Origin of the sequence: Mycobacterium sp. NPDC049093, assembly GCF_040704635.1 — a bacterium.
In the GTDB taxonomy this organism is placed as follows: Bacteria; Actinomycetota; Actinomycetes; order Mycobacteriales; family Mycobacteriaceae; genus Mycobacterium.
Map to the genome: position 1 here is coordinate 54210 of NZ_JBEZJS010000005.1, position 112838 is coordinate 167047.

General features: G+C 66.7%; 112 protein-coding genes and 1 riboswitch (1 of these 113 only partly in view). Of the genes, 62 read left to right on the top strand and 50 right to left on the bottom strand.

Features of this window, described 5'->3' with window-relative positions:
• Positions 1–5: 5 nt before the first annotated feature.
• Positions 6–410 carry a helix-turn-helix domain-containing protein gene (locus tag AB0876_RS20510; RefSeq protein WP_055110485.1) on the bottom strand — a complete coding sequence of 135 codons (405 nt, stop codon included), beginning with the start codon at positions 408–410 and terminating at the stop codon, positions 6–8.
• Between the two features lie 89 nt (positions 411–499).
• A complete protein-coding gene (locus AB0876_RS20515) occupies positions 500–1828 on the bottom strand; it encodes a DUF445 domain-containing protein (RefSeq protein ID WP_491840375.1) in 1329 nt (442 codons plus the stop codon).
• A gap of 106 nt (positions 1829–1934) precedes the next feature.
• On the opposite strand from AB0876_RS20515, the gene AB0876_RS20520 reads away from it, so the two are divergent.
• Both AB0876_RS20520 and AB0876_RS20525 read left to right on the top strand, forming a co-directional pair.
• Complete coding sequence (locus AB0876_RS20520) at positions 1935–2639, top strand: TetR/AcrR family transcriptional regulator (protein WP_055110487.1); 705 nt, start codon at positions 1935–1937, stop codon at positions 2637–2639.
• A gap of 4 nt (positions 2640–2643) precedes the next feature.
• Positions 2644–3510 carry a polyphosphate kinase 2 family protein gene (locus AB0876_RS20525; protein WP_526042809.1) on the top strand — a complete coding sequence of 289 codons (867 nt, stop codon included), beginning with the start codon at positions 2644–2646 and terminating at the stop codon, positions 3508–3510.
• 134 nt (positions 3511–3644) lie between these two features.
• Here the strand turns inward: AB0876_RS20525 and AB0876_RS20530 are convergent, their stop codons facing one another.
• From AB0876_RS20530 to AB0876_RS20545, 4 genes are all read right to left on the bottom strand, one after another.
• On the bottom strand, positions 3645–4520 hold the full coding sequence (locus AB0876_RS20530; RefSeq protein ID WP_491840373.1) for a cyclopropane mycolic acid synthase family methyltransferase: 876 nt from the start codon (positions 4518–4520) through the stop codon (positions 3645–3647).
• 152 nt (positions 4521–4672) lie between these two features.
• Positions 4673–5533, bottom strand: coding sequence for a 3-hydroxyacyl-CoA dehydrogenase family protein (locus tag AB0876_RS20535; RefSeq protein ID WP_526042810.1), 861 nt, complete (start codon positions 5531–5533; stop codon positions 4673–4675).
• 99 nt (positions 5534–5632) lie between these two features.
• Positions 5633–6919, bottom strand: coding sequence for an isocitrate lyase (gene aceA, locus AB0876_RS20540; protein ID WP_491840371.1), 1287 nt, complete (start codon positions 6917–6919; stop codon positions 5633–5635).
• Positions 6920–7174: 255 nt separating this feature from the next.
• Positions 7175–7996 carry an acyl-[acyl-carrier-protein] thioesterase gene (locus tag AB0876_RS20545; protein ID WP_526042811.1) on the bottom strand — a complete coding sequence of 274 codons (822 nt, stop codon included), beginning with the start codon at positions 7994–7996 and terminating at the stop codon, positions 7175–7177.
• 118 nt (positions 7997–8114) lie between these two features.
• On the opposite strand from AB0876_RS20545, the gene ramB reads away from it, so the two are divergent.
• Together ramB and AB0876_RS20555 are read left to right on the top strand one after the other, a co-directional pair.
• Positions 8115–9530: an acetate metabolism transcriptional regulator RamB gene (gene ramB, locus AB0876_RS20550; RefSeq protein WP_526042812.1), complete on the top strand. Its 1416-nt coding sequence runs from the start codon at positions 8115–8117 to the stop codon at positions 9528–9530.
• 126 nt (positions 9531–9656) lie between these two features.
• Positions 9657–10208 (top strand): carboxymuconolactone decarboxylase family protein, encoded by a 552-nt coding sequence (locus tag AB0876_RS20555; RefSeq protein WP_491840368.1) that lies wholly within the window; start codon positions 9657–9659, stop codon positions 10206–10208.
• A 52-nt stretch (positions 10209–10260) separates the two neighbouring features.
• Here AB0876_RS20555 and AB0876_RS20560 read toward each other — a convergent pair whose 3' ends face one another.
• Genes AB0876_RS20560 through AB0876_RS20580 form a run of 5 tightly spaced genes read right to left on the bottom strand, consistent with a single transcriptional unit; the run spans position 10261 to position 13247 of the window.
• Positions 10261–10530 (bottom strand): hypothetical protein, encoded by a 270-nt coding sequence (locus tag AB0876_RS20560; RefSeq protein WP_526042813.1) that lies wholly within the window; start codon positions 10528–10530, stop codon positions 10261–10263.
• On the bottom strand, positions 10527–11921 hold the full coding sequence (gene lpdA, locus AB0876_RS20565) for a dihydrolipoyl dehydrogenase (protein ID WP_526042814.1): 1395 nt from the start codon (positions 11919–11921) through the stop codon (positions 10527–10529). Before lpdA ends, AB0876_RS20560 begins: the two co-directional genes overlap by 4 nt.
• A gap of 30 nt (positions 11922–11951) precedes the next feature.
• Positions 11952–12446 carry a hypothetical protein gene (locus AB0876_RS20570; RefSeq protein WP_491840366.1) on the bottom strand — a complete coding sequence of 165 codons (495 nt, stop codon included), beginning with the start codon at positions 12444–12446 and terminating at the stop codon, positions 11952–11954.
• Positions 12439–12717 carry a putative holin gene (locus AB0876_RS20575; protein ID WP_491840365.1) on the bottom strand — a complete coding sequence of 93 codons (279 nt, stop codon included), beginning with the start codon at positions 12715–12717 and terminating at the stop codon, positions 12439–12441. Before AB0876_RS20575 ends, AB0876_RS20570 begins: the two co-directional genes overlap by 8 nt.
• Positions 12718–12752: 35 nt before the next feature.
• Positions 12753–13247 carry a DUF779 domain-containing protein gene (locus tag AB0876_RS20580; RefSeq protein WP_491840364.1) on the bottom strand — a complete coding sequence of 165 codons (495 nt, stop codon included), beginning with the start codon at positions 13245–13247 and terminating at the stop codon, positions 12753–12755.
• A gap of 26 nt (positions 13248–13273) precedes the next feature.
• Here AB0876_RS20580 and AB0876_RS20585 point away from each other — a divergent pair, with 26 nt between their 5' ends.
• From AB0876_RS20585 to AB0876_RS20595, 3 genes are all read left to right on the top strand, one after another.
• Positions 13274–15310 (top strand): prolyl oligopeptidase family serine peptidase, encoded by a 2037-nt coding sequence (locus AB0876_RS20585; RefSeq protein WP_526042815.1) that lies wholly within the window; start codon positions 13274–13276, stop codon positions 15308–15310.
• A 226-nt stretch (positions 15311–15536) separates the two neighbouring features.
• Positions 15537–17099, top strand: coding sequence for a BamB-related PQQ repeat family beta-propellar protein (locus tag AB0876_RS20590; protein ID WP_526042816.1), 1563 nt, complete (start codon positions 15537–15539; stop codon positions 17097–17099).
• Between the two features lie 137 nt (positions 17100–17236).
• Positions 17237–18397 carry a neutral zinc metallopeptidase gene (locus AB0876_RS20595; RefSeq protein ID WP_526042817.1) on the top strand — a complete coding sequence of 387 codons (1161 nt, stop codon included), beginning with the start codon at positions 17237–17239 and terminating at the stop codon, positions 18395–18397.
• 29 nt (positions 18398–18426) lie between these two features.
• Here AB0876_RS20595 and AB0876_RS20600 read toward each other — a convergent pair whose 3' ends face one another.
• The 6 genes from AB0876_RS20600 to AB0876_RS20625 form a co-directional block, all read right to left on the bottom strand.
• Positions 18427–19275, bottom strand: a complete 849-nt coding sequence (locus AB0876_RS20600) for a hypothetical protein (RefSeq protein ID WP_526042818.1) — start codon at positions 19273–19275, stop codon at positions 18427–18429.
• A gap of 36 nt (positions 19276–19311) precedes the next feature.
• Entirely contained in the window at positions 19312–20169 is an 858-nt protein-coding gene (gene ppk2, locus AB0876_RS20605; RefSeq protein WP_491840359.1) for a polyphosphate kinase 2, read from the bottom strand.
• A gap of 73 nt (positions 20170–20242) precedes the next feature.
• Positions 20243–21772, bottom strand: a complete 1530-nt coding sequence (locus AB0876_RS20610) for an aldehyde dehydrogenase family protein (RefSeq protein WP_491840358.1) — start codon at positions 21770–21772, stop codon at positions 20243–20245.
• 197 nt (positions 21773–21969) lie between these two features.
• Positions 21970–23112, bottom strand: coding sequence for a hypothetical protein (locus tag AB0876_RS20615; protein WP_526042819.1), 1143 nt, complete (start codon positions 23110–23112; stop codon positions 21970–21972).
• 406 nt (positions 23113–23518) lie between these two features.
• Entirely contained in the window at positions 23519–24091 is a 573-nt protein-coding gene (locus AB0876_RS20620) for a phosphatase PAP2 family protein (RefSeq protein ID WP_491840356.1), read from the bottom strand.
• Complete coding sequence (locus tag AB0876_RS20625; RefSeq protein ID WP_526042820.1) at positions 24088–24618, bottom strand: mycothiol transferase; 531 nt, start codon at positions 24616–24618, stop codon at positions 24088–24090. Before AB0876_RS20625 ends, AB0876_RS20620 begins: the two co-directional genes overlap by 4 nt.
• 54 nt (positions 24619–24672) lie before the next feature.
• Here AB0876_RS20625 and AB0876_RS20630 point away from each other — a divergent pair, with 54 nt between their 5' ends.
• Both AB0876_RS20630 and AB0876_RS20635 read left to right on the top strand, forming a co-directional pair.
• Complete coding sequence (locus AB0876_RS20630; protein WP_526042821.1) at positions 24673–26220, top strand: serine/threonine-protein kinase; 1548 nt, start codon at positions 24673–24675, stop codon at positions 26218–26220.
• Positions 26220–26708, top strand: a complete 489-nt coding sequence (locus AB0876_RS20635) for a hypothetical protein (RefSeq protein ID WP_526042822.1) — start codon at positions 26220–26222, stop codon at positions 26706–26708. Before AB0876_RS20630 ends, AB0876_RS20635 begins: the two co-directional genes overlap by 1 nt.
• Positions 26709–26711: 3 nt before the next feature.
• Here AB0876_RS20635 and AB0876_RS20640 read toward each other — a convergent pair whose 3' ends face one another.
• Entirely contained in the window at positions 26712–27098 is a 387-nt protein-coding gene (locus AB0876_RS20640) for a VOC family protein (protein WP_526042823.1), read from the bottom strand.
• 75 nt (positions 27099–27173) lie between these two features.
• Between AB0876_RS20640 and AB0876_RS20645 the strand changes: the two genes are divergently transcribed.
• From AB0876_RS20645 to AB0876_RS20655, 3 genes are all read left to right on the top strand, one after another.
• Complete coding sequence (locus AB0876_RS20645; protein ID WP_526042824.1) at positions 27174–28895, top strand: N-acyl-D-amino-acid deacylase family protein; 1722 nt, start codon at positions 27174–27176, stop codon at positions 28893–28895.
• A gap of 43 nt (positions 28896–28938) precedes the next feature.
• Complete coding sequence (locus AB0876_RS20650) at positions 28939–29319, top strand: pyridoxamine 5'-phosphate oxidase family protein (RefSeq protein ID WP_491840350.1); 381 nt, start codon at positions 28939–28941, stop codon at positions 29317–29319.
• Positions 29320–29411: 92 nt separating this feature from the next.
• The gene (locus tag AB0876_RS20655) at positions 29412–29963 is read left to right on the top strand and encodes a carboxymuconolactone decarboxylase family protein (RefSeq protein ID WP_526042825.1); all 552 of its coding nucleotides are present in this window, start codon (positions 29412–29414) and stop codon (positions 29961–29963) included.
• On the opposite strand, the gene AB0876_RS20660 is transcribed toward AB0876_RS20655, so the two are convergent.
• On the bottom strand, positions 29956–30774 hold the full coding sequence (locus tag AB0876_RS20660) for an SDR family NAD(P)-dependent oxidoreductase (protein ID WP_491840348.1): 819 nt from the start codon (positions 30772–30774) through the stop codon (positions 29956–29958). The genes AB0876_RS20655 and AB0876_RS20660 overlap by 8 nt on opposite strands.
• Positions 30775–30904: 130 nt before the next feature.
• Positions 30905–32527, bottom strand: coding sequence for a chaperonin GroEL (gene groL, locus AB0876_RS20665; protein ID WP_055110509.1), 1623 nt, complete (start codon positions 32525–32527; stop codon positions 30905–30907).
• Between the two features lie 403 nt (positions 32528–32930).
• Here groL and AB0876_RS20670 point away from each other — a divergent pair, with 403 nt between their 5' ends.
• A complete protein-coding gene (locus AB0876_RS20670; RefSeq protein ID WP_491840347.1) occupies positions 32931–34679 on the top strand; it encodes a BamB-related PQQ repeat family beta-propellar protein in 1749 nt (582 codons plus the stop codon).
• A 4-nt stretch (positions 34680–34683) separates the two neighbouring features.
• Here AB0876_RS20670 and AB0876_RS20675 read toward each other — a convergent pair whose 3' ends face one another.
• The 3 genes from AB0876_RS20675 to AB0876_RS20685 all read right to left on the bottom strand — a co-directional run bounded on the left by AB0876_RS20675 (position 34684) and on the right by AB0876_RS20685 (position 38351).
• Positions 34684–36462, bottom strand: coding sequence for a BamB-related PQQ repeat family beta-propellar protein (locus AB0876_RS20675; protein WP_491840346.1), 1779 nt, complete (start codon positions 36460–36462; stop codon positions 34684–34686).
• A gap of 96 nt (positions 36463–36558) precedes the next feature.
• Positions 36559–37344, bottom strand: a complete 786-nt coding sequence (locus AB0876_RS20680; RefSeq protein WP_526042826.1) for a polysaccharide deacetylase family protein — start codon at positions 37342–37344, stop codon at positions 36559–36561.
• A 170-nt stretch (positions 37345–37514) separates the two neighbouring features.
• Positions 37515–38351 carry an LLM class F420-dependent oxidoreductase gene (locus AB0876_RS20685; RefSeq protein ID WP_526042827.1) on the bottom strand — a complete coding sequence of 279 codons (837 nt, stop codon included), beginning with the start codon at positions 38349–38351 and terminating at the stop codon, positions 37515–37517.
• Between the two features lie 449 nt (positions 38352–38800).
• Here AB0876_RS20685 and AB0876_RS20690 point away from each other — a divergent pair, with 449 nt between their 5' ends.
• A complete protein-coding gene (locus AB0876_RS20690) occupies positions 38801–44263 on the top strand; it encodes a beta strand repeat-containing protein (RefSeq protein WP_526042828.1) in 5463 nt (1820 codons plus the stop codon).
• 67 nt (positions 44264–44330) lie between these two features.
• On the opposite strand, the gene AB0876_RS20695 is transcribed toward AB0876_RS20690, so the two are convergent.
• Together AB0876_RS20695 and AB0876_RS20700 are read right to left on the bottom strand one after the other, a co-directional pair.
• The gene (locus tag AB0876_RS20695; protein WP_491840342.1) at positions 44331–45140 is read right to left on the bottom strand and encodes a sulfotransferase family protein; all 810 of its coding nucleotides are present in this window, start codon (positions 45138–45140) and stop codon (positions 44331–44333) included.
• Positions 45137–45688 carry a TetR/AcrR family transcriptional regulator gene (locus tag AB0876_RS20700; RefSeq protein ID WP_526042829.1) on the bottom strand — a complete coding sequence of 184 codons (552 nt, stop codon included), beginning with the start codon at positions 45686–45688 and terminating at the stop codon, positions 45137–45139. Before AB0876_RS20700 ends, AB0876_RS20695 begins: the two co-directional genes overlap by 4 nt.
• A gap of 115 nt (positions 45689–45803) precedes the next feature.
• Between AB0876_RS20700 and AB0876_RS20705 the strand changes: the two genes are divergently transcribed.
• The 5 genes from AB0876_RS20705 to AB0876_RS20725 all read left to right on the top strand — a co-directional run bounded on the left by AB0876_RS20705 (position 45804) and on the right by AB0876_RS20725 (position 52514).
• Positions 45804–46727 carry an SDR family NAD(P)-dependent oxidoreductase gene (locus AB0876_RS20705; protein ID WP_491840340.1) on the top strand — a complete coding sequence of 308 codons (924 nt, stop codon included), beginning with the start codon at positions 45804–45806 and terminating at the stop codon, positions 46725–46727.
• A gap of 112 nt (positions 46728–46839) precedes the next feature.
• Positions 46840–47346 (top strand): cupin domain-containing protein, encoded by a 507-nt coding sequence (locus tag AB0876_RS20710; protein ID WP_526042830.1) that lies wholly within the window; start codon positions 46840–46842, stop codon positions 47344–47346.
• Positions 47347–47348: 2 nt separating this feature from the next.
• The gene (locus tag AB0876_RS20715) at positions 47349–48251 is read left to right on the top strand and encodes a hypothetical protein (protein ID WP_491840338.1); all 903 of its coding nucleotides are present in this window, start codon (positions 47349–47351) and stop codon (positions 48249–48251) included.
• A gap of 178 nt (positions 48252–48429) precedes the next feature.
• Complete coding sequence (locus AB0876_RS20720) at positions 48430–50136, top strand: DEAD/DEAH box helicase (RefSeq protein ID WP_491840337.1); 1707 nt, start codon at positions 48430–48432, stop codon at positions 50134–50136.
• Between the two features lie 128 nt (positions 50137–50264).
• Complete coding sequence (locus AB0876_RS20725) at positions 50265–52514, top strand: DUF1214 domain-containing protein (protein WP_491840336.1); 2250 nt, start codon at positions 50265–50267, stop codon at positions 52512–52514.
• A gap of 139 nt (positions 52515–52653) precedes the next feature.
• Here AB0876_RS20725 and AB0876_RS20730 read toward each other — a convergent pair whose 3' ends face one another.
• Genes AB0876_RS20730 through AB0876_RS20750 form a run of 5 tightly spaced genes read right to left on the bottom strand, consistent with a single transcriptional unit; the run spans position 52654 to position 56903 of the window.
• Positions 52654–53469, bottom strand: a complete 816-nt coding sequence (locus AB0876_RS20730; RefSeq protein WP_491840335.1) for an HAD-IIA family hydrolase — start codon at positions 53467–53469, stop codon at positions 52654–52656.
• Positions 53470–53494: 25 nt separating this feature from the next.
• Positions 53495–54973, bottom strand: a complete 1479-nt coding sequence (locus AB0876_RS20735; RefSeq protein ID WP_526042831.1) for a PH domain-containing protein — start codon at positions 54971–54973, stop codon at positions 53495–53497.
• Complete coding sequence (locus AB0876_RS20740; protein WP_526042832.1) at positions 54970–55464, bottom strand: PH domain-containing protein; 495 nt, start codon at positions 55462–55464, stop codon at positions 54970–54972. Before AB0876_RS20740 ends, AB0876_RS20735 begins: the two co-directional genes overlap by 4 nt.
• On the bottom strand, positions 55461–56456 hold the full coding sequence (locus AB0876_RS20745; RefSeq protein WP_526042833.1) for an HAD family hydrolase: 996 nt from the start codon (positions 56454–56456) through the stop codon (positions 55461–55463). Before AB0876_RS20745 ends, AB0876_RS20740 begins: the two co-directional genes overlap by 4 nt.
• A gap of 45 nt (positions 56457–56501) precedes the next feature.
• Positions 56502–56903, bottom strand: coding sequence for a MerR family transcriptional regulator (locus AB0876_RS20750; protein ID WP_526042834.1), 402 nt, complete (start codon positions 56901–56903; stop codon positions 56502–56504).
• 92 nt (positions 56904–56995) lie between these two features.
• On the opposite strand from AB0876_RS20750, the gene AB0876_RS20755 reads away from it, so the two are divergent.
• Genes AB0876_RS20755 through AB0876_RS20780 form a run of 6 tightly spaced genes read left to right on the top strand, consistent with a single transcriptional unit; the run spans position 56996 to position 64275 of the window.
• Positions 56996–58291 carry a flavin-containing monooxygenase gene (locus AB0876_RS20755; RefSeq protein ID WP_526042835.1) on the top strand — a complete coding sequence of 432 codons (1296 nt, stop codon included), beginning with the start codon at positions 56996–56998 and terminating at the stop codon, positions 58289–58291.
• A gap of 31 nt (positions 58292–58322) precedes the next feature.
• On the top strand, positions 58323–59246 hold the full coding sequence (locus AB0876_RS20760; RefSeq protein ID WP_491840331.1) for an SDR family NAD(P)-dependent oxidoreductase: 924 nt from the start codon (positions 58323–58325) through the stop codon (positions 59244–59246).
• 2 nt (positions 59247–59248) lie between these two features.
• Complete coding sequence (moeA, locus tag AB0876_RS20765; RefSeq protein ID WP_526043044.1) at positions 59249–60436, top strand: molybdopterin molybdotransferase MoeA; 1188 nt, start codon at positions 59249–59251, stop codon at positions 60434–60436.
• 35 nt (positions 60437–60471) lie between these two features.
• Positions 60472–61173, top strand: a complete 702-nt coding sequence (locus AB0876_RS20770; RefSeq protein WP_491840329.1) for a phosphatidylserine decarboxylase — start codon at positions 60472–60474, stop codon at positions 61171–61173.
• On the top strand, positions 61170–62051 hold the full coding sequence (gene pssA / locus AB0876_RS20775; protein WP_491840328.1) for a CDP-diacylglycerol--serine O-phosphatidyltransferase: 882 nt from the start codon (positions 61170–61172) through the stop codon (positions 62049–62051). The genes AB0876_RS20770 and pssA overlap by 4 nt, the downstream gene beginning before the upstream one ends.
• A gap of 1 nt (position 62052) precedes the next feature.
• Positions 62053–64275 (top strand): AAA family ATPase, encoded by a 2223-nt coding sequence (locus tag AB0876_RS20780; protein ID WP_526042836.1) that lies wholly within the window; start codon positions 62053–62055, stop codon positions 64273–64275.
• Between the two features lie 440 nt (positions 64276–64715).
• Here the strand turns inward: AB0876_RS20780 and AB0876_RS20785 are convergent, their stop codons facing one another.
• Positions 64716–65171 (bottom strand): SRPBCC family protein, encoded by a 456-nt coding sequence (locus AB0876_RS20785; protein ID WP_526042837.1) that lies wholly within the window; start codon positions 65169–65171, stop codon positions 64716–64718.
• A 46-nt stretch (positions 65172–65217) separates the two neighbouring features.
• Here AB0876_RS20785 and AB0876_RS20790 point away from each other — a divergent pair, with 46 nt between their 5' ends.
• The 3 genes from AB0876_RS20790 to AB0876_RS20800 all read left to right on the top strand — a co-directional run bounded on the left by AB0876_RS20790 (position 65218) and on the right by AB0876_RS20800 (position 67177).
• Positions 65218–65931: a hypothetical protein gene (locus AB0876_RS20790; protein ID WP_526042838.1), complete on the top strand. Its 714-nt coding sequence runs from the start codon at positions 65218–65220 to the stop codon at positions 65929–65931.
• Positions 65932–66037: 106 nt separating this feature from the next.
• Positions 66038–66826: an EspA/EspE family type VII secretion system effector gene (locus AB0876_RS20795; RefSeq protein WP_526042839.1), complete on the top strand. Its 789-nt coding sequence runs from the start codon at positions 66038–66040 to the stop codon at positions 66824–66826.
• A gap of 33 nt (positions 66827–66859) precedes the next feature.
• The gene (locus AB0876_RS20800) at positions 66860–67177 is read left to right on the top strand and encodes a type VII secretion target (protein WP_526042840.1); all 318 of its coding nucleotides are present in this window, start codon (positions 66860–66862) and stop codon (positions 67175–67177) included.
• A gap of 9 nt (positions 67178–67186) precedes the next feature.
• On the opposite strand, the gene AB0876_RS20805 is transcribed toward AB0876_RS20800, so the two are convergent.
• Positions 67187–67768, bottom strand: coding sequence for a TetR/AcrR family transcriptional regulator (locus AB0876_RS20805; RefSeq protein WP_526042841.1), 582 nt, complete (start codon positions 67766–67768; stop codon positions 67187–67189).
• Positions 67769–67789: 21 nt separating this feature from the next.
• Between AB0876_RS20805 and AB0876_RS20810 the strand changes: the two genes are divergently transcribed.
• Genes AB0876_RS20810 through AB0876_RS20820 form a run of 3 tightly spaced genes read left to right on the top strand, consistent with a single transcriptional unit; the run spans position 67790 to position 69180 of the window.
• Positions 67790–68179: a hypothetical protein gene (locus AB0876_RS20810; protein ID WP_526042842.1), complete on the top strand. Its 390-nt coding sequence runs from the start codon at positions 67790–67792 to the stop codon at positions 68177–68179.
• Positions 68176–68670 carry a hypothetical protein gene (locus AB0876_RS20815; RefSeq protein WP_526042843.1) on the top strand — a complete coding sequence of 165 codons (495 nt, stop codon included), beginning with the start codon at positions 68176–68178 and terminating at the stop codon, positions 68668–68670. The genes AB0876_RS20810 and AB0876_RS20815 overlap by 4 nt, the downstream gene beginning before the upstream one ends.
• 60 nt (positions 68671–68730) lie before the next feature.
• A complete protein-coding gene (locus AB0876_RS20820; protein ID WP_526042844.1) occupies positions 68731–69180 on the top strand; it encodes a DUF1707 domain-containing protein in 450 nt (149 codons plus the stop codon).
• Here AB0876_RS20820 and AB0876_RS20825 read toward each other — a convergent pair.
• Together AB0876_RS20825 and AB0876_RS20830 are read right to left on the bottom strand one after the other, a co-directional pair.
• Positions 69147–69794, bottom strand: coding sequence for a response regulator (locus AB0876_RS20825; protein ID WP_055110531.1), 648 nt, complete (start codon positions 69792–69794; stop codon positions 69147–69149). The genes AB0876_RS20820 and AB0876_RS20825 overlap by 34 nt on opposite strands.
• The gene (locus AB0876_RS20830) at positions 69794–70753 is read right to left on the bottom strand and encodes a sensor histidine kinase (protein WP_526042845.1); all 960 of its coding nucleotides are present in this window, start codon (positions 70751–70753) and stop codon (positions 69794–69796) included. The genes AB0876_RS20825 and AB0876_RS20830 overlap by 1 nt, the downstream gene beginning before the upstream one ends.
• A gap of 156 nt (positions 70754–70909) precedes the next feature.
• Between AB0876_RS20830 and AB0876_RS20835 the strand changes: the two genes are divergently transcribed.
• From AB0876_RS20835 to AB0876_RS20875, 9 genes are all read left to right on the top strand, one after another.
• A complete protein-coding gene (locus AB0876_RS20835; RefSeq protein WP_235849386.1) occupies positions 70910–71398 on the top strand; it encodes a CBS domain-containing protein in 489 nt (162 codons plus the stop codon).
• 12 nt (positions 71399–71410) lie between these two features.
• Positions 71411–72697: an ArsB/NhaD family transporter gene (locus tag AB0876_RS20840; RefSeq protein ID WP_526042846.1), complete on the top strand. Its 1287-nt coding sequence runs from the start codon at positions 71411–71413 to the stop codon at positions 72695–72697.
• Positions 72698–72874: 177 nt separating this feature from the next.
• Complete coding sequence (locus AB0876_RS20845; protein WP_491840319.1) at positions 72875–75757, top strand: Na+/H+ antiporter subunit A; 2883 nt, start codon at positions 72875–72877, stop codon at positions 75755–75757.
• The gene (locus AB0876_RS20850; protein WP_491840318.1) at positions 75754–76230 is read left to right on the top strand and encodes a Na(+)/H(+) antiporter subunit C; all 477 of its coding nucleotides are present in this window, start codon (positions 75754–75756) and stop codon (positions 76228–76230) included. The genes AB0876_RS20845 and AB0876_RS20850 overlap by 4 nt, the downstream gene beginning before the upstream one ends.
• Positions 76227–77822 (top strand): Na+/H+ antiporter subunit D, encoded by a 1596-nt coding sequence (locus tag AB0876_RS20855; protein ID WP_491840317.1) that lies wholly within the window; start codon positions 76227–76229, stop codon positions 77820–77822. The genes AB0876_RS20850 and AB0876_RS20855 overlap by 4 nt, the downstream gene beginning before the upstream one ends.
• The gene (locus AB0876_RS20860) at positions 77819–78391 is read left to right on the top strand and encodes a Na+/H+ antiporter subunit E (protein WP_491840316.1); all 573 of its coding nucleotides are present in this window, start codon (positions 77819–77821) and stop codon (positions 78389–78391) included. The genes AB0876_RS20855 and AB0876_RS20860 overlap by 4 nt, the downstream gene beginning before the upstream one ends.
• Positions 78388–78684: a monovalent cation/H+ antiporter complex subunit F gene (locus tag AB0876_RS20865; RefSeq protein ID WP_491840315.1), complete on the top strand. Its 297-nt coding sequence runs from the start codon at positions 78388–78390 to the stop codon at positions 78682–78684. The genes AB0876_RS20860 and AB0876_RS20865 overlap by 4 nt, the downstream gene beginning before the upstream one ends.
• On the top strand, positions 78681–79034 hold the full coding sequence (gene mnhG, locus AB0876_RS20870; RefSeq protein WP_491840314.1) for a monovalent cation/H(+) antiporter subunit G: 354 nt from the start codon (positions 78681–78683) through the stop codon (positions 79032–79034). The genes AB0876_RS20865 and mnhG overlap by 4 nt, the downstream gene beginning before the upstream one ends.
• Complete coding sequence (locus tag AB0876_RS20875; RefSeq protein WP_526042847.1) at positions 79021–79944, top strand: SAM-dependent methyltransferase; 924 nt, start codon at positions 79021–79023, stop codon at positions 79942–79944. Before mnhG ends, AB0876_RS20875 begins: the two co-directional genes overlap by 14 nt.
• A 45-nt stretch (positions 79945–79989) precedes the next feature.
• Here AB0876_RS20875 and AB0876_RS20880 read toward each other — a convergent pair whose 3' ends face one another.
• Positions 79990–80793, bottom strand: coding sequence for an alpha/beta fold hydrolase (locus tag AB0876_RS20880; RefSeq protein WP_526042848.1), 804 nt, complete (start codon positions 80791–80793; stop codon positions 79990–79992).
• Between the two features lie 18 nt (positions 80794–80811).
• Positions 80812–81438 (bottom strand): LON peptidase substrate-binding domain-containing protein, encoded by a 627-nt coding sequence (locus AB0876_RS20885; protein ID WP_491840311.1) that lies wholly within the window; start codon positions 81436–81438, stop codon positions 80812–80814.
• 61 nt (positions 81439–81499) lie between these two features.
• On the opposite strand from AB0876_RS20885, the gene AB0876_RS20890 reads away from it, so the two are divergent.
• On the top strand, positions 81500–82510 hold the full coding sequence (locus AB0876_RS20890; RefSeq protein ID WP_491840310.1) for an Lrp/AsnC family transcriptional regulator: 1011 nt from the start codon (positions 81500–81502) through the stop codon (positions 82508–82510).
• Here AB0876_RS20890 and AB0876_RS20895 read toward each other — a convergent pair.
• The 5 genes from AB0876_RS20895 to napA are packed head-to-tail and all read right to left on the bottom strand — an operon-like array spanning position 82488 to position 85566.
• Entirely contained in the window at positions 82488–82904 is a 417-nt protein-coding gene (locus AB0876_RS20895) for a hypothetical protein (RefSeq protein WP_491840309.1), read from the bottom strand. The genes AB0876_RS20890 and AB0876_RS20895 overlap by 23 nt on opposite strands.
• A gap of 11 nt (positions 82905–82915) precedes the next feature.
• Positions 82916–84046, bottom strand: a complete 1131-nt coding sequence (locus AB0876_RS20900; protein WP_491840308.1) for a glutamate--cysteine ligase — start codon at positions 84044–84046, stop codon at positions 82916–82918.
• Positions 84027–84725 (bottom strand): superoxide dismutase[Cu-Zn], encoded by a 699-nt coding sequence (sodC, locus tag AB0876_RS20905; protein WP_491840307.1) that lies wholly within the window; start codon positions 84723–84725, stop codon positions 84027–84029. The genes AB0876_RS20900 and sodC overlap by 20 nt, the downstream gene beginning before the upstream one ends.
• 10 nt (positions 84726–84735) lie before the next feature.
• Positions 84736–85206 carry a LytR C-terminal domain-containing protein gene (locus AB0876_RS20910; protein WP_491840306.1) on the bottom strand — a complete coding sequence of 157 codons (471 nt, stop codon included), beginning with the start codon at positions 85204–85206 and terminating at the stop codon, positions 84736–84738.
• A 48-nt stretch (positions 85207–85254) separates the two neighbouring features.
• Positions 85255–85566 carry a nucleoid-associated protein NapA gene (gene napA / locus AB0876_RS20915; protein ID WP_054601151.1) on the bottom strand — a complete coding sequence of 104 codons (312 nt, stop codon included), beginning with the start codon at positions 85564–85566 and terminating at the stop codon, positions 85255–85257.
• Between the two features lie 138 nt (positions 85567–85704).
• Here napA and AB0876_RS20920 point away from each other — a divergent pair, with 138 nt between their 5' ends.
• Genes AB0876_RS20920 through AB0876_RS20955 form a run of 8 tightly spaced genes read left to right on the top strand, consistent with a single transcriptional unit; the run spans position 85705 to position 94084 of the window.
• A complete protein-coding gene (locus AB0876_RS20920; RefSeq protein ID WP_491840305.1) occupies positions 85705–86298 on the top strand; it encodes a peptide deformylase in 594 nt (197 codons plus the stop codon).
• Entirely contained in the window at positions 86298–87227 is a 930-nt protein-coding gene (locus AB0876_RS20925) for an N-acetylglutamate synthase, CG3035 family (RefSeq protein ID WP_526042849.1), read from the top strand. The genes AB0876_RS20920 and AB0876_RS20925 overlap by 1 nt, the downstream gene beginning before the upstream one ends.
• Positions 87228–87258: 31 nt before the next feature.
• Positions 87259–88080 (top strand): exodeoxyribonuclease III, encoded by an 822-nt coding sequence (locus AB0876_RS20930; RefSeq protein WP_526042850.1) that lies wholly within the window; start codon positions 87259–87261, stop codon positions 88078–88080.
• Between the two features lie 52 nt (positions 88081–88132).
• Positions 88133–89701 carry an ATP-binding protein gene (locus AB0876_RS20935; protein WP_526042851.1) on the top strand — a complete coding sequence of 523 codons (1569 nt, stop codon included), beginning with the start codon at positions 88133–88135 and terminating at the stop codon, positions 89699–89701.
• Positions 89698–90312, top strand: a complete 615-nt coding sequence (locus tag AB0876_RS20940) for a hypothetical protein (RefSeq protein ID WP_526042852.1) — start codon at positions 89698–89700, stop codon at positions 90310–90312. Before AB0876_RS20935 ends, AB0876_RS20940 begins: the two co-directional genes overlap by 4 nt.
• Complete coding sequence (locus tag AB0876_RS20945; protein WP_526042853.1) at positions 90309–92171, top strand: hypothetical protein; 1863 nt, start codon at positions 90309–90311, stop codon at positions 92169–92171. The genes AB0876_RS20940 and AB0876_RS20945 overlap by 4 nt, the downstream gene beginning before the upstream one ends.
• On the top strand, positions 92164–92778 hold the full coding sequence (locus tag AB0876_RS20950; RefSeq protein WP_491840299.1) for a hypothetical protein: 615 nt from the start codon (positions 92164–92166) through the stop codon (positions 92776–92778). Before AB0876_RS20945 ends, AB0876_RS20950 begins: the two co-directional genes overlap by 8 nt.
• Complete coding sequence (locus AB0876_RS20955; protein WP_526042854.1) at positions 92771–94084, top strand: phenylacetate--CoA ligase family protein; 1314 nt, start codon at positions 92771–92773, stop codon at positions 94082–94084. Before AB0876_RS20950 ends, AB0876_RS20955 begins: the two co-directional genes overlap by 8 nt.
• Here the strand turns inward: AB0876_RS20955 and AB0876_RS20960 are convergent.
• The 4 genes from AB0876_RS20960 to AB0876_RS20975 form a co-directional block, all read right to left on the bottom strand.
• Positions 94065–94802, bottom strand: a complete 738-nt coding sequence (locus AB0876_RS20960; RefSeq protein ID WP_526042855.1) for an LOG family protein — start codon at positions 94800–94802, stop codon at positions 94065–94067. The two genes, AB0876_RS20955 and AB0876_RS20960, sit on opposite strands and share 20 nt — an antisense overlap.
• A complete protein-coding gene (locus AB0876_RS20965; protein ID WP_526042856.1) occupies positions 94799–95440 on the bottom strand; it encodes a methyltransferase domain-containing protein in 642 nt (213 codons plus the stop codon). The genes AB0876_RS20960 and AB0876_RS20965 overlap by 4 nt, the downstream gene beginning before the upstream one ends.
• A gap of 22 nt (positions 95441–95462) precedes the next feature.
• Positions 95463–96341 carry an LppU/SCO3897 family protein gene (locus AB0876_RS20970; RefSeq protein ID WP_526042857.1) on the bottom strand — a complete coding sequence of 293 codons (879 nt, stop codon included), beginning with the start codon at positions 96339–96341 and terminating at the stop codon, positions 95463–95465.
• Between the two features lie 73 nt (positions 96342–96414).
• Positions 96415–98172, bottom strand: a complete 1758-nt coding sequence (locus AB0876_RS20975) for an MFS transporter (protein WP_491840294.1) — start codon at positions 98170–98172, stop codon at positions 96415–96417.
• A gap of 513 nt (positions 98173–98685) precedes the next feature.
• A riboswitch (TPP riboswitch) is annotated at positions 98686–98795 on the top strand.
• On the opposite strand from AB0876_RS20975, the gene thiC reads away from it, so the two are divergent.
• The 10 genes from thiC (at position 98785) to AB0876_RS21025 (ending at position 107287) form a co-directional block, all read left to right on the top strand.
• Complete coding sequence (gene thiC / locus AB0876_RS20980) at positions 98785–100422, top strand: phosphomethylpyrimidine synthase ThiC (RefSeq protein WP_526042858.1); 1638 nt, start codon at positions 98785–98787, stop codon at positions 100420–100422. It overlaps the preceding riboswitch by 11 nt.
• A 7-nt stretch (positions 100423–100429) precedes the next feature.
• On the top strand, positions 100430–101263 hold the full coding sequence (thiD, locus tag AB0876_RS20985; protein WP_491840292.1) for a bifunctional hydroxymethylpyrimidine kinase/phosphomethylpyrimidine kinase: 834 nt from the start codon (positions 100430–100432) through the stop codon (positions 101261–101263).
• Entirely contained in the window at positions 101260–101886 is a 627-nt protein-coding gene (locus AB0876_RS20990; RefSeq protein WP_491840291.1) for an alpha/beta hydrolase family protein, read from the top strand. The genes thiD and AB0876_RS20990 overlap by 4 nt, the downstream gene beginning before the upstream one ends.
• Positions 101883–102437 (top strand): septum formation family protein, encoded by a 555-nt coding sequence (locus AB0876_RS20995; RefSeq protein ID WP_491840290.1) that lies wholly within the window; start codon positions 101883–101885, stop codon positions 102435–102437. The genes AB0876_RS20990 and AB0876_RS20995 overlap by 4 nt, the downstream gene beginning before the upstream one ends.
• A gap of 46 nt (positions 102438–102483) precedes the next feature.
• Positions 102484–103860, top strand: a complete 1377-nt coding sequence (locus tag AB0876_RS21000) for a cytochrome P450 (RefSeq protein WP_491840289.1) — start codon at positions 102484–102486, stop codon at positions 103858–103860.
• Positions 103857–104126 (top strand): DUF3303 family protein, encoded by a 270-nt coding sequence (locus tag AB0876_RS21005; protein ID WP_526042859.1) that lies wholly within the window; start codon positions 103857–103859, stop codon positions 104124–104126. Before AB0876_RS21000 ends, AB0876_RS21005 begins: the two co-directional genes overlap by 4 nt.
• A 99-nt stretch (positions 104127–104225) precedes the next feature.
• On the top strand, positions 104226–105149 hold the full coding sequence (locus tag AB0876_RS21010; RefSeq protein WP_526042860.1) for a DUF5996 family protein: 924 nt from the start codon (positions 104226–104228) through the stop codon (positions 105147–105149).
• 25 nt (positions 105150–105174) lie between these two features.
• Entirely contained in the window at positions 105175–105474 is a 300-nt protein-coding gene (locus tag AB0876_RS21015; protein ID WP_491840286.1) for a CDGP domain-containing protein, read from the top strand.
• Positions 105475–105516: 42 nt separating this feature from the next.
• Complete coding sequence (locus tag AB0876_RS21020; protein ID WP_526042861.1) at positions 105517–107001, top strand: flavin-containing monooxygenase; 1485 nt, start codon at positions 105517–105519, stop codon at positions 106999–107001.
• A gap of 16 nt (positions 107002–107017) precedes the next feature.
• Positions 107018–107287: a DoxX-related protein gene (locus tag AB0876_RS21025; RefSeq protein WP_004571515.1), complete on the top strand. Its 270-nt coding sequence runs from the start codon at positions 107018–107020 to the stop codon at positions 107285–107287.
• On the opposite strand, the gene AB0876_RS21030 is transcribed toward AB0876_RS21025, so the two are convergent.
• Positions 107254–108501 carry a TetR/AcrR family transcriptional regulator gene (locus tag AB0876_RS21030; RefSeq protein WP_526042862.1) on the bottom strand — a complete coding sequence of 416 codons (1248 nt, stop codon included), beginning with the start codon at positions 108499–108501 and terminating at the stop codon, positions 107254–107256. The genes AB0876_RS21025 and AB0876_RS21030 overlap by 34 nt on opposite strands.
• 96 nt (positions 108502–108597) lie before the next feature.
• Between AB0876_RS21030 and AB0876_RS21035 the strand changes: the two genes are divergently transcribed.
• The 3 genes from AB0876_RS21035 to AB0876_RS21045 are packed head-to-tail and all read left to right on the top strand — an operon-like array spanning position 108598 to position 110855.
• Complete coding sequence (locus AB0876_RS21035; protein WP_526042863.1) at positions 108598–108822, top strand: hypothetical protein; 225 nt, start codon at positions 108598–108600, stop codon at positions 108820–108822.
• Positions 108823–108835: 13 nt separating this feature from the next.
• Complete coding sequence (locus AB0876_RS21040; protein ID WP_526042864.1) at positions 108836–109162, top strand: hypothetical protein; 327 nt, start codon at positions 108836–108838, stop codon at positions 109160–109162.
• A 31-nt stretch (positions 109163–109193) separates the two neighbouring features.
• Positions 109194–110855, top strand: coding sequence for an HNH endonuclease signature motif containing protein (locus tag AB0876_RS21045; protein ID WP_526042865.1), 1662 nt, complete (start codon positions 109194–109196; stop codon positions 110853–110855).
• A gap of 36 nt (positions 110856–110891) precedes the next feature.
• On the opposite strand, the gene AB0876_RS21050 is transcribed toward AB0876_RS21045, so the two are convergent.
• The 4 genes from AB0876_RS21050 to AB0876_RS21065 all read right to left on the bottom strand — a co-directional run.
• On the bottom strand, positions 110892–111491 hold the full coding sequence (locus AB0876_RS21050) for a twin-arginine translocation pathway signal (protein ID WP_526042866.1): 600 nt from the start codon (positions 111489–111491) through the stop codon (positions 110892–110894).
• Positions 111488–112144, bottom strand: coding sequence for an Rv1363c family protein (locus tag AB0876_RS21055; protein ID WP_526042867.1), 657 nt, complete (start codon positions 112142–112144; stop codon positions 111488–111490). The genes AB0876_RS21050 and AB0876_RS21055 overlap by 4 nt, the downstream gene beginning before the upstream one ends.
• A 104-nt stretch (positions 112145–112248) precedes the next feature.
• Entirely contained in the window at positions 112249–112734 is a 486-nt protein-coding gene (locus AB0876_RS21060) for an Rv2576c family protein (protein WP_526042868.1), read from the bottom strand.
• A protein-coding gene (locus AB0876_RS21065; RefSeq protein WP_526043045.1) for a hypothetical protein crosses the window boundary here: on the bottom strand, positions 112700–112838 show its 3' portion. 221 nt of this gene lie beyond the right edge of the window; the window shows 139 of its 360 coding nt (coding positions 222–360); the start codon falls outside the window, past its right edge; the stop codon is at positions 112700–112702. Before AB0876_RS21065 ends, AB0876_RS21060 begins: the two co-directional genes overlap by 35 nt.

The following is a 112838-nucleotide window of genomic DNA, read 5'->3' on the forward strand; positions in this document are numbered from 1 at the left end:
AGGTGTCAGTCAGTCGGATCAGATGTCTGCTCCTCACCTGCTTCGGCTTCGTTCTGCTGCCGGAACGATGTGTAGATATCGAGCAGCACCTGCTTCTGCCGCTCGGTGATCCCCACGTCGTTGACGATGGCGTCGCGGACCTCGCTGGGCTCGCTGGGCTCCAAGATCCCGGCGCGCACATAGAGGACTTCCGCGGACACCCGAAGTGCCTTCGCGATCTGGTTGAGCACGTCGGCGGAGGGTTTCCGCAATCCCCGTTCGATCTGGCTCAGGTAGGGATTGCTGACGCCGGCCTTCTCGGCCAACTGCCGAACCGATACCTGCGCCGCCTCGCGCTGGGCCCGGATGAAGCTTCCGATGTCCTGCGCAGCGTTGGAGACGACAGCGGCGAGATTTTCGTCTTGCGCCATGTCATTCCCCTCGTAGGCCGTGTATCCGTTAACGACGAAATTCACGCTACGACGGGGTGCTAACTTTTGCAAGCACTAGTTAGCGCAGGTCAGAAGAGTAGTTGGGCTACCGAATAGATGATCAGGCCCGCCAGCGATCCAACCACCGTGCCGTTGATCCGGATAAATTGCAGGTCACGGCCCACATGGAGCTCGATCCGGCGGCTCGCCTCGTCGGCATCCCAGCGTTCGATGGTCTCGGTGATGATTGCTGTGATCTCGGTCCCATACTCCGCGACCAGGTGTTTCGCGCCTCGGATGATCCAGCTGTCGACCTTGTCGCGCAGCTCGGCGTCGTCACGCAGCGACTCCCCGATGCGCATCACCGAGTCGGCGATCCGGGTGCGCAGCGCCGAGGACGGGTCGTCCACCGATTCCAGGATGATCCGCTTGGCCGCCGCCCACGCGGTCTCGGCCGCCCGCGTCACCTCGTCGCGGCCCATGATCTGGTCCTTGACGTTCTCGGCGCGCTGAATCGTCGCCTCGTCGTTCTGCAGGTCGTCGGCGAACTCGAACAGGAACCGGGTGGCCGAGCGGCGCAGCTCGTGGTCGGGGTTGCGCCGCACCTTGTCGGTGAAGTCCATCAGCTCCCGGTGGATCCGTTCTCCGACCAGGTGGTCCACCCAGCGCGGCGACCAGGTCGGCGAATCCCGCTCGATCACCCGCTCGATCACCTCGCCGGAGTTCAACGACCATTGGAACGCCCGGTCGCACAACAGCTGGATCAGCGCTTCCTGGCGGCCCTCCTGCAGCAGAGTGGAGAGCACGCGGCCGATCGGCGGTCCCCATTTGGGCTCGGCGATGCGCTTGACGATCATCCGGTCCAACACGTGCTGGACGTCCTCGTCGCGCAGCATCTCGACCCCGACCCGCAGCACGGTCGACGCCTCGGCGGCCACCCGCTCGGCATGCGGACGGTCGCACAGCCACTTGCCCAGCCGGCCCGCGACCTGGGCGTCGTGCAGTTTGGTGGCGATCACCTCGGGAGACATGAAGTTCTCCCGGACGAACGTGCCCAGACCCTCGCCCAGCTGGTCCTTCTTGCGCTTGATGATGGCCGTGTGCGGGATCGGCAGGCCCAACGGATGCTTGAACAGCGCGGTCACCGCGAACCAGTCGGCAAGCGCGCCGACCATGCCGGCCTCGGCCGCCGCACGCACGTACCCGACCCACCCGGCCGCGCCCCGCGACTGAGCCCAGGTGCACAGAAGGAAGATCACTGTGGCGCCGACCAGGAAGCTCAGCGCCACCAGCTTCATCCGCCGCAAACCCCGTTGGCGTTCGGCGTCGGCAGCGCTGTCCGCGCCGGCCAGCGTTTCGGCAAAACTTTGCCGCGGGCCCGCATGCGCGCGGACTCCGGCGTCGGTTCGATGTGCCACCTTTCCATCTTGCGCTATCGCCGCGACTGACGGCCTGACCCTCAAGCCGGTATCCGCAGATTCGCCGTAGTATCAAGTGGAACTAGGGAATGGGACTACTGCGACAGTGGCACAGCAGACTCCGCCGGTGACGGTGAAGACCGATGGACGCAAACGGCGCTGGCACCAGCACAAGGTGGAGCGGCGCAACGAGCTGGTAGACGGCACCCTCGAAGCGATCCGGCGCCAGGGCAGCAACGTCAGCATGGACGAGATCGCCGCGGAGATCGGCGTTTCCAAGACGGTGCTGTACCGCTACTTCGTCGACAAGAACGACCTCACCACCGCCGTGATGATGCGGTTCGCCCAGACCACCCTGATCCCCAACATGGCCGCTGCCCTGTCCTCGAACCTCGACGGATTCGATCTGACCCGCGAGATCATCAAGGTCTACGTGGAAACCGTTGCCGCCGAGCCCGAGATCTATCCGTTCGTGATGGCGAACAACTCTGCCAGCAAGAGCAAGGCCGTCGCCGATTCCGAGCAGATCATCGCCCGCATGCTGGCCGTGATGCTGCGCCGCCGCATGGCCTCGGTCGGCATGGACACCCGTGGCGCCGAGGCGTGGGCGTTCCACACCGTCGGCGGGGTCCAGCTGGCCACCCACTCCTGGATGTCGAACCCGCGGATGACCGCCGATGAGCTGATCGACTACCTGACCATGCTGTCGTGGAACGCGCTGTGCGGCATCGTCGAAGTCGGCGGCTCGCTGGAGAAGTTCAACTCACTGCCACACCCATCACCGGTTTTGCCGCCACAACTGCTTGACTGAACGGGTGAGCGACAGAGATCTGCCTGCCCTGTGGACCCACGAACCACATGACCAGCTGGCTTTCCGCCCGGGCGACGAGGTCGCCCGCATCGACGCCAACAGCACGCCGGGATTCCGCGGGAGCAAGAGCGATGCGCCCACCCTGCAGACCGAACGCAACATGCGCTTCGCCTCGCTGCAGGAAATGCTCTACGCCCGCAGCAAGAGTGGTGACGACAACCGCTCGGTGCTGCTGATCCTGCAGGGCATGGACACCGCCGGTAAGGGCGGGATCGTCAAACACGTTGTGGGAGCGGCAAATCCCCAGGGCATCCGCTACACCAGTTTCGGCAAGCCCACCGAGGAGGAGCGCGCCCACCACTACCTGTGGCGGATCCGCAACGCGCCCCCACCTGCCGGGCACATCGGGGTGTTCGACCGCTCGCACTACGAGGACGTGCTGATCGTCCGCGTGCACAACCTGGTGCCGCCGGACGTCTGGGGCACCCGCTACGACGAGATCAACGCCTTCGAACGCGAATTGGTCGATGCCGGCACCACCCTGGTGAAGGTGGCCATGTTCGTCTCACTCGCCGAGCAGAAGGAACGGCTGGCCGAGCGGCTCGAACGGCCCGACAAGTACTGGAAGTACAACCCGGCCGACATCGACGAGCGGCTGCTGTGGCCCAAATACCAGGAGGCCTATCAGGCCATGCTGGAGAAGACGTCCACCGACTACGCGCCCTGGCACATCGTGCCGTGCGACAAGAAGTGGTACAGCCGGCTCGCCATCACCGAACTGCTCATCGAGGCGCTCAAGGGCCTCAACATGTCGTGGCCGCCTGCGGACTTCGACGTCGAGACGGAGAAGAAGCGGTTGGCTGAGGCCTAACTACCCCGCATTGCGCCCGAGACTGAACTGAGGGACGAGATCCGCGTGGATTCTGTCCCTCAGTTCAGTTTCGGTGTCGAATACGCAAAAAGAACTGCCCCCGACGAGTTGTCGGGGGCAGTTCTTGAAAGAACCTACTTGACCAGCGTGAACTGGCCGATGTTCGTGATGCCACGACGGAAGAAGTCGGCGCAACCGGTCAGGTACTTCATGAACCGGTCGTACACTTCCTGGCCCTGCAGGGCGATGGCCTCATCCTTGGCCGCCTCCAGGTTGGCCGCCCACATGTCCAGCGTGCGCGCGTAGTGCGGACGCAGCAGGTGGATGCGCTCCAGCTTGAAGCCCGAGTCGTCGGCGAGCTTCTCGATGTCCTCGACCGCAGGCAGCTGCCCACCGGGGAAGATCTCCTCACCGATGAACTTCATGAACTTCAGGTCGCTGATCGTCAGCTTGATGTTGTTCTCACGGAAGAACTGCTGGGTGTGCGCCAGGATCGTGTGCAGCAGCATGCGGCCGCCGTTGTCCGGCAGGATGCTGTAGGCCCGCTCGAAGAAGATCGGGTAGCGCTCCTGCTTGAAGGCCTCGAATGCGCCGATCGACACGATGCGGTCGACAGGCTCGTTGAACTCTTCCCAGCCCTGCAACCGGATCTCGACGTTGCGGTTGGTGTCGACCTTGGCCAACCGCTTGCGGGCGTAGTCCGACTGCTCCTTGCTGAGCGTGATCCCGATGACGTTGACGTCGTGGTTGATCAGCGCACGCTCCAGGCATCCACCCCAGCCGCAGCCGATGTCCAGCAGCGTCATGCCCGGCTTGAGGTCGAGCTTCCCCAGCGCGAGATCGAACTTGGCGTTCTGCGATTCCTCGAGGTTCATGTCCTCGCGCTCGTAGTAACCGCAGGTGTAGCCCATGGTCGGCCCGAGGAAGAGTGCGTAGAACTCATTCGAGATGTCGTAGATCGACTGCGACTCCTCGTAGTACGGAGCAAGATCGGACTCGACGTTAGACATGCGAAAAATTACCTCTTTGCGTTTCTGCTGCTGACGACCAATGGTTTTAGGGGCCGACACATGTTTTACATGCAGACTCTATAGAGCGAGCCAGCAGGCCCTACCATGGGTAGACTAGCTAAGCCTCGGCCATAGTGCCAGCGCGGCCTTTTTCAGTACTTGTAGAAGCCCTGGCCCGATTTTTTGCCAAGCTGTCCCGCCTCCACCATGCGCAACAGCAGCGGCGGCGCGGCGTACAAAGGCTCTTTGAACTCGTCAAACATCTTGTCGGCGATCAGCTTCAGGGTGTCCAATCCGACCAGATCTGACAGCCGCAGCGGCCCCATCGGGTGGGACAACCCGGCCACCACTGCCTTGTCGACATCGTCAATTGTGGCAAAGCCACCCTCGACCATCCGGACCGCCGCCAGGAGGTACGGCACCAGCAACGCGTTGACGACGAAACCGGACCGGTCCGAACAACGGACAACCTGTTTTCCGAGAACCGTGCTGGCGAAGTCTTCGACGCGCGCGGCGGCGGCATCCGCGGTCACCAGAGTGCTCACCAATTCGACCAGCGGCAACACCGGAACCGGGTTGAAAAAGTGCAGGCCCAAGACCCTGGCAGGATTCTGGGTAGCTGCTGCGAGTTTCATGATCGGAATGCTCGAGGTGTTGGAGGCGAGCACCGCGTCGGGGTCGGTGATCACGCGATCCAGGTCGGCGAAGATCTTTGCCTTGACGTTCTCGTCTTCGATCACGGCCTCGATGACCAGCTGCCGGTCGGCCAGGTCGTCGATGGTGGTGGTGAAGTTCAGCTTGCCCAGCGCGGCGCCCTTCTCCCGCTCCGTGACCTTGCCCGCGCTCACCGCGCGCTCCAGCGATTTGGTGATGCGGTTGCGGCCGGCGGTGACCAGTGCGTCGGTGGTCTCGAAGACCAACACGTCCACACCGGCCCGGGCGGACACCTCCGCGATACCCGCGCCCATCTGGCCGGCACCGATCACACCTACACGTTCAATTTGATTGCTCACGACTTCACTTTCTCAATACGTGGACATGCGACAGGCCCCGCCCAAGAATTCTGAGCGGGGCCTGCTGCTGTCAAGCCTGCGGGTCCAGAGGTCCCAGACTTAGTGGAACTGGCCCTCTTCGGTGGAACCGGCCAGCGCGGTGGTCGAGCTGGTCGGGTCAACCGTGGTGGCGATGCGGTCGAAGTAGCCGGCGCCGACCTCACGCTGGTGCTTGGTGGCGGTGTAACCGCGCTCCTCGGCGGCGAACTCGCGCTCCTGCAGCTCGACGTAGGCCTTCATCTGCTCGCGGGCGTAGCCGTGAGCCAGGTCGAACATCGAGTAGTTGAGGGCGTGGAAGCCGGCCAGCGTGATGAACTGGAACTTGAAACCCATCGCGCCCAGCTCGCGCTGGAACTTGGCGATGGTGTCGTCGTCCAGGTGCTGCTTCCAGTTGAACGAAGGCGAGCAGTTGTAGGACAGCATCTGGTCCGGGAACTCGCTCTTGACGCCCTCGGCGAACTTCTTGGCCAGCTCCAGGTCCGGGGTGCCGGTCTCCATCCAGATCAGGTCGGCGTACGGCGCGTAGGCCTTGGCGCGGGCGATGCACGGCTCCAGGCCGTTCTGCACCCGGTAGAAGCCCTCGTTGGTGCGCTCACCGGTGATGAACGGGCGGTCGCGCTCGTCCACGTCGGAAGTGATCAGGGTGGCGGCCTCGGCGTCGGTGCGCGCGATGACCAGGGTGGGCACGTCGGCGACGTCGGCAGCCAGGCGGGCCGAGGTCAGGGTGCGGATGTGCTGCTGGGTGGGGATCAGCACCTTGCCACCGAGGTGGCCGCACTTCTTCTCCGAGGCCAGCTGGTCTTCCCAGTGCGAACCGGCGACACCGGCGGCGATCATGGCCTTCTGGAGCTCGTAGACGTTGAGCGCACCACCGAAGCCGGCCTCACCGTCGGCGACGATCGGGGCGAGCCAGTTCTCGACCGAGGTGTCGCCCTCGACCTTGGCGATCTGGTCGGCACGCATCAGAGCGTTGTTGATGCGGCGGACGACCTGCGGCACCGAGTTGGCCGGGTAGAGGCTCTGGTCGGGGTAGGTGTGGCCGGACAGGTTGGCGTCACCGGCGACCTGCCACCCGGACAGGTAGATGGCCTTGAGGCCGGCGCGGACCTGCTGCACGGCCTGGTTGCCGGTCAGCGCGCCGAGCGCGTTGACGAAGTCCATGTCGTGGAGCTGCTCCCACAGCACCTCGGCGCCGCGGCGGGCGAGGGTGTTCTCCTCGACGACGGTTCCCTGCAGGGCAACCACGTCGGCCGGGGTGTAGGTACGGGTGATGCCCTTCCAGCGGGGGTTGTGATCCCAGTCGTGCTGGATCTGCTCCGGTGACTTGGGGGTGCCCACGGTCGACATAGGACTGCTCCTTCGGTTTTGGTTCGACCGCCGCGGTTTCTTGCTAACGCCGCAGCAGCTTCACTGGTGTGCTAATCCGAAGATGTCATAACCCATATCCGCAGGTCCACCCGTTTCAGTTGCCAACTTTCGCCAAAGCGCTTAGTTAACTTGCGAAGGTTGCGAAGAAATATGATGGCTGTACCGGTTCAGAAGCTACCGACGGGTAGCCCAAAGGCGCAGGTCAGTACGCTCGTACTGTTAAACCGGGAGGGGTCAGAGCGAGAACAGTGATGCGATCGCTTTTGTCTCGTCGCCGACGGCATATGTGAGCGTTCTAACAGTGCGGTCGGAGAGCTCTTCACCGAATTTGTCGGTCGATCCGGCCGGGTGAACGTGCGACAGGATCTCGAGTTTCTCGCCGAGCGCCACTGCGGCGTCGTGCTCGATGGTCACCCGCAGCGGCTTCTCCAGCAGCTCGGGATGGGAGTACAGGTAGTCCTCGATCACCGTCCAGTAGACCGAGTTGTTCATGTGATCGAACAGGTCGATGTCCGACACCCGCACCGGGTACTCGCGAATCTCGGCGGCATCCTCACGACTGCCGGCCTTCAGGTAGGACTTCCAGCGCAGCCGGGCCTCGTCGGTGGTGCGGCGCAGGCCCGAGAGGAAGTCGTCGGAGATACGGGCCGGGCCCTGCGTCTCACGGTTGATGTTGATCCAGAACGCCTCGGACTCCATGAGCCCGCCCTTGCGGCCGTCGATACGTACCCGCATCTCACACCACCGGTTCGACGTTCCCGAACACCACCGGCGCATCCGCAGCATGTCCTGAAACTCGATCGGGCCGACCAGATCGATCATCGTGCGACGGACGATCCACAGCGGATGGGTTTCCTCGAAGCCGAGTTCGCGCAGATGGTCGGAGCCGATGTCCTGGATGTGCCGGGCGGCGGCGTCGAACCGCAACCGTCCGGTCCGGTCGATATCGCCGACCCGCAGCGGCCATTCCCGGTCAAAGACGTCGGGATGGGGATCGGGCACCGGCATCATCACCTTGTTCAGCCCGGTGGTCGAAGTTTGCGCGGTTCCCGTCATGGTCATCTCCCAGTCGCTGTCGCCTCAGCCGATCATGCCAGGCAGCCCGATACTGCCAGTAGAGCCTGAACTGCCAAGAATGCAAAGGCGACCTTCGCAACTTGTTAGGCTATTTGACGTGGCAAAAACGTTCGTCGGGTCACGGGTGCGACAACTGCGGAGCGAGCGTGGATTCAGTCAGGCCGCGCTGGCTCAGATGCTGGAGATCTCCCCCAGCTACCTCAACCAGATCGAGCACGACGTCCGACCGCTGACCGTGGCGGTGCTGCTCCGCATCACCGAGGTGTTCGGGGTGGACGCGACGTTCTTCGCCTCGCACGACGACACCCGGTTGGTCGCCGAGATGCGCGAGGTGGCGATGGACCGCGACCTCGGCGCCGACATGGATGTCGCCGAAGTCGCCGACATGGTGGCGGCCTATCCGAATTTCGCCCGCGCCATGGTGAACCTGCACCGTCGGTACCGGCTCACCACCACCCAGTTGGCCGCCGCCACCGAAGACCGGTACTCCGACGGCAGCGGGAGCGGGTCGATCACCATGCCGCACGAGGAAGTGCGCGACTACTTCTACCAACGGCAGAACTATCTGCACGAGCTCGATACCGCCGCCGAGGATCTGACCGCCAAAATCCGGATGCACCGCGGTGATCTGGCCGGCGAGCTGGCCAACCGGCTGACCACCGAGCACGGGGTGCGGATCGTGCGACGGATCGATCTGGGCGACACCGTGCTGCACCGCTACGACCCGGCCACCAAGACCCTGGAAATGGGCAATCACCTCTCCCGCGGCCAGCAGGTGTTCAAGATGGCGGCCGAACTGGCCTTCCTCGAGTTCGGCCAACTCATCGACAAGATGGTCGACGAAGGCATGTTCACCAGCGACGAATCGCGCACCCTGGCCCGGCTCGGGCTGGCCAACTACTTCGCCGCGGCGACCGTGCTCCCGTACCGCCAATTCCACGATGTGGCTGAGAATTTCCGCTACGACGTGGAGCGGCTGTCGGCGTTCTACTCGGTGAGCTACGAGACCATCGCGCACCGGCTTTCCACGCTGCAGCGTCCGTCGATGCGCGGTGTGCCGTTCTCGTTCGTCCGGGTGGACCGCGCCGGAAACATGTCAAAACGTCAGTCCGCCACCGGCTTTCACTTCTCCTCCTCGGGCGGCACATGCCCGCTGTGGAATGTGTACGAAACCTTCACCAACCCGGGCAAGATCCAGGTGCAGATCGCGCAGATGCCCGACGGCCGCAACTACTTGTGGGTGGCCCGCACCGTGGAGCGACGCGCGTCGCGTTATGGGCAGCCCGGCAAGACCTTCGCGATCGGGCTGGGATGCGAACTGCGCCATGCCCATCGGCTGGTGTACTCCGAAGGGCTGGACCTCTCTGGCGAGGTGGCCACCCCGATCGGCTCGGGCTGCCGGGTGTGCGAGCGCGACAACTGTCCGCAACGTGCATTCCCGGCGCTCGGCAAGGCCCTGGATCTCAACGAGCACCGCTCGACGGTGTCGCCGTATCTGGTGCGGGAGCCCTAGCTCGCGGCGGGAACGCTCGCTCGCCGTTTTCTACCTCTGGGTCGTGACGACTGCCGATCAACAGCCCTCCGGTGGAAAGCGGTGCGACGAGTCCAGCCGCGCGCCACCTGTGCCAGACTCGGCGGGGTGAGTGCACTCGAGCCGGCCCGCATCGCGCCGGGCGGATTCCGCGAGCTGGGCCCGGTCAACTGGGCCATCGCCAAGCTGGGCGCCAGGGCCATCCGGGCACCGAGGTTCACCTTGATGAACGTGCTCGGCCAGCACAAGCTGCTGTTCCTGGCCTGGCTGCCGTATTCGGGCCTGCTGCTCGGCCCGCTGGGCAAGTTGTCGCGTCAGGATGCCGAGCTGGTCATCCTGAGGGTGGGCCACCTGCGGGATTGCGAATACGAGCTGCAGCAGCATCGCCGGCTGGCCCGCAGCCGCGGTGTCGACGCCGAGACCCAGGCCCGCATCTTCGAGGGGCCTGATGCCGAAGGCTTGACCGATCGGCAGCGGGTCTTGGTCACCGCGACCGACGAGTTCGTCGTCACCCGGTCGGTCTCCCCCGAGACCTGGGCTGCCCTGTCGAAGCTGTTGACCAAGCAGCAGCTCATCGAATTCTGCTTGCTGGCAGCCCAATACGACGGTTTGGCCGCCACGATGACGACGCTGCGAATCCCGCTCGACTTCCCCGACTAGCCGATTTGGGTGCAATTGGCGGCGCTCACCGCCGCTGAGTGCACCCAAATCGCTAGAGGTACGTGACGCCCAGCAGCACCAGCGAGAACAGCACCGGGGACACTGGCAGCGTCCACAGGAATGCCGCCCAGGTGTGGGATTTCTGCTGGTACTTACGCCGGCCGAAGTAGGCCCCCGCGGACCCGCCGATGAAGGACAGGGCCGCGACCAACAGCACCCAGATGTTGACGCGGGAGCCCTCGGTCGCCAATGTGATGGCGGCCAGCCACACAATGTGGCCGACCACCAATCCGGCTATGCCAGCGACGATTTCGTTTCTCAAAAGTTGATCATGTGGCCGGTCAGCCCGTGGAAGCACTCCTGCAGCGCCTCCGACAGGGTCGGGTGGGTGTGCACGTTGCGGGCCAACTCGTTGGCGGTCAGGTCCCACTTCTGCGCCAGGGTCAGCTCCGGCAGCAGCTCGGAGACGTCCGGCCCGATCAGGTGCCCGCCGATCAGTTCGAGGTGCTTCTTGTCGGCGATCAGCTTCACGAAACCGGTCGGATCCGCCAGGCCGTGCGCCTTGCCGTTGGCGGTGAACGGGAATTTGGCGACGACGACGTCGTAGCCCTCGGCCTTGGCCTGCTCTTCGGTGAGCCCGAAGCTGGCGACCTGCGGCTGGCAGAACGTGGCGCGCGGCATCATCCGGTAGTCGCCCAGCGCGAGAGTCTCTGCGCCGGCGATGGTTTCAGCGGCGACGACGCCCTGCGCCTCGGCCACGTGGGCCAGCTGGAGCTTGCCGGTGACATCGCCGATGGAGTAGATGCCGGGCACGTTGGTGCGCATGTAATCGTCGATCGCGATGGCGCCGCGGTCGGTCAGCGCGACGCCGGCGGCCTCCAGGCCGAAGCCCTCGACGTTGGGCCCGAAACCGATGGCCTGCAGCACCTTGTCGGCTTCGAGCTCCTCGGTCTTGCCGTCCTTGCTGACGGTGACCTTGACCGTCGATCCGTCGTCTGAAATACCCTCGACCTTGGTGCCGGTGAGGATCTTGACGCCCAGCTTCTTGTATTGCTTCTCGATCTCCTTGGAGACCTCGGCGTCCTCGTTGGGCAGGGCGCGCGGCAGGAACTCGACGATGGTGACGTCGACGCCGTAGTTCTTCAGCACGTAGGCGAATTCCATGCCGATCGCGCCGGCGCCGGCGATGATGATCGAGCCCGGCAGCTCGCGCGAGAGGATCTGGGTTTCATAGGTGACCACGTTCTCGGACAGCGAGGTGCCCGGCACCAGACGGGTCGACGAACCGGTGGCGATGATTGCGTTGTCGAAGGTGAGCTCTTCAGTGCCACCCTCGTTGAGCTTCACCGACATCGACTTGGGCCCGGTGAAGGTGCCGTAGCCGTGAACCTCGGTGATCTTGTTCTTCTTCATCAAGAAGTGCACGCCGGCCACACGGCCGTCGGCGACCTTGCGGCTGCGGTCGAAGGCGGCACCGTAATCGAAGGTGGCCTCACCGCTGATACCGAAGGTCTTGGCTTCCTTGTTGAAGATGTGTGCGAGTTCCGCATTGCGCAGCAACGCCTTGGACGGGATACACCCGACATTGAGGCACACACCGCCCCAGTACTTGGGCTCGACAATTGCGGTGCTCAGCCCCAGTTGGGCGGCACGAATGGCCGCGACGTATCCACCGGGACCAGCTCCGAGAACGACAACGTCAAAGTGGGTCACGACCCCACCCTAGTGGGCGGCGCAATGGTGCTACCGGGCGATCCAGCCGAACACGTAGGCGCCGTAGAAAACTGCTGCTGCGGCCATTGCCGCCACCGGCGCCGACATCAGGGCGATAGCCAGGGCCGATACCACCGGTTTGCGCTGCGCCGTCGATGCCAGCAGCGCACCGACCGTGGTGACGACGACATAGGCCAGCGCCGCGAACACCGGCCAGGTCTTGTCGGCTGACTGATACCAGTAGTAGTACAGGCCCGCGCCGGCAGCGGCGGAGACGAACCACACCCCGGCCAGCACGCCCACGAACGTCCACCACTTCACCGACAGATAGGACCCCTCGACCACGACAGACGGGGCCGGGGCGGGCAGCGGCGCCGAGGGTGCGTCGTCGGTTTCCGTCTGGTCCGGCGACATGTCTTCCGCAGGGGTAGCGGCGGCCGACCATTCGTCGGCGACGATCTCGTTTTCCCCGGTGTCGAACAGCGGGGCGAAGTCCGCGGTGGAGGTGTCGACGTCCTCAGCCATGGGATGCCACCTCGATGATCGCCAGCGCACCGAACCAGCCGGGTGCGATGGCCAGTGCGAAAGCCCCGAGTGTGGTGACCCAGCGCCGCCCCGCGACCAGGACCAGGAGCGTCCCGAGGACGCCAGGAACTCCGAGGACGAGGGCGATCACCGCATCGGGCCGAACGGAGACCGTCACCAGCAGTGTCGTGGCGATCCCTGCCAGCAGCCCGACCGCTACGCCGACCGACATTGCGCCGGTCAGCAGCCACGCCCGTGGCAGCGGAATCACTCTTCGACGATAACGCCGCGACCCGTGACGACCCGTTACATCTGTACGGCGCGTCCCGCGGGGACCGGGCAGGCGTCGGCGGCTTCGTCGACCAGGTGGCTGCCGGTATCGGGCGGACGGGCGCCGGCGCTGTACTGCGCGCCCGTTACCGGGGATTGCTCGGCCAGCAGCGCATTCTCCTCGTCGGTGAACGCCCGGCCACGTGACAGGAAGCGCATGCCCTCGGGTGCTTCCAGGCTGAACCCGCCACCGCGGCCGGGGACGACGTCGATCACCAACTGGGTGTGCTTCCACGCCTCGAACTGCGGGCCGGAGATCCACACGGGCACACCTGTGCCCACGTCGAGTACCGCCAGCACGATGTCGCGGTCACCGACGATGAACTCGCCGTCGGGGTAACACATCGGCGACGAGCCGTCGCAGCATCCGCCGGACTGGTGGAACATCAACGCCCCGTGACGCTCCTGCAACCGCGCCAGCAGATCGGCGGCGGCCACGGTGATCAGGGCCCGCGCCGGTGCTCGACTCATCACGTCCTCACTTCCACGGGCCAGTGGTGTTGTTCAGCTCACAGTACTCGCGCAGTCACAATGGACAGGTGGCTGAGGACCCTTATCTGTGGCTTGAGGACATCACCGGCGACGACGCCTTGGCGTGGGTGCGTGCCCACAACGAGCCGACGCTCGCCCAGCTGAGCGGTGAACGTTTCGAGACGATGCGCTCCGAGATATTGGAGATCCTCGACACCGATGCGCGGATCCCCTACCCGGGCCGGCGTGGTGAGTTCCTGTACAACTTCTGGCGCGACGAGGCGAATCCGCGCGGCCTGTGGCGGCGCACCACGCTGGAGAGCTACCGCACCGACGATCCGGACTGGGACGTGATCCTGGACCTGGACGAGCTGGCCCGCGCCGAGGACGAGAACTGGGTGTGGTCCGGGCCCGAGGTGATCGAGCCGGACCACACGCTGGCCATGATCAGCCTGTCCCGCGGTGGCGCCGACGCCACTGTGGTACGCGAGTTCGACATGCGGACAAAAGAATTCGTATCGCGCGGGTTCGAGTTGCCCGAAGCCAAGTCGTCGGTGTCCTGGGAGGACGAGGACACCCTGTTGGTGTGCACCGACTTCGGCGAGGGCTCGATGACCGAGTCCGGATATCCGCGGATCGCCAAGCGGTGGCGGCGTGGCCAGCCGTTGGCCGAGGCCGAGACGGTCTACGAGGCGGAGCCGACCGATGTCCGGGTGATCGCATCGGTCGACCGGAGCCCAGGCTTCGAGCACACCCGACTGGGCCGCTACACCGACTTCTACCACCGCATCCGCTACGAGCTGCGCGACGGTGAGCTGATCGAGCTCAAGGTACCCACCGACTCGTCATTGTCGCTGCACCGCGAATGGCTGCTGATCTCCCTGCGGACCGACTGGCAGGTGGGTGACGTCACCTACCCCGCCGGCGCGCTCCTCGGCACCACGTTCGACGACTTTCTTTCCGGCACAGCCGATCTTGCGATGATCTACGAGCCGGATGAGCACAGCAGCCTGGCCGGTGTGCAGTGGACAAAAGAGAAGCTGATCCTCGTCACGCTGCGCGATGTCGCCAGCCACGTCGAGATCGTCACTCCCGGCACCTGGGAGCACAGGGACGCGCCGGACATTCCACCCGCGACCGACACCATCGTCGTCGACTGCGATCACCTCGGTGACGAAGTCTTCTACAACTCAAGCGGATTCACCACGCCGTCAAAGCTGCTGTACGGCACCGCCGGCGGCCCGCTGGCCGAGGTCAAGTCGGCGCCGGCGTTCTACGACGCCACGGGCATCGACGTCGAGCAGTTCTTCGCGACCTCCAAGGACGGCACGCAGGTTCCGTACTTCGTGGTCGGACGCCGCGACGAACCGAGCCTCACCCACCTTTACGGCTACGGCGGGTTCCAGAATTCGTTGACGCCGAGCTACCTCGGCGGCGCGGGCCGAGCCTGGCTGGCCCGCGGCGGCACCTTCGTGCAGGCCAACATCCGCGGCGGCGGCGAGTACGGCCCGGGCTGGCACAAGCAGGCGATGCGCGAGAACCGCCATCTGGTGTACGAGGATTTCGCCGCGGTGGCAGCGGATCTGGTGAGCCGCGGCATCACCACGGTCGAGCAGCTCGGCGCCTCCGGCGGCAGCAACGGCGGGCTGCTGATGGGGGTCATGCTGACCCACTACCCGGAGCTGTTCGGGGCGCTGGTGTGCAGCGTGCCACTGCTGGACATGAAGCGTTTTCACCTGCTGCTGGCGGGTGCGTCGTGGGTGGCCGAGTATGGCAACCCCGACGATCCGGCGGACTGGGAGTTCATGTCGAAATATTCGCCGTACCAGAATATTTCGAAGGACGCGAAGTACCCGCCGATCCTGATCACCACCTCGACCCGCGATGACCGGGTGCATCCCGGCCATGCCAGGAAGATGACGGCGGCACTGGAGGCGGCCGGGCACCGGGTGCTGTACTACGAGAACATCGAAGGTGGCCACGGCGGCGCGGCCGACAACAAACAGGCGGCATTCAGGTCCGCGCTGACGTACGAGTTCCTCTGGCAAACGCTGAGGCCATAGGGCTTGCGGCGCTACCCCGCCACTCACCCTCGCCGCGGTGCTGGGCATGATCGTTTCTCAACAAGTTCGCCACTTGGCCAAAGGCGTTGGCCTGCTGAGGGACGGAGTGGATGCAGCCGGGGCCTTTCTGTCTGTCCTTCCGCGGAAGGGTCACTGCCCTCCGGTATGGTCCAGAAAACTCGTCAGGCCCACGCCCTGACGACTCGAACCATGGGGGATGGAGTCGATGAACCAGCCGCCTTACGGCTATCCGCCTACGGGCGGCCCAATCCCGGGGGATCCTTTTGGCGGCGGCCAGTATCCGTCCGGAGGGCCCGGCCCCTTTCAATTTGCCGGTTCGCCGCCGCATACCTTCCCCATGGGTGGACCGCCGGTCATAGGTCAGGCCCCGCCGCAGCAACCGCCACCACGCAAGAGCAAGAAGTGGCTGGCGTTCGCAGTGGTTGCCGTGGTCGTGGTCGCCGCGGCCGGAGTAGGGACACTGCTGTGGCGCTTGAACTCCGGGGACAGCGAAGACCCTGCCACGAGTACCGCTTCAGGGCCGCAGGCCGGACCCCTGCCCGATCCTCCGGCGCCGTTGGGCGCACTACGTCCGCCCCGCGACATCCAGATGGCGTCGCTCCAACAGCCGACTGTGAATCCGAAGTGGAGTTTCCGGACAGACAGATGGCCACACCTGCTCGGGGGCGATGGCCACACCGTTGCGGTCGGCCTGGAAGACCAGGGCCTCATGGCTCTGGACGCGGCAAACGGTGCCCCGCGCTGGCCTGAGTCGGTATCGCCGGCCAATGTAGACCTCAAGAAATTCGTCCAAGACGACTGCGTAGTCGATCGCGCGTCCACAACCATCGGCTGCGCCCTGTCCACCGGCAACGGCCTGGAGGAAGTGTTGATCTTCTTCGACACCGAGACCGGTGCCGAGAAACACCACGAGATCGCGGCCGGCAAATTGGGTGCAGACCTTTACTCCGCTGGTGACGGGTTCGTGGTCACAACCTCTGGGGAGCTGGCCGGATACCGGCCCGACGGCACCGAAATGTGGCGCATCGACAATCGCACAAACGCAGGTGTGGACGTTTACGGCGATCAGGCGGTCATCATCATCGCCGTCACGGGCGGCCCGGGGCGGGTGGTCGACGCAAATTCCGGTCGCACGCTCGTCGAGGCCCCCGCAGTCGACAGCGGTATGGCTTTCGCGAGCGGCTTTGCGTTGTCGAATTCCTCGGCGATCGACTTTTACGACTTCACCGGTGCGAAAACGGCGTCGACAGCTGCCGACGGATTCCGGCTGATCGACAACGACAGGCACTTCACCGCCTCGTCCGGGACTTACTATCCGGTGGCTTTCAACCCATCCAGGGGCGGTTTGCGCGCGTATGATCCTGCTACCGGCGCCATCCTGTGGTCGGTGGGCATGGTAACGCCGAGCCAAACGGCCAAAGTCGTCGGATTCGGCAGCGACAAAACATGTTTTCTCGGCCTACTCGATGACCGCGACGAGCGCTCGGTCCAGCTGAGCACGCACGATTGCGGCACCTTCAACAACAACGTGTACTTGTCGATATCCACGCACTACCCGGAACAGATCACCTGGGCGCAGGGCTATGACGGTCAACGCGTACTGGTCGACTCAGGCATGAGTGTGCACGGGGTGACGTGCGTGGAGGTAACGAGCGCGCAGGAAGTCTGGCAGAAGCAGAACAACGACATGAACGGCGCGGAATGGCTTGGCAATGGGCTGTTTTCCGCGTCGACGGGCGGCATACAGGGCGTACACCGGTGGGCGTGAAACGGCGCTGACGCTGGAGGCGGCGTTCAGGTCCGCGCTGACGTACGAGTTCCTCTGGCAAGACGCTGAGCGGCCAGCGGGGCCCCGCCGGGAATTGGTGCGCAGCCGCGCCTGGTCGGGCCAGTATCGTTCTCGAAATGCAGTCGTGGGGTCCGTTCGGTCCGCCGCCCAAGTCCTGGGATAACAACAATCCCTTCGGCGCGGGCGCCGACCCGTTCACACCGGCCGAAAAGGGCACCGCCAAGCCGGCGGACCCGTGGACTTCAGCCGTCGATCCCTGGGCTACCGCACCATCAGGACCGCCGCCGCAGCAGCAGCACTTCGTCGACCCCTGGGGCGCTCCGTCCCCCGCCTATCCGACACCTGTGCCGTTGCCGAAAAGCTCTCGGCGCCCCGCCATCCTGATCGGGTCGGCCGCCGCCGTCGTCGTGGTGCTGGGACTCGTGGCCGTGGGGGTCTTAGTGCTCAATAAGCAGCGCACCGCCAGCGCCAGCGAGCCGGTCAGCCCGGCAGGCGCAGTCCCGACCAGCGAACTCACGTCCACACCGTCGTACACCGCCACCACGACGCCGCACCCAACCACCACCAGTGCGCAGCCCCTGCCCACCGGCGAGGCGGCCTTGGGACAAAACCGGATCGCTGCCAACTTCGACGCCGGGCTGGCCAAACAACCATGCAATCCCGTCGGTTGGCCGAGCGACGCGGCAGCGGCCCAGATCTTCTACGAGACGGCGGTGTCGTGCATGGACACGGCGTGGAAGCCCCTGATCACCGCGGCGGGAATGGAATTCCGTAGTCCCAAGGTGTCCCTGGCCGAAGGATGCAATAGCGACGGGATGCGCGGCTATGCAGGCATGTACTGCAATGAGACGGAAACTCTGTCCGTGCCGCTGTCCAGCTTGTCCCCGAAAAAAGACAGCGCCGAGGTGATCTTCAACGTGGCAGTGCTCGCCCACGAATATGGCCATCACGTCCAACACCTCATCGGGACCTTGAGTGAAATGTACAAACAGGCGCGAGCCGTCGGCGAGCAGTCCGAACCAGGGCTGGAACTGTCGCGCCGCATGGAGCTTCAGGCGCAGTGCTTCTCCGGCATGTTCGTCGGCTCCATTGTCGACACCGGAGGCCGGTTCACCGTCGCCGATTACCAGGTGGTGGCAAACGGCAATTGGAATTCCGTCACGCCACGCGACCACGGATCACCTGAGCACTATGGATCCTGGTGGGATCAGGGCTATCGGCTGAACAAGATCGGCGAATGCAACACCTGGCTCTCGCCTGCCAGCGACGTGTCGTAGCGGCGAAACCTACTGGGCGCAACCCGAACTCAAGCTGGTCGACGCCGCAACCCACCGAGCAGCGCCACCACGATCCCGAACACCACCAGCGCACCGCCGGCCGCCAGGGCCAGGTTGAGCCATTGGTGCAGGCTGTCGATGGCATGTCCGACCATGGCGTCGGCGATCTGGCGGATGTCCCCGCTGGTGTGGTTGAGCGCCTCGTTGAGGTAGCGCCGGCCTGCCTCCAGCCCGGCCCAACCGGCGGCACCCACCAACAAGGCGGAGATACCCAGTGCAGCAAGGGTTTTACCCCGGGCGCGCGCAGCCGCCAGAGTCAGCAGGGCGAAGACGCCGGCCAGCACCGTCACCCCGACGCTCACCCACGGGCCCCACACCGCCAGGGGCCGCAGGATCCCCGGCCGCAGGCTGTCCGGCGCCGACGAGGCGATGGGGACCGTAAGGGTTTGCGGCACTTCGACACCGAAGTTGGACAGGGTTTCGCGGAACGAGGTGTCCCTGAGCATCGGGGCCACATCGATCACCCAACTGCCGTTCTCGTCCCGCGACAGCCGGTCGGTGAACATCCAGGTGTGCGCAAGCTGGTTGGCCAGGGCGAACTGTCCGGGAAAGTCGGGTCCGGCGGTGTAGGCACCTGCCACGGCACGGATCTGCCGTGAATCCACCTGTGCCCCATTCTGTGCCGCCAGGGATTGCACCTGGGTGGTGAGTTCCCCGGCGACGGCCTGCTGTAACTGCGGGTCGCCGGCGGCACCTGCGGCGAAGGACGAGTACCCCTGCTGGTCGATGATGTTCTTCTGCACCCACGCCGACGGCAGCGCCGCGGCCAGCAGGATCGTCGTCAACACCCACAGGAACAGCGTCATGACGAAGCGCACGCCGTCCTCCTAGTTTCCGGGCGGCGGCCAGACTGTTCAGTCCGACAGGGCTCGCCCCACGATCAGCGGATCGGCGTGGCCGACCACCTCAAAATCCTTGTTGTCGTAATCGAACTTACCGAGCACGTGGCGCATGGCGTTGATGCGGGCGCGTTTCTTGTCGTTGCTCTTGACCACGGTCCAGGGCGCCATTTCGGTGTCAGTCCAGGCGAACATGTCTTCCTTGGCGGCGGTGTAGTCGTCCCACTTGTCCAGCGATGCGAGGTCGGTGGGTGAGAGTTTCCACTGCCGCACCGGGTCGACCTGACGGATGGTGAACCGGGTGCGCTGTTCGGATTGCGTGACCGAGAACCACAGCTTGGTGAGACTGATGCCATCGTTGACCAGCATCTGCTCGAACAGCGGGGCCTGCCGGATGAATTCGGCGTGCTGCTTGGGCGAGCAGTAGCCCATCACGCGTTCCACCCCGGCGCGGTTGTACCAGGAGCGGTCGAACAGGACGATTTCACCGGCAGCGGGCAGGTGCTGCACGTAGCGCTGGAAGTACCACTGGGTGCGTTCTTTTTCGGTCGGCTTCTCCAGCGCGACCACGCGGGCGCCGCGGGGGTTCAGGTGTTCCATGAACCGCTTGATAGTGCCGCCCTTGCCTGCGGCGTCACGCCCCTCGAACACGATGACGTGGCGGAGTCCGTTGCCCTGGCTCCATTTCTGCAGCTTCAGCAGTTCGATCTGCAGCAGGCGCTTCTGTTCCTCGTACTCCTGACGCGACATGCGGTCGTCGTACGGGTAGTTCTCCCGCCAGGTGTCGACGACCTCGCCGCTGGGTTCCAGCAGCAGTTCGGGGTCGTCATCGTCGTCGTCGCGGACCGTGTACCCGGTGATGTCGAGAGTCACCGGCCGACGGTATCCACCCCGGCGAACACCGAGGTGTCGCCGGGGTGAACGCCTGGTAGTGCGTTACTCGGAGCTACTTGGCCTTACGGCGCGGACGCGCCAGCGCCAGCTTGGTCAGCAGCTTGTTCATCCGAACGATCGCCTTCTCGGAGTTGTTGTAGTAGCTGCCGCCGGCGCCCACACTGGTGCGCGGCACCACCACGGTCTCCTGCTTGCAGAACTTGCGCACCCCGTCGACGCCGCCGAAGCGGGCACCGATGCCCGAGGTCTTCCACCCGCCCATGGGCGCGGTGGTGCACATCAGGTTGGAGATGACGTCGTTGACGTTGACCGCACCGCAATCAAGCTGCAGCGCAATGGCCTTGGCCCGGTCGACATCTTTGGAGAACACCGAGGCGCTCAGCCCGTAGGGGCTGTCGTTGGCCAGCCGAATGGCTTCCTCGACCGAGGACACCTTCATGATCGGCAGGGTCGGACCGAAGGTCTCCTCGGTCATGCAGGCCATCGAGTGGTCGACGTCGACCAGCACGGTCGGCTCGAAGAAGCTGCCCCCGCCCTCGGGGCGCTTGCCACCGGTCAGCGCCTTGGCGCCGGCCGCGACGGCCTCGTTGACGTGGCGTTCGGTGATCGCCACCTGGCTGTCGTCGATCTGGGAGCCGAAGTGGTAGCCCTCGCCGGTACCCATCTTGAGGTTCTCGACGGCCTTTACGGTCGCGGCGACGAACTGGTCGTAGACCGGATCGAGCACATAGACCCGCTCGACGGACACGCAGGTCTGGCCGGCGTTGAACATCCCGCCCCACACCGCGGCGTTGGCGGCCAGCTCGACGTCGGCGTCCTCGAGCACGATCATCGGGTCCTTGCCGCCGAGCTCCAGGCTCACCGGGGTCAGACGACGGGCCGCCCGCTCCATCACCTTGGCTCCGGTGGCGCAGGAACCGGTGAACTGGACGTAGTCGGAGTTGTCGATGACGGCCTCGGACACCGCACGCGCACCTTGCGCGAGAGCGAACACCTCGGGGGCGCCGGAATCCAGCCAGCCGCGCAGCAGCACCTCGGCGGTCAGCGGGGTGCGCTCAGACGGCTTGAGCAGCACTGCGCACCCGGCGGCCAGGGCGCCGATGGCGTCCATCATTGCGTTGGCCACGGGGTAGTTCCACGGCGCGATGATCCCGATGACGGGACGCGGCCGGTAATGCACGGCGATCTTCTTGATCGACATGATCGGCAGCGCGGCCGGACGGGTATCCGGCGCCATCGCCTCCTCCACCACCTTGATGTAGTAGGAGAGGATCATGATCAGCAGCGGGACCTCTTGCGCGGCGTCCATGGCCGACTTGCCGGTCTCGGCGATCAGGAGTTTCTCGATCTCGTCGCGGTGGTCGCCCAACCACACCGCGTAGCGGGAGAGGACCTTGGCGCGGCCTTTGGCGCCGCGGGCCTCCCACTCCTTCTGAGCTTCCCGCAGACCGGCTGCGATACGCGGCACGTCGGCGGCGTCGGTCCAGGTCACCTGGCCGGCGACGGCCCCGGTGGCGGGGTTGTGAATAGTGCCGGAACCCGTGAAATCCGCGGTCCGAGCTACATCTGGCGTCGCTGTCATGAGGCCTATGTTAATCACCGTGTGTGACCCACGTCGCACCGGGGTTGACACCTGTCAAGTTGCTGGCCGCGACTGGGCGCCCAGATCGACGAAATGGCCGCCCCGCGGGTTGCGTGAGCGGCCATCTCGTCGAATTCGAGGGGAAGTTTCCGAGAGCGCGGTGACCCCTCACCACCGCGCTCTACGCCGGCAGCTCCTCAGTCCTCAGAACCCTTCTTGGAACCGAGTTTCTTGGCCGTCTTGTCGGTCGCTTCGCGCACCTTCTTGACGACCTTGTCCACATTCGCCTTGGCCTTTTCCCTCCGCTTCTCGGCCTTGTCCTTGGCGCCGTCGAGCGCGGCGTTGAGGTTGGTGATGTGGGGCTTGAGGTTGTTCACCTTCGGCTTCTGGTCGGACTTGTCGTCGGTGGCCGACAGCAACTGGCTCCGATTGAGGCTGTTGTTGGCGATCACGTTGCCGGTGCTGTCCACCTTGTCGCGCACGCCGAGCACGTTGGCTGCCGCGATCCGCACGGAATCGCGCGCACCGATCAGCTGGTTGTTGCGGAACTGCATGAGGGTGCCGTCACCGGTGGGGTCGGTCGGGTCGTGATTGGTGCCGCCACCGAGCCCGGCCGGGAGTGCTTCGGCAAGCCCCTCGATAGCCGGGTCCGCGACCCACATCGGCGCATCGATGTATTCCTTCACCGCCTTGTAGACCGCAAGCTGGTCGCCGGATGCCACCGCCTGCGCGACGGACACCAGGCCGACCGCCCCGAGCACGGCGCCGTTGACGCTGCGCAGCGCCGATTCCTGCAGTCCCTGAGCGAGCGCCGCGGTGTAGTTGTCGTTGGGCCACGGGGTGTCGACGTCGAGCACCTGCGCGAACTGCGCGTTGATGTCATCCCGGAGGCCCAGGAGTTCGTTGTTGCGGAACTGCATGAAGGCGCCGTCACCGGCCGAGGTGTTGGTTACGTGGTCCGAGCCGCCACCGAACTCGTCGGGCAGCGTGATGGCAATCGCTTCGATGAGCGGATCGGCGACATAGACCGGTGAATCGACAATCTGGCGAATCTGGGAGAACAGCCGCTCGTTGTCGCCGGCCACGAGCTGGGCCGCGAGGACGAAGGGAGTGAGCGGTGCCTGGACGAACTGGTCGGCGAGCCGCTGACCGGCCATGAACACCAGCCCCGCTTGATTCATCCCCTCGAAGCTGGCCATCAAGGCCGTCGACGCGTCGAGGACGCGCGGCGGTGTGGGTGCCGACACCGCGACCGGAGGGATCGCGACGACACCGGCGGTGGCGACGGCGACGCATGCGGCCAGACCGCTCGAGGCACGACTGTTGACACGACTGTTCATTGATGAAATCCCCTCGATGACTTGCTATTTGGGCTGACCGATGACTCGGTACGCGCCGAAATTTACCTGCCACTAATCAAGATCTCAGGTTTTTCTCAGGTGGGAATTTTGCAGTTGTTGCATATGCAACTACCTTCGCGGTCGGCGCCGTTGCCGCAAAAATCGAAATGTAGCCATCTGCGCAGCTCGCACCCTCACGAAGAGTTTGCTGTGTAGCCACGCCAGTTCTAAAAGCATTGCGGCATGCAACACCGATCGATGACCGGCCGACCTGAACTGTCAACTGGTGCTTGATGGTTAAGCGATCTTGAAAATGCCCCGACGGGACCCCGCACCGTTTCACACCAGACGGCTCTGGATCGCGGGTAGCCACCGGTCAACAAGTCCGGAACCGACAGATGATCGCTCAGCGAAGATCAGGCGAGGCGTCGTCCACCTGGTCATATCGCCCATCTCGGGCGAAAATCGCGGCCACCCCCACCACCGAGGTGCCCAGCAGTACCCCGCCGATCGTGTCGGTGAAGTAGTGAAAGGTCATCGACAGGCCGAACATGGCGAGCAGGACGACGCAGACCGCCACCACCAGGGCCCACAGCCTCATGCCTGCCAACAACACGAGCAGGCTCGTCACCGCGACGACAAAGGTGGTGTGGCCGCTGGGATAGGCCAGCGCACCGCCTTTCTCCCTGCCGAAGATCGGCTTGATGACGCGCACGACGGTGATCGCAACCAGCGGGCTCACCACCATGGCGAGCGCCAACCGTTTCCGGTGTTGCCGCAGCGCCACCACGATGCCGACCAGCAACGCGGCCGTCACCAGCAGCGGCTTGCTGAACACCAGAAAGGCGTCCCGATATGAACCGAGCTCGGCCCCGATCTGCTGGAACCAGTCGTCGATCGGCACCGGTCCCGCGCGGACCGCCCAGCCGAGCAGGACCATGGCGGTGAGGCCGACGAGGGGCCACCACCGGGCGATCAAGGGACGATGCCGCGCAGATATGCGGCCTGGCCCAGATGCTGGGCGCAATCATCGATGATGCTGACCAGCCGCGCACTCGCCGTCACCGGCGGATCCCACCGGTCGTCGACGACGCGGCCGAGGTCCTCGGCGGTCACCCCGGCAATGTAGGCCAGCGTCACCTTGTGCACATCCAGGTAGTAGCCCGCCAGCAGTTCGGCTGAGGCGCGCACCTTCGCAACGTCCTCGGGGCTGTGGCCATAGCCGATGTCGTTGCCGGGCAGGTCGAGCCCGAACCGGTCCTTCCAGCCGTCGCGGGTCCACACCTGCTCGATCCCGGCGATGTCGCACAACTGCAGGTCCTGGCAGCGCGCACTGTGCCAGATCAGCCAGGCGATGCTGTTGGCCTGCGGCGTGGGCCGGTAACTCGACACCTCTTCGGTCAGCCCGTCGGTGAGATCGTCGACATGCTCGATGAGCCGGGTGAATGCGTCACGCAGCAATTCGCGGACGGCGTCGGAATCGGCGCCGGAAGCAGCGGCAGTCATGGCATCGACGCTACTCGCGAAACAGCCGACTGCCGGTCCGACTACCATCACTGCATGCCGTTGAATACCGGTGACGTGTTCGCCGGGTACACGATTCAACGTCTGCTCGGTTCAGGCGGCATGGGCGAGGTATATCTGGCCCAACATCCGCGGCTCCCCCGCCAGGATGCGCTGAAGATCATGCCGGCCTCGCTGACCAGTGACGCCCAGTACCGCGAACGGTTCAATCGCGAGGCCGACATCGCCGCCTCGCTCTGGCATCCCCACATCGTCGGCTTGCACGATCGCGGTGAATACGAGGGGCAGCTGTGGATCGCGATGGACTACGTCGACGGCACCGACGCCTCACGACACGTGCGTGAGCGTCACCCCCGCGGTGTGCCGCTGCGTGAAGCGGTCGAGATCGTCACCGCCATCGCCGAGGCGCTCGACTACGCCCACGACCGCAACCTGCTGCACCGCGACGTGAAGCCGGCCAACATCCTGCTGACCGGCCCTGAAGCGGCTCGTCGTCGAATTCTGTTGGCCGACTTCGGCGTTGCCCGCCGAATCGATGACATCAGCGGGATCACCGCCACCAACATGGCCGTCGGCTCCATGGCCTACTCGGCTCCCGAGCAGCTCCTGGGGCAGTCGATGGACGGGCGGGCCGATCAATACGCATTGGCGGCCAGTGCATTTCAGCTCCTGGCCGGGCACTCGCCGTTCCACCACTCCAACCCCGCGGTGGTGATCAGCAAGCAACTCAACGAGCCCCCACCTAGCTTGAGGGCCGAACGTCCCGAACTGGCGTACCTGGACGAGGTCATGCTCAAGGGGATGGCCAAGGACCGGGCCGGCCGCTACCCGCGGTGCAGCGATTTCGCCAAAGCGCTCGCCGATGCCCAGCCGACGGCCACTCCGGCGGCTCCCCTCACGCAGCGGCCCCCCACGCCGCAACCGCAACCGCAGCGGCCGTCGCCGGTATCGCCGCCCCAACAGTTCTCCTCCGAGCCCCCACGGGTCATCACGGCCCCGAGCTTCACAGCACCCACTCACTCGGTAACCGGCCCGTCGCACCACTCCCCCCACTGGTCGGGACCGAGCCCGATCCCGCAGCCGCGCCGCCCCGAGAAGAGCAGCGCGACAAGGGTTGTGGTGCCTACCGTGCTCGCGGTGCTCCTGGTGTGCGCCATCGGCTTCGCGATCAGCCAGTTCGTCCGCGAGACCCCGGTGGCACGGACGACGCCGTCGTGGCAGCCGTACGTGGACGCCGCCCAGACTTTCGCGTTGCACACCGTCACGGTGAGCGCAGACACCGTCGATACCGATCTCGCGACGATCATGGACGGCGCCACCGACGAGTTCCGCGCCGACCTGCAGAACCAGGCCCCACAGATCAAGAAGAAGGCCACGGACCTGGGCGTCAAGACCGACGGAACGGTCACCGGGGCCGGGATCGAATCGTTGTTCTCCAACGAGGCGGTCGTGCTCGTCACCGTCGACACCAAGGTGACCGTGACGGTCAATCGGGTCGGTGTGGTTTCGCTGCAACGGGTCAGGGTCACCGTCGAGCACGTCGACGGCAGTTACAAGGCCTCGAAGCTGGAGTTCGTGAACTGATGGGCACACGCACACGGGGCTGGACGCTGTCGGTCATCGCGCTGATCGTGGGGATCGTCATCGCGGGCGGCCTGGGGTTCTGGCAATTGTCCGTCAAGAGCACACCGGCGCCCGCCCCGATCGCCGAAGACGACCAGGCGCGCGAGCAGGTCACTGATTTGGTGAAGACCAATGTGGTCAAGGCGCTGAGCTTCACCCCGACGACCAGCCGGGCCGAGATCGATGCGGTCACCGAAACGCTGACCGGCGCCGCCGTCGACGAGTACCGGAAAACGATCCGCGCGAAGGCGGACAACGTCACCCAGACGGCGATTGTCCGCAACACCGGAGTGGAATCGCTAACCGCCGACGAGGCCAAGGTGGTGGCGTTCGTCGACCAGAGTTCCGAGACCGCCGGCGGTCCGTCGACCAAGGACGCGGTGGCCTACCGGGTCAGCCTGACCCGCGTCGACGGCGACTGGCGGATCTCGGAACTGGAACAGCTCTAGGGGTTACTGCGGCGCAGCCCCGTGGAACACCGCCTCGACGTTGTTTCCGTCGGGATCGCGGACGAATGCACCGAAGTAGCCCGGGTGGTATTCGGGCCACAGACGTGGTGCGTGCAGCGACTCGGCACCCAGACCCAGGGCCGCGTCGTAGAACGCCTGCACGGCATCGGCGTCGGCCGCGTGAAACGCCACATGGATCTCCCGGTTGGGCCCACCGACATCGCCGGCACTGGCATCGGCAATCCAGAAGTCGGGCTTGCCATCACTGCCGTAGCCGATCGCTACCTGGTAGTCCAGCTGGCGGCTGTACCCGAGTACGCCCAGCACAGAGTCGTAGAACTCTTTCGATTTGGCCCAGTCGGTGCAGTTGATTCCAAAGTGATCGATCACCGGTCGATCCTTGCATCCGGCACCGACACGTCGGCGCCTGTTCCGCGATCGGCCGTGGCGTCGTACGTTAGTTAGGTGACCTACGACTTGTGCATCCGTGGCGGAACCATCGTCGACGGCCTGGGCGGCGAACCGTACGTGGGAGACGTCGCGGTGCGCGACGGCGTCATCGTCGAAATTGGTTCCGTGACCGGGACGGCCGAACGCGAGATCGATGCCACCGGATTGTTGGTCACGCCCGGTTTCGTCGACCTGCACACGCATTACGACGGGCAGGCCATCTGGTCGGAGCGGCTCAACCCGTCCTCGGCGCACGGTGTCACCACGGCCGTCATGGGCAACTGCGGTGTCGGGTTCGCGCCGTGCCGCCCCGACGATCACGACGTGCTCGTCGATGTGATGGCCGGCGTGGAGGACATCCCCGGGGTGGTCATGGTCGACGGTCTGCCGTGGACGTGGGAGACGTTCCCCGAATTCCTGGACGCCCTGTCGTCGCGACAGCTCGATATTGATGTGGCGGCGTTCCTGCCGCACTCCCCCCTTCGCGTCTACGTGATGGGCCAACGCGGCATCGACCGAGAGCCCGCGAACGCCGAGGATCTGGCGCTGATGCGCAAGCTTGCCGCCGAGGCGGTCAACTGCGGCGCGCTGGGGTTCGCCTCATCACGGCTGACCATCCACAAGACCGAGAGCGGCCGGCCGATTCCCAGTTACGAAGCCGGCTACGCCGAGATCGAGGCGATCGCCCGTGGCGTCGACGACGCAGGCGGCGGCCTGATCCAGTTCGTGCCGGACCTGGTCGCGGGTGACTACGAGCCGGCGCTACAGACGGTGTTCGATGTGGCCGCCGATGTCGGGTTGCCGGTGACGTTCACGCTGGCGATCGGCAACGCCGGGCCGGCGTTCTTCGAGGACGCCCTGCGGATGGTGGAGAAGGCAAATTCCAACGGCGGCAGTATCACCGCCCAGATCTTCCCACGCCCCATCGGCCTGGTGCTGGGCCTCGAACTGTCGGGCAACCCGTTCGTCCTCTATCCGAGCTACCGCGAGATCGCCCACCTCCCACTGGCCGAGCGGGTCGCCGAGATGCGTAAACCCGAAGTGCGCCAACGGATTCTGAATGACACCTCGGCCAGTGACGGGCATCCGCTGATGTTCGCCGTACAGGCTTGGGACTATATGTACCCGCTGGGTGAACAGCCCGACTACGAGCCCGACCCGTCGAACTCCATCGGTGCGCGGGCCCGGGCCCGCGGCGTCGACCCGCTCGAAGAGGCCTATGACCGCCTGCTCGACGACGAGGGGCACGCCATGCTGCTGGTCACGCTGGCCAATTTCCGTGACAACTCACTCGACACCGTCGCCGAGCTGCTCCGCCGCGACGACGTGGTGCTGGGGCTCGGTGACGGCGGCGCGCATTACGGGATGATCTGCGACGCCAGCTTCCCCACCTACCTGCTGACGCACTGGGTCCGCGACCGGGGCACAGGCACGTTGAGCGTCGCCGATGCCGTCCGGGAACTGACCTCGGTGCCCGCCAGGGTCGCCGGGCTGGCCGACCGCGGTCGAATTGCATTGGGCTACAAGGCCGATCTGAACGTCATCGACCATGCGGCGCTACGGCTGCACCGCCCCGTCGTCGCCTACGACCTCCCCGGTGGTGGACGTCGCCTCGACCAGACCGCCGACGGCTACGTCGCGACCGTCGTCTCCGGTGAGGTCATCGCCGAGAACGGGGTGCCGACCGACGCGCGACCCGGCCGGCTCGTGCGCGGACGCCAATCTGAGCCGGTCTGACAGGTCGGGCACCCCGGGCCGTCAACCGGCCTATTCTCACGTCATGAGCGTGAAAGTGGACCTCAACCAGCTGGCCGACAAGCTGGCGGACTACGCGTTCGCCTACCTCGTCACGGTCGACGACAACTACCACGCGCACACCGTCGCGGTGGAGCCACACCTGGTCGACGGCGTCATCCACGTCGGCCCGGTCGGCGGGCACACTCGGAGAAACCTCGCGTCCCACGAGCACGCGACGCTGGTCTGTCCGCCGCGTCAGTCCGGTGGGTATTCGCTGATCGTCGACGGGCGGGGCCGAGCCGGTGCGACCGAGGACGAGGCGCATCAGATCGTGCCCAGTCGCGCGGTCCTGCATCGCAAGGCGGCCGCACCCGGCCCGCCGGGCCAGTGCGACAGCGATTGCATCGTGTTGTCGGAGAACTGACGGACCGTCTTGGCGTCGGCCGCGCGGGCGTCGTACGTTTGTCGGGTGAGCTATGACCTGGTGCTCGGCTGCCCGACTCGCGAGTCGGTCGGATGACTCGCGCCGAGCCGCTGGCCCAGCCCTGGAGCGACGAGGACGCCGCAGGCATCAACAGTTGGGGTCACCCCGATCGCACGTATGAACCGCTGCTGCTGGTCCGGTGCCTGCAGCGCCACCCGAATCTGGCGGCACGGCTGAGGAAATTGGGTGAGTCACTTTACGTCGATGCGAGACTTCCAGCGCGGTTACGCACCATCGCGATCCTGCGGATGTGCGCACTGGTGGGCTGTGAGTACGAATGGGGTGGACAGGCAGCGTTCTGGGGGCCCATCGCGCGGGTCACTGACGAGGAATGCGATGCGCTGGTCACCGGGGTCGACGCAGGGTGGAGCGAGTTCGAGCGCGTGCTGATCGCTGCTGTCGACGAACTCGAACGCACCGGGTCCTGGACACCAGAGATCTGGGATGCGTTGGGGCACAAGCTCGACGACGAACAACGGATGGAGCTGCTCGTCGCGCTCGGCTGGTACCGCACCATCTGCACGTTGTGCAACGGGCTGGACCTACCCGTCGAAGGGTGGATGCGACGGTGGCCGGCTAACTAGCTGCCCCGTCTCGGCGCAACCCCGGGTGCTGGCGGGCCAGTATCGGCAACAGGATCCGTCGCGGAATCAGTTGGGCCACACGGGTCGTCAGCCTGCTGGGCAGACCGGGGATCACCATGTCGCGGTCGTCAGCGAGTGCGTCGACACCGGCTCTGGCGACGTCCTCGGCCGGCATCCACAACACCTTCGGGAACGCCGCGGCGAATTTTCGCTCGTCCATGCCCGCGGTCTTGAGGAACTCGGTGCGCACCGGGCCGGGGCACAGCGTGGCGACGGTGACGCCGGTACCGGCCAGCTCGGCGCGCACGCCCTCGGTGTAGGTGTGGACGAACGCCTTGGTGGCGGCGTAGCCGGATTGTCCCGGGAACGGGTAGAAGCCGGCCGTGGAGCCGACGTTGAGGATCGCGCCCCGCCGGCGGGGCACCATCTGCTGCACCGCCCGGGTGGTCAGGTCGATGACCGCTTCGACGTTTACCCGCACCTGGGCGATCTCGTCGGCGACCGGCGCTTTCACCACCGAGCCGATGGTGCCGATACCGGCGTTGTTGACCAGGATGTCGACGGTCAACCCGCGCTTGGCGATCGTGTCGAAAAGTGTTGCGCGGGCGTCGGGGTCGGCGACGTCGCAAGCGATCGTCTCTGCCGTGGTGGTGAGTTCGGCGGCCAGCTCACGCAGCTTGTCCTCCCGGCGGGCTACCAATGTGACACCGTAGCCGCGGCGCGCCAGTTCGCGGGCGATGGCGGCCCCTATGCCCGAGGAGGCACCGGTCACGACGGCGGTGGTGGTCGGTGATGGCGGTGGTAGCGGCATGGGTCGACGTTACTTCGTCGCCGAGTGGCCAGTTATGTCACGCGTCTGGCTTCCCCGCGTGCGGTAACTGGCCGCTCGACATGAAAAGGCCCGGCTCGCCAAGCGAGCCGGGCCTCCTTCAGGCGACTTCTTAGAAGTCCATACCGCCCATGCCACCGGTCGGGTCGGCCGCGGGGGCCGCCTTCTCCGGCTTGTCGGCGACGACGGCCTCGGTGGTGAGGAACAGCGCCGCGATGGACGCCGCGTTCTGCAGCGCCGAGCGGGTGACCTTGACCGGGTCGGCAACGCCGGCGGCCAGCAGGTCCTCGTACTCACCGGTCGCGGCGTTCAGGCCGTGACCCGCAGGCAGGTTCGACACCTTCTCGGCGACGACGCCCGGCTCCAGACCACCGTTGAAGGCGATCTGCTTCAGCGGGGCCGACAGCGAGACGCGCACGATGTTGGCGCCGGTGGCCTCATCACCGGTGAGCGACAGCTCCTCCAGCGACGGAGCCGACTGCAGCAGAGCCACGCCGCCACCGGCGACGATGCCCTCTTCGACGGCAGCCTTGGCGTTACGCACGGCGTCCTCGATGCGGTGCTTGCGCTCCTTGAGCTCCACCTCGGTGGCAGCGCCGGCCTTGATCACCGCAACACCGCCGGCCAGCTTGGCCAGGCGCTCCTGCAGCTTCTCGCGGTCGTAGTCGGAGTCGCTGTTCTCGATCTCGGCGCGGATCTGGGCGACACGGCCCTGGATCGCGTCGGCATCGCCGGCACCCTCGATGACGGTGGTCTCGTCCTTGGTGACCACGATCTTGCGGGCGGTGCCCAGCAGCGCGACATCGGCGGTCTCGAGCGAGAGGCCTACCTCTTCGCTGATGACCTGGCCACCGGTGAGGATGGCGATGTCCTGCAGCATGGCCTTGCGGCGGTCACCGAAGCCCGGGGCCTTGACGGCGACGGACTTGAAGGTGCCACGGATCTTGTTGACCACCAGGGTCGACAGGGCTTCGCCCTCGACGTCCTCGGCGATGATCAGCAGCGGCTTGCCGGACTGGATGACCTTCTCCAGCAGCGGCAGCAGGTCCTTGACGGTCGAGATCTTCGAGCTGACCAGCAGGATGTAGGGATCCTCCAGGACGGCTTCCTGACGCTCGGCGTCGGTGACGAAGTAGCCCGAGATGTAGCCCTTGTCGAAGCGCATGCCCTCGGTGAGCTCCAGCTGCAGCCCGAAGGTGTTGCTCTCCTCGACGGTGATGACACCCTCGTTGCCGACCTTGTCCATGGCCTCGGCGATCAGGTCGCCGATGGACTGGTCTCCGGCGGAGATACCGGCGGTGGCAGCGATCTGCTCCTTGGTCTCCACCTCCTTGGCGGACTTCAGGAGGGTCTCGGTGACCTTCTCGACAGCCTTCTCGATGCCGCGCTTCAGGCCGAGCGGGTTGGCGCCGGCAGCGACGTTGCGCAGACCTTCGCGAACCAGGGCCTGGGCCAGAACGGTGGCGGTGGTGGTGCCGTCACCCGCGACGTCGTCGGTCTTCTTGGCGACCTCTTTGACCAGCTCGGCGCCGATCTTCTCGTACGGGTCCTCCAGCTCGATCTCCTTGGCGATGGACACACCATCGTTGGTGATCGTGGGGGCGCCCCACTTCTTCTCCAGGACGACGTTGCGACCCTTGGGGCCCAGCGTCACCTTTACCGCGTCGGCGAGGCTGTTCAGGCCCCGCTCGAGGCCGCGACGGGCCTCTTCGTCATACGCAATTGTCTTAGCCATTGCGAAGTGATTCCTCCGGATAGGGGATCGCACGTTGTGTGGTCAGGTTCAGTGCCCGCGACGGACGGCGTGGGTGTGCTCCCGCAGGTGCGGTCCCTGCCTCACCGGCCCGACCTGGCACTCACTGATCGAGAGTGCCAACTGCATTCTTAGCACTCGACCATGGTGAGTGCAAGGTTGCGCAGGGGCTGCTGCGGCTTCTCGCCTTCGCCCGTGGCGAAACGAAGCCGGCGGTCGGCCTACCCCTCGTCGGTTTCTACTTCAGGGCGGTTCCCGGCGCGATGCGGCGACCCCTGCGAAGAAAACGGCGGAAGTCCGCCCCGAAGGTGACGGGTCTGCGGTGTTTTCCCGCCCTGAGGTGGCCCGATGCTGTGGCAGAGTTCTGACCCGAGGGGGTAGCCGAGTGAGCGACGAGACGAGTAGCGGCGACGACGAGCGCAGATCCACGGTGACGCGCGGGGGCCGGTTGACCATCTCACTGGGCTTCGGTCTGGCGTTGGGAGCAGTGAGCCTCGCCATCTATGCGTACGCGGCACGGGTTCCGACCGGGCAGACCGCGACGTACCTGGCTCCGGCGGGCCACCTTCTCCTCATCTCGCTGATCGGCGTGTGCGTCGCCGGGGCGGCCGCCATCTGGCTCGGTGTGCGAGCCATCTCCGGTCTCGACACTGCTGGGCATGCCTCGCTACTCCTCGCGGGCATCGTCGCCGTCGCGGCCTACGGGCTCCTCACCGCCAAATCCGCACAGCACGCGCTGTTGATCTCGGGGCCGGGTGCGCGTCCCGTCATCGTGATCGCACAGGTGTCCTGGGTCTTCGTCGCCTGCGCCGCGGCAATGGTGCTTGCCGGCGCGACCTCCGCGTCACCCGCCGCTGCGCGCCGACCGGGCCGGCCTGCGGTCGCCGTCTTGGCTGCCTCCGGCCTCGCCCTGGCCGTGGTGGCCGGCATCGCTGTCACGTCGCTCAGCTCGGTCGGTGTCTCTTCGGCGACCACGGCGGAGCGGGTGGCGGTCCCGGCGCTGCCGACGTCCGTCGGCACCGATACGGCCTACACCGTGAAGGTCGACGCAGGGGGCGTTCGTGCGGCCGGCCCCGGATTCGTCGGCATCACGGACGGCGCGGTCATCGGTTTCGACGGGTCGACCGGCGCGCAGCGTTGGCGCTTCCCGACGGCCGACCTGCCCGCGCGCTGCGGCGACGTGTCGCTGTGGTCCACCGGAGTCCGCGACGATGCGGTGGTGGCCGTGCAGTGCACTCGCCCGCCCAATACCCAAGACCCCGACAAGTACTCATCCGACCACGACCCCGACGTCGCGTTCCTGGTCGGGCTCGACGCCATGACGGGCGAACAGCTGTGGATCAACGACGCGGACTGGCACCTCCGCGGCCGAGCGAACGGCGACGGTGAGATCTTGGCGGCGATCGGCCCCGACAAGGTCGGCGCGCTTGATCCGCGGACCGGTAAACCGTTGTGGGCGAAGGACACTCCCGATGATGAGTGCAATCGAGGCCGCTACGACGCCGTCGGCTCAAGGCTCATCTTCGTCGACGCGTGCGGCGATGCGCTCCGCGTGTACGACGCGGAATCGGAGTCCACGATCGACTTCACCAAGCAGCCCGGCTTCCCGTCGGGTGACGTGACGACGGAACTGCTGGCGGTAGACGGAGACATCGCCGCCCTCTACGCCAGTGGACTCAGCAGCGTGGACGGCGTGCTGCTGGCCGTCGACGTCGGGACCAAGGCGGTACAGGTCACGCCAGTACCTTTCGTTCGGACCCCGGATCTTGAGAAATCACTTCCAGGCCCGGTGGTGCAACTCGGCAAGGACAGCCGGGCACGGACCGTCACCCTGTATCTCCCCGCAGAGCGACGTGCCGTGACGGTGACAGACCTGGAGATGCACGCCGATCCCGACGCGCGGCGGTGGGCCCGGGTGGGCAATGAGTTCGTCACGGCTGCCGCCCACCAAGGCCATTACGAGGAACGACTGGCCTCGGTGCCGCTCACCGGTGGTCCCGCCACTCTCAGAACAGGGCCCTGCGACGAAGGGCCGGGCGGCCTGTTGCCGGTCCCCGGCGCGGTTCTGGCGCTGTGCGCCAACCATTCCGACAACGGCAGTGTCACCAGCTACGACATCGTCGGCTTGCGCTGAGGCGTTACCGCACGGCGGCGACGGCATCTGCCATGCCGCATTCGACGAGTACCGCTCCGGGCACGCGAGACACCGCCGGAGCCACTTGCATGCGGCCTTCGCACGGGTTGGGCAGCGTCTGCGTCGGGCCCGACTTGCCGATGATCCGCATCGGGACGGGATCGCGTTGCGCTACGGGCGCGAGCGGGGCATCGGGTAGCAGCGTCAGCCACTGGTCCCCCACCCGCGCGATAGCTCCCCAGGTCTCCTCGCGACCGCGCCATGCCAAGAGCAACCCGGTGTCAATGGTGACGCCGTCACGCAGATCGTGGATTGAAACCGGTTGCAGGTCTTCATTATTCTTACTCGCAGGGCTGAGCATGAGCGAGTCCGGGTCGATGAACTCCGCGTCTTGGTGATCAGGCAGGCGCACGATCACCCGACCTGCCGCGACATCGATGACCAGCGGCGCTCCGGCACCGGAGACCAGTGCGCGGTCACCTGAGGTGGCATCGATCGCGGGATGGGAGTTCGGCGCTCCCGGTTGGATGCCCAGCGACGATGCGGTGATGACGCCGTGTTGCCGCCCGGTCTGCGGGTCGAGCACCTGCGTCAGCACGTCGGGGCCCTCGTCGCAGGTGCTCATCAGGATGAAGTTCTCGGTGGCACGCATCGATGTCTTGCAGTCACGATCAAATGTCTTGGTCCACAACTCATTTCCGGTCCGCGCCGCCAAAGCGGTCCAGGTCATGCCACCGGCCGGGTCTCGGCTGCTGGCCAACAGCACACTCGACGACAGGGGATAGTCCTCGTCAAACACGTCATGATCGACGCGCGTCCACAGCAGCGCTCCGGTGGTGGCGTCGAGGGCGATCATCGCGTCGGTGGGGATGTAGGCCTTCACCAACACCACACTGTCGGGCCCGATGCCCGTCGTCCGCAATTCGCTGGCGTTGAATCGGGGCACGCTGAATGTCCAACGCTGCTCCCCCGTCGCACCGTCGAAACCCACCACGGTTTCCTGCCGGTACTCGGGGCCGTTCTGGACGTGCACCCAACCCGCGCCACCAGGCCGGGAGTAGGTGGCCAGAGACGACACCTCGGCCCGGTAGGCAACCGTCCCGCTCAGCGTCGTCAACGTCGGCGGATCGATGCTCTCGGCGGTCTCGTTGTGGAACGGAGACTTCTTGGCAATAGCCACGGCAGGCACCACAAGTGCCGCAGCCAGGACGACGGCCACTGCAGCCGCGACCCATCGGCTCACAGCAAGGCGGCGAGGCGCGCGGTGAGGCCGTTGGGTCCGGTGGGCCGCCGCACAGAGCACTGCCAGTGCCGCCAGAGCCAGGCACGCGAACCACCAGGCGGCGTGGGCGACCGTAGTGACGGCGAATGGACGCAGCGCGAGTTGATCATCGCTGGCCTGGCGAAAAGCCTTGGCGATGGTGCCCCGGCTCTGCGCCATCAACGCCGCCACGACGAGCACGAACAGTGCCGGGCTGGAGTAGGCCACGAACCTGGCCCGCCAGCCCGGCGACTGCCGGTACACGCGCCCCACCACGACGTATACGGCGACCAATAGCGCGACGCCGGCAACGACGAAAGTGGTGCGCCACAGCACCGTCGTCAGCGACGAAAAGTCTTCGCCCAACGGCAGTTCCGGTGTTCGTCGCATCCAGCCGAGACTCAGGCATGCGACGGCGGCGAGCAGCAGCCCCGCCAGGAGCCCGAGCAGTACGGCGGGTTGCCGGTAAGACGTGCCCGGCGCGCTGTCGTCATCGTTTGCGTCCTGCTCCCCCGCGGTCATTCGCCAAACCTAACCCGTAGGCGGGGCGGCCCACGGCAGATGTTGACGCCGCGGCTCGACCGAACTCCCCCGGCAATTACCCTGCGGCCCTCCCCGTCAGCGGGGTAATACGAACTGCCAGCCTGCCGCCTGCATCGCGGGGATCGCCTCGGCGAAACCGGCATGCGTGCCGGACTGGGGGTGGTTCATGTGGGCGATCACGATGGAGCCCGGGGCGGCGTTCATGACGTTGGATCGCACGGCGGCCGCGGACGCCGTCGCACCGTTGTCGGCGTTGACGGTGAATCCCAACGGCTGCTCGCCCAGTTCGTGCACGATCTCGACGGCCACGTCGTCATAGTGCGCGGTACCGGGACGGAACCAGGTCGGAGCCCGGCCGGTCAGCGCGGTCAACTTTTGGTGGTTGCCCCACACCTCACCGACCACCTCGTCGGCCGACCGGGTCCCGGCGATCCCGTAGGCAGCCCGACCCGTCAGGGACAGGGGCACGTGACGGGTGCCGTGGTTGCCGATCTCGAACAACGGATTGCCGGCCAACTGCCGGGCCCGGTCCGGATTCCGGTCGATCCATCGCGAGTTCAGCATGAGCACCGCCGGAACACCGTTGCGCTGCAAGGTATCGAGCAGGGCGTCGTCGCAGGCACCGTCACACGCGTCGAACGTCAAGGCGATCTGGCGGCCGGCGGCGGCGAACGACGTGGTGATGCCGGGCAGCGCCATTCCCCACTGCGTGGGTGGCCGCCTCTTGTTGAGCACCGCAACCGAAGGCGGGTCGACGGCGTTCGGGTCGGCGTGCGCGGTCGGCAGCCCGGCACGCAGCGCATATCCGGCGGTGATCGAACCGACGGCGGTCGCCGTCAGGAATGAGCGCCTGGTGATCACATGCCGGACGGTAGGCCCGGATGTTGTAGGTCAGCCCGCGATCGGCTGTGGGTTGACTGCGGACGCCTGCCTCGCCGATTTCCACCGCCGGGCTGCTCTCAGCGCCGACGAGCGACCCCCACGTAGAAAACCGCGCAGAGAAGGCAGCGAAAGCCGGGACCCGAGACAGCTCAGCTTCCCGACTGATACTTCTGCACCGCCGCGGCGAACTCGTCGAGCCGGCGCAGTGACTCGTCCTTGCCCACGGACGGCAGGAACAGCCCGAGCTGGCCGAAGCCGAGATCCTCAGCGGCACGCCAATAGTCGGCTTTGACGGGTGCACCGAACATCATCAACGGCACGTCGCGCGCCCCGCCGTCATGCATCTGCCCGATGCGCTTGGCCAGCACATCTCTGGGCAGCGGATTCGAGATCCAGCCCGCCCCATGGCGAATCACCCGTTTGACCGTCGCATCGGAGTTGCCGCCGATGTAGATCGGCGGGTGTGGCTTCTGGACGGGCTTGGGCCTGCAGTAGGAGGACGGGAAGTCGACGTACTTGCCGTGGTATTCGGCGGGCTCGTCGGTCCACAGCGCCGTGACCGCCTCGATGCTCTCATCGAGCAGTGCCCCACGGGTTTTCGGATCGGTGCCGTGGTCGCGCATCTCTTCGAGGTTCCACCCGGCGCCGACGCCGAGTACGAACCGGCCGCCGGAGATGAGGTCGATGCTGGCGGCTTCCTTGGCGGTGTGGATGGGGTCGCGCTGGATCAGCAGTGCGACGCCCGTGACGAGTTCGATCGTGGAGGTCACTGCCGCCGCGGCCGCGAGGGTGACGAACGGGTCGAGCGTGTTGTAGTACCACGGCGGCAGGTCGCCACCATCCGGATAGGCCGAGTCGCGGCTGACCGGGATGTGGCTGTGTTCGGCAACGATGAGTGAGGCGAATCCGCGCTCCTCGATCGCCCGGGCCAGCGATACGGGGTCGATGCTGTCGTCGTCGACGAAGGTGGCAATGCCGAACTTCATCTGGCCGACGTTACTCCGGGCGAGGACGGGGGCCCTGGCAGCGCGTGCCCGGCTCGGAGCTCAGCATTGCTCGGCGCAATACCAGCAAGGATGGCCGGGGCGGTCCCGTAGCGCTCCGGCGCCAGGGCTGCGTTGGGTATGACATGGCAACTCACCAACTGGCCCGACCCGATTTTGAGCACACGGTCAAAAGTTTGGCAAATGTCCAAACCATGTCCGACCTGCGCGATTAACCCCTCCAGATCCCTTGCGTCACGCAAAACTGCCGCCCGATTGATTGCGTGTGCAACGATCGCGAAAATCCGCCTGAGAAAAAGCTGAGATCTTGATTACCGGTGCGTTAGTTTCTCCGCCAGCTAGGGGAAAAAGTCGTCGGAAGTGACTCGAGTCAGCGTCGTCAGCTTTATTGACGCTGCCGTTATTTTGGCACCGGGAGACCAGGGAGAATCGTGGGGAAACACAGCATTGCGCAGAGTCGTGGCCGGCGGGCCGCGGTAGGTCCGATCGCGACGGCAGGACTGGCAAGTGTGGCGTTGGCAGGTGCCGGCGTCATGCTTCTGTTGGGACCGGATTCACCGACGATGAGGTCGGTCTCCGCAGATGTCAGGCTGGTCAACACCGAGGGCCCGAGCAGTGGCGACAACTCCGGTGCGGACAAGCCTTCGGGCGCCACCGGCAACACCGGGACCGCCGGCAACACCGGCACGACCGGAACCAACTCCAAAGCCAAGAAACCAGGTCACCCCTCCGTCAAGCAGGTCCAGGAACGTCTGCGCGAGCGCGCCACCGAAGCCACGAAGGCCTTCAATGACCGTGCCGCCGAGGCCAAGAAGGCTGTCGACGACATCGCCGACGGCGTCGGCCTCAAGCGCGGCAACGCCACCGATGACAACGAGACCCGGGGCCCACTGTGGCGGCCGAAGTTGCCCGCGTCCTCGAAGGCTGACTCGACCGAGTCGAAGGCCGACTCGAACGACGGCGTGGACCCCACCACTGCCAGTGAGCCCAAGCAGCAGTGGAAGCGCACCCCGGTGAATGTGCTGCCGGACAACCCGATTTCCCACCGCGTCAGCGACCTGACCGAACGGGTGGCGGCCGCCCTGCCGGATCCCACCCCCAACGACAAGCAGCTTGACTCCGGCGTCACGACCGGTTGGCTCGGCGCTCGATCGGCAGATCCCTCGCCGGCCGCGCCACAGGCATTCGTCGCCCCGACGCCTGCCCCGGCACCCGCGCCGATCAGCCCGATCACCGGGCTGCTGTCCGCGGTCACGCTGGGCACGATCATGACCCCCAACGCGCCGACGGAGCCCGCCGACATGCCCGGCGTCTGGGCCGTGATGGCCTGGGCGCGCCGGCAATCGGCGTACACCGTGGATACCAACACGGCTGCTGCGCGCAACACATTGGTTGCCCCCACGCTGAATTCCGCCGTGCTCGACCCGACCGAGATCGTCAACCGGTGGATCTACCAACCGGTGCACTACGGGGCGCAGCTGTGGATCACCAGCCCGCTCGGGTCTGCCGTCGGCAACACGATCAACCAGATATCGGGCCAGTACCTGATCGGCAACGGAGCCGACGGGACCGAGGCGAACCCCGATGGTGGCGACGGCGGCGCGTGGATCGGCGACGGCGGTGACGGTTACGACGGTGTCGCCACCGGTCAGGCCGGCGGCGACGGCGGCGATGCCGGCTGGTTCGGCGACGGCGGCGAGGGCGGCAACGGCTGGGCCGGCATGAACGGCGGTGACGGTGGCGACGGCGGCAGCATCATGGGCATCGGCGGCGACGGCGGCGACGGCGGCGCATCCTTTGACCTCCAGCCCGCGGGGAACGGCGGCCGCGGTGGCGACGCCAACGGCTGGTTCTTCGGCATCGCCGGCGATGGTGGTCGCGGCGGCAACGGCATCACCGGCGCCAGTGGAGCGGCCGGCGACTGGAATATCGACTACGGCAACGGATATGGCAACGGCCAGGACGGCGGTGTCGGCGGCGGCAACGGCGGCAACGGCGGCGACGGCGGTGACGCCAACGGGTTCCTGTTCGCCAGTGGCGGCAGCGGTGGAGATGGCGGTGACGGCGGTACCGGCGGTGTCGGTGGAGCCGGCGCCAACGGCGACGCCGCTCATCTCAGCGGCGGCACCGGCGGAACGGGCGGCACCGGCGGTGGTACCGGTGGCATCGGCGGTGCGGCCGGAGCCGGCGGCGGCGGATTCTTCGGACTCCTCGGCCACAGCGGCGTGGCGGGCAGTACCGGAAACCAGGGCAGCGGTGGCGACGGCGGGGCCGGCGGCATGGGATTCGGGCTCATCACCGGTGGCGCCTCCGGTACGGCGACCGGCGGGTCCGGTGGCGCCGGCGGATCCGGCGCGCAGTCGACCACTGCCGGAGCCGGACATGGCGGTGGCGGCGGTGGCGGCGGCGGTGGCGCCGTCCTCAGTGCCACCAATGGGGGAACCGTCGATGGCACCGCCACCGGTGGACAGGGTGGACGCGGCGGCAACGGCTCGGTGACCGCGGCCGGCGGCGACGGCGGAACCGGCGGCATCGGCACCGTTTCGGCCGACGGCGCGACCAGCAGCGCCGTCGGCACCGCCCGGGGCGGCGACGGCGGCAACTCGACCGGTACCGGCACCGGCGGCATGGGTGGTACAGCACTCGTGGGCGCAAAGCTGGGCGGAAAGGTGACCGACGCGAACGCCCGGGGTGGCAACGGCGGCTCCGGCACCGACGGCGGCAAGGGCGGCACGGGCGGTGCGGCCAACATCACCGCAGGTTTCGAGGGCGGCACCGGCGGCACCGCGTCGGGAACCGCGACCGGCGGCGCAGGCGGCGACGCGACGGGTGCGGGCAGCCTCGGCGGCAACGGCGGGTCCGGCAACATTCAGGCCGGCTTCGTCCGAACGGGCATCGGCGGAAACGACGGCACAGCTGATGGCACCGCGACCGGCGGTGACGGCGGGAACGCCACCGGCGGCGGCCATGGCGGCACGGGCGGCATCGGCAGCGTGGTCGCGGGCGGCACCGGCGCGGAGGCCGAGGGCAACGGGTTCGGCGGTGACGGCGGCGACGGCTTGGCCGGTGGTACCGGCGGCAACGGCAGCAGCGGACAGGTCGGCGCCTTCGCCGAGGGTGCGTATGCCGGCGGCACCGCTCGCAGCGGCGACGGCGGTGACGCCACCGGTACCGGCAGCGTCGGCGGCAACGGCACCATCGGCAACATCCAGGCCTTCGGCAAGGACAGCGCCGCCAGCGGCAACGCCACCGGCGGTGACGGCGGTACGGCCACCAACGGTGGCCATGGCGGCACCGGCGGTCAGGGCCGCATCGTCGCCAATGCCACCGGCAGCAAGGCCACGGACAGCACCGCGACCGGCGGCGACGGCGGTAACGCCACCACCAACGGCAGCACCGGTGCCCTCGGCGGACAGGCCTATGTCTTCGCCGGCACCCTCAGTGATCCCAACAGCGGCGGGGACATCACCGGCAGCACCGCCGTCGGCGGCGACGCTGTCAACGGGCAGGGCGGCATCGGCATGGTCGAGGCGATCAACGGCACCATCGCCGACAGCAGCGCCACCGGCGCCGACGGGAATTCCGGCGGTCTGGGCGGTTACGCCACGGTGAGCGCCACCAACGGCGGCAGCATCTCCGACAGCCACGCGACCGGCGGCACCAACAGCGATACCGCTGTCGGCGGGAACGCCACCATCACCGCGACCGGGACGGGCAGCACCGTGGCCGACACCGACGCCACCGGCGGTAATGCCGGGATCGGTGATGCCAATGGCGGTATCGGTGGCAACGGTGGTGCGGCCACCGTCACCGCGAGCAACGGTGGCGGTGTCACCACCGCCACCGCCACCGGCGGCAAGGGCGGCAACGGCACTGTTGGCGGGCACGGTGGTGCCGGCGGTGAGGGCATCGTTTCGGCCACCTCCGCCGGGAGCACCGCCAGCGGCGCGGGCACCGGCGGCGCGGGCGGCGACGGCAGCAATGGCGGCACCGGCGGTGCCGGCGCCCAGGGCGGAGTCGTCGCGCAGCGGACCAGCAGCACGGCCGACGGCACGGGTATCGGCGGTGGCGGCGGAACCGCCGACGGCATCGGCAGCACCGGCGGCAACGGTGGCGGCGGCTGGGTTCAGACCGGGCTCTACGCCGGCCTCGGCGACAACAGCAAGGCCAGCGGGTACGCCCGGGGCGGTGCCGGTGGCGATGCGACGACCGGCGGCCACGGCGGCGCCGGCGGGTTCGCCACCGTGCTTACTACCGGAAATGCCTCTACCGCAAGCGGTTCCGCGTATGGCGGTGCCGGCGGCGACGGCTCCACGAGCGGTACCGGCGGCGGCGGAGCGCGCGCTCAGGTCGTAGCCAAGGGCAACTCGTCCAAGGCCGGCGGCACCGCCACCGCCGGTGACGGCGGGAACGGCATCGGTGCCGGCATCGCGGGCGGCAACGGCGGTCAGGCCATCATCAGCGCGGGACAGTCGTCCGGCACCGGCGGCGCCAACAGCGTCGCCGAGGGCACCGCCACCGGCGGTGACGGTGGCACTGGTCAGAACGGTGTCAATGGCGGCGCCGGCGGTGGCGGCACCATCACGGCCAGGGGCCTGAACGACTCCATCACCGGCAGCACCGCGACCGGCGGCGACGGCATCACCGGGACCAACGGCAACAACGCCTCGCTCAACACCAGCCTGGGCAAGATCACCGACAGCTCCGCTACTGCGGGCGACAGCACCGACGGGGCCGTCGGCGGCGGTGCGAGCATCGATGTCACCGGTGGTGTGAACGGTGAAGTCACCAACACCCACGTCGCCGGCGGCGATGCGGGCAGCGGTAAGACTGGTGGCATTGCGTCGGTGACGGTCACCGGTGGCGCCAAGGTCACCGATACCTCCGTGACCGGCGGCAAGGGGTCTGACAGTGCAGTCGGCGGCAACGTCACCGTCTCCGCTTCAGGCACCGGCACCACCGTCACCAACGCCACGGCCACCGGCGGCAACGCCGGAACCGGTGACGCACTCGGTGGTACCGGCGGCAGGGGTGGCGACGTCAAGATGACCGCCGACACCGGTGGTCACATCGGAACGGCAGACCATGCGGCGATCGCCACCGGTGGCAACGGCGGCAACGGAACCAACGGCGGCACCGGTGGCGCCGGCGGAACCAACGGCGCCGGCGCCGGTCAGACGGAATTCTTGGCCCGAAATGGCGGCACCGTCTACGGCGAGGTCCGTGGTGGGCGTGGCGGTGACGCTGACGGTGTCGGGAACACGGGCGGCGAAGGCGGGTTCGGTTACATGAGTGCCGGCCGGGACAACCTGGTCGTGTCCGGCCCCAGCGGCAACCTGACCATCGCGCCCGGGAACAATTCCCTGGCCCACGGGACCGCGGTGGGCGGCGACGGTGGGTCCGCCAGCGGCACAACGGGTTCCAAGGGCGGCAACGGAAGCCGGGTGGCCATCAATGCCGCCGGCCAGAATGCCAAGGTCGACGGCACCATCAGCATCACCGGCGGCAAGGGCGGTAACGCCACCAACGGCGGTACCGGCGGTGGAGATTCAGGCATCTCGTCGATCAGCGCGCTGGGGCCGAACGCCACAGTCACCGGTGTCACCGCAACCAGCGGGAGCGGCGGCGACGGGAACAACGGCGGCACGGGCGGCAAGGGCGGCTACTTCCAGATCGGCGCCTACAGCTTCACTGATATCAACGGTGCCACCTACGCCAACAACACGGTCACGACCGGCGGCGGTGGTGATGGCACCGGCGTCGGGTTCACCGGTGGCAACGGCACCAACTTGACGCAGTCGGGGTCGTTCGCGGGCGTCCCGGCTACGGCCACTCCAGGAAGCCCCGTCACCGGCAAGACGGTCACCACGACCGCCGGAACGGACAGCCCGTAGTCACCAGCACGAAAGCAGAGGCCCCGCACACCCTCCCCTGGTGTGCGGGGCCTCTGCCTGTCGGCACCTATACGACGCGCAGATCGCCTGGAATCTTGCCCGGGTCTCGCCAGAATGCGTCGTGGACAAAGCGATTGAACAGATCCGGCGGCAGGATGGTGTCGCGTGGTTCGGCTTTCACCTGGCCACGCACGGTGTGCAGCCCGGGCGTCCCGGCGCGTTCGTCGAATTCGCTGACGTCGTAATCGATATGGCCGAAGTCGTGCTCGAAGACCGGCTCCCCGATGAATTCGTAGATGGTGTGCATGACCTTGGCCGGCTCGGCGGTCAAGGTGTCGTACTGCACCACCAGCAATCGGTCGCGTTGAGCGCCGTAACACGCCTGTTTGAGGGCGTCGTAGGGACCGCCGACCATGCCGTCCTGCGAAGCGACGTCGTTGGCCCTGGTGTAGACCGTGCCGCCGGTGCTGTAGTTGAAGATCGACGACGGACTGAAGACGTTGCGCTGGACGAGGCGCTCGATGCTGTCGATCACCCAGGGCAATTCACGAACGCAGGCAATGACTTTCGCCTCCGGGAACAGCTGCGCGATCGCGGGCATCCGCGCGCACCAGCCACGGTTGGTGTCGAAGACGACCTGGGCGGCGCAGTCGGAGTAGTAGCTGTCGAACAACCCGCGCAGGATGCGCTCCCGCTTGGCGTCGTCGAGGAACACCGAGAACTCGTTGCGGGCGCTCATCTGGGCGACCAGCGCGTCGAACAGCCCGGCCAATGGACCCGACATCCCGGCCTGAAAGCGCGGATTCTGTCGCAGCAGCGCGGCCAGCAATGTTGACCCCGATCGCGGTAGACCCGAGATGAAATGAAGCGCCGTCACCGTTGTCCTTCCGCCCGCAATCCGTCGAACACCACCGACGTGACCCGCTCGGCCACGTCGGCGTTGTAACTCTGCATCGCCTGGCAGCCGACCAGGAGTGCCTTCACGTCCGCGACCGTCACGTCGCCTCGCGCCGTGCCCGCGCGCTGCGCCGCGGCCAGCAGGTCGCCGAGGACCGACAGGTACTCGCCTTCGGCCTCGGGCACCACAGTGTTGACGTCGATGCCCGATCCGGCGAGAGCGTCGACCAGTCCGCGGTCCGCCGCACCCCACTGCAGCACCATCGACCGCAGGAATGCGAACAAGGCGTCGGCCGGGTCGGCCTCGGCGAGCAAGGTCCGCCCCTCCTCGACGACGCCGCGGATCCGTTCGGCGATCACGGCCTGGAACAGCGCCTCTTTCGTCGGGAAGTGGCGATAGACGGTGCCCGCACCCACCCCGGCCCGGCGGGCGATCTCGTCGATGGGCACGGCCAGTCCGTCGGCCGCGAAAGTCTCGTAGGCGACCTCCAGTACCCGGGCGCGGTTGCGCGCCGCATCCGCACGCATTCGCCATCACCTCACAAACCTGCCAGCGTCGAACCATTGACAAAGCGGGGCGTACGTTCCGTATATTCGAACGCAACCGGAGTACTCACTCCGTTTAGCCCTCTAGGAGTCTCTCATGACCAAGTGGACCACCGCCAAGATTCCGGACCAATCGGGCCGCACGGCAGTCGTGACCGGCGCCAATACCGGCCTCGGGCTCGAAACCGCCAAGGCGCTGGCCGCCAGGGGCGCACACGTCGTCCTGGCTGTACGCAACGTGACCAAGGGCGAGGCCGCCGCCGAGTGGATCTCGCGGTCGGTGCCCGACGCCGACCTGGAGCTGCAGCGCCTCGACCTGGGATCGCTGGCCTCGGTGCACGAAGCCGCCGACGAGATCAGAACCAAGCACGAACGCATCGACCTGCTGATCAACAACGCCGGCGTGATGACGCCGCCCAAGGAGACCACCGCCGACGGCTTCGAACTGCAGTTCGGCACCAACCATCTCGGACACTTCGCCCTGACCGGCCTCCTGCTCGACCGCCTTCTGCCGGTTGTCGGCTCACGGATCGTGACGGTCAGCAGCATCGGCCACCGCTTCTCGCGCGGCATCCGGTTCGAGGATCTGCAGTGGGAACGCAGCTACAACCGTCTCCAGGCCTACGGCCAGTCCAAGCTCGCCAATCTGCTGTTCACCTATGAACTGCAGCGCCGCCTGATCGGGCAGCACACCACGGCTCTCGCCGCGCACCCCGGCGGATCCGACACCGAACTGGCGCGCCATCTACCCGGCCCGGTGCAGCGCGCCGTCCCGCTGCTGCGTCCGCTCTTCCAGGAGGCCGCGATGGGCGCACTGCCGACGCTGCGCGCGGCGACGGATCCGGCCGCCCTCGGCGGGCAGTACTACGGCCCCGACGGGCTCGGCGAGCAGAAGGGTTACCCGAAGCTGGTGACCTCCAACGAGCGTTCCTACGACCTCGAGCTGCAGCGCCGCCTGTGGGCGGTGTCCGAAGAGCTGACGGGCGTCACCTTCCCGGTGTTGCAGGACGCGCGCGCCTGAAGGCCCGTCATTCTCTTCGCCGATTTCGACACCAGGGCAGTTCCGGCACGCTTCGAACAACCCTGGTGTCGATCTCGACGCAAACGACCACACCGCGTCTAGGCTGGCGCTCGTGTCGTTCTGGGATCCCAGGAATGTGCCGCTCTATCCCCCGGCTCGTTACACGAAGGACGAGCCCGAAGTCAGCGCCTGGCTGAAGCGCGGCGACGAGCCGCCCGACTACGACTCATTGGGCCTCGTCAAGTACCACTATCTGGCCAACCAACAGCAGACCAACGGCGACTATGGGCTGTACCGCGTCGACATCAGCCCGCAGGGCGGCGGCCCCGGCCCGCATTTTCACCGGGCCATGTCGGAGGCCTTCTTCGTCCTGTCCGGCACCGTAAAGCTGTTCGACGGGAACGACTGGCGCGACGGCAACCAGGGCGATTTCCTGTATGTCCCGCCGGGCGGAATCCACGGCTTCCGCAATGAGGCCGACGCGCCGACGTCCCTGTTGATGTTGTTTGCTCCCGGCGCCCCGCGGGAGGCCTATTTCGAAGGGTTCGCTCAGTTGGCCGACCTCACCGACGAGGAACGCGCCGAGTGGTTCGTCAACAACGACAACTACTTCCTCTGACCGTGAACCGCTGGCTGGCTCTCGCCTGCGCCGCGCTGGCGTCCACGGTGCTCGCTGGATGCGTGGACGATCGAGGCAGTGAAGCCCAGTCGGTCGGCGCAAAGATCCGCGAGCTACCCGGCATCGACACCGTCGAGGTCGACTACAAGAACGACTTCACCAACGGCGAGTTCTTCAACCTCGACGTCGGGCTGACCCCCGCAGCCACCACCGAACAGGCCCAGGATGTGGTCCCCACGTTCGTGTCGGCCGCGCACGGCGTCGAGTTCGACACTTACTACACCGTGCTGGAGATCGGCAACGACAAGGGCAGCGTGACGCTGCGTCCGCTGTCCGGCACGGGCACCGATGTGGTGGCGCAGTGGTTCGACGTGATGTCCTCCCCCGTGGTCGAACGCGTCGCGATGGGCGCCGACCACCCCGCGATCGTGACGCTGCGCCAACCCGTCGACACCGGCGCGGCAGAGGAGTTGCTGCGTCGGCACCCGGACCTCGGTGATGCGCAGTGGCTGCTGCAGGTGCCCAAGACGAGGTCGCTCGAGGTGACCAGCACCTACACCTCGTACGGCGTGATCCCCGACGCTGCCACGCAACAGGCCTGGACCGAGATCGTCCGGATCGCCGGGCCGCATCTGGTGATGGGCGAATTCGGCACCGACCCGACCACAGACCGTCCGGTCTCAAGTCTCGCGATCAGCATGAAGCCCAACACCAAGCCTCGGGACGACGAGATCGCCAACGCTGTCGCAGCCGCTCTGGCCGAGCTCGACCGACCCGTCGACCTGATCGTCAAAGGCGGCCACCAATGGGTGGAGATCACCGTCGGCGGCTGTTTCCGGCACGACAAGGCACACGTGGCGTCCGTCCTCGAGACCGAGCTGGCCCGCGAGTACGAACGATGCTGAGCGTTTGCTCCATCGCGGCGGGAGCGCGGAGTGAATACGGCACGCGACGGGTGAGCGAACGAGCCGGGCCGGCGGCAGACAACCAGCTCGGCGAGCGACACGCCCGGCGAGCTCCTGCAGATATGCGCCGACGTAACGCGCTGGCCTAGACTGCATTCCGACGGAGAGGAGTCCTAGGGTGCGGGCTGATGCAGCGCCCAGCACCCAGGCACTTCGGGGCTGGCAGCGCAAAGCGCTGGTGAAATATCTGACGGCAAAACCGCGGGACTACCTCGCGGTCGCCACCCCTGGCGCAGGGAAGACGACGTTTGCGCTGCGGATCGCGGCCGAACTGCTCAACGACCGCACGGTCGACGCGATCACCGTGGTGGTGCCCACCGAACACCTCAAGATCCAGTGGGCCGAGTCGGCGGCACGCAACGGCATCGCACTGGATCCGCGGTTCAGCAACTCCGACTCGCAGACCTCGGCCGAGTACCACGGCGTCGTCGTCACCTATGCCCAGGTGGCCAGCCACCCCACCCGGCACCGGGTGCGCACCGAGAACCGTCGGACACTCGTCATCTTCGACGAGATCCACCACGGCGGCGACGCGAAGAGTTGGGGCGACGCGATGCGCGAGGCCTTCGACGACGCGACGCGGCGCCTCTCCCTGACCGGTACCCCGTTCCGCAGTGACGACAGCCCGATCCCGTTCGTCAACTACGAGCCCGACGAGGCCGGGTTCCAGCGCTCGCAGGCCGACCACGTGTACGGCTATTCCGACGCGCTGGCCGACGGTGTGGTCCGGCCCGTGGTGTTCCTGGCCTACTCGGGTGAGGCCCGCTGGCGTGACAGTGCCGGCGAGGAGCACGCGGCGCGCCTGGGCGAGCCGTTGACCGCCGAGCACACCGCGCGGGCCTGGCGCACCGCGCTGAACCCGACGGGCGAGTGGATGCCCGCGGTCATCGCCGCCGCCGACAAACGGTTGCAGCAGAAGCGTCAGCATGTGCCCGATGCCGGCGGCATGATCATCGCCACCAACCAGACCACCGCCCGTGCCTACGCCGATCTGCTCACGAAGATCACCGGCGAGGTGCCCACCGTGGTGCTCTCCGACGACCCGAGCGCGTCCGACCGGATCAGTCAGTACTCGGCGAGCACCAGCCGATGGCTGGTCGCGGTCCGCATGGTGTCCGAGGGCGTCGACGTGCCGCGGTTGTCGGTCGGCGTGTACGCCACGAGCGCCTCGACTCCGTTGTTCTTTGCACAGGCCATCGGCCGGTTCGTGCGCTCGCGCCGCCCCGGTGAGACCGCGAGCATCTTCCTACCGTCGGTGCCCAACCTGCTGCTGCTGGCCAGCGAGATGGAGGCCCAGCGCAACCACGTCCTGGGCAAGCCGCACCGCGAATCCGACGGGCTGGATGACGAGGCGCTCGAAGCTGCCGAGAAGCGCAAGGACGAGAAGGGCGAGCTCGAGAACGGCTTCGAGTCGCTGGGCGCCGACGCCGAGCTGGATCAGGTCATCTTCGACGGCTCCTCCTTCGGCACCGCGACGCCGGCCGGCAGCGACGAGGAGGCCGACTATCTGGGCATCCCCGGCCTGCTCGATGCCGAGCAGATGCGGGACCTGTTGCGGCGCAGGCAGGATGAGCAACTCACCAAACGCACGGCCGAGGCCGCGGTGTCGGGTGGTCCGCCGCCGTCGCGCACCACGCACGGCCAGTTGCGCGAGTTGCGTCGTGAACTCAACGCGTTGGTGACCATCGCGCATCACCGCACCGGCAAGCCGCACGGTTGGATCCACAACGAGCTGCGCCGCATCTGCGGCGGTCCGCCGGTGGCCGCCGCGACCACCGATCATCTCAAGGCCCGCATCGAGGCCGTGCGCACGCTGAAGGCCTGACACAGGCCGGACGCGGCGTTCGATCGCAATAAAATCTGAGTCCCTCAAACTCCCCCGAGACTCAACTGGAACTTGTTACAGTCGGCCAATTGCGTTCTGTTGCAGCCAGAACAGTTGGGGGAGAGGCTATGCCGACGACATCCGCTACCACTGGAGGGGCCCGCTTCATCGGGCGAGTGGGCACGCTCGCGGTCGCACTGGGAATAGGCGTGGCGATGGCCAACGGCACCGCGATCGCGTCCGCCGAAACCGGTGGTTCGGACTCGTCGGGAACACATTCAAAGGCGACCGGCAGCACCAAGACGGACAGCTCGGCGCCGAAGAAAGGCCCCCGCAAACCGTCCTTCTCCGACCCGCAGAAGCTGGCGAAACGGGTCAGCGACGCAGCCGCCAAGGTGGAGTCCGCTCTCGGTAGTTCGAAGATCGGCGAGCGTCGTTCGTCGGCAGCATCGACCGACCGCAAGACGGAGGGCAAGGACCGTAAGTCCAGCAGAGCCACCACAAAGTCCACGGCGGCCGACGCCGTCGAGAACGCGGCCGACAATGTGCGACAGTCGGTGTCGCGGGCATTCACCAAGGCCACCGACACGCCCCGTAAGCTGTCGGCCGCACTGGACAACCGGCCGCAGGCCGCCGCGGCCGAGGCTGCCGCGCCGCTGGAAACACTGACGGTCGTCACCAAGACGGTGGCGAAAGATGTTGTAGATCGCCTGATTCCGGTGTCAGCACGCACGCAGGCTCCTGCGGCGCAGTCCATACCGGAGATCGTGGCGGCGGCCACGGAGCGGCTCAAACCGCGTCTCCCGGAGACGCCGGTGAGCCCGCTGCAGGACCTCGGGTTGGCGGCGCTGCTGGGCTGGTCGCGCCGCGACGGCACCCAGGGCCTCGTCCCCATCGGGCGCGTCACCACACCCGAAGCGACCTCGCAGGTGACTCCGGAGGTGACCTCCCAGGTGACCACGCAGGCGACGAGCATATTGGCCACCGAGGACCAGCTCGCAGCCGAACAGCAGGTCGGCCAGATCGTCAATACGCCAATCGTTCAGCTGGCCAAGGTGGTCCTGATGGCGGCCTGGTACGTCGAGGCGGCCAAGAACTTCGCGACCGTCGGCGGCCCCGACTTCACCAATTTCTCGCAGCTCAACGCGGCCGCCACCGAGTTCGCCAACCAGTCGGCGACAGAGTTCCTGCTGCTGAATTCCAACGATCCGAAGCTGCTGCTGCAGGTCAACCCGCCGCACAGCTGGAACGGGCAGGACGCCGGCGGCACCCGGATCTGGTACGACAACCCCGATACCGTCTACCGCTTCACGGGTATCAACGGCGCCTCGACCTACATGATCGAGGGCAAGGTCGCGGGGTATGACCCGGCCGACCCGAGTACCCACCCTACTTCTGCGAACACCAATTTCAGTGTGCTCACCGGAATCAACGGGGTCACCGCCGCCAATCTCAACGGCGAGGAACTGAGTATCCGGGACGACGGCACGTTCACCATCGTGGTGAGTCCCGATGGGGCACCGGCCAACCCCGAGAAAGGGATGAACTACATCCAGGCCCCGGCCAACTCGACCATCCTCGCCACCCGAAACACCTTGGGCGACTGGAACACCGAGACTCCCATGACGCTGACCATCGAGAAGACGGCTGGGCCGCCCAGCAGCTTGTTCAGCCAGATCGGCGGATTCGCCATTCCGGTCATCGGCGAGGCGGTGGTGAAGAACCCGCTACTGATGTCGCTGGTGTCGATCGTCCCGGCGTTCGACAAGGCCCCGCTGCTGCTGTCGTCCACCGAGACCGCCCTGCTGATGCTGGTGACCGGCATCAACGGCGAGAACACCTACATGTCCGTGGCGACCGCCACCGGCCAGCCCAACACGCTGTCCCAGCCGCAGCACAACGCACAGTTCCTCTCAACGCAGTTGCAGAGCGCCGGCTACTTCCAGCTCAAGGACGACGAGGCGATGGTCATCACCGTCGATCCCGGTGATGCCGAGTACTTCGTGGTGCCGGTGACCAACGACTGGACCATCACCAACGACACCCGCAACCAGCAGACCAGCCTGAACAACAGCCAGGCCATCAAGAACGCGGACGGCACGTACACCATCGTCGTGTCGAAAAGCGATCCCGGCGTGGCGAACTGGGTGTCCACCGGCGGACTGAACCAGGGCACCATCTCGATGCGTTTCCAGGGTGTGGACCCGGATGCCACGAACATGCCGAAGGTGACGACGCGAGTGGTGAAGGCGTCGGAAGTCCCGGACATCGTGAACGACCCGAACGATCCCAACTACAACCCGGACCAGCTCGACTACGACCGCGCGCAGCAGATCGCCGACCGCCAGGCCGGGTACGACCGCCGCTACACGGTGTAGGAGGGCGCTTCCCCTCGGGCCCCTGCGCGCCGATTTCTACGCAGGGGTCGTCCCGCCGAAGAATCGCGACCCTGGTGTGGAAAACGGCGCGGCCGGAGCCGCCCGAGCGGCCAAAACGGCGCAGCCAAAACACCGCGGCCTACAAGCCCAGCAGCTCCGGCAGATCGGCCACCGAGTCGATGACGTGGTTGGGTTGCATCGCGAATTCGTCTGCGGCCCAACGGTCCAACGTGGCCTGGCGGAACTTGCCGGTGCGTACCAGCACGCCGGCCATGCCCACCACCTGGGCGGCCAGCACGTCGTTGTTCAGGTCGTCGCCGATCATGTACATCTCCTCGGGGTCGACGCCGAGGCGGTTGGCCGCAGCCAGAAACCCTTCCGGGGCGGGCTTGCCGACGGCGGTGGCCTTGCGGCCCGAGGTCTCTTCCATCCCTGCCAGATACATGCCGGTGTCGACCCGCAGTCCGTCGGTGGTGTTCCACGCGGTGCTGCGGTGCATGGCCACGACGGGCACGCCCTGGGCCATCCAGTCGTAGACCCAACTGAGCGTGAGGTGGTTGTACTCCGGCCCGGCGCCGCCGAGCAGCACCACGTCGGGGGTGTCGGGTGCGGCAGGTCCGGTGAACTCGCTCGAATACACCACGTCGACGCCGGGCATGTCCTCACCGATTTGCCCGCTGTTGACCAGGAAACATCGGGCGCCGGGATAGCGGTCGCGGACGTATTCGGCGGTCAGGGCGGCCGCGGTGATCACCTCGTCGGCCGCGACGTCCATTCCGGCGGCGGTCAGCAGGTCGGCGATCTGCGCGCGGGTACGGGTGGTGGTGTTCGTCAGATAGGACCGGGCGATCTGCCGCCCGGCCAGCATCCGCAAAGTTTCCGCCGCGCCGTCAATGGGCTGCCAGGAGGTCACGAGCACACCATCGATGTCGAACAGCACTCCACCGATAGCCATGCAGCGACAGTAAACGTCCGCGAACTCAGCGCAACTCGGGGCCTGCCGGTCCGACGGCCCACCCATTGTCGGCCACCCAGGGCGAGGCGGCCGCCGCGACCGGCCAGGCTTGTTCGGCGGGGATGTCGAGCACGGCGTAGCGCTTCTGCCCCGCGGCCGTCGCGGCGATCAGCGTGGCCACCCCCGCGCGACGCTGAAAATACGTCTGCCGCACCGTCCACCCGATGATCCCGGCGGTATCGAGGTGGTCGCGGCGGCGCTCGAGGCTTCCGGTGCGGGCGACGAGCCAGCCGTCGCGCACCAGGTGGCCCAGCGAACGTGCCCGGTCCGCGGCCACCAGGCAGGCGCACACCAGGAGCAGCACCCAGAGCACCCACGCCCATACCGGCACCCCGACCACCGCCATCGCCGCGCCGGCCGCCATCGGCAGCGTCAGGGCACGAGTCCATCGCCGTCGCACCGCGGCCGGACCGTGGGCAACCAGTGGTGCGTCCACAATGCCGGGGTTGTCGATCAGCTCCGCCAGCACGGTCCTGGCGGTGTCGGCCGGGCAGGGCGGCAGCAGGAGCGACGCCTCCCCCGCCCCACCGACACCGGTCATCACCGCGTCGAGGCGGGCGCCGCCCAGGGCCCGCACCGGCAGTGGTTCACGCAGGGTGCCGCCGCGCAGCCGCCGCATGTCGTAGGTGTGCTCGCGCAGCCGCAGCAGGCCGTGCTGCAGGTGGAGCGCTCCGCCCTTTCCGGGAATGTCCCTGCGGGTCAGCACCAGGTTTCCGTAGGTCAGCAACGACCTCAACACCGAGAGAAGCACCGACAGGACGAGGATGACGAGTACACCGAGGCCCACGCCGACGACCAGGCCCAGCCGCTCAGCGGTGGCGATACCGGACTGGGCCAGTGGCGAATCCTGCAGTTTGTCAAGCATTCCGGTTTGCGCGATCACCCCGTACGCGCCCGAGATCATCAGCAGCCCGGTGAAACTCAGCGGGCTGTAGCGCAACCAGGAAGGCTGCCAGCGGGCCAGCTCCCGGCCTGCCGGTGCATCGGCGGCCGGGACGGCATCGGCCAGCAGGATCGCGCGCAGCCGCGGCACCTGCTGTGACTCAACCGCGTCGAGAGCAAACTCGGTGTCGCCCTTGGCCTCCCGTCCGGTGCTGATCCTCAGCACCGTCAGTCCGAACAGCCGGTGCAGCAGCCGGGCTTCGGTGGATACCGACCGGATCCGGTTGCGTGGCACCGACAACACCTTGCGGTGCAGCAGCCCGGTACGCAGTTGCACCTCGTCGGGTTCGATGCGGTAGCTGGTGGTGAACCATCGCGCCAGACCGACCGCGATGGTCAGGGCGATCGCCGCGATCGTCCACCAAGAGTTGCCGGTGGCCGAACCGAGCACCACCGCACCGATCAACAGCGGAATCTGTTGCAGGACTTCATGTACCGGATGGACAAGCAGCATGCGCGGGCTCAGCCGCTGCCACTGGAGCTGGACGGCCGGCACGCTCATGTGGCGTCCTGTTCGCCGATCGCCGCGATGTCGGTCAACTGCGCCACCACCCGCTCGGCCACGTCGTCGTCGAGCGCCACGATCCGCACCGCGCCCGCCGACGATGCCGTCGTCACCGTCACGTTGGCCAGGCCGAACATGCGGTCCAGCGGGCCCCGGTAGGTGTCCACGGTCTGCACCCGGGAGATCGGCGCGATCCGCCGCTCCTGGACCAGCCACCCGGTGCGGGTGTACACCGCAGGGGTCCCGGACCCGACGTTGATGTCCCACCGGTGCACCCGGTAACGCCACATCGGGACCACCACGATGAAGAGCGCCGCGCCCAGGACCGTGACGACCGCGGCGGCGCCGTGCAGCCACAGCATCCGCTGGTCGATCGCGAACCAGATCAACTGCGCCAGTGTCAGAACCACCCAGGGGATGGCCGCGCCCAATGCCCACACCAGCGGCGCCTTGCGGCTGGGCCGCTGGGCGGGATCGATCAGATTCACTGGGTGAACACCGTCTTCCAGTCGTTCTTCATGTCGACGACGGTCCAGCCGTTCGGCCCGGCCTGCTGCAGTGCGGTGACCAGTTTCCCGGAGGACGGCGGATCGGCGTCGTAGGCGTACTCGCGCTCGGCATCGGTGTGGTGGATCAGGACGCCGAGGCTGGGCCGCGGGTTGTCGATCGTGGTGTATTCCAGCATGGCCTGGTCACCATCGCTGTTGCCGACAGCCAGAATCGGCCTGCGCCCGACGAACTCGTGAATGCCCGACGGCTTGCCGGCCTTGTCGTCGACGAAGACGTAGTCGAGGGTCTTGACGAGTACCGGCTTGCCATCGCGCAGCTCGTATCTGGTGGTGCCGGTGGAACCCACCACCTGCTCGGGTGGGATGCCGTACACCCGCTGCGAGAACACGCGCATGAAATCCGCACCGCCGCCGGAGACGATGAAGGTACGGAACCCGTTGGCGCGCAGGTAGGACAACAACTGCTGTTGCGGTTCGTAGGTGAGCTGGTCGTAGGGCTTGTCGAATCGAGGATGCCGGGCGGTTGCCATCCAGTCGGTCACCCGGTGGTTGAACTCGTCGGTGGTCATCCCGGAATGGGTGAGCGCCAGCACGTGCAACAGTCCCTCGTGCCGGTCACCCGCGAGCAGGGTGGCCACGTCCCCTTTGAGCGCCGCCTGCACCATCGGGTCGGCGGCCAGTGCCGGCTCGTGCGGTGCCCGCCGTTTGAGCTCGTCGAAGACGAACGCCGCCTGGAACGGCAGCGGCGCTTCTGCCCACAGCGTCCCGTCGTTGTCGAACACCGCGATGCGGTCTTCCGGTGCGACGAATTCGGGCGTGCCCTGCGTGGTTGTCCGCTTGACGAACTCGGTGAGGGAATTCTTCGCCGAGGTGTCGTTCCACGCGGACAACGGATCTGCGGCATCGTCGTTCGACGAACAGCCGGTCAAGCACAACAGCACGGTCAGCAGGACCGCGGTCAGAGTGCGCATGGTTCCCACACTGCTATGGCGCCGAGGTGCCGTCCAGCACCGGACTCACCGAGCCGGATACTCGGCCGTCATCTTCCGCAGGTACGGGCAGTCCTGGGCGGGATTCTCATCCGGACAGGTCAGCAGGTGCTCGAGGTGCTCCTTGGCGTTGGCCAGCCGATCCTGTTGCCGCTCAATCTCCCCGAGGCGGTCGCGCACGGCGTCGCGCCAGTCGCCCTTACCCGCGGTGAGAATTGCCTCGATCTCGTCCAGACTCATGAGGCCGCTTTCCCGCCATATCTTGATCAGCCCGATCCGGTGGAGTTGTTCCGGACCGTACAACCGCCAGCTGGACCTGCGTTGGCCCGGAAGGAGCAGGCCGCGCTTCTCCCAGTACCGCAGCGCCGATTCGGCCAGACCGAACCGTCGCGCGGCCGCACCGATGCCGATGAAGTCGTCGCCACTCATGTCACCCCGCATTCATGGCTTGATCTAAAGCCCGGTTGAAGTGCTCTTGTTAGGTAACCCTAACTAACGATCGCGGAAAGAAAGGCTCTCCCATGGGCAACGAATACGTCGAGACCGTCATCATCGGCGCCGGTCAGCAAGGCTGCGGTGTGGCCGGCGCGATCCAGGACATCGGGCGCGCGGCGATCGTGTTCGAGAAGGGCGAGGTCGGCCAACGGTGGGCGCACGAAAGGTGGGACAGCCTGCTCGTCGGGAGCGGAAACCGATCGATCCGGCTGCCCGGGTGGGAATACGACGGCGACGACCCGTTCGCCCTGCCCTCGGGACCGCAGGTGGCCGGCCATCTGCGGCGCTATGTGCAGGACCGCAACCTGACGGTCCGTGAGCACACACCGGTGCAGGCCGTCGAGGGTCGGTTCAGTGTCTCCAACGAAGACGCGCGGTTCAGCACCCGCCTGCACGACGGCGAGACGGTGGAATCGCGAAACCTCGTCGCGGCCGTCGGCGGCTACGCCCAACCGCGCAAGCCCATCCTGTCCTGCGACATCGATTCGGCCATCCACCAAATCCATTCGTCCGACTACCGCAATCCCGGCTCGCTTCCGAGCGGCTCGGTCCTGGTGGTCGGCGCGGGCATCAGCGGCCAGCAGATCGCTGACGAACTGATCGACGCCGGTCGACGGGTGTTCCTGTCCGTGGGGCGGCACCGGGCCTGGCCCCGGCACTACCGCGGCCGCACCATCCATGAATGGATGCATGCGTTCTCGCTGTACGACGACTTCGTCACCGCAGGCGCCGACGACAGCACGCGACTCCCCGGATTGCCGGTGTGCGGCAACCGGCTCGGCACCGCCGAACTCAATCTCGGCACCCTGGCCGAAAAGGGTGTCGTGCTGGTCGGTTCGGCGCGCGGGGCACGTGGAAGCGAGCTGATGCTGGAGGACAACGTCATCGACATCGCTGAGGAATCCGCGCTCACATTCCGAGCGGTGATCAACAAGATCGACGCCGGGCTACGTGACCGCGGCTTCGTCGCCCCCGAGGCCGCAATCACACCCGCCGTGAATCTCGATGCGATCGAGGGTTTCGAGACCCGGCTCGACCTGGCTCACCACGACATCTCAACCATCTTGTGGTGCACCGGGTTCCGCCCTGACTACCGGATCCTGCCCGCTCATGCGCTCGACGAGAACGGGGCACCACTCCAGCAGGGCGGCATCCTGGGCGCCCTACCCGGCCTGTACTACGCGGGGCTGCCCGACGGTAGCTCGCTGGCCCGGACAGGCTTGGCCGCCGTCCCGGACAACAGCCGTTTCATCGCAAGCCAGATCCATGTCGATCACGTGATGCGGTCGAGGTCCTCGGCCTCCGTGATCGCGACAGTGTGAGGAGCAAGGGCACCCCCGTAGAGTTCGAGCCATGAGCGCCAATTCCAAGTGGACCGAGGCCGATGTCCCCGATCAGTCCGGACGGATCGCGATCGTCACCGGCTCCAATACCGGGCTGGGCTATGAGACCGCCCGCGTGCTCGCCGCCAAGGGCGCGCACGTCGTCGTCGCCGTGCGCAACCTGGACAAGGGCCGCGAGGCCGTCGACCGGATCACCGCGGCCGCGCCGAAGGCCGACCTCAAGCTGCAGCACCTCGACGTGGGCTCGCTGGACTCGGTCCGTAGCGCGGCCGACGAACTCAGGGGCGCCTACCCGCGGATCGACCTGCTGATCAACAACGCCGGGGTGATGTACCCGCCGAAGCAGACCACTGTCGACGGCTTCGAGTTGCAGTTCGGCACCAACCACCTCGGCGCATTCGCGCTGACCGGGCTGCTGCTCGATCATCTGCTGCCGGTCGACGGGTCGCGCGTCGTCGCGGTCGCCAGCGTCGCGCACCGCATCCAGGCCGCCATCCACTTCGACGATCTGCAGTGGGAACGCAGCTACAACCGGGTGGCCGCCTACGGGCAGTCCAAGCTGTCGAACCTCCTGTTCACCTACGAGCTCCAACGCAGGCTGGCTGCCAAGAACGAGCCGACCATCGCGGTGGCCGCCCATCCGGGAGTCTCGGCCACCGAGCTCACTCGCCACATCCCCGGCGCCGGTCTACCGGGTGTCGACCAACTCACTGCCCTGCTCGTCAACAGTGCGCTGAAGGGCGCCCTGGCCACTCTGCGCGCGGCCACCGATCCCGATGTTCGCGGCGGCCAGTACTACGGACCGGACGGATTCCGGGAAGTGCGCGGCTACCCCGAGCTCGTGACCTCCAGCAAGCAGTCCCACGACGAGGACCTGCAACGCCGGCTATGGACAGTGTCGGAAGAGCTCACCGGCGTCAGCTTCCCGGTGTGATGATGCGGACCGTCGAAGAGCACCAGCAGGTGGTCGCGGGACTGATCAAACCCCGTGCACCACAACATCTTCCGTTGAACGACACCCTCGGCCTGGTGCTGGCCGCCGACGTGGTCGCCCCGCTGTCGCTGCCCGGCTTCGACAACTCCGCGATGGACGGCTATGCCGTCGTCGCCGACGACGTGGCCGCCGCCACCGAGGATTCCCCGGTGCGGCTGCCCGTCGCCGAGGACATCCCGGCCGGCCGTACCGACCTGCTGACGCTGCAACCCGGGACCGTGCACCGCATCATGACGGGCGCACCGCTCCCGTCGGGTGCCACCGCGGTGGTGCCCGTCGAGGCCACCGACGGTGCGACGGACACGGTGACGATCCGCGCTGCGGCCCGGGAGAACCAGCACATCCGCCGCGCCGGCGAGGACGTCACCGCGGGCACCGCCGTCCTGCGCGCCGGTCAGGTGATCACTCCGGCCGCGCTCGGGTTGGCCGCCGCGCTCGGGCTGGCCACGCTGCCAGTGCTGCCGCCGCAGCGCGTCATGGTGATGTCCACGGGCACCGAGCTGGTGGCCCCCGGCACCGAGCTGAAGCCAGGGCAGATCTACGAGTCGAACGCGGTGATGCTGGCCGCAGCGGTCCGCGACGCCGGCGCGCAGGCCACCATCGCCCCGATGTCCGCCGACGACGTCGACGCCTTCCGAGCCGCGCTGGCGGCGCACGCCGCAGATGCCGATCTGATCATCACCACCGGCGGGGTCAGCGCCGGCGCGTACGAGGTGGTCAAGGACGCCTTGTCGGATCAGGTGGAGTTCGTCAAAGTCGCGATGCAGCCGGGCATGCCGCAGGGGGCGGGCACGGTCGACGGTGTTCCGATCATCACGTTGCCAGGCAACCCGGTCAGCGCGCTGGTGTCCTTCGAGGTGTTCGTCCGTGCGCCGCTGCGGGCGGCGATGGGCCAGGCCGAACCGGACCGGCCCCGGCGCACCGCGCAGCTGACCGAGGACCTGACCTCACCGCGCGGAAAACGGCAGTTCCGGCGGGGTGTGCTGACCGGGGATACGGTCAGCAGTTACGGTCCCCCCGCGTCGCATCATCTGCGTTGGCTCGCCTCGGCGAACTGTCTGTTGGTGATCGCCGAGGACGTCTCCGAACTTTCGGCCGGGTCGACGGTTCCCGTCTGGGACCTGAGCTAGCAATTCCGCCACCGGGCGCACGTAGAATCCTCCCGATGGCCAGACGCCCCGACCTCCAGCAGTCCGGACCAGAACGCCTCGTGGCGCTGGTGCGATCCAGTGTTCCGCCGATGCATTCGGCGGGATTGCCCTTCGTCGGCGCCAGCCTCGCCGTTGCGGCCCTGGGCCGCAAGCACCGGTGGGTGCGCCGGGCAGGCCTGGTGGCCGCCGGCGCCAACGCCGCGTTCTTCCGGCACCCGGCTCGGGTGGCGCCCACCCGCCCCGGAGTGGTGGTCGCGCCCGCCGACGGGTTGGTGTGCCTGATCGGGGACGCCGTCCCGCCGGCCGAACTGGGATTGCCCGACACCCCGCTGCCGCGGATCAGCATCTTCCTGTCGGTGCTCGACGCGCACGTACAGCGAGCCCCGATCGGCGGTGACGTCGTCGCTGTGCAGCACCGCCCCGGACGGTTCCACTCGGCCGAACTCGAAGCCGCCAGCGAGGACAACGAGCGCAACAGCGTCGTGATCCGCACTCCGGACGGCACCGAGGTGATCGCCGTGCAGATCGCCGGTCTGATCGCCCGGCGCATCGTGTGCAACGCCCGGGTCGGCGACAAACTGGCCATCGGCGAGACGTACGGCCTGATCCGCTACGGCTCCCGGCTGGACACCTACCTTCCTGCCGGTTCGAAACTGCTCGTTACCCCCGGTCAGCGGACGCTGGCCGGAGAAACCGTCCTGGCGGAGTTGCCATGATCAAGCCGCGCATGAGGCCCCCGTCGTTGATCAAGGGCCGCATGAAGCCGCCGCCGTTCTCCGTGCGAATGCTGCCGAGTGCGATGACGGTGGCCGCGATCTGCCTGGGCCTGTCGGCGGTGAAGATGGCGCTCGACGACCGGCCCACCGAGTCGATGGCGTTCTTGGCGGTCGCGGCGATCCTCGACGCGCTGGACGGCCGGGTGGCGCGGATGCTCAACGCCACCTCCAAGATGGGCGAGGAGATCGATTCCCTCGCCGATGCGGTCAATTTCGGTGTGGCACCGGCGTTCATCATCTACGGCACCATGCTGTCGCACTCGCGGATCGGGTGGATCGTGGTGCTGCTGTACGCGGTGTGCATCGTGTTGCGGCTGGCGCGGTTCAACGCGCTGCTCGACGTGGATCAGCCTGCGTACGAGAAGGAGTACTTCGTCGGCATGCCCGCCCCGGCGGGCGCCATCGGCGTGATCGGTCTGCTGGCCGCCAAGATGCAGTTCGGCGAGGGGTGGTGGACCAGCGAGTGGGCCGTGTCGATCTGGGTGATCGGTGTCTCGCTCCTGGTGGTCAGCCGGATCCCGATGCGCAAGATCCACACCTTCTCGGTGCCGCCGAACATGGTGGCGCCGTTGCTGGCATTGGTCGCCATCGGTGTGGCGGCGTCGGTGTTCTACGGCTACATCGTGATCATGGTGATCATCGTGGCCTACGTCATCCACATCCCGTTTGCGATACGCACCAAGAAGTGGGTGGCCAGCCACCCCGAATCGTGGGACGACAAGCCGCAGCAGCGCCGTGCCACGCGGCGCGCGATTCGCCGGGCCCAGCCGCACCGGCGGTCGATGGCGCGCCTGGGGCTGCGGAAGCCGGGTCGCTGACATGTCGCAGCTCGAGGCCGAAGAGGATCAACCGCTCGGGCATCTGCGCCTGACGGCACGACTGAATACCTCGGCGCTCGACTCGCGCCGTGGTGTGGTCCGGCTACATCCCGAGGCCATCGCCGCCCTCGGGCTCCGCGAGTGGGACGCGGTGTCGTTGACCGGATCCCGTACCACCGCCGCCGTCGTCGGCCTCGCCCCCGGCGGCACCCCCACCGGGACCGCCCTGCTCGACGATGTGACGCTGTCCAACGCCGGGGTGCGGGAGAACGCCACTGTCATCGTGGCGCCGGTGACGGTGTACGGCGCCCGGGCGGTCACGGTGACCGGATCCAAACTGGCGACCGATTCGATCTCGTCGGCGACGCTGCGCCAGGCGCTGCTGGGCAAGGTGATGACTGTCGGCGACACGGTGTCGCTGCTCCCCCGCGATCTGGGGCCGGGCACCTCGACGTCGGCGGCCACCGCGGCGCTGGGCTCGTCGGTGGGCATCACCTGGACCTCGGAGCTGTTGACGGTGACCGGGGTCGATCCGTCCGGACCCGTGAGCATCCAACCGAATTCGGTGGTGTCGTGGGGACCCGGCCTCGAAGGCGTCGGGTCGGCGCCGTCGGATTCCACCGGTGCCCACACGATCAGCCCCGCACGCGCCGAACCTGCGGTCAGCTTCGATGATCTCAAGGGCTCCCATACCCAGGCCGGCAAGCTCACCGAATGGCTCAAGCTGTCACTCGACGAGCCACAGCTTCTCGAAACTCTGGGCGCCACACCCAATCTCGGTGTGCTGGTGACCGGCCCCGCCGGTGTCGGCAAGGCCACCATGGTGCGGACCGTATGTGCCGAGCGGCGGTTGGTGGAGCTCGACGGCCCGGAGGTGGGGGCGCTGGCCGCCGACGACCGGTTCGGCCGGGTTTCCGACGCGGTCGCCAGCGTGCGCGACGGAGGCGGGGTGCTGCTGATCTCCGACGTCGACGCGCTGCTGCCGGCCGCCACCGGCGACCGGGCCCCCGAGCCGGTCGCCGCCCTGATCATCGGTGAGCTGCGTGATGCCGTCGCCACCCGCGGCGTGGCGTTCGTCGCGACGTCGGCGATGCCCGTCGGGGTGGATACCCGGCTGCGAGCGCCGGATCTGTGCGACCGCGAGCTGGCGCTGACCCTGCCCGATGCCACCACCCGCAAGGCTCTGCTCGAGGTGCTGCTGCGCGGCGTACCGTCGGCCGAACTGAATCTCGGCGAAATTGCCGACCGTACACCGGGGTTCGTCGTCGCCGATCTGGCCGCCCTGGTCCGCGAGGGCGCATTGCGGGCAGCCTCGCGAGCAAGCGCCGACGGCAACGAGCCGGTGCTGTGGCAGGAAGACCTGACCGGGGCACTGACGGTGATCCGACCGCTGTCGCGGTCGGCGGCCGAGGAGGTGTCGGTCGGCTCGGTGACCCTCGACGACGTCGGCGACATGGTGGAGACCAAGCAGGCGCTCACCGAGGCGGTGCTGTGGCCGCTGCAGCATCCCGATACCTTCCAGCGCCTCGGTGTGGAACCACCACGCGGAGTGCTGCTGTACGGGCCGCCCGGTTGCGGCAAGACATTCGTGGTCCGGGCGCTGGCCAGCTCCGGGAAACTGTCCGTGCACGCGGTCAAAGGTGCCGAGCTGATGGACAAATGGGTCGGCTCGTCGGAGAAGGCTGTGCGCGAGCTGTTCGCCCGGGCGCGGGATTCGGCACCGTCACTGGTGTTCCTCGACGAGATCGACGCCCTGGCTCCGCGCCGCGGACAGAGTTTCGATTCCGGGGTGACCGACCGCGTGGTCGCCGCCCTGCTGACCGAACTCGACGGCATCGAACCGATGCGCGACGTCGTGGTGCTGGGTGCGACCAACCGCCCCGACCTCATCGATCCGGCACTGCTGCGCCCGGGCCGGCTGGAGCGGCTCGTGTTCGTCGAGCCGCCGGATGCCGATGCCCGTCGTGAAATCCTGCGTACCGCAGGCAAATCTATCCCGCTGGCCTCTGACGTCGATCTCGACGCGCTGGCCTCCGAGCTGGACGGTTACAGCGCGGCCGACTGTGTCGCGCTGCTGCGAGAGGCAGCGTTGACCGCGATGCGCCGGTCGATCGATGCGGCCGACGTCACCGCAGCCGATGTCGCCAAAGCCCGCGAGACCGTGCGGCCCTCACTGGACGCGACGCAGGTGGCGTCGTTGCGGGAGTTCGCGGCCGGGCGGTGAGTCGTGTGGCCGGGCGGTGAGTATTGCGCCCGGGTCAGCATCCCGTCCGCGAGTCACACCTGTCCCATCCGCCACCGCCCCGAGGGCACTACTCGAGTTGCCCAGCTGCGCGCGACAATCGAGCGACAATCGCCTCCTGAACCACCTGCGTAACTCCGCCCCCACGGTGGCCCGTCACATTCGACTCCTGCGTATCTGAGACCTCGGCAGCCCCATCCGTCCAGTGCCCGACTGTCAGCGACACTGTCGCTTGCAGGTGGGCAATCCGAAATCTGTTGCACACGAGACTGTTTGAAGATGGAGTGACGCAAGTTAACATCGCGTCAGTGACGAACGGTGCTCACGATATGCATGTGGCGATTGTCGCTCGATTGTCGCTGACAGGCGGGCACAACGACACCCGCGCGCCGAGCCGTGACTGCTGAGAGTGATGTGACTGCTCACCCCTCGGCGATCGCAGCGAGCCGTTCGACCGATCCCTGCAGCTTGTCAGCGGTGGTCGCGCGGGCGCGGACCAGACGCTTCACGTCCGTCAACTGTGACCAGTCATAGGTGTGGGTCACCAGGGTTCGGTTGTCGCCCAACGGTTCCAGCTCCCAGCGCCACAGGTGACCGGGCGGTTCCTTCCCCACTTCCGACGGCCGCCACGCTATCCGCCGGCCCTCCTCGAACTCCACCACGTGGTTCTCGCGGTCGCCACCCTGGCTGATCGTCATGACGAACACGTCGCCGACCGCACGAACCCGCTGACCGGTCGCAGCCTGAGCCAGATTCTCGTTCCCGTCCCAGCGGGGCTGTTGGGATGGATCCGCAATCATCTCGAAGATGACCTCTGCCGGTGCGGCGATCTCGCGACTGGCTGCGACAACCCTTGAGACTCCGGCCTTATCATCCATAGGCCAGACCATACCCATACTTCGGCAGGCGCAGACGAGGGGCGAGATGGAAAAATTTGCGAGACGATCCGGGATTGCAGTAGCGCTGATTTTTATTGCAATGCTGGCGTCCTGGGCATTTAACGCCGCAAAGCAATTCTCACTGGTGACATTAGTCGTAATTGTCGGTTTAGCATTGACCACCACCTACTTGATCCTCATGATGACACAATCAAGGACAGTAACATTCCAGGCATCATTCGACACCACTGGAACCCAACTGCGGCCCGATAAACGGATAGAAAACAATCTGCGACGATTCATCGTCACAGGGGGCCTGTCAACGTGGTTGATGTTCTTGGCCTGGGTTTTTGGCGTGCTATATCTACCCTTTGACGTCGGCCAACATGTATTCCCACTATGCGCCGGAGCGGCCGCGGCAGTTCTGACGTGGTGTTGGGTAAAGTTGCGCCAACAAGGAAGCCTCAGCTACCTCGCCCTGACACCGGATGGATTTGAATTCTCGACACTGCGGGAACCCAAAGCTGGAAAATGGGACGAGGTGGAGAACATCGCGGACAAACTGCCCGATGAGGAGCGCTTCTGGAACCCGATGGTAGTGACAATGGCCGGCGGCGAAACACTGCTGATGGAGGCTCCCGGGACCTACACGCCCAAGGGCACAGCACTCGTGGAGTTGGTCCGACTCTACTGGCAGCGTCCCGACCTTCGCGATGAACTCATCGATGGGCGCGCCATCGAGAGGCTACGCGCACTCTAGGAAACCCATCCTACCTGTGGTTTCAGTTGCGATTTGCTGCGCGCGGTCGCCCCGATCCGGTGTTAGGCTCCTCCGAGCGAAGTTCGTCGACGATCGGAATTCGGTTATGGGCGTAGGAAGCTTCTACTACTTGCAGGGCAACTACGCCTACGGCATTGCCGACCACGCCAACGGGGCGAAGTCGAGCGTGCCGTGGGCGATGGCAGGCATCGGATCCGACTTTCTGTCAATGGGTCAGCTTGTCGCTACCGAGGGCGCTGGCGCACTGGCAAAATCGGCAGCCGCGAGTGGCGCAACTTCGTCGGCCAAGACCCTGGGGAATATCGCGAAGGGTGCCGCTACCCCGATTATCAATGCCGGTTTGATCGTCCTGACCATGGAAAGCAATATGCTGGGGTTCGGCCGACCCGAGGACGGCGCACGATTCACCGAAGGCGCCAACCATTTCGTCGACGCTCACTCGACCCTTTTAAGATCCGCACCACCCGGCGACTGGACGGGCGACGCGTCGAAGGCCTACGGCGACAGAAATAAGGAACAACAAGCGCGCGCTGCCGACATGTCGTCCACCGACTCCGCGATTCAGAAAGTTGTCGCCGAGGAAGCCAGGCAAGTCGGCGACACCCGCGATTTCGTTTCGCAAATGCAGACGATACTGAGCCTGAGTATTGTTCCAGCCCTCCTCGCCAAAGCTGCCCCAGTCGTCGGTCCCGCGCTTTCGACGGCAATCGAGGTCGCAGCAGTTGCGGGCACCGTGCCCGCCGCAACCATCCAATGCCATCAAATGGCCAGTCGTTCCGGCGAGAATGCGGGCAAGATCAAGGACCTGGCCTCTCGGTACGAATCGACGAACGCCAACGCCAAGATTCCTGGCGGCGGTTTCGGCCCGAGCTAGCCCGCCCACCCTGAATCTGACCGAGGAGCTTCCATGACGCAGCCGCCACTTACCGTTTCCGACCAGATCCGGTCGACCGCGACCGTCCAGGGAGAAGCCGCGTCGTTGATCGAGTCGGCCAAGTCGGCGCCGGATGGCACCGCGGGCCATGTCTTCCAGACCCACGGTCTGGTGTGCTCTCCCACGGCCATGGCACTCAAGTCCGCAGAACTGTCCCGCCGCGAAGCAGCCGGGAAGATGCATGAAATCTCGACTGACCTTTCCGTCAAGCTGAGATCGGCAGCCACCGACTACACGACCACCGACCATCAAGAGGGCGGCAACCTCGACGGCCAGATGCATCCGCGCTGAGCCAAACCCTTACCTAGCCAACAACTTCCGCACAGCGTCGGCCAGGTCCTCCTCCATCCAGGCCGGCAGCTCGGCGTCGTTGGCGTGACGTCGGACCACGGCATACGGAAGGTCGACGACCACGCGCGACATGGCGTCCATCGTGCGCGCGTCGTCGTTTCCGTAGACACCTCGGGCCAGATCGCGTAGCCGCGCGATGAGTGGCGCATTCATCGCCGCCAGCGTCGCGGTGAATTCTGCATCGGGCGCGCCGTCGAGCAGATCACTGGGCCGGATGGTCAGCAGCAACCGCGCGTCCTCGGGGGTTTCGCGGGAGAAACCGACAGCGGCCACGCCCATCGCGACCGCCGCCTCGACCGGATCGTCGCCCGTCGCCGCCATCGCCCGCGATTGAAACCGCTCCAGCGCCCGCAACCAGGCCGCGGTCAGTACACCGTTGCGATTGCCGAACCGGTGGTACAGCGTGCCCGCCGGGGCGCCGCTGACCTTGGCAATCGCCGCAACACTTGCCGCCCTGGGCCCTTCAGAGAGCACCAGGGCCCGCGTCGCATCCAAAATTGCGTCGGTTTCATGCTTCCGAGGAGGCGCCATCTTCTAGTACAGTCCTTCTATATGGAACGTTTACCCTATATCGATGAGCATGCCACAACAGTCGACGCCGACGCTGCCACGACATGGGCCGCCGTCCTCCGAGCAATGTGCGGTGACCCGACCGAGCCGCGGGCTCCGATCGGGTTCGCGATCGGCGAGTGCACGCCGCGCCGGCGCCTGGTACTCAAGGGCCGTCATCCCTTCTCGATCTACGAGTGGATGTTCGAACTGGACGACCTGGGCCCGCATCGCACCAGGGTGCGCTCACAGACCTGGGCCGCCTTTCCTGGCATCCACGGAAAGGCCTATCGCGCGCTGGTAATCGGTTCGGGCGGCCACAAGGTGGCGGTGCGCTACGCACTCAAACGCATTGCCGGCCAACTCCGTCCGCGTCCGAACGTTCCGGCATGATCGCGAACTGGGGCGCCACGACGCATGAACGTGCCACACCGCTACCGTGCGATGCCCTCGCTCCCGACGCCGCGGTGTGCGCGGACCGGGCGATCGGCATCGATGCACCACCGTCGATCGTGTTCGGGTGGCTGTGCCAACTGCGCGTCGCGCCCTACAGCTACGACCTGCTCGACAATTTCGGCAGGCGCAGTCCGCGCACCCGGGACCCGGAGCTCGCCCACCTCACGGTCGGCCAACGCTTCATGCAGATCTTCACGCTGGACTCGTTCGTCGACGACGAGCACATCACGCTGCGATCCGGAGCGGTCGCGGTCACGTATGCCACCCGGGCCGAAGCCGGCGGCACTCGATTGCACGTACGGGTACGTTTCGGCACGAACCGGATCCTCGGCTGGGCGCTGGCACTGGGTGACGTGGTGATGATGCGTAAACAGCTGCTCACTCTTCGCGAGTTGGCCGAAGGAGAAGCGGCCAAAACCATATCTTGACGGTGGCTAGTTGGAGTGGCATAGTCCAACTTGTCACTGACTAGATTCACGGGAGTTGAAATGGCCGACACCGCCTTACACACCGTTGAAACCGCCCGCGCCGGCGACCGGGAACGTTCACGGACCGCGAACGACCTCGGCCAGGCACTCACCCAGGGCTATCTGACGATGCCCGAGTACGAGGATCGACTGCAGTCGACGTTCCAGGCGCAGACCGCCGACCAACTGCGTCGGCTCGTCGCGGACCTCCCCGTCGGCCGACTACGACGTCACGATCCCCGGCGTCACGCCGCTCAGCAGCGGGCCGCCCGGATGAGCGTCCGGATCCACTTGGCCGCCTACCTCGCCGGTGCCCTGTTGATGCTCGGCATCTGGCTTGCCGTCGGGCTCGGCGGTGGCGGCTGGTACTTCTGGCCGGTCTGGCCCATCATGGGCTGGGGCATCGGCGTTGCGTCACATGCCATTCCGGTATGGGCTCACGGTTCGATCAGTCCGGCGCGAATCGCGTAACGCGTCAGCGCCAGCCGGTCCCGCAGCCCGAGTTTGGCCAGGATGTTGGTCCGGTGCCGGTCAACTGTCTTCGCGCTGATCGTCAGCGTCGCGGCGATCTCACGGGTCGAGTAGCCCTCGGCGATCAGTTTGAGCACTTCCTCCTCACGCGGGGTGAGGATCGTGTCCGGCAGTTCACCGCCCTGGCGTGACCGGTGCAAATAGTCGCGGATCAACGCCGTCACCGCGCCCGCATACAGGAACGGCTCCCCTCTCATCGTCGCCCGGCAGGCCTCAAGCAGGTCGCGGTCGGCCACGGACTTCAACACGTAGCCCGATGCTCCGGCCTTGAGCGCCTCGAAGAAGTACTGCTCGTTGTCGTACATCGACAGGATCAGGATCCGCACGTTCGGATGCGTCCGGTTGATCTCCCGAGCGGCCTGTAATCCCGTCATCCGCGGCATCGCGATGTCGAGGATCGCCAGGTCCACCGGCGTCGTCCCGAGCGCGGTCACCGCCTCATGTCCGTCGGCGGCCTCGGCCACCACCTGCAGATCCGGTTCGGCGTCGATGATCATGCGCAGGCCGCTGCGGACCAGTGCATGGTCGTCGGCGAGCAGGATGCGTGCGGACATCAGAGCGGGATCACCAGCCGCACCTCGGTGCCGCCGTCTGGCGGTGAGGTGATGGAGAGCTCGGCGTTCACCAGCAGGGCACGCTCGCGCATGCCGTTGATACCGGCCCCCTCGTCATCCACGCCACCACAGCCGTCGTCGGCGATCTGCAGCGTCAGATCGGTTACGCCGGTGTGCAGATCAAGCCATACCTTGCCGGCCTCGGCATGCCGCGCCACATTCGTCAGGCTCTCCTGGGCGATTCGATAGCACACAAGCTCGACATCAGGTTTCAACCGACCTGATTGCGGCGCAATATGTTTGACCACCGCGATGCCGGAAGCCTGACCGAAGTCGGTGCACAGTGCATTGAGCGCGCTGTGCAATCCGAGGTCCTCCAGCGCATCGGGACGCAGCCGCCGGGCGATCTCCCGTACCTCGTCGAGGCTGGACCGCACGATCTCCTGTGCGTCGGCCAGTTCGTCCCGGATCGACTCAGGTGCCCGGTCGACAACCCGCTTGAGCCGCAGCAGTGCAACCGTCAGGGTCTGGCCGATCTCGTCGTGCAGTTCCCGTGCGATGCGTTGCCGCTCGTTCTCCTGGGCCGCCAGTGCCGACGCGCTCGCGGTGGTCCGTTCGGTCTCCAACCGGTCCAGCATCGCGTTGAACGACTCGATCAGGTGCTGCAGATCGCCGCTGCCACGGCCGTCCACCCGATCGCTGCGCTTGGGCGGATCGACCCGCCGCATTGACGCGGCGAGCCGATCCAGTGGGGCAAGACTGGACCGCAACAACACGGCGTTGGCGGCCAGGATGATCACCAAACCCACGGCCAGGACCGGGATCTCGGTGACCTTGATGCGCGCTGACACCGAGGCCGGCGACACCGCCAGGATCAGTGTGCCCAGCGTGAAGATCAACCCGTTGATCAGGAACACCCGCCGGAACAACGCGGCCGCGGGGGTGCGCGCCGGTTTCACCCCACCAGCGTGACCCGAGACCAGCACTGTTGTCCATACAGGCAATTCCCCCCGCTGAATGGGTGTCAGCCCCGATGGTCCCCGGCCACCGGATCGCACACACTGACAGCCACCGCCGAAGCCGAGCCGTCCCGAAGTGATCGGAGAACGAGGACGATGACACTAGCGACGCATTGGAACGAGCTCATGCAGGCACATGAAATCGCAGCCCACCTGCCGACCGTGCGGATCGACGACCCGGTTTCGAAGGCTGTCCAGCTCATGGTGGTCAACCGGCTACCCGGCCTGGTGGTGGTCGACGACGACGATCGCCCGGTGGCGGTGCTGCCCGGAACCCAGGTGCTGCGTCTGGCGATTCCCGAGTCCTACCAAGATGATCCGGCACTGGTCCGCACCGTCGACGAGATCCACGCGGACCTGTTCTGGCACGGCCCGGGAAAACTCACCGTCGGTGACTGCCTGCCCGGCCCCGCCACCAAGCCGGCGACCGTCACGCCCGATGCCACCCTTTTGGAGATCGCGACGGTGATGGCCAACAAGCGCAGCCCGCTGATCGCCGTCGTCGACCGCAGTGGACGACTCACCGGGGCCGTGACGCTCGAGCGCCTGCTCACCAGCCTCGCCGTCGCCGGGCCGGGCGACTGACCCCCTCAGCTCGTGCTGGCTCCGGTTCTGGCGCTGACGATCTTCGTCGTCGCCTTCTGGTTCATCGCCACCGAGCGAGCCGACAAGGTCAAGACCGTCCTGGTCGCCGCGGGCCTGATGGCCCTGCTGGGGCTGATCCCCGGCGCCGAGGTGTTCCACTCCGAGCACCAGGGCATCGACTGGAACGTCATCTTCCTGCTGCTCGGGATGATGGTGATCGTCGGCGTCATCAAACAGACCGGGCTCTTCGACTTCCTGGCGATCTGGGCCGCCAAGCGTTCGCGCGGCAACCCGTTCCGGCTGATGGTCATGCTGATGGCGATCACCGCCTTCGCGTCACCGGTGCTCGACAACGTGACCATCATCCTGCTGATCGCCCCGGTGACCCTGGTGATCTGCGACCGGTTGCGTATCGCACCGCAGCCCTATCTGATCGCCGAGGTACTGGCCTCCAACATCGGCGGCGCCGCCACCCTGATCGGAGACCCGCCGAACATCATCATCGGCAGCCGCGCCGGCCTGACCTTCAACGACTTCCTGGTTCACATGGCACCGATCGTGATCATCATCTTCGCGCTGTTCGTGCTGTTCACCCGGGTGCTGTTCCGCGCGGACCTGCGGGCCGACCGGGTACACATCGACGAGGTGATGGCCCTGCAGGAACGCCGTGCCATCAAGGACACCCGCCTGCTGATCCGGTCCCTGCTGGTGCTCAACGTGGTGATAGTCGGGTTCGCGCTGCACTCGGTGCTGCATGTGGCGCCGTCGATCGTGGCCCTGCTGGGCGCCGGGGCGATGCTGCTGGTCACCGACATCGACGTGGCCGAGGTGCTGCCCGAGGTGGAGTGGCCGACGCTGGTGTTCTTCATGGGGCTGTTCGTGATGGTCGCGGGGCTGGTCCACACCGGCGTGATCGGTGCGCTCGGGTCGGTCGCGGAATCGGCTTTCGGCGACAACTGGTTCGGAGCGGCCACCGCGCTGCTGTTCGGCTCGTCGGTGGTCGGTGCGTTCGTCGACAACATCCCGTACACCGCGACGATGACGCCGGTTGTGGAGGACATGGTCGCCCAGGCCCCCGACGCGGAGACCGGTCAGGCGTTGTGGTGGGCGTTCGCCCTGGGCGCCTGTTTCAGCGGCAACGGCACCGCCATCGCGGCGAGCGCCAACGTGGTGGCCATCGGCATCGCCAAGCGGGCGGGCCATCCGATCAGCTTCTGGCGGTTCACCCGCTACGGAATCGTGGTCACCGCGCTCAGTACGGCGTTGGCCTGGGTGTACGTCTGGTTGCGGTATTTCTGAAACACCTACCCGGCCGTCGGCATCCAGGCCTCGCTGTGCGCACGAGCCTCTGCAGGCTGAAGGTGGCCACAACGGCCCACGTAGAATGGGTGAAAAGCCATAACCACTCATGCCGATGCTTTGCGCGCGCGTGCGCATCGGTAGCCGACACCCCGACCCCAACCCGATCGGAGTGCCATGCTCGCCGTTCTACTCGCCCACGCGGTCGCTACCGCGCTGGCGCCGCTTCTGGTGGCCAAATGGGGTCGGATGGCGTTCTATCCCCTTGCCCTGGTTCCGCTGGGCTCCCTGGTCTGGGTCGCGCTCAACTGGCCCACCGATGACCACGTTCCCACCCTGAACATTCCGTGGGTCCACGAGCTGTCGATGGACATCACGCTGCGCTTCGACTCCCTCGCGGCGATCATGAGCGTGCTGGTGCTGGCCATCGGGGCGCTCGTCCTCTTCTACTGCGGCGAGTACTTCCACCACCACGACGGCCGCATCGAGAAACGGCTGCCCAGCTTCGCCGCCGAGTTGGTCGCCTTCTCGGGCGCCATGTTCGGCCTGGTGGTCAGCGACAACATGCTGATCCTCTACATCTTCTGGGAAACCACCACTGTCCTGTCGTTCCTGCTGGTGGGCCATTACGCCGAGCGGGCCACCAGCCGCCGGGCGGCCACCCAGGCCCTGTTGGTGACCACGTTCGGCGGCCTGGCCATGCTGGTCGGCATCGTGGTGCTGGGCAACATGGCCGGCACCTACCTGCTGTCCGAGCTGATTGCCGCGCCGCCCACCGGGACGGCCGCCGCGGTCGGGGTGGCGTTGATCCTCGTCGGCGCCCTGTCCAAATCGGCCATCGTGCCCCTGCACTTCTGGTTGCCCGGCGCGATGGCCGCTCCCACTCCGGTGAGCGCCTACCTGCACGCCGCGGCCATGGTCAAGGCCGGTGTCTACCTGGTGGCCCGGATGACGCCGGGATTTGCCGACACGTCGTTCTGGCGTCCCATGGTGGTCGGCCTGGGGCTGGTGACCATGTTGCTGGCCGGCTGGCGTGCGGTGCGTGAATACGACCTGAAACTGATCCTGGCGTTCGGCACCGTGAGCCAGTTGGGTCTGATCACCGTGATGGTCGGCGCAGGCGGCAGCGACATGATGCTGGCCGGGCTGGCCATGTTGTGCGCGCACGCGATGTTCAAGGCGGCGCTGTTCATGGTCGTCGGCGTGATCGACCACGCCACCGGCACCCGCGACATCCGGCGACTGGCCGGGTTGGGCCGTCACCACCGACCCCTGTTCCTCATCGCCGTCGGTGCCACCGCGAGCATGGCGGCGCTACCGCCGTTCTTCGGGTTCGTCGCCAAGGAAGCCGACCTGGAGACGGTGCTGCACAGCCCGGCCCTCGGCACCGCCGCACCCTACGTGCTGGCGTGCATCGTGATCGGCTCGGTGTTCACCACGATCTACAGCCTGCGCTTCCTCTGGGGCGCGTTCGGCGGCAAGGGAGAGTCGGAGCCCAGCGCTCGCGTGGCCGAAATGCACCGTCCCTCAGTGACTTTCCTGGCGGCACCGGCGATTCTGGCCACCGCCGGCCTGGCCTTCGGGTTGTGGCCCGCCGGAATGGACGCGGTGCTCGACGAATACGCCAACACCATTCCCGGCGGGTCGGGCTACCACTTGGCGCTGTGGCATGGCCTGGGCCTTCCGCTGTACCTCTCGGCGCTGGTGCTCGCGGTCGGTATCGCGGCGTTCCTGGTCCGCCGGCGTCTGCCCCGCACCCGGTTCGCCTACCTGCCGCTGGGCAACGCCGACCGCATGTACGACGCCACCATCCGTGGTCTGGATGTCCTGTCCCTGCGACTGACGGGTTCCACCCAGCGCGGTTCGCTGCCGGCCACCCAGTCGGTGATCTTGTGCACGCTCGTCGCGTTGCCCGTCGCGACGCTGGTCCTCGGACCCCGCGACCAACCGGCGTTCGCACTGTGGGACTCGCCGCTGGTCGTGGTGGTCGGGTTGCTGATGCTGGCCGCCGCGGTCGGGGCGACGATGATGCGCAACCGCCTGGCCGCGGTGCTGCTGGTCGGCGTGACCGGATACGGGTGTGGCGCGATCTTCGCCTTCAACGGCGCACCGGATCTGGCGTTGACCCAATTCCTGGTCGAGACACTGGTTCTGGTGATCTTCGTGCTGGTGCTGCGGACGCTGCCGGCCGAGGCCGACGCCACCAACATCAAGAGCCACCGCATTCCACGGATCCTGCTGGCCCTGGCCGTCGGCGCGGCCGTCACCTCCCTGGCGGTCTACGCGATGGCCGCCCGCACCGGCGCCGGTATCGCCGAGTTGTTGCCGGATGCGGCCTACTACCGCGGGCAGGGCGCCAACACCGTCAACGTGCTGCTGGTCGACATCCGCGCCTGGGACACCATGGGCGAGATCATGGTGCTGCTGGTGGCCGCGACCGGGGTTGCCTCGCTGGTGTTCCGGCACCGCCGGTTCGGCGCGGCGCCGCGGCTCAGTACGGCGGCCGGGCAACCCGACATCGGGCCCGTCGGCGCCTATACCCCGGCCATCGGCGACGTCACGTGGCTGCGCGGCTCGGAAGCGCGTGACCCGCGGCACCGCTCGCTGGTCCTGGAAGTGGCGACCAGGATCATCTTCCCGCTCATCATGGTGCTGTCGGCCTACTTCTTCTTCGCCGGGCACAACACCCCCGGCGGCGGCTTCGCCGGCGGGCTCACCGCGGGGCTGGCCCTGGTGCTGCGGTACCTCGCCGGGGGCCGTTACGAACTCGGCGAGACGCTGCCGTTGGATGCGGGCAAGATCCTGGGCACCGGGCTGGGGTTCTCCGCCGGGACGGCCGTCGCCTCGATCCTGCTGGGCGCGCCCGCCCTGTCCTCGGCGGTGCTGCAGTTCGACATTCCGGTGTTCGGTCACGTCAAGCTCGTGACCGCGCTGTTCTTCGACCTCGGTGTGTATCTCATCGTTGTCGGCCTGGTGCTCGACGTGCTGCGCAGCCTCGGTGCGCGGGTGGACGTGGAAACGGTCGGAGCTCCCGCAACCTCGAAGGCGGTGGCGCGATGACGACCTTCCTGATTCCGTTGATCCTCATCGGCGGCCTGACCAGCGCCGGGGTGTACCTACTGCTCGAGCGCAACCTGACCCGAATGCTGTTGGGCCTGCTGCTGATCGGCAACGCCGTCAACCTGCTGATCCTGACGGTCGGTGGAGCGGGCGGCAATCCCCCGATCCGCGGGCGCACCAGCAACGGTTCCACCACCACGGCGGATCCGTTGGCGCAGGGCATGATCCTGACCGCGATCGTCATCAGCATGGGCATCGCAGCGTTCGTCCTGGCCCTGGCCTACCGGTCCTACCGCCTGACCACCGTCGAAGAGGTCAGCAACGACCCCGAGGACACCCGCGTCTCGCAGAAGTCCACCTCCGGGCTCGACGAAATCGGCACCGACGAGGAGATTCCCCAACCCGACACTGCCCGCGACACCGATGCACCCGACGAACTCGACGCACTGCCCGGATTCGAGGGATCGAAATGACGCCCCAGGCCCTGATCCCGCTGCCCGTGCTCATCCCGGCACTGGCCGCGGCGCTCACGCTCGTCGCCGGGCGGCGTCCGCAGTTGCAGCGTCTCATCACCCAGATCGCATTGGTGGCGGTGGTCGCGGTGTGCGCGGCGCTGGTCTACCTGGCCGACCGCGACGGCACCCTGGTGCTGCACGTCGGCGGTTGGGGACAGAGCGTGCCCGGCATGGGCCCGCTGGGCATCACCCTCGTGGTCGACCGGCTCTCGGCCCTGATGCTGCTGGTCTCGGCCATCGTCTTGCTGGCGGTGGTCGCCTACGCCATCGGGCAGGGTATCCGCGACGGCGACGAACGCCAGCCGGTGTCGATCTTCATGCCCACGTATCTGGTGCTCTCGGCCGGGGTCTGCACGGCGTTCCTGGCGGGCGACCTGTTCAACCTGTTCGTGGGTTTCGAGGTGCTGTTGTCCGCGAGCTTCGTGCTGCTGACCATCGGCGCCAGTGAGGAACGGGTCCGGGCCGGCATCTCGTACGTGATGGTGTCGATGGTGTCGTCGCTGATCTTCCTGATCGGCATCGCCCTGGTGTACGCCGCCACCGGCACGCTGAACCTGGCCGAGCTGGCCGTGCGCCTCGACGATGTGCCCGCCGGTACCCGCAACGCACTGTTCTCCGTCCTGCTGGTCGCCTTCGGCATCAAGGCCGCGGTGTTCCCGCTGTCGACATGGCTGCCCGACTCCTACCCGACCGCGCCGGCACCGGTGACCGCGGTGTTCGCCGGGTTGCTGACGAAAGTCGGTGTGTACGCGATCATCCGGGCCCACGCCTTGCTGTTCCCCGGCGGCAGCCTCGATTCGGTGCTGCTGGTGGCCGGACTGCTCACGATGGTCATCGGCATCCTCGGTGCGATCGCGCAGAGCGACATCAAGCGGTTGCTGTCCTTCACCCTGGTCAGCCATATCGGCTACATGGTGTTCGGCGTCGCGCTGGGCAACCAGCTCGGCATGTCCGGTGCCATCTACTACGTCGCCCACCACATCGTCGTGCAGACCACGCTGTTCCTGGTGGTCGGGCTGATCGAGCGGCAGGCCGGGGCATCCACCCTGAACCGGCTCGGTGGACTGGCCACGGCCAGTCCGGTGCTGGCGTTCGTGTTCGTCGTCCCCGCATTGAATCTGGGTGGTATCCCGCCGTTCTCGGGCTTCATCGGGAAGGTGGCGCTGATGGAGGCCGGCGCGGCGAACGGGTCGGCGCTGGCCTGGATACTGGTCGGCGGTGGCGTCGTCACCAGTCTGCTCACCCTGTACGTGGTGGCGCGGGTGTGGACGAAGGCGTTCTGGCGGGCCCGGGCCGACGCCCCTGAAGGACATCTGGCCGGGGCGGCGCCTGCGGTACTGCTCGACGACATCGAGGACATCGAGTTCGCCGACCGCGACAGCGTGGGACGGATGCCTGCGGGCATGCTGGTGCCGACGGCTGCGCTGATCGCCGTGGGACTGGCGTTGACCGTGGCGGCCACACCGATCTTCGCCTACACCGAACGCTCGGCCACCGAGGTGCTCGACCGTGGGCAGTACATCTCGGCGGTGCTGGGAGGGCCGCGATGAGCGCCCGCGCGAAGAAGAGACTGCAGATGCGACACCTCGCGCTGCGGATCTGGCTGCTGTGCTTTCTGATGCTGGTCTGGGTTCTGCTGTGGGGTCACTTCACGATGGCCAACGTGGCGAGCGGGCTGATCGTCGCGGCCGTCATCACGGTGCTGCTGCCGTTGCCGTCGGTGCCCGTCGAGGGCAGGCTGCATCCGCTGTCGCTGCTGAAACTTGTTCTGCTGGTGGGCTATTACCTGGTGTTGTCGTCGGTCCAGGTGGCCTGGATGGCGATCCGGCCGGGCCCGCCGCCGCTGGTGGCCGTGCTGCGCGCCAATCTGCCCGCGCTGAAATCGGATCTGGTGCTGGCCCTGGCGGTCAACATCTTCAACCTGATCCCCGGATCGATCGTGCTGGAGATCGACCAGGCCCGCCGCATTCTCTACGTCCACCTGATCGACGTCGGCTCGGAGGCCACGGTGCAGCGGTTCTACCGCCAGGTCGAGCAGGTTCAGCGGATGCTGGTGGCGGCCTTCGAGCGGGAGAGCGACTGGCAGCCGTCAGCTGAGCGGGAGGCGGGGCGCGCATGACGATCGTCTGGATCATCTCGGCAGTCATGCTGACCGCGGCCGCCACGATCACCATGTTCCGGGTGCTGGCCGGGCCGAGCACCCTGGACCGGCTGGTTTCCCTGGACACCCTGATCGCGGTGACGATGTGCGGAATCGGCACGTGGGCGGCGTTCAGCCTCGACACCACAGTCACCTACAGCCTGACGGCGCTGGCGTTGATCAGCTTTGTCGGCTCGGTGAGTGTGGCCCGGTTCCGCGTGCCCGACACCGACGATCGACGGCGACTCCGACCACGGCGGGGGCAGCGATGAATGTTCTCGACATCCTGACCGCGTTCCTGATTCTGAGTGGGTCGACGCTGGCGTTGACGGCGGCCATCGGCGTCGTCCGGTTTCCCGACACGCTGTCGCGCATGCACGCCGCCACCAAGCCGCAGGTGCTCGGCCTGCTGCTGGTGCTGGCGGGTGCGGCCATCCGCCTGCGTGGGCACGCCGATATCGGCATGGTGATCCTCACCGGGTTGTTCACCTTGATCACTGCGCCTGTGGTGGCCAACCGCGTCGGTCAGTTGGCCTACCGCGAGCAGAACATCCGGGATGACCTCCTGACCCGCGACGAGATGGCCGAATTCGGGGAGACTGGGAGCGATGGCCAGAACTGACGACGACAGCTGGGATATCACCGAGAGCGTGGGTGCCACCGCGCTCGGGGTGGCGATGGCTCGTGCCCACGAGACCACCGCAGACTCTCCGTTGTTCACCGACCCGTATGCACAGATGCTTCTCGACGGCGCGGCCGCGCGGGGCTGGCGGCCGCCCACCGGGGTGATGGCTCAACGAATCCGCGCCATCGGCAATTACGCCGCTTCCCGGACCAAGTGGTTCGACGAGTTCTTCGTCGCCGCAGGCGCGGCGGGTATCCGTCAGTCGGTGATCCTGGCAGCCGGTCTGGATGCCCGGGCCTGGCGGTTGCCTTGGATCCACGAGAGCGTGGTGTTCGAGATCGACCAACCGCAGGTACTGCAGTTCAAGGAGGAAGTCCTGGCGGCCCGTGGGGCGGTACCGAAGGCCCGGCATGTCGCGGTGCCCATCGATCTGCGTCAGGATTGGCCGAAAGCCTTGCGGGACGCGGGTTTCGACGCCACCCAACCCACGGCCTGGTCGGTCGAGGGGCTGCTGCCGTACCTGCCCGCCGAGGCGCAGGACCTGCTCTTCGAGCGCATCACCGAACTGTCTGCACGGGACAGCCGGATCGGGGTCGAGTCGTTCAGTGCCGACTTCTTCTCCGAGGACCACCTGGCGCGTCGCCGCGAGCTCATCGAGAAGATGCGCACCGAGGCCGCCGAATCGGGCGAGGATACCGAGGACATGCCCGATCCCGCGCAGCTGTGGTTCATCGAGGACCGCCCCTATGTTCCCGAGTGGCTCGGTGAACACTGCTGGGATGTGTCGACGTTGCGTGCCGACGATGTGATGGCGCGGTACCACCGGTCCCTGCCCGCCGACACCACCGAGGGCACCATGGCCACCGAATTCGTCGAAGGTGTTCTGACCGACAAATACTCTGGGTGAACGGGATTCGGCTTCACGCCGCCGTGGCGTCACGAACGGGACGCATCACACCGTGGCGAAGAAGCGCTGAAGCTCCTCGGCAACACGTTCGGGTACCGTCGCGGTGGCGAAGTGGGATTGGTCGGGCCAGACGACTCGCCGAGCGTGTGGGAGCACCTCCGCCAGGCGGTCCATCCCTTCGGGCAGCGGCGGCCAACTCAGTCCGCCCTGCATGAGCAACACCGGCACGGCGATGGCCGCCCACCGGTCGACGTCACGCCCGTCATGGGCCATCGCTTCGAGGTCGGCACCGGCAGACCACGTGGTGGCCCGGCCGATTTCTTCGCTTTCCACCTCGAACGACGCCGCCTCCACCAGTTCGGAAGGAACGCAGGCCACCTCGCGGGCGAAAAGCTCCACCGCGTCGCCGTAGCGGGCATCGGCGCACAATCGCCGGTAGCGGTCCAGGACCAGCAGGAGGTGTCCACCGGACAACAGCAAGGGCGGCTCGAACAGCGCCAGCGAGGCAATGCGGTCCGGGTCGACGAGCGCGGCGTGAAGCGCAACGGTCGCCCCGTAGGAACCGCCGACGACGTGCGCGTCCGTTCCTGACGAGTCCGTCACCGACCTCAGCACGCACGCCAGATCCGCGGCCTCCACGGCAAAACTGTTGGGAGACATACCAACTGCACTCGGTGGGTGGTTCCGGCGCGCATAACGCACGATCTGGAATGCGCCGAGGCGTCGAGCGACATCGACCCAGGAGTCGAGACCGCCGTTGGAGCCGTGCACGAAGATCACCGGCGGGCCGGTTCCCGTCATCTCCAACGCGAGGTCGGTGCCGTCCGAGGTTGTCAGGACAGATGCCATGATCCGAGCATTCCTCTGCTACTCCGAAAGCTGGAACTCCACCATCGCGGCGACCGAATCCACGGCCTCGCTGAGCACCTCGACGCGTGCCGCCTCCGACGGCGCGGCCAGCATGGAATAGCGGTCGGCCTGTCCCATCGGCAGCCGAGACGCCAAGGCGTACAAATGGTTCTCCGGGTCGACGCCGGCGGATTCGACGATCTCGCGGCTGCGGATCGGCGTGCCGCGGGCCTCCCCGATCCGGTCGAGCAGCGCCACCATCCGATCTTCGACGTCTCCGATTCGGGCGGCATCGGCCGGGTCGTCCGGTTCGTCGGGCCACAGTTCGATCTCGGCACGCGGGTACGGATCGTCGTCGAGCCAGCGCTGCACGCGAATTCGCTCACCCATCACGCACAGCAGCCGGTACTTGCCGACACCGAACTCCTGGCAGTCCACGATCAAGGCCCGCGCCCCCACCTCACACCGGCGGTCACCGCCTCCCACCTCGCGGCCGGCCGAGATCAGCACCACCCCGAAAGACGGCTCCGACATGGCCATACAGTCGCCCACCATCGCCACGTAGCGCGGTTCGAAGATCCGCAGCGGCAGTTCCTGGCCGGGCAGCATCGCCACTTCGAGAGGAAACATCGGTGAGACCGTCATGGGGCCAGGATCGTCTTCGCCTCCGGTTTGGTCAATGCGCACGAGCCGGTAACCTCGGGTGATGCCACCGTCAGCGGAGCTTGCGACAGCCCGCACGCTGCTGTCCGATCCGGGCTACACCGACCTCGACGCGGTCGATCGCCAGCTCATCGAACTGCTGCAGGCTGACGGCCGCATTCCCTACGCCGAGCTGGGCCGTCGTGCGGACATCACGGAAAAGACTGCGCGCCGCCGTGTTTCGCGGTTGTTGAGCGAGGGGTATATATCCATCGCCGCCGTTACCGATCCGGCCGTCCTCGGGTTCCGCGCGCTGGGTCTGGCCCTGCTGACCGTCGACGGCTCGCGCACCCCGGTGGAGCTCGCCGCGGAGATCGCCCACCTGCCCGAGGCCGATTACGTGACGGCGACGACGGGACCGTACGGGGTGGTGCTCGAGTTGGTCTGCACCGACGCCCGCGAACTTCACGATGTGGCGTTCGGCCGGATCGCGACACTGCCGGGCGTGGGCTCGGTGGAGCTGCTCCCCTATCTGCGGCTGCACTATCAGCAGGCCCGGCTGTCGGGTGCGCTGGCTGACGGCGCGGTGCGGCCACGCCCACTCGACGACATCGACCGGGCGATCCTCACCCGGCTCGCCGTCGACGGCCGGGCCGCTTTCCGCGACTTCGCTTCGGCCCTCGGCTTGTCCGAGACCACCATCCGGTCCCGCTACAGCCGGATCGTGGAGACCGGCGCGGCTCGGGTGATGTGCATCGCCAACCCGCTGCGCCTCGGTTACCGCCACAGCAGCTGGGTCGCGATCCGCACCGACGGCCGGGCCGGCGCGCAGAAGGTGGCCGAGGCGCTGACGCGGGTGGACGCGGTCTCCTACGTCGCGCTGACGGCCGGCCGCTGGGATGTCCTGGCGGAGGTGCTGACCACCCGCGGCGAGGATCTGCTCGACGTGCTCGACGAGAGCATCCGCGGACTGGACGGGGTCACCGCGATGCAGGCCTGGCCGTATATCTCAGTGCATTACAAGGCAATTCACCCCAGGGATGCCGGCGAACTCAGCCAGGCACCTTTTTGTTGATCGCGTCGACGACCGTCGCATCCCGGTCGGCCAGCACGCACATGGCTCCGATGAACGAGGTCCAGATGTACGGATTTCTCTTCATCCCGGTATAGCCGTTCTTCGCCAGCAGCTCGACCATGCCGAGTTGGGTCGCCTCATCCATCGTGGAGTACTCCCGGCAGGTGGTCGACATGCCGTTGGGTGGTGGGGTGCTGGCCTTTCCGCTGGTCCCGGGGGACGGGAAAACGGGAGTCGACGGCGACGCCGTACTACTGGGGCGGCGTTTGGTGGTGGTCGGGGTGGAGATTCCGGTCTGATCGGGATCGGCCATCGGTGTGCCGACTGTGACTGTGCTGCAGCCCGAGAGGGCAAAGCCCGCCACCACAATCCCCGCCAAGATCCGCAGCCGCATAGCCCTCATCCTCACAGTTGGAGTTCACCGACCAGCGCGTCGACGACTTCGCGCAGGTCGCCGTCGTTCTCCTCGGCCACGCGACGCTGTCGTTGATACGAGCCGCCGCCGTGGTAGATGTCGGTGACCGAGGCCAGCTCGTCAGCGCACCCCAGTGACTTGGCGACCGGCTCAAGGTGATTCAGCAGTTCGTCGAGGTCTTCGGTGACCAGCCGCTCATTGCTGTCGGCATCCAGGATGATCACCGCGTCCAGCCCGTAGCGGGCGGCGCGCCACTTGTTCTCCTGCACATGCCACGGCGGCATGGTCGGCAACTGCTCGCCCGCGTCGAGCCTGCGGTCGAGATCGACGATCAGGCAGTGGGTCAGTGCGACCAGCGCACCGAGTTCCCGGACATTGGACACTCCGTCGAAGACCCGCACCTCGATCGTGCCGAGATGCGGTGACGGCCTGATGTCCCAACGGATCTCGTTGAGGTGGTCGATGATGCCGGTCTTCTTCTGGTCGTGGACGAAGCCCTCGAATTCCGACCAGGTCTGGAACTGGAACGGCAGGCCGGCGGTGGGCAACTGCTGGAACATCATCGCGCGGTTGCTCGCGTATCCGGTGTCCTCGCCTTCCCAGAACGGGGACGACGCCGAGAGCGCCAGCAGGTGCGGGTACTGGTTGAGCAGTGAGGAGATGATGGGCATCACCTTGTGCGCCGAGGAGATCCCGACGTGCACGTGCACGCCCCAGATCGTCATCTGCCGGCCCCACCACTGGGTGCGTTTGATCAGCTCGGCGTATCGCGGCGCGTCGGTGAGCTGTTGCGCCGACCATTTCGCGAACGGGTGAGTGCCTGCGCAGAACAGCTCCATGCCGCGGTCGTGCACGATCTTGCGCACCGAGCCGAGCGTGCCGCGCAGGTCGTCCATCGCCTCACCGGTGTTCTCGCAGATTCCGGTGACGATCTCGATGGTGTTGCGCAGCAATTCCTTGTGCACGTGCGGGCTCTCGCCGACCTCGGCGATCACCTCGGCGGCACCGTTGCTCAAATCACGACTGTCGGCGTCGACGAGAGCGAACTCCCATTCGACGCCGACAGTAGGCCGGGGCGACCCGGCGAAGTCGATGCGGCTGTCAGCCTGCGCCGATGACACCGCACGCCACCCGACTACCGGCGTCGCCGGTGGCCATGGTCGCCTGATCGGGACCCGGCGCGCCGCCGACAACCTGCTGGTACTTCTCCGGCGGGATGTTGGCGAAGTTGTCCGCCTTCTCGTGGATGATGATCGCGGTCTTGGCGCCGCCCAGCAGATCCTGTGCGGTGAATGCGTCGGTGGTGGTCACCAGCTTGCCCGAGCCGTCGGCGCGGACCTGCAGCGAGCTCAGGTCACCGCTGGAGGGATGACCGCTGTGCCCGGACACCTGGAAGTGGCCGCCGGCCGAGTTGAAGTCGCCGGGTGCACCGCCGGTGGGGGCCACCGAGTTGGCCTCGCACTTGCCGACGGAGTGGATGTGCAGGCCGTGGAATCCCGGAGCCAGCTTGCCCGGGGCGGTCGTCTCGACGGTCACGGTGGCGAAGCCGTCGGCGAACTGGAAGTCGGCGGTTGCCACGGACGTGCCGTCGGCGGTCTTGAGTTCCGCGGTCAGGGTCTCGCCGCCGCTGGTGGCCGGTGCACCGTGCTCACCGGGAGCGGCCGAGGGCGACGGCGATCCGGTCCAGATCGCCGGGGTGGTCCCGGGCGTGTCGGACGGGACCTGACCGGGAGGGCTGCAGGCGCTCAGTGCGACGACAGGGGCGGCGAACAGGACGGCAACACCGACGGACTTAAGCATGGTCCAAAGCCTAGCCGGTGACGACCACGATCACGCCCGGTGGTTGCTCGAGAAGTTCGGGGCGTCGGGGTTCGACGGGCGCATGCAACACCTTGCCCGCATTTTCGGCGGCTTCCTTCTCATCGGGGGTCTCACCGAAGAACACCGTGGTGCCGGCAACACCTTCCAGTGTCAGGTTGCCGGTCTCGGTGACATTCCAGTGCGCCTCACGCAACTGGTTGGCCGCGGTTTCGGCCGCACCAGGAACGTCGGAGATGTTGTACACGCGCACGTCGGCCTTGACGTCGGGTGCGGGCGCAGCCTTTGCCGATGTCTTTGTGGTGGTCGTCGCCGTCGTGGTGGCCACGGACGACGATTGATCCGCTGAGTCGTCGTCGGAGCCGAGCGCCTGGAAACCGACCAGCAGGAACACGACCCCGAGGAACAACAGCACCATCACCATGGCGCGCAGGGGCAGCCCGGAGGAGTCTCGCTGATTCATCGCCACCACTGTATCGAGCGAACCGCCCGATCCCTCATTGCGTGACCTTTAGGTAGTGATATCGAAGCCGAGCCGCCGCGCGGCGCGCGCCTTCTGACGGCTTGCCCGCAGCCGCCGTAGCCGCTTGACCAGCATCGGGTCGGCGGCCAGCGCTTCGGGGCGGTCCACCAGTGCGTTGAGCACCTGGTAATACCGGGTAGCCGACATCGAGAAGAGCTCTTTGATCGCGTCTTCCTTGCTGCCGGCGTACTTCCACCATTGGCGTTCGAAGGCCAAAATATCGTGCTCGCGCCGGGTGAGCCCATCGCTCAGGTCAGAGTCGTCCCCGGATTGCTCAGCCCGCGCCATGGCGCCGTCCATATTGCTCCCTGGACCCTTCCGACACGTGAGAAATAACATCGCTGTGGTTCGGCGATTATTCAACCACGGCTTGCTGGCTTGAGCTGACACATAAACCCGCGAGTCGGGTGAGAAGGATTGCCACCTTAAGCTTCCCCCATGGCCGTCGCACCGATTTGCATCGTCGGGGATCCCGTTCTGCACACACCGACCGAGCCGGTGCCTGTCGGCCCGGACGGCTCGCTGCCCGCGGATCTACCCGAACTCATCCAGACCATGTTCGACACCATGGACGCCGCGAACGGGGTTGGCTTGGCCGCCAACCAGATCGGTGTGGCCAAGCGGTTGTTCGTCTACGACTGCGCCCCGACCCGTGGACAGGTCACACGCCGCCGCGGGGTCGTCATCAACCCGGTGCTGGAAACCTCCGAGGTTCCCGAGACGATGCCCGACCCCGACGATGACGAGGAAGGCTGCCTGTCCGTGCCGGGCGAGAATTTCCCGACCGGCCGGGCCGACTGGGCACGGGTCACGGGCCTGGACGCCGACGGCTCGCCGGTCACTCTCGAGGGCACCGACTTGTTTGCCCGGATGCTGCAGCACGAGACCGGGCATCTCGACGGATTCCTCTACATCGACCGCCTCGTGGGCCGCTACGCGCGGGCTGCCAAGAAGACCGTCAAGCGCAACGGCTGGGGTGTACCCGGCCTGTCCTGGATGCCCGGCGAGGTCCCGGACCCGTTCGGGCACTGATGCCGGCATTACCCGCGCTCGGGTCGCGGGTCAGCCTTCGGTACCAGCTGCCCGCCGGGTCGGCCAAGCCGCTCACCGACGTCATCGGGCACCTGGAGCAGCTCGAGCCGACGGTGCTGATCCGGACCAAGGACGGCGAGCTCGTCGACGTCGCGCCGGCCGACATCGTCAGCGTGCGCGAGCTGTCGCACGCCCCGGTGCGGGCCTCGGAGATCCGCGCGCTAGAACATGCGGCGGCGCTGGCCTGGCCGGGCGTCGAGCAGCAATGGTTGGGCGGTTGGCTGCTGCGTGCTGGACACGGAGTCACCAGCCGCGCCAATTCGGCGATCCCGTTGGACATGTCGGCCCAGATCGCCGATCTCGCCGCGGTGCGCGACTGGTACCGCGAACGTGGCCTGCCGGCCTGGCTGGCCCTGCCCGAGCGACTCCTGCCGCTTCGCACCCCTGGCATCAAGCCGGCCCGGGTCATGGTGCGTGAGCTGCCGGCCCCTCCCGCTTCCTCCCCGAATGTCACGCCGGCGCAACCCTCGCCGTCGAACGTCACGCTGGCGCAGCAACCGGACGCACAGTGGCTCGAGATCTACGAACGCGAGGTCCCCGTCGATGTCCTGACGGCCGTGGTCGACGGGCAGCTGACCTTCGCGATGGTCCCCGGTTGCGCGGTGGGCCGGGGTGCGGTGACGACGGCTCCGGACGGGACGCCCTGGCTGGGCATCTCGTCGGTCCGGGTCTCCCCTGCCCAACGCGGGCAGGGCCACGCCCGGTCGGCGTGCGCGGCGCTGGCGGCCTGGGGTGCCGAGGCAGGTGCCCGGCGGTCCTACGTCCAGGTGGAGGTCGACAACCACGCGGCGATCGCGCTGTACACCTCGCTGGGTTTCCGGCTGCACCACCAGACCCGGTACGTCGCGGCCGACGACGTCCTCGGCTGACGCCGACCCGAACCCTCTACCCTCTTACTTCATGCGCCTGGCCACCTGGAACGTCAATTCGATCCGAACCCGAGTGGACCGCGTGGTCGACTGGCTGGAGCGCGCTGACGTCGACGTGCTGGCCATGCAGGAGACCAAGTGCACCGACGCGCAGTTCCCGATGATGCCGTTCGCGGCCTTGGGCTACGAGGTGGCCCACGTCGGGCTCAACCAGTGGAACGGCGTGGCCATCGCGTCTCGGGTCGGCCTGGATGACGTGGAGATCGGGTTCTCGGGTCAGCCGGTATGGGGCGGTAGCCCCGGAAAAGATCCAGTGGAGGCCACCGCCGAGGCCCGCGCGTTGGGCGCGACCTGCGGTGGGGTGCGGGTGTGGAGCCTCTATGTGCCGAACGGCCGCACCCTGGCCGATCCGCACTACGCGTACAAGCTGGATTGGCTTGCTGCCCTGCGGGATACCGCTGCAGGCTGGTTGAAGGACGATCCGGAGAAGCCCATCGCGCTGGTCGGCGACTGGAACATCGCCCCCAAGGACGAGGACGTCTGGGACATGGCTGTCTTTGACGGCCGCACCCATGTGTCCGAGCCCGAGCGAGCCGCTTTCCAGGCCATGCACGACGCCCAATTCACCGACGTGGTGCGACCTTTCACCGAAGGGCCGGGGATCTACACCTACTGGGACTACACCCAGCTGGCGTTCCAGAAGCGCCGCGGCATGCGCATCGACTTCATCCTCGGCTCCCCCGGTCTGGCCTCGCGGGTCACCGGCGCCGAGATCGTGAAGGACGAACGCCGCCCCAAGAAGGGCACCACAGCGCCCAGCGACCATGCCCCGGTCGTGGTCGAGCTCGGCTGACCCTCTCTGCCAGGGCGGGACGGTTAGCATTGGCGCGACGGGAGGGGGCCGGATGACGACCAGGTGGAGCGCGGTATCCAAATCGCCGACCCTGCCCGTGGGCCACGCGCCGGCCGCCGGCCTCACCGCCGCCGATCTGTTCACGCCACCGCCGGAGCCGACGGTCACTCTCGACGAGAAGCTGCGCCGCGCCTACTTCTGGCTGATCAACAAGGCCGTCATCTCCCCGTTCTACGACGTCGAATTCGGCTCGGACACGACCGTCAACTACTCGCTCGGTGACGCGGGCGCGTCCCTGAGCCTGCCCAGGCAACCTGCCTACTCCTCCAATGTCCTTGTCCCGCTGCTGACTTTCGCCGTCGGCGGACGCTGCCTGCTGATCGGCGGACCGGGCCGCGGCAAGACCACCCTGGCGGTCCTCATGGGGGTGCTGGCGGGGTCCGCCCCCGCCGACGTGCGCCGCCACGTCCAGCAGGGCCAACCGCAGCTGACGGTGGGTGATCTGGTCGGGATCCCGTTGCCCCGTGATCTGGTGCAGGCCGGCAGCCTCGCCGAGATCACCATCGCCTGGAAGAGCTGGTTGACCGCGCCGGTCAAGATCCTCGACGAGTACAACCGGATTCCGACCAAGACCCAGTCGGCGCTGCTGACCATGGTCGCCGAGGGTTATGTGGAAAGCCACGACCAGATGCACGTCACCGCACCGGAACACGGGGTGGAGAGCTGGTTTTTCACCGCCAACGACGACGGCGGTGGCGGCACCTTCCCCGTGATCCAGGCGCTGCGCGACCGTATCGACGTGACCGTGCAGGCGTTCGGTTTCAACAGCCGGTTCCTCGACGAGCTGGTGAGCCGGGTGGAGGCCGGGGACCGGCCGGAGGACAACGTGCCCGCCGAGCTGGTGTTCGGTGCGGCCGAGCAGGCGGAGATGGTCCGGGCGATCCGGGCGATTCCGGTGCCCACCGACGTACGCCGCCGGTTGGAGTTCTTCGTGAGCCACTTCGAGTTCGTCCAGCACGGTGGCCGCCGCTTCGAGTACCGGACCAAGGACGTGGTGGCCACCGCCGGTCTTGAGGTCGAACAGATCATCGACGCCAACTCGGGCGCCGATCTGCAGATCGATCTCGGCGCGCAGACCGTCAACGGGGTGTCGGTGCGCTCCCTGCAGAACCTGGTGCTCTACGCCAAGGCGCTGGCCTGGTTCCGGGGCAACGACTCCGTCACCCTCGAGGACGTGCGGGCGATGGTTCCGTTCGCCCTGCGCGGCAAGCTGTTACCGAACACGGCCCATCCCCGCTTCGACACCGGCGCGGACCGGGAACTGGCATCGGATCCGGCGAGTTGGCTGACCGATCTGTTCGACACCTCATGCCGGGAGTTCGTCACACTGGAGCGCGACGGCGATGATCCGGTGGCCGAGCTGCTCGACGAGTTCGGCCGCGGCCTCGACGGTTTGGACGCTCTCGAGGTGTCGCGGCGCCTCACCACGATCGAGGCTCGCATCCTGGCGGTCTCCGGCGTCGGCAAGATTTACGGCCGGGATTTCGACGATCTGGTCGCGTTGAAGTATCTCTACCAACGGTATTCGAACTATCTGCACTGGCTGGAGAGCGGCCGGTGATTGCCCGGGCGTACCACCAGGTCAACCTCGACCTGCCCACGCCCGCCGAGCTGCCCGCGGTGCCCGGTCTCGATCTGGCCATCTCGGCCGACAACGTGGCCCGCTTCGGCGGTGATCCGCAGCGGTACCGCCATGCCCTGCGCGGCATTTCGGCCGCGCGGGACGTGATGTTCAACGTCGCGGCGGTGGCCGCCTGGCGGGCCGGGGTGCTGGGGATCCGCGACGATGCGTTGTCCCGTCTGCAGCTGCTCCCCGTCGACCTCGCGGCGTCGGTCCTGGGCCTTCCGGTCGACGCGGTCGTCCCGTTCACCGACGGGCAGGCGGTCGACCGGTTCTACTGGCCGTTGCGCCCACCCGGTCAATTGATCGCGCGGATCGGCGGTTTCACCGGCCTCGGCGGCAGGTGGGACCAGCCGCCGACCGATCCCTCCCCGCGTGGGACCGGCAGGTGGACGGTGAATGTCGGCGCGCAGCAGCGGCAGATCGATGCCGACGTGTTCGGCCACCTCATTTCCGACGCAGCCGCACCCGGCCCGCCGACCGACGGACCCGCCACGGCGCAGCTGGTGGTGCGCCCGACCTCGTACCTGGCCGAGATCTGGCCGGCATGACCGGACGGGCGCCGACCGATCCCGAACTGGTGGCCTGGCGGGCCGCACTCGACCTGTGGGGCGTGCAACTCCATCCGCCGAACATGGTGCGCGACAGTGCGACCGGGACATTCGCCTGGTTCTCGTTTCCGCCGTCGATCTCGATCGACGTCGACGAGCTGGCCCGTCACGGCGCCGAAGATCACCTGGTCAGCGTCTTCGCCCATGAGATCGGCCATCACGTGCTGTCTCCGAGCACCCGCATCGTGTCGTTCAAGCTCATGCAACAGATGGCCCGGGCAATCGTGGCGAGCGACCCGCGGCGCGCCATCCCCGTCACCCGCACGGCCCGGCATCTGTCCAATCTGTGGTCGGATCTGCTCATCAACGACCGGGTGGTCCGCATGCAGCGCAGGCAGCATCCAGGCACCGAGCCGGACATGATCACGTTGTGGCGCACGCTGACCGCCCGCGAGCCGGTGTCGAATGCAGCCTGGTGGGTACTCATGCGCGCCTACGAGTTGCTGTGGTCGCTGCCGTCGAACACGCTGTGCCCCAACGATCCCCCTTCTGTACCGAAGGCAGTTCGAGAAGACGTGCGGGCCCGCCAGCACGTCGACCCGGCCACGCTCGACGTGTCGATGGTCCGCGAGGACCTTCAGGAGAAGGAACGTGCCCACCGGGTAGCCGCCATGCGGGTGCGCGCCATCCAGGACGAACTATTGCTGAGCCAGCCAGTACAACCGGTCGCCGACGCCGAGTACGTGGCACAGGCGATCCGGGCCTTCGGGGCGGACCCGGTGGGCGGTGCGCTTACCTTCGGCATGGTCCTGGTGCCCTACCTGGTGCTGGAGTCCATGATCGCCGACGGTGCCGCTCTGCCCGCCGGCGGATGCGCCGAACAGGGCGGAGCACCTGCGACGGCAGCCGAACTCGCGCAGGTGCTGGCCGACCCACGACTCGACGAGCCGCCGGTTCACCCCGCGGCGGCCGCGGTCGGCGCCCCTCCGACGGTCCAGTCTCCGGGCCAAAGTTACGGTGTCGCAGAGACCTTGGCCTTGTTCGATGGGTCCGATCCCAACGCCGTGATGCTGGCCTGGTACGAGGCGCAGGCCCGGCCTTGGATCCGCCCGCTGCTGCAATCCGGGCGCGGCGTCGCCGACGAAGGGATCCCCGGGCCGTTGGAGACGTGGGAGCTCGGCGACGATGCCACAGAGCTGGACTGGCCGGCGACCCTCGCGGTGAACCCGGTGGTGGTGCCCGGGGTGACGACGCGTCGTCGCACCCAACTTCCCGACGATCCTGCCCCCGTCATCGAGGCGGTGACGCTGGATCTCTATATCGACTCGTCCGGCTCGATGCCGAGCCCCCAGCGTGGTTCCTCTGCCGTGCTGGCCGGGATGATCCTGGTGCTGTCGGTACTCAAAGGCGGTGGGCGGGTTCGGGTCACGTCATGGTCGGGCCGGGGCCAGGTCGCCGGGGACAGCGTGTACACCCGGGACCGGTCGGAGATCATGCGCCAGCTGACGACGTTCTTCAGCGGCGGCACCGTGTTTCCCCTCGATCTGCTGGCGCACCGGTATCCACCCGGTGACCACGATCCTCATGAACTGCGCCACCTGGTGGTGCTGTCCGACGACGGTTTGATGTCGCTGTTCGGCGCCGGCCAGGAGGAGTACGCCGGGGTGGCGGCGGCGGTGCGGCGGCAACTCGACACCGCCACGCTGCTGGTACAGAACCGGTCCCGTTCCGTGGCCGGGCCGGCCGCCGAGGCGGGGTACGACGTCGATTACCTGGACAACATGTCCGATGCGCCGGCCGTGTGCGCGAGGCTGGCCGCGCACATCGCCGGGTACCGGCGGGAGGTGCTGCGTGGCTGAACAATTGGCGAACTGGTTCGCCGAGGAATTGGACGAGCAGGCGGTGTGGTCGACACTGAAGCCCGGCGCAGGCGTCGACGAGGTTGCGGCGCGGATGGCGAGCACGCCGCAGCCGTTTCTCGCCGACACCGTCGATGTGGTGGCGCTGGCGTGCGATGTGTTCAACCACACCGGTTGCGCCGCGGCCGCCCAGCGCATCGCCGAGAGGGGCTCTCCGGCGTCCCGGCGGGGCGCCGCCATCGGGTTGTGGTTGTTCGCCAGTGCGGAGATGATCGGTCCGTTCACCGCACCACTCGACGACCGTAAGGCTGCGACGGCGTTGTTGGCGTTGGCATTTCGGGTGGCACCGCTGGTCGATCCGGGCCGGTGGCTCAGCGATGCGGACCGCCGCGACGAGGCGGTGCGCACCTTCCTGCTGTGGAACGGCCTGCTGCCGTACGGAGAGGACGTTCAGCAGGCCCGTTCGCTGTTCGAGATGCGCGATTCGGTGCGACGCGAAGGCGCATTGGCGCAGGCATTGGCCGATCACGAACATCGCATGGCCGTACAACGCCGCCTGGCCGACGCCAAGGCGAAAGAAGCTGCGGCACGGTACAACAGTGAGTGACGATCCGCTGGGGCTGGAGGATTATGTTCCGTTCGGCCAGGTAGCGCTGACCGATGAGCAGCGCTGGCCCGGTCTGTCGGTGGCCGGGCGGAAGCGGCTGGCAGCCCTGGAACAGCACCCGCACGCACCGGCCTGGCGCCACCGGGTCGGGCACCGGCTCACCCCCGCCGAACAACAAGCCGCCACCCGGCAACTGCCCCTTGATGATTGGCTGCCGCAACATCTCACACTGGCCCGCACCTTGCCCGCCTATCGCCGCCACGCGGGTCCGCTGGACAGTCTCACCGACTTTCCGCTGATCGGGCGTGAAGACCTGGTCGACGACATCGCCGCGTTCGTCCCGCCCGGCGCCGACCTCAGCCGGATGCTGCACGGCACGAGCTCGGGCAGTACCGGCGCCGCCCTGGTGATGCCCGACGACCCGGACGAGTTGGCTCGCGGATTTCACTGGCTGCGCGGGCTGGTGGGAGCCGAGTGGGAGCCGACGGACCATCGGGTGGCCTTGGTGCAGACGGTGTTTCAGCGGCAGGCCTTCACCTATACCTCGGTGATCCCGGGCTTCGATGAGGCGTTGATGGCCCGGCTTAACCTGCATCCGGCCGCCTGGGCAGGTGGGTCCACACAGCGCGATGCGTATCTGCGGGACACCGATCCGCAGGTGATCAGCGGCACTCCCACGTCGTTGGAGGCACTGCTCGAGCCCGGTCTCGCCGCCGTATTGCGGCCGCTGGCCCTGATCTCCGGGGCGATGACACTGACGGCGCCGTTGCGCCGGGCACTCGAGGCGGCCTACGACTGCCCGGTCCTCGACGTCTACGGCCTGCACGAGACCCGACCCATCGCGGTGAGCGACGACGGCGGACCATTCGTGCTGGCTGAGCGCCGCGCGCATGTCGAGGTGCTGGGCGGTGAGGTCGTGGTGACGTGCGGCGAGAACCAGTTTCTGCCGCTGGTGCGCTACCGCACCGGTGACCATGCGCGGCTGGTCACCCATCGCGGCCGGCCCGCTCTTGCCGATCTGGAGGGCAGGGAGGCAACGGTTTTCGTGTCGGCCTCGGGAATCGCGGTGCCGTGCGTCGACCTCACCCAGCAGCTGCAGGCCGCGGGTGCCCGCGGGTGGCGCGTCGACCAGGATGCGCAGGGTCGCGTCTCGGCGGTGATCGCGTCCGGTGACAGGCACCGGGTGGCCGAGGCGCTGGTTCTGCTGCTGGGACAGCCCATCGAGGTGACCCACGTGGCGACGCTGGCCGAGCTGGGGCCCGGCAAGCCGCGCCGCTATTCCTCGGCTAGCGCGCCGACGCAGTGATGAGTTCGACGGCTTCGGCCACGCTGTCGGTGCAATGAAGCAGGGCCAGATCGGATTCTGAGATCTTTCCGCCGGGCAGAACGGTGTTCCGGATCCAGTCGATCAGACCCGACCAGTAGTCGACACCCAGCAGGATGATCGGAAACTGGGTGACCTTGTGGGTCTGCACCAGGGTCAACGCCTCGAACAGTTCGTCGAGCGTGCCGAATCCGCCCGGCAGGCACACGAAGGCCTGGGCATATTTGACGAACATGGTCTTGCGGACGAAGAAGTAGCGGAAGTTGATGCCGAGGTCCACCCAGTGGTTGAGGCGCTGCTCGAAGGGCAGTTCGATACCGAGTCCGACGGAGTAGCCGCCGGACTCGCTGGCGCCGCGGTTGGCCGCCTCCATCGAGCCAGGACCGCCGCCGGTGATCACCGCGTAGCCCGCCCTCACCAGCGCGATACCCAGTTCCTCGCCCAACCGGTACTCGGGTGAGTGCGGTTCCGTGCGGGCCGACCCGAAAACGGTGACAGCCCTCGGCATTTCGGCGAGAGCATCGAAACCGTCGATGAACTCGCCCTGAATGCGCATCACCCGCCACGGATCGGTGTGCACCCAGTCGGTGGGGCCGCGCCGGTCCAGCAGCCGCTGATCGGCGGTCGTGGTGGCACAGCGGTCGCGGCGCAGTTGCACCGAACCGCTGATCTGAGGCTGGCTGTCGTCGTTCTCGGTCATGCGGGCTTCACGCCCACAGTGATGGCGTCGGAGATCGGCGTCCATACCGGCCGGCGTACCCGATGTTGTTCGGCGACGGTGAATCCGGCCGCCACGAACAGCGCGCGCATCTCCGGCTCGGTGGGACTGTGCGCGGGTGCACCCAAGTCAGCCGACAGCGCATGCAACGGCAGGAAGGTGCGGCGCGGGCTCATCGTCGTCACCGCCACCATTCCCCCCGGCGCCAGCACCCGGTAGAACTCCGCGAGCGCGGCGGGCTGGTCGAAGAAATGAAATGCCGAGGTGGTCACCACCGCGTCCAGGAAGCCGTCCTGGAAGGGCAGTTCCTCGGCCGGGGCCGACTTCCACCGCACCTGATCGGACCGCTTGCGCGCCTGGGCGAGCATGCCGTCGGACATGTCCAGGCCGTAGACCTCGTCGGGGAGTAGTTCACGCTGGATGCGGTCGGCCAGGATGCCGGTACCGCAGGCGATGTCGGCAATCGCACGGGCCCCGCGCTCCTGCAGTTGGGCGATCACCTCGTCCTGGGCGGGCCGGTACACCCACCGCTGGAGGCAGCCCTGGTCGTAGGCCGGTGCGGCAAAACTCCAGAAGCGCGTGATGGCGTCGTTGAATCCGCGGCGCTGTGTGGTGGTCACGAGCCCGAGTGTAGGTGGGCTACTACGGCGCCTCCACGCAGTAGACCCTTGCCGGCCTGGGGAAGGTCACCGTCGTCGCGCCAGAACCACATACGGCGGTGTCTGTTGATCCGTCGATCCGCTTTACGACTTTTGTGACTGCGTCTGGGTCGGAACATTCCACTGGAGTGACGCGCTTGCTCGCCTCGCTGACGTCGAAGCAATCACCCTCCTCGACGTTCAAGATGAAGCAGTAGGTGATGGACTCGTTGACGAGCACGGCGTAGTTCGAGTCGTCCCGTTTGCCGTCCGGGCATGGCGCGGATCCGCCACCTTTCGACGCCAACTCGTAGATCGCCTCCGCGCCGCTGCAGCTGACCGCGGTGAGGTTCATATCTGCCTTGTCGTACTGGTCGCCGGTGATGCAATCTCCCACCGCCAGGCCACCAGAGCCGCCCGAGCTCGAGGCCCCGGAACCTGAGCTCGAGCTCGACTCCGCCGCGCGTGACGCCATCCGCCCGGCCAACCCCAACAGGCCGAGCACGAGCAGAATTGCACCGATCACGATCATCGCCGTGCCCGACTTCCTCGGTGGCGCGCCGTATGGCTGTGGCGGGACCGGCGGATACCCGGGCTGCTGCGGATAGCCGGGCTGGTAACCCTCCTGCGGGTACCCCTGCTGCGGATAGGTCGGCGGATAACCCGGCTGCTGGTAACCCTGCGAGTAACTCTGGGGGTACCCGGGCTGCGGATAGCTCGGCGGGTATCCGGGCTGGCCGCTCGGCTTCGACTTAGACGACGAACGCCGAACCAGGCCGAGGATGAGCAGGAGCAGCCCCAACCCCGGTATGAACAGCGTGCCGATGACGTAGCCCGCGGATTCTGCAGCGCTTCCGGCGGCGGCCAGTGTCTGAACGACCATGGCGGCGAGTATCCCACGAGGCGACCGGAAATCGGTTTGCTGACCGGCTGCTCAGTGCCCCGTCGCCGGCCGCTCAGGCCTCGTTGTCGGCTCCCGCCTCCGTCCCATAGCGGCCCGCGCTGAACATCGACGCCACCGCACCGATCACCATCATCACGGCCGCGGCGGTGAACACCACCGTCAGACCGGAGTGGAAGGGCTCGGTGATCAGCTGCGGGAAGAACGTCTGGCCCGTGATGACGTCCGCGTTCACTCCCGGCTGGTGCAGCGCGTCGTACGGCGCGAGCAACTCGGCCATCGGGTTGTAGCCGAGGAAGGCCGCGAAGAGGCTGCCGACCGGGGGCAGGTTCGCCACGTCGTTGGCCACCGAGGCCGAGACACCCTGCTGGGTCAGTCCGCTGGTCAACGCCGCCGGCAGCGTGTTGGCCAGCCCGACGATCATCAGGGAGAAGAAGATGCCGATCGACAGCGAGTTGCCCGCGTTGAAGAACGTGGACCGCACGCCGGAGGCCGCCCCACGCTGACCGGCCGGCACGCTCGACATGATGGCCGCGGTGTTGGGGGCCGTGAAGATGCCGCCGCCGAGGCCGTTGAGGAACACCAGGATCGCGAACACCCAGTAGTCGAAGTTGACCGGGATCATCAGGAGCGCCACGAAGGTGGCCGCCATCAGCAGCATGCCGCCGACGGTCAGCGGCCGCGCACCGATGCGGTCGGAGAGCGACCCGGCGATCGGCGCGGCGACCAGGAACCCGACGGTGACCGGCAGCAGGTAGATGCCGGCCCACAGCGGGGTGGATTCGAAGCTGTAGCCGTGCAGCGGCAACCAGATGCCCTGCAGCCAGATGATGAGCATGAACTGCAGCCCGCCGCGTCCGACCGAGGACATCAGCCCGGCGAGGTTGCCCATACCGAACGCCGCCGATTTGAACAGTCGGATGTCGACCATCGGTGACGACACCTTCAACTCGACGGTGCAGAACGCCACGAGCAGCAGCAGGCCGATCGCGATGGAGCCCAGCACCCACGGGCTGGTCCAACCGGTGGTCGAGTCGCCGTAGGGCTGGATGCCGTAGGTGATGCCGATCAACAGGACCGTCAGGCCCAGCCCGAAGGTCAGCGTGCCGGCCCAGTCGAGCCGCCCGGCGGTGCGGACACCGAGTTCCTTGAGCGAGCGGTAACTCCAGATCGTGCCGAGGATCCCGATCGGCACACCCACCCAGAACACGGCCTTCCAGTGCCATTCGGACAGGAAGCCACCGATCAGCAGTCCGAGGAATGACCCGGCGACGGCGGCCACCATGTTGGTGCCCAGTGCCATGCCGCGCTGGTTGGCGGGGAAGGCATCCGTGAGGATGGCCGACGACGACGCCATCAGCATGGCGCCGCCGACACCCTGCACTACGCGCCAAGCGATCAGCCACACCGCACCGCCACCGAGCTGGAAGGGGTCGAAGGACAGCGCGATCGCGGCCACGGTGAAGACCACGAAACCGAGGTTGTAGATGCGCACCCGGCCGTACATGTCGCCGAGACGCCCGAACGGCACGACGAGCACCGCGGTCACCACCAGGTAGCCCATCAGCATCCACAGCAGGTAGCTGACGTTGCCGGGGGCGAGCGGGTTCAACCCGATGCCGCGGAAGATCGCCGGCAGCGAGATCAACACGATCGAGGCGTTGATGGAGGCCAGCAAGATGCCCAACGTCGTGTTGGACAGCACCACCCACTTGTAGAAGGGGTGGTCGTGATCCATCCGTTTGCGCCGGTCGGCGGTCTCGGCCTCGGCGGCGTCGACGCCTCCGGCCGCGTTCGTCATCTCAGTCGTCATTCCGTCTTCGCTCTAGTGGCAATCGAGGGGCGCTGGGCCCAATACGTGTAAAACACATATATTAGCTATACAAATCATGTGTGGGCAATCTGAGCGGGCCTCGAATCTCGCCGTTTTCGACCCGAGGGTCGCCAAACCACGCGATCGGCCAACCCTGGAGTCGAAAACGGCGGCATTTCCCAACGCAGCTCGAACCCCACAGAAACCGTGGGCCGGCGATGGCTCCGTGAACGCCCGACAGGCCCTATTTGCGCGACTCGACACGGGCGCAGCTGTACGCCCGCAAATAGCAGCCCTGGCCTAGACAGTTCCGAGACCCGGTAGATTCTCCGCTCCAAGTCAGGGCTCCCTTTGTGCCGCAACACTATTCACATTCATTAGACATGCTCTAAGTGTCGGGTTGCAGCCACCTGGTGACTGCAATCCGCGGCGTAAGTGCCGCGAAGGCCTGCCCACACCAAACATGACCGTTACTACCCAGCGGAGTACATCTGCGCTAGGTTGGGCCCTGCAAACCACACACGCGGGAGTGCGCACGAGCGCACTGAGAGGACGGGTACGCCCGTCGACCGTAAGAACCTGACCGGGTAATGCCGGCGTAGGGAGATGAAAATGAGTAGTAGCGTTTTTGTTGACGGCACTGTCGACGCATCAGTGACCACCGGTCCGATCACCGGAAGCACCAAGGTCTATCGCGAGATCAATCATGACGACACGACGATGCGTGTGCCGTTTCGCCGGGTGAACCTGACCAACGGGGACCATCTGGACCTGTACGACACCTCGGGCCCGTACACCGACGACGGCGCGGTGATCGACCTGAACTCCGGCCTGCCGTCACGGCCCGGGATACACAAAGACCGCGGCACCCAGTTGCAGCGGGCCCGCGCCGGCGAGATCACTGCCGAGATGGCGTATATCGCTGAACGCGAAGGCGTTTCACCAGAGCTGGTGCGTGACGAGGTAGCTCGGGGCCGGGCGGTCATCCCGGCCAACCACAACCACCCCGAGGCCGAGCCGATGATCATCGGCAAGGCGTTCGGCGTGAAAGTCAATGCCAATATCGGTAATTCGGCCGTCACGTCCTCGATCGGCGAGGAGGTCGACAAGATGGTGTGGGCCACCCGGTGGGGTGCCGACACGATCATGGACCTGTCGACCGGCAAGGACATCCACCAGACGCGGGAGTGGATCCTGCGTAATTCCCCGGTTCCGGTCGGGACCGTGCCGATCTACCAGGCGCTGGAGAAGGTCAACGGGGACCCGACCAAGTTGACGTGGGAGATGTACCGCGACACCGTGATCGAGCAGTGCGAGCAGGGCGTCGACTACATGACCGTGCATGCCGGCGTGCTGTTGCGCTACATCCCGCTGACGGTCAAGCGCGTCACTGGCATCGTGTCCCGGGGCGGGTCGATCATGGCGGCCTGGTGCCTGGCGCACCACACCGAGTCGTTCCTGTACACCCGCTTCGAGGAACTGTGCGAGATCCTGGCCCGCTACGACGTGACGTTCTCGCTGGGCGACGGGCTGCGACCCGGGTCGATCGCCGACGCCAACGACGAGGCCCAGTTCGCCGAGCTGCGCACGCTGGGCGAGCTCACCAAGATCGCGAAATCCCATGGCGTGCAGGTGATGATCGAGGGGCCGGGCCACGTTCCCATGCACAAGATCGTCGAGAACGTGCGACTCGAAGAGGAGTGGTGCGAGGAAGCGCCGTTCTACACACTCGGCCCGCTGGCCACCGATATCGCTCCGGCCTATGACCACATCACCTCGGCGATCGGCGCGGCCATCATCGCTCAGGCGGGTACCGCGATGCTGTGTTACGTCACCCCCAAGGAGCACCTGGGCCTCCCGGACCGCAAGGACGTCAAGGACGGCGTCATCGCCTACAAGATCGCGGCGCACGCCGGCGACCTCGCCAAGGGACACCCCCGCGCCCAGCAGCGCGACGACGCACTCTCCAAGGCGCGCTTCGAGTTCCGCTGGCACGACCAGTTCGCGTTGTCGCTGGATCCCGACACCGCGCGCGAGTTCCACGACGAGACACTGCCCGCCGAACCGGCCAAGACCGCGCACTTCTGCTCGATGTGTGGCCCCAAGTTCTGCTCGATGCGCATCACGCAGGACATCCGCGATGCCTACCCGGACGGGGTGGCCCCGGAGGATATCGAGCGCGGCATGGCGGAGAAATCGCAGGAGTTCGCCGACCACGGCAACCGCGTCTATCTACCCTTGACCACGTGAGGCTCAAGTGAACTTCTTGCCGTTGACCCCTGCGGGTGAGACCCCGCTGCGGGTGATGACCATCGCCGGGTCCGATTCCGGCGGTGGTGCCGGGATCCAGGCCGACATGCGGACCTTCGCCATGCTCGGCCTGCATGGCTGTGTCGCGCTGACGGCTGTGACGGTGCAGAACTCGGTGGGCGTCAAAGGTTTTCACGAGGTGCCGCTCGACATAGTTTCGGACCAGATGCGGGCGGTCGTCACTGATATCGGGATCCAGGCCGCCAAGACCGGCATGTTGGCGTCGTCGGAGATCATCACCACCATCGCCGAGACCTGGCGGGCAGAGGGGCTGGGAGCAGTGCCCCTGGTCGTCGACCCGGTGTGCGCCTCGATGCACGGTGATCCGCTGTTGCACCACAGCGCCCTCGACGCACTGCGCACCGAGCTGTTCCCGCTGGCCACGCTGGTCACCCCGAACCTCGACGAGGTCCGGTTGCTCGTCGACATCGAGGTCGTCGACGAGGCCTCGCAGCGTGACGCGGCTCGCGCACTACACGCGCTCGGTCCGCGGTGGGCACTGGTCAAGGGCGGGCACCTGCGCTCGTCGTCGGCCAGCCCGGATCTGCTGTTCGACGGCACGGAATTCCACGAATTCGCGGCGCCGCGGATCGATACCGGCAACGATCACGGGGCCGGCGACACCTTGGCTGCGGCGACGGCTTGCGCTCTGGCACATGGCTATTCGGTTCCGCAGGCAGTGGAGTTCGGCAAGGCCTGGGTGACCGAATGTATTCGGGCCAACTATCCGCTGGGCCACGGCCACGGCCCGGTGAATGCCTTGTTCCGGTTGCAGCCGTGAACCTCGACGCGATCGCCGGCGTCGCTCACGAACCCGAGGCAACCCCGACGGGCGTCGTGGTGCTCACGCATGGTGCCGGGGGCAACCGGGATTCGGCGATGCTGGTCAAGGTCTGCGACGAATGGGCGTCGCGGGGCTGGCTGGCCGTGCGCTACAACCTGCCCTACCGCCGCCGCAGGCCAAAGGGACCGCCGTCGGGATCGGCGGCAGGCGATCAGGAGGGCATCGCGGAGGCGATCGCACTGGCCCGCAGTCTGACCGATGGCCCGGTGATCGCCGGCGGGCATTCCTACGGCGGGCGGATGACGTCGATGGTCGCGGCGAACGGGGCAGGTCCGGACGTGCTGACGCTCTTTTCCTACCCGCTGCATCCGCCGGGTAAGCCGGAACGCGCGCGCACCGAGCATCTGCCCGACATCACGGTGCCCACGGTGTTCACCCACGGCACGTCCGATCCGTTCGGCACCATCGAGGAGCTCACCGCCGCCGCGGGCCTCGTAAGCGGACCGACCGAGCTCGTAGTCATCGAGGGCGCCCGCCACGACCTCGGATCCAAGCGCCTGGACGTGCCCGCCCTCGCGGTGGATGCGGCGCTGCGGGCACTCGATATCGTCGAGCCATGACCTACCCGCCCGGCCCCACTGGTCGCCCCGGACCGCAGGGCCACAACTACCCGCCACCGCCGCCGCAGCCGTATTCCACCGGCCCCGACCAGTTCTCGGCGACGCCGAAGAAATCCCCTGCGCTCAAATGGGTGCTGCTGGGTGTCGTGGTGCTGGTCGCGCTCGTGGTGGCGGCCGGCGCGGTGTTCTATCTGGCTCGGGACCGGGGCGCCACCGAGGCCAGCCAGGTTCGGTCGGGCGATTGTCTGGCCGACATCCCCGACAGCAGCCGGGTGTTGTACGTCAAGTCGGTGGGCTGCGATCAGCCGCACAAGGGCGAGGTGTTCGCGGTGCTGCCGCTGCCCGACGGAGATTTCCCGGGCGACGCCGCAGTCGTGAAGTACGCCGACAAGTGCGCCCCGGCACTGGCCGAATACGCCCCCGAGGCCAACTCGGAATCCGGGGTCCAGCTGTTCGTCCTGTACCCGACGGCCGACTCCTGGCAACGCGGGGACCGTAGCGTGACGTGCATCGCCACCAGCAAAAACTCCCGCACCGGCAAAATAGGGTAACGCGCTACTCTAGGCCGCCCGGACCGCGTGGTCAGACACTCGATCCATGGTCGAGATCGATACCCGGGCCGCAGCCACCCTGCCGCTCGCACCACGCAATCCGCTGTCCTACCGACAGACGATCAAGGCGATGCGGTCCTTCATCGAGGGGCATCAGCGGCTGCGCGACGCCGGAGGCCCGGTCAGCCGGATGGTGCTGGGCCCACGATGGCTGGTCCCCCCGGTCCTGTTGGTCACGTCGCCGCAGGGCGCGCGGGATGTCCTGGGCCGCCGCGATTCGATCGCCGATCGCGGCACCGCCCTCAACATGGTCGAGCTGCGCCGGCTGATGGGCGGCAACCTGTTGAACCTGCCACACGAGCGCTGGCTGCCGCGACGGCGAACGCTGCAGCCGATGTTCACCAAGCAGAACGTGCCACGGTATGCGGGGCACATGGCCGCCGCGGCGGATTCGATCGCCGGCGGCTGGCGCGACGGTACGACGGTCGATCTCGATGTCGCGTGCCGGACGCTCACGCTGCGGGCGCTGGGCCGCTCGGTATTCGGCGTGGATCTCGACGAGAACGCCGACGACGTGGGCCCCGCACTGCGTACCGCGTTGTCCTGGATTTCCGACCGGGCGGTCCGTCCGGTCAACTTCCCGCAGTGGGTGCCCACCGGCGGCCAACGCCGGGCCAGGGCGGCCAACGCCCGCCTGCATGAACTGGCCGCCGAGATCCTCGCCGCGGTGCGGGCTGATCCCGACCGCGATGCACCGCTGGTGCGCGCGCTCATCGAGGCCCGTGACCCCGACACCGGACGGGAGCTGGCCGACGACGAGATCTGCGATGAATTGGTGCTTTTCATGCTCGCCGGGCATGACACCACCTCGACGACGCTGTGTTATTCGCTGTGGGCGCTGGGCCGCGATCCCGAGCTGCAGTCCCGCCTGTACGACGAAGTCGCGGCGCTGGGCGATCGCACTCTGACGCCCGAGGATGTGCCGCACCTCGAACACACGGTCCGGGTGCTGCACGAAGCTCTGCGGCTCTGCCCACCCGGTGCCGGCACCCCACGGACGCTCAACGAGGAGGTGATCGTCGACGGCTACCGCGCCGAGGCCGGCACGATGGCGATGGTCAATTTCTACGTCATGCACCGCGACCCAGCACTGTGGGACGACCCGCTGACCTTCGACCCCGACCGCTTCAGCCCGGAACGTTCAGCGGGTAGAAACCGTTGGCAGTATCTGCCTTTCGGCGGCGGACCGCGGTCCTGCGTCGGCGATCACTTCGCCATGCTGGAGGCCACCCTGGCGCTGGCGACCATCGTGCGCGCGGTCGCGGTGACGTCCCTGCGCGACGACTTCCCGGTGGACACCCCCTTCACCGTCATCGCCGCCGAGCCGATCCCGGCCCGGATCACCAGAAGGAGTACGCCATGAAATTCATCGTGCACTGGACTCAGTCACAGGCGAACTACCGGGATGCGGTGGAGAAGTTCAAGCAGACCGCCGGCGCCGTCCCGGAAGGCGCGACGATGCTTCACCGTTGGTGGGGCATGAACGGCCAGGGCTTCGCCATCGTCGAAACGGACGACGCCAAGACCATGTTCGAGTCGGTCGCGGAGTGGAGCGAGTTCCTCACCTTCGACATCACGCCCTGTGTGGAAGACGCCGAGGCAGTGGAGGTGATCGCAAAGCTGTTCTGATCCCCGACGCGGTGCCGTCGTTCCGCCTCTAACCTCGGTGACGCAAAGCTAGGCTGGCGTCACCACGAGTCGTCGACGGCGGAAGGTGGCATCAGTCTCATGAACGCTGGTCCAGGCAACCCTTGGCCCGCGTTGCGGGTGTCCGATTGGGAACCCACCCGCGACACCCTGCACATGTGGACTCAGATCGTCGGGAAGATCCGGCTGACACACACACCACTGATCAACCATTGGTGGCAGGTGACCTTCTACGTGAGCCCGCGCGGTCTGACCACGTCGTCGATCCCGTATCGAAACCGGTTGTTCGACATGGAGTTCGACTTCATCGACCATGTGCTGACGATCCGTACCAGCGACGGCGGATCCCGCACCGTTGCGTTGAAGCCGAAATCGGTCGCCGAGTTCTACGACGAAACCTTGACCGCTCTGCAGCAACTGGACATTCAAACGCGAATCTCGGCAAGCCCCAATGAGGTCGATCCGGCCATACCCTTTGCCGAAGATCACCAGCACGCCTCGTATGACCCCGAAGCCGCCAACTTGTTCTGGCGTCAACTGGTCCAGTCGCACCGGGTGATCAACGATTTCCGTTCGCATTTCATCGGCAAGGTCAGCCCCGTGCACTTCTTCTGGGGCTCGTTCGACATGGCCTGCACCAGATTCTCCGGTCGACCCGCGCCCGAGCACCCCGGCGGGGCACCCAACTGCGCGGATTGGGTGATGGTGGAAGGGTATTCGCACGAGTTGAGCAGTTGCGGTTTCTGGCCGGGCGGTGGCGAGGAGGGCGCGTTCTACGCCTACGCCTATCCGGAACCGGAAGGCTTCGCCGACTATCGCGTCGGCCCGGACGCAGCGTTCTACAGCGCGGACTTTCGGCAGTTCCTTCTGCCGTACGAAGCGGTGCGGACTGCCTCCGATCCCGACCGTGCCCTGCTAGATTTCCTGCAATCGACCTACTCCGCCGCAGCCGATCTGGCCGGCTGGGACCGGGCAGGTCTGGAATGCGATCCACAGCGCTGGTGACACCCACACGGAGACGGAGAACCCCATGAAGCTCTGCATCGTCGGCAGCGTGGCTGTTGCGCTGATAGCCGGCGGGTTGATCACCTCAGCGCCACCGGCTGCCGCCGGCTGCCAGTACGGCGGGCCGGTGATCAGTAAGTGCGACGGGCCCGTCCAACCCGACGGCACCTGGGAGCGGTGCATGGGGACCTGGGGCTATGTGCCGAGCGGCTTCAGCTCCCACCTGGTTCCGGTCAAGCGCTGCGACGTGATGGGGCCCGGCCACGAGATCGCTCCGTGGGACACCCCGTTCGCCGACCCGCCGACGCGCATCGACGACAACTGAGCCCTCGACAAAGTACCCGGTACCTGCGGTACTGTTTGCAGCATGAGCCCGGGGGAATTCGAGGCAGTGATCGTCGGCGCGGGGTTCGCCGGCATCGGCGCCGCCATCCAGCTCAAACGGCTGGGCATCGAGAACTTCGTGATCCTGGATCGCGAGGACGATCTCGGCGGCACCTGGTACGTCAACCACTACCCCGGCCTGGCCGTCGATGTGCCGACCACGACCTACTCGTACTTCTTCGAACCGAACCCGAACTGGTCGAGGCTGTTCTCCACCGGCACCGAGATCAAGCGGTACGCCGACGACGTCGCCGACAAGTACGACGTGCGCCGCCACATCCGGTTCAACACGACCGTCGACGGCGCCCACTGGGATGACGAGGCTTCGCTCTGGCGAGTAACCGTCGCCGGTGGCGAGACCTTGAGCGCGCGCTTCCTGCTCACCGCCACCGGCTTCCTGTCGCAACCTCACACACCTGACATCCCCGGCATCGCCGACTTCACCGGCAAGGTCATCCACACCACCGACTGGGACGACGACTACCGGCCCGACGGCCGTCGTATCGCGATCATCGGCACCGGCGCCACTGCCGTTCAGCTCATTCCGGAGCTGGCTCGCAAGGCCGCTGACCTGACGGTGTACCAGCGCACCCCGATCTGGGTCGTGCCCAAGATCGACCTGAAGTTCTCCGCCGGGGTCAAGGCCCTGTTCGCCAAGGTCCCGCTGACCCAGCGGGCCGTGCGCGCCGTCACCGACGCCATCTACGCGTTCATGGTCGACACCGCCGTGCTCAAGCACCGGTACTTCCGCCGGTTCAACATCGCCGCGGCCGACCTGGCCAAGCTGCACCGGTTCGCCTCGATCCGCGACCCCGAACTGCGCCGCAAGCTGACCCCTGACTACGACTTCGGTTGCAAGCGCCCGACGTTCTCCAACGGCTACTACCGCGCTTTCACCAAGCCGAATGTGCACCTGCAGGCCGACGGCATCGAACGCATCGATGCCCAGGGCATCGTCAACGCCGACGGCAGCAGGACCGATATCGACACCCTGGTGCTGGCGACGGGGTTCGATCTGTGGGAGGCCAACTTCCCTGCGATCGAGGTGATCGGGCGTGATGGCCGCAACCTCGGCAAGTGGTGGCGGGAGACCCGGTTCCAGGCCTACCAGGGTGTCTCGATGCCGTACTTCCCGAACTATCTGAGCCTGGCCAGTCCGTACGCGTTCCTGGGGCTGAACTTCTTCAACACCATGGAGTACCAGATGCATCTGATGGACCGGTTGTTCGGTGAACTCTCGCGCCGGAAGGCGACGACGTTCGAGGTCACCGAACAGGCCAACGCCCGCTATCTGGACCGGATGACGGAGTTGCTGGGTGACTCATTGTTCACCCTCGGTAACTGCGCATCGGCACGGTCGTACTATTTCAATCCGAGCGGCGAGGCAACGCTGCTCCGACCGATGACGACCCGCCGGGCCGTCACGGAAGCTTCACGATTCCCGTTGAGCGACTACACATTTGCCTGATCAGAGAGGATCACACATGGCAGAGGGCAAGAACTCCAAGCTGGTCAAGCTCGTCGGCCTCAGCGTGGCCGGCGCCGGCGTCTCACATTTTGTGAAGCCGCAGCTGTTCGAGTCGATCACCAAGCCGGCGTTCCCCAAGGACACGCAGAAGCACATCTACACCAACGGTGGTATCGAGACCGCGATCGGCCTGGGCCTCCTGCTCCCCAAGACGCGCAAGCTGGCCACCATCGGCACGCTCGGCTACGTGGCCTACCTGGCCGGCAACGCCGTGCGTAACCGGTAACGGCCCAGCAGCGTCATATCGACCATGACCGCGACGACGGCTCGGGCCTGCTCCGAATTCTGATAATTCATGAGCCGGCCCAAGTCGATCACCAACGCCATCGCCGCATGAACGGCGAAGCGCGCCTGACCGGCACTCCACCGCGGGCGCACCGGCATGACCACTTCGACCCACGATTCCACCGCCGCCCGCTGAAGGTCGCGCAGGATCTTCTGGTCGGCGGGCGTCATGTTGAGGCGTTCGGTGTAGTAGACGTAGTCGAGTTCGGGGTGGTCGAACGAGCGGGCCACATAGTCGTCGATGAGCGCGCCCAGAGCCTGCTCGGGATCCGTTGCCGCGCCGAGCACCTCGGCCATGTCGGAAGACAACCGGTCGGCGGCGCGTCGGAACCCGGCCGCCAGGATGTCGGACTTGCCGGAGAAGTACCGGTAGATCCCCGAGGCGGGCATGCCGACCGCGGCGGCGATGTCCTCCATGGTGGTGTCGCGGTAGCCGTTCTGATTGAACAGCCGCATCGATTCGGTCAGCAGCGCTTCGTATTTCGTCGTGCTCACGACGGGTGTCGGCGTCACCGCCGGGCCCGTCGCGTTGGGGAACTCCGGCAACTCGGCGGCCAGCACGGTGTCGCAGATATCGGCGAGCAGCGTGCGGATCTGACCGGCGGGCAGCTTGGACCGGTGGTCGACGACGCTGCCGATCACGCCGAGCACCGCAGTCGACAGGGTCCAGCGGGCGTGCGAACTCAGTTCGGGTCGCAATTCCATCAGCGGCCGGTGAATCCGTCGGTGCACTGTGCGCACCTGGGCGTCCAGGGTGCTCTGGTCGTCGCCGCGCAGATAACGCGCCTCCCAACGGTACAACCCGCCGGATTCGCGATTAACCAACGCGGTGTCGCTGAGCGCAGCGACGATGAGACGCAACCGCTCCCGCGGGTCCCCGTCGGCCTCGTCCGCGAACACCGTACCGTCGACCAGTTGCTGGCTGAGGTTGAGCACGGCATCGCGGAACAATTCGTACTTGCTGGAATAGTGCCGGTACAACGCGGCCGCGGAGATCCCGACCCGCGAAGCAATGGCCTCCATGCTGACGCCGTGATAGCCCAGCGCGCTGAAAGACTCCGCCGAGGCCCGCGCTATCTGCGCCTTTCGGTCTTTGGGTCGACGCCGCACAACACTGGCACCACTGTCGATCGACCGGGGCGAGATGCGCGCCATTCCGTCACCATAACGGACCGAAGTGCCGGGTCAAAATGGTAATCCGGCAGAGAATAGGCGTTAACATAGACCGGGTTGAGGCCGGATGGGGGTCGCGTGTTTGCCAAGTTGCGGAGGTTGCTGGCCTTCCGCGTCGCACTCGGCGAACTCATCGTCGTCGCTGTCGTGCTGGGAGTGCCGTATCTGTTGATCGGCACGGTCTGGTCCGGCACGCACACCGATCACCTGCCGTCGATGGGCGGCCTCGACGCCGTGGTGTCTTTTCTCGGGTCGATCGTCTCGTGGCCGGTGTTGTTGTTCACCGACGTCTGCATGACCTGAAGGGGGAAGAGTAGTGAGTTTTCGCGCCGTCTACATCGGCATCGCCGGGGCCGTGGTGTTGGGCATCGGCCTGTATCTACTGAGCCTGCCGGTCTACCTCGACGACTTCGATCAGTTCGGAATGCAGATCCCCTGCGGCTCCGGGTATTCGAGCCACCTCGTGCAGGCCAACGCCGCCGGCCAGGACTACTTGGACAAATGCGGGTCGGCGGTGCTGACCCGCAGGCTGTGGACCATCCCAATCGCCGCAATCGGGGCGTTGGCCTTGATCGCGGTGCTGTTCCGGGCCGCGACGTCCTCGGCACACGAGACGCTGCTACCCAACCGCGATACGCCCTGACACAGCGCCGCAGAAACTTGTCGGTGGTCGAATGTATGTTCGATTCATGGTGGCGGGTGCGGTCCAGGCGGTAGCGGGGTTACGCGCCGCGTACGACGCGTTCGCCGGGTGTGATTTCGGTTCGTTGACCCGCGCTGAGCTGGTCGCGGTGCTCGACGAGTACGAAACCCTGACGTGCCAGCTGCCTTCGGTGGCGCATCGGCTGCTGGCTCACCTGCAAGCCGGATCTACTGCGCAGGAGTTGGGCGCCAAAACCTGGAACGAGGTGCTGCGGATCCGCTGGCGGCTCTCGACCACCGAAGCTGCCCGCCGCCTGGGTGAGGCCGCCGAGTTGGGGCCACGGCGTTCGTTGACCGGGGAGCCGTTGCCTGCGGAGCTGCCCGTGGTCGCTGCCGCCCAAGGTGCGGGGTTGATCAACGGTGATCACGTCAAGGTGCTGCGTGATGCGGTGCACCGACTGCCGGGCTTCGTCGATCAGGTGACTCGTGAGCAGTTCGAAGCCGACCTGGTCCGGGTCGCGGTCGGGGTCGGACCCAAAGAACTCAAAGACACCGCCGAGTTGCGGTTGTTCCTGCTCGATCAGGACGGCCCCGAACCCGACGACACCGAACGGGCCCGCACACGCGCGATCACGATGAGCAAGCAGGGACGCGACGGTATGACCGCGTTGATGGCCAACCTGGATCCCGAAGCCGCCGCCGTCATGGAAGTGTTGTTCGCGAAATTCGCCGCTCCCGGGATGTGCAACCCCGACGATGAACAACCCTGCACATCCGGCACCCCGAGCCAGACTCAAATCGACAATGACCACCGCAGCCTCGCCCAGCGTCAGCACGATGCGCTGATCGTGATCGGGCGGATCGCGTTGATGAGCGACCTGGGTCAGCTCAACGGGCTCCCGGTGTCGATCATCATCCGTACCACCCTGCACGACCTGGAATCGCGCGCCGGGATCGGGATCACCGGGGGCGGGACGAAGGTGCCCATCAAAGATGTCATCCGGATGGGCTCACACGCCAGTCATTACCTGGCGGTGTTCGATCAGGCCACCGGCGCGGCGTTGAACTATTTTCGGGCTCGGCGTATCGCCAGCCCGGCGCAACGCATCATGCTGATCGCCCGCGACGGGGGGTGTACGAAACCGTGCTGCACCGTGGGGGCTTACGGCTGCCAGGCCCATCACGCCACCGCCGACTGGGCTGCCGGCGGCAACACCAATGTCGACCAGATGGCGTTGGCGTGTGGGCCCGACAACCGACTGGTCGATGACGACGGGGGGTACACCACCACCATCACCCCCGACGGTGTCGTGGAATGGCATCCGCCACCGGGGTTGGATCACGGCCAGAACCGCATCAACTACCTTCACCGGCCCGAACTGCTACTCACCCCACCCGACCCGGAGCCGCGGCCGGTGCCGGTGGTTGACCCAGACCCGGACTGGGACGTGAAGCCAGGTGCCGAGTTCGAGCCGGACGCAGAGTGGGATTTCGACTGGAACACGGACTGGGACAGCACCTTCTGCCAACCTGACCTTCCCAGCATCGAACACCTCTGGGACCCAGAACCATGCGCCCTGGAAGCCGTAGAGCCGGAAATTCCGATCGGGTCGACGCCGCTCGACCACCCCGACCCATGGCAACGCATCGGCAACGACCACACCGGCGGCGGCAAGGCAGTACGCGGCCCCTAGCTGGGCATTACGTCCGGGCGCCGTCGAGTTGCTCCGCTAGATCGGGTTGAACGACGAGATCAGCCAGCCTCCATGGATTTTCGTGAGCCCGACCTTCACGGCGCTGGCGGCCTGAGCCGGTTCGGGGTTGTCGCGGCTGGTTGTCGCCTGGTTCAGATAGACCAACACCTCTGCGGTGTCGGACTGCACGGTGATCGGAGCAGCGCGGACAACCGATGCCGTGGCGCGGATGTCCTTTTCCTTGGCTGCCGGCGCGACGAACTTGTTCGCGAACTCGCTGTAGTAATCCAGGAAGTCACCGGTCAGCTTGGATTTCGCCGTAGCGAAGTCCTTGTCCAAACTGTCTGGCGCATAGGACAACAGCGCCACTGAACCCTCGGAGGCCGCATCGACCACCGTCGCAGACGCTGCGGCCGACCCATGGTCGGCGCGGTACACACCGAAATAGAGCGCTGCCGCCGAGCTCGCCGAGGCCAGCAGTAGACAGACGACCGCGATCGGTCGCCACCGCCGGGCAACGCGATGGATCCACCGTTCCCGGGCCTGTGTTGGCTCTTCGGGGATTGACTCAGCGTCCGAAGGGATTTCGACCTCAGGTTCCGTGCTGACACCGGGTTCTGCTGTGCTGGTACTCACGGGACGAACTCCACCTTCGACATCTTGATCTGTTCCCCGTCGCGGACCATCGTGACGCTCAGCCGCCAGTTGCGCGGCTGCTGATTGGCGCCGGCCGAGTTGCTCACCGTGGTTGCGGTGCTGACGAGGACGACTGCGGAGTCCGCGTCCATCGACTGGACAGCCGTCGCCTTTGCCGTGGCCTTCGTCGTCGCCTTCGAATCCTGCGCAGCTCTCACCAGGTCCTCGGCCGACGATTCGATGTCCTCTCTGAACTGTCCGGTCGAGTTGTCGACGATCTGCTTGACGTTGTCTTCCGCCTTGGCGCTGTCGATCGACATCAGGGTGACTGCGGCTTGCGATGCCGCCGCCGCGAATTCCGCGCGGCGCTGCTGCTCACGGTCGGCCTGCTGGTGAAACCAGATCACGTATCCGCTCGCTGCGAGCAACGCACCGCTGACCAGGATGGCGACACCGGCGAGCACCGTCGCGAGTTTCGGTCGCCATCTGCGTTTTTCGCCCGGCGTCGGTGGCTGGTCGTCAGTGTCGTCCTCGTCCGAAGGGGCGGCCTGATCTGGCGACTCGACGTCGACGCTCAGCGGCGAGTCGGTGTCGTCGACGTCATCGAGCACGGTCGGCTCAGTTTCCTCGTCGGGGCGGCTGAGTAACCGCATAGTGCACCTCCGGTTGGTCTCGGCCGCACGCTAATGCGGCCGGGACCGGCGCCGACGGCGGTGTCCCACCCAGCGGACAAATCTGTTCTGACGGATCGGCATCATCACCAGTTCCGCAATGAGCACAACGCCCCTTTGGGGCCGGCAGCGCGGTGAACGACGCTCCCGTCGATGGCCAGCTCACAACGCAGCGTCTGGCTGGGTTGCGGAGCCAATCCGGCCGTGGTGACGGTAACCATGGCCCATTTCATGGGGTCGGCAAGCATCGTCTCGCGGATCCAGGGCTTGCCGGGCTCCAGCGTCAGATCGTCCCTGGGGCTGAACTCGTAGGGATTGTGGCTGTAGTCGGCCCACGTCGGCGGGTCGACCTCACGGAAATAGATGCCAACGGTTGTCGGCTGCTCCGCGGTGACCGTGTAGGTCACGCGGTGGGGCATCGGCTCCTCGTCGGCATGGGCCGAGGGGGCCAGGGCAACGACGGCGCCCACGCCGACGGCGAGAAGCGCACTGATTGTTCCTGTGCACCAACGTTTCACCGCCGCTCGGTCCCGCGCATCACAGGTCACCACGAAGCCACCTGCTCGTTCCATCGCTCGACACACAGCTCAGGAAGAGCCCGTCGGGCGCCTGGGCGACGGTGTTCTCGAAACCTGTGCATGGGGCGTTCTCCTCGCGAATACCTTTGAGCGGCGGC

What these genes read in the sequence shown, in the direction of transcription:
- AB0876_RS20510 (WP_055110485.1), bottom strand. Translation starts at nt 410, where the DNA reads ATGGCGCAAGACGAAAATCTCGCCGCTGTCGTCTCCAACGCTGCGCAG.
- AB0876_RS20530 (WP_491840373.1), bottom strand. Translation starts at nt 4,520, where the DNA reads ATGTCTAACGTCGAGTCCGATCTTGCTCCGTACTACGAGGAGTCGCAG.
- aceA (WP_491840371.1), bottom strand. Translation starts at nt 6,919, where the DNA reads ATGTCGACCGTGGGCACCCCCAAGTCACCGGAGCAGATCCAGCACGAC.
- AB0876_RS20545 (WP_526042811.1), bottom strand. Translation starts at nt 7,996, where the DNA reads ATGACGGGAACCGCGCAAACTTCGACCACCGGGCTGAACAAGGTGATG.
- AB0876_RS20570 (WP_491840366.1), bottom strand. Translation starts at nt 12,446, where the DNA reads ATGGCTGAGGACGTCGACACCTCCACCGCGGACTTCGCCCCGCTGTTC.
- AB0876_RS20580 (WP_491840364.1), bottom strand. Translation starts at nt 13,247, where the DNA reads ATGAGTCGAGCACCGGCGCGGGCCCTGATCACCGTGGCCGCCGCCGAT.
- AB0876_RS20590 (WP_526042816.1), top strand. Translation starts at nt 15,537, where the DNA reads ATGAACCAGCCGCCTTACGGCTATCCGCCTACGGGCGGCCCAATCCCG.
- AB0876_RS20595 (WP_526042817.1), top strand. Translation starts at nt 17,237, where the DNA reads ATGCAGTCGTGGGGTCCGTTCGGTCCGCCGCCCAAGTCCTGGGATAAC.
- AB0876_RS20610 (WP_491840358.1), bottom strand. Translation starts at nt 21,772, where the DNA reads ATGACAGCGACGCCAGATGTAGCTCGGACCGCGGATTTCACGGGTTCC.
- AB0876_RS20615 (WP_526042819.1), bottom strand. Translation starts at nt 23,112, where the DNA reads ATGAACAGTCGTGTCAACAGTCGTGCCTCGAGCGGTCTGGCCGCATGC.
- AB0876_RS20625 (WP_526042820.1), bottom strand. Translation starts at nt 24,618, where the DNA reads ATGACTGCCGCTGCTTCCGGCGCCGATTCCGACGCCGTCCGCGAATTG.
- AB0876_RS20630 (WP_526042821.1), top strand. Translation starts at nt 24,673, where the DNA reads ATGCCGTTGAATACCGGTGACGTGTTCGCCGGGTACACGATTCAACGT.
- AB0876_RS20635 (WP_526042822.1), top strand. Translation starts at nt 26,220, where the DNA reads ATGGGCACACGCACACGGGGCTGGACGCTGTCGGTCATCGCGCTGATC.
- AB0876_RS20650 (WP_491840350.1), top strand. Translation starts at nt 28,939, where the DNA reads ATGAGCGTGAAAGTGGACCTCAACCAGCTGGCCGACAAGCTGGCGGAC.
- AB0876_RS20655 (WP_526042825.1), top strand. Translation starts at nt 29,412, where the DNA reads ATGACTCGCGCCGAGCCGCTGGCCCAGCCCTGGAGCGACGAGGACGCC.
- AB0876_RS20660 (WP_491840348.1), bottom strand. Translation starts at nt 30,774, where the DNA reads ATGCCGCTACCACCGCCATCACCGACCACCACCGCCGTCGTGACCGGT.
- groL (WP_055110509.1), bottom strand. Translation starts at nt 32,527, where the DNA reads ATGGCTAAGACAATTGCGTATGACGAAGAGGCCCGTCGCGGCCTCGAG.
- AB0876_RS20675 (WP_491840346.1), bottom strand. Translation starts at nt 36,462, where the DNA reads ATGACCGCGGGGGAGCAGGACGCAAACGATGACGACAGCGCGCCGGGC.
- AB0876_RS20685 (WP_526042827.1), bottom strand. Translation starts at nt 38,351, where the DNA reads ATGAAGTTCGGCATTGCCACCTTCGTCGACGACGACAGCATCGACCCC.
- AB0876_RS20700 (WP_526042829.1), bottom strand. Translation starts at nt 45,688, where the DNA reads ATGCGTGCGGATGCGGCGCGCAACCGCGCCCGGGTACTGGAGGTCGCC.
- AB0876_RS20705 (WP_491840340.1), top strand. Translation starts at nt 45,804, where the DNA reads ATGACCAAGTGGACCACCGCCAAGATTCCGGACCAATCGGGCCGCACG.
- AB0876_RS20725 (WP_491840336.1), top strand. Translation starts at nt 50,265, where the DNA reads ATGCCGACGACATCCGCTACCACTGGAGGGGCCCGCTTCATCGGGCGA.
- AB0876_RS20730 (WP_491840335.1), bottom strand. Translation starts at nt 53,469, where the DNA reads ATGGCTATCGGTGGAGTGCTGTTCGACATCGATGGTGTGCTCGTGACC.
- AB0876_RS20735 (WP_526042831.1), bottom strand. Translation starts at nt 54,973, where the DNA reads ATGAGCGTGCCGGCCGTCCAGCTCCAGTGGCAGCGGCTGAGCCCGCGC.
- AB0876_RS20745 (WP_526042833.1), bottom strand. Translation starts at nt 56,456, where the DNA reads ATGCGCACTCTGACCGCGGTCCTGCTGACCGTGCTGTTGTGCTTGACC.
- AB0876_RS20750 (WP_526042834.1), bottom strand. Translation starts at nt 56,903, where the DNA reads ATGAGTGGCGACGACTTCATCGGCATCGGTGCGGCCGCGCGACGGTTC.
- AB0876_RS20755 (WP_526042835.1), top strand. Translation starts at nt 56,996, where the DNA reads ATGGGCAACGAATACGTCGAGACCGTCATCATCGGCGCCGGTCAGCAA.
- AB0876_RS20760 (WP_491840331.1), top strand. Translation starts at nt 58,323, where the DNA reads ATGAGCGCCAATTCCAAGTGGACCGAGGCCGATGTCCCCGATCAGTCC.
- moeA (WP_526043044.1), top strand. Translation starts at nt 59,249, where the DNA reads ATGCGGACCGTCGAAGAGCACCAGCAGGTGGTCGCGGGACTGATCAAA.
- AB0876_RS20770 (WP_491840329.1), top strand. Translation starts at nt 60,472, where the DNA reads ATGGCCAGACGCCCCGACCTCCAGCAGTCCGGACCAGAACGCCTCGTG.
- pssA (WP_491840328.1), top strand. Translation starts at nt 61,170, where the DNA reads ATGATCAAGCCGCGCATGAGGCCCCCGTCGTTGATCAAGGGCCGCATG.
- AB0876_RS20780 (WP_526042836.1), top strand. Translation starts at nt 62,053, where the DNA reads ATGTCGCAGCTCGAGGCCGAAGAGGATCAACCGCTCGGGCATCTGCGC.
- AB0876_RS20785 (WP_526042837.1), bottom strand. Translation starts at nt 65,171, where the DNA reads ATGGATGATAAGGCCGGAGTCTCAAGGGTTGTCGCAGCCAGTCGCGAG.
- AB0876_RS20790 (WP_526042838.1), top strand. Translation starts at nt 65,218, where the DNA reads ATGGAAAAATTTGCGAGACGATCCGGGATTGCAGTAGCGCTGATTTTT.
- AB0876_RS20795 (WP_526042839.1), top strand. Translation starts at nt 66,038, where the DNA reads ATGGGCGTAGGAAGCTTCTACTACTTGCAGGGCAACTACGCCTACGGC.
- AB0876_RS20800 (WP_526042840.1), top strand. Translation starts at nt 66,860, where the DNA reads ATGACGCAGCCGCCACTTACCGTTTCCGACCAGATCCGGTCGACCGCG.
- AB0876_RS20805 (WP_526042841.1), bottom strand. Translation starts at nt 67,768, where the DNA reads ATGGCGCCTCCTCGGAAGCATGAAACCGACGCAATTTTGGATGCGACG.
- AB0876_RS20810 (WP_526042842.1), top strand. Translation starts at nt 67,790, where the DNA reads ATGGAACGTTTACCCTATATCGATGAGCATGCCACAACAGTCGACGCC.
- AB0876_RS20815 (WP_526042843.1), top strand. Translation starts at nt 68,176, where the DNA reads ATGATCGCGAACTGGGGCGCCACGACGCATGAACGTGCCACACCGCTA.
- AB0876_RS20820 (WP_526042844.1), top strand. Translation starts at nt 68,731, where the DNA reads ATGGCCGACACCGCCTTACACACCGTTGAAACCGCCCGCGCCGGCGAC.
- AB0876_RS20825 (WP_055110531.1), bottom strand. Translation starts at nt 69,794, where the DNA reads ATGTCCGCACGCATCCTGCTCGCCGACGACCATGCACTGGTCCGCAGC.
- AB0876_RS20835 (WP_235849386.1), top strand. Translation starts at nt 70,910, where the DNA reads ATGACACTAGCGACGCATTGGAACGAGCTCATGCAGGCACATGAAATC.
- AB0876_RS20845 (WP_491840319.1), top strand. Translation starts at nt 72,875, where the DNA reads ATGCTCGCCGTTCTACTCGCCCACGCGGTCGCTACCGCGCTGGCGCCG.
- AB0876_RS20850 (WP_491840318.1), top strand. Translation starts at nt 75,754, where the DNA reads ATGACGACCTTCCTGATTCCGTTGATCCTCATCGGCGGCCTGACCAGC.
- AB0876_RS20855 (WP_491840317.1), top strand. Translation starts at nt 76,227, where the DNA reads ATGACGCCCCAGGCCCTGATCCCGCTGCCCGTGCTCATCCCGGCACTG.
- AB0876_RS20860 (WP_491840316.1), top strand. Translation starts at nt 77,819, where the DNA reads ATGAGCGCCCGCGCGAAGAAGAGACTGCAGATGCGACACCTCGCGCTG.
- AB0876_RS20865 (WP_491840315.1), top strand. Translation starts at nt 78,388, where the DNA reads ATGACGATCGTCTGGATCATCTCGGCAGTCATGCTGACCGCGGCCGCC.
- mnhG (WP_491840314.1), top strand. Translation starts at nt 78,681, where the DNA reads ATGAATGTTCTCGACATCCTGACCGCGTTCCTGATTCTGAGTGGGTCG.
- AB0876_RS20875 (WP_526042847.1), top strand. Translation starts at nt 79,021, where the DNA reads ATGGCCAGAACTGACGACGACAGCTGGGATATCACCGAGAGCGTGGGT.
- AB0876_RS20880 (WP_526042848.1), bottom strand. Translation starts at nt 80,793, where the DNA reads ATGGCATCTGTCCTGACAACCTCGGACGGCACCGACCTCGCGTTGGAG.
- AB0876_RS20885 (WP_491840311.1), bottom strand. Translation starts at nt 81,438, where the DNA reads ATGACGGTCTCACCGATGTTTCCTCTCGAAGTGGCGATGCTGCCCGGC.
- AB0876_RS20890 (WP_491840310.1), top strand. Translation starts at nt 81,500, where the DNA reads ATGCCACCGTCAGCGGAGCTTGCGACAGCCCGCACGCTGCTGTCCGAT.
- AB0876_RS20895 (WP_491840309.1), bottom strand. Translation starts at nt 82,904, where the DNA reads ATGCGGCTGCGGATCTTGGCGGGGATTGTGGTGGCGGGCTTTGCCCTC.
- sodC (WP_491840307.1), bottom strand. Translation starts at nt 84,725, where the DNA reads ATGCTTAAGTCCGTCGGTGTTGCCGTCCTGTTCGCCGCCCCTGTCGTC.
- AB0876_RS20910 (WP_491840306.1), bottom strand. Translation starts at nt 85,206, where the DNA reads ATGAATCAGCGAGACTCCTCCGGGCTGCCCCTGCGCGCCATGGTGATG.
- napA (WP_054601151.1), bottom strand. Translation starts at nt 85,566, where the DNA reads ATGGACGGCGCCATGGCGCGGGCTGAGCAATCCGGGGACGACTCTGAC.
- AB0876_RS20920 (WP_491840305.1), top strand. Translation starts at nt 85,705, where the DNA reads ATGGCCGTCGCACCGATTTGCATCGTCGGGGATCCCGTTCTGCACACA.
- AB0876_RS20925 (WP_526042849.1), top strand. Translation starts at nt 86,298, where the DNA reads ATGCCGGCATTACCCGCGCTCGGGTCGCGGGTCAGCCTTCGGTACCAG.
- AB0876_RS20930 (WP_526042850.1), top strand. Translation starts at nt 87,259, where the DNA reads ATGCGCCTGGCCACCTGGAACGTCAATTCGATCCGAACCCGAGTGGAC.
- AB0876_RS20935 (WP_526042851.1), top strand. Translation starts at nt 88,133, where the DNA reads ATGACGACCAGGTGGAGCGCGGTATCCAAATCGCCGACCCTGCCCGTG.
- AB0876_RS20945 (WP_526042853.1), top strand. Translation starts at nt 90,309, where the DNA reads ATGACCGGACGGGCGCCGACCGATCCCGAACTGGTGGCCTGGCGGGCC.
- AB0876_RS20960 (WP_526042855.1), bottom strand. Translation starts at nt 94,802, where the DNA reads ATGACCGAGAACGACGACAGCCAGCCTCAGATCAGCGGTTCGGTGCAA.
- AB0876_RS20970 (WP_526042857.1), bottom strand. Translation starts at nt 96,341, where the DNA reads ATGGTCGTTCAGACACTGGCCGCCGCCGGAAGCGCTGCAGAATCCGCG.
- AB0876_RS20975 (WP_491840294.1), bottom strand. Translation starts at nt 98,172, where the DNA reads ATGACGACTGAGATGACGAACGCGGCCGGAGGCGTCGACGCCGCCGAG.
- thiC (WP_526042858.1), top strand. Translation starts at nt 98,785, where the DNA reads ATGAGTAGTAGCGTTTTTGTTGACGGCACTGTCGACGCATCAGTGACC.
- AB0876_RS20995 (WP_491840290.1), top strand. Translation starts at nt 101,883, where the DNA reads ATGACCTACCCGCCCGGCCCCACTGGTCGCCCCGGACCGCAGGGCCAC.
- AB0876_RS21000 (WP_491840289.1), top strand. Translation starts at nt 102,484, where the DNA reads ATGGTCGAGATCGATACCCGGGCCGCAGCCACCCTGCCGCTCGCACCA.
- AB0876_RS21005 (WP_526042859.1), top strand. Translation starts at nt 103,857, where the DNA reads ATGAAATTCATCGTGCACTGGACTCAGTCACAGGCGAACTACCGGGAT.
- AB0876_RS21010 (WP_526042860.1), top strand. Translation starts at nt 104,226, where the DNA reads ATGAACGCTGGTCCAGGCAACCCTTGGCCCGCGTTGCGGGTGTCCGAT.
- AB0876_RS21015 (WP_491840286.1), top strand. Translation starts at nt 105,175, where the DNA reads ATGAAGCTCTGCATCGTCGGCAGCGTGGCTGTTGCGCTGATAGCCGGC.
- AB0876_RS21020 (WP_526042861.1), top strand. Translation starts at nt 105,517, where the DNA reads ATGAGCCCGGGGGAATTCGAGGCAGTGATCGTCGGCGCGGGGTTCGCC.
- AB0876_RS21025 (WP_004571515.1), top strand. Translation starts at nt 107,018, where the DNA reads ATGGCAGAGGGCAAGAACTCCAAGCTGGTCAAGCTCGTCGGCCTCAGC.
- AB0876_RS21030 (WP_526042862.1), bottom strand. Translation starts at nt 108,501, where the DNA reads ATGGCGCGCATCTCGCCCCGGTCGATCGACAGTGGTGCCAGTGTTGTG.
- AB0876_RS21045 (WP_526042865.1), top strand. Translation starts at nt 109,194, where the DNA reads ATGTATGTTCGATTCATGGTGGCGGGTGCGGTCCAGGCGGTAGCGGGG.
- AB0876_RS21055 (WP_526042867.1), bottom strand. Translation starts at nt 112,144, where the DNA reads ATGCGGTTACTCAGCCGCCCCGACGAGGAAACTGAGCCGACCGTGCTC.
- AB0876_RS21060 (WP_526042868.1), bottom strand. Translation starts at nt 112,734, where the DNA reads ATGGAACGAGCAGGTGGCTTCGTGGTGACCTGTGATGCGCGGGACCGA.